General features: G+C 26.3%; 108 protein-coding genes, 5 tRNA genes and 1 other RNA gene (2 of these 114 cut by a window edge). 70 read left to right on the forward strand and 44 right to left on the reverse strand.

Annotation, left to right across the window (positions count from 1 at the left end; all coding sequences use genetic code 11):
- From sucC to H0H40_RS00265, 4 genes are all read left to right on the forward strand, one after another.
- Nucleotides 1-240, forward strand: partial view of an ADP-forming succinate--CoA ligase subunit beta gene (sucC, locus tag H0H40_RS00250; protein WP_185869082.1) — the 3' portion only. It extends 963 nt beyond the left edge of the window; the window shows 240 of its 1,203 coding nt (coding positions 964-1,203); the start codon falls outside the window, past its left edge; its stop codon occupies nt 238-240.
- A gap of 12 nt (nt 241-252) precedes the next feature.
- Nucleotides 253-1,749, forward strand: coding sequence for a hypothetical protein (locus H0H40_RS00255; RefSeq protein ID WP_185869083.1), 1,497 nt, complete (start codon nt 253-255; stop codon nt 1,747-1,749).
- 141 nt (nt 1,750-1,890) lie between these two features.
- On the forward strand, nt 1,891-4,005 hold the full coding sequence (locus tag H0H40_RS00260; RefSeq protein WP_185869084.1) for an ATP-dependent Clp protease ATP-binding subunit: 2,115 nt from the start codon (nt 1,891-1,893) through the stop codon (nt 4,003-4,005).
- The gene (locus H0H40_RS00265) at nt 4,002-4,649 is read left to right on the forward strand and encodes an endonuclease III domain-containing protein (protein WP_185869085.1); all 648 of its coding nucleotides are present in this window, start codon (nt 4,002-4,004) and stop codon (nt 4,647-4,649) included. The genes H0H40_RS00260 and H0H40_RS00265 overlap by 4 nt, the downstream gene beginning before the upstream one ends.
- Here H0H40_RS00265 and H0H40_RS00270 read toward each other — a convergent pair.
- The 5 genes from H0H40_RS00270 to H0H40_RS00290 are packed head-to-tail and all read right to left on the reverse strand — an operon-like array spanning nt 4,638 to nt 8,978.
- On the reverse strand, nt 4,638-4,976 hold the full coding sequence (locus H0H40_RS00270; RefSeq protein WP_185869086.1) for a DUF3127 domain-containing protein: 339 nt from the start codon (nt 4,974-4,976) through the stop codon (nt 4,638-4,640). The genes H0H40_RS00265 and H0H40_RS00270 overlap by 12 nt on opposite strands.
- A gap of 6 nt (nt 4,977-4,982) precedes the next feature.
- Nucleotides 4,983-5,918 (reverse strand): SPFH domain-containing protein, encoded by a 936-nt coding sequence (locus H0H40_RS00275; RefSeq protein ID WP_185869087.1) that lies wholly within the window; start codon nt 5,916-5,918, stop codon nt 4,983-4,985.
- A gap of 12 nt (nt 5,919-5,930) precedes the next feature.
- Nucleotides 5,931-6,245 (reverse strand): iron-sulfur cluster assembly protein, encoded by a 315-nt coding sequence (locus H0H40_RS00280; protein WP_185869088.1) that lies wholly within the window; start codon nt 6,243-6,245, stop codon nt 5,931-5,933.
- Entirely contained in the window at nt 6,242-7,693 is a 1,452-nt protein-coding gene (locus H0H40_RS00285) for a M16 family metallopeptidase (protein WP_394366750.1), read from the reverse strand. Before H0H40_RS00285 ends, H0H40_RS00280 begins: the two co-directional genes overlap by 4 nt.
- Entirely contained in the window at nt 7,683-8,978 is a 1,296-nt protein-coding gene (locus tag H0H40_RS00290; RefSeq protein WP_238785686.1) for a M16 family metallopeptidase, read from the reverse strand. Before H0H40_RS00290 ends, H0H40_RS00285 begins: the two co-directional genes overlap by 11 nt.
- A gap of 170 nt (nt 8,979-9,148) precedes the next feature.
- Here H0H40_RS00290 and H0H40_RS00295 point away from each other — a divergent pair, with 170 nt between their 5' ends.
- From H0H40_RS00295 to H0H40_RS00320, 6 genes are read left to right on the forward strand one after another with little or no spacing between them, the layout of a single operon-like run.
- Nucleotides 9,149-10,468, forward strand: a complete 1,320-nt coding sequence (locus H0H40_RS00295; RefSeq protein WP_185869091.1) for a c-type cytochrome — start codon at nt 9,149-9,151, stop codon at nt 10,466-10,468.
- A gap of 30 nt (nt 10,469-10,498) precedes the next feature.
- On the forward strand, nt 10,499-13,456 hold the full coding sequence (locus H0H40_RS00300) for a 4Fe-4S dicluster domain-containing protein (RefSeq protein WP_185869092.1): 2,958 nt from the start codon (nt 10,499-10,501) through the stop codon (nt 13,454-13,456).
- Between the two features lie 12 nt (nt 13,457-13,468).
- Complete coding sequence (gene nrfD / locus H0H40_RS00305) at nt 13,469-14,848, forward strand: NrfD/PsrC family molybdoenzyme membrane anchor subunit (protein ID WP_185869093.1); 1,380 nt, start codon at nt 13,469-13,471, stop codon at nt 14,846-14,848.
- Nucleotides 14,841-15,359, forward strand: a complete 519-nt coding sequence (locus tag H0H40_RS00310; RefSeq protein ID WP_185869094.1) for a DUF3341 domain-containing protein — start codon at nt 14,841-14,843, stop codon at nt 15,357-15,359. Before nrfD ends, H0H40_RS00310 begins: the two co-directional genes overlap by 8 nt.
- 14 nt (nt 15,360-15,373) lie before the next feature.
- Nucleotides 15,374-15,985 carry a c-type cytochrome gene (locus H0H40_RS00315; protein WP_185869095.1) on the forward strand — a complete coding sequence of 204 codons (612 nt, stop codon included), beginning with the start codon at nt 15,374-15,376 and terminating at the stop codon, nt 15,983-15,985.
- 9 nt (nt 15,986-15,994) lie between these two features.
- Entirely contained in the window at nt 15,995-17,266 is a 1,272-nt protein-coding gene (locus H0H40_RS00320; protein ID WP_185869096.1) for a hypothetical protein, read from the forward strand.
- Nucleotides 17,267-17,356: 90 nt separating this feature from the next.
- Here H0H40_RS00320 and H0H40_RS00325 read toward each other — a convergent pair whose 3' ends face one another.
- The 3 genes from H0H40_RS00325 to tsaB all read right to left on the reverse strand — a co-directional run bounded on the left by H0H40_RS00325 (nt 17,357) and on the right by tsaB (nt 20,750).
- On the reverse strand, nt 17,357-18,046 hold the full coding sequence (locus H0H40_RS00325) for a potassium channel family protein (RefSeq protein ID WP_185869097.1): 690 nt from the start codon (nt 18,044-18,046) through the stop codon (nt 17,357-17,359).
- 26 nt (nt 18,047-18,072) lie between these two features.
- Entirely contained in the window at nt 18,073-19,821 is a 1,749-nt protein-coding gene (locus H0H40_RS00330) for a TrkH family potassium uptake protein (RefSeq protein WP_185869098.1), read from the reverse strand.
- Nucleotides 19,822-20,114: 293 nt separating this feature from the next.
- On the reverse strand, nt 20,115-20,750 hold the full coding sequence (gene tsaB, locus H0H40_RS00335; RefSeq protein WP_185869099.1) for a tRNA (adenosine(37)-N6)-threonylcarbamoyltransferase complex dimerization subunit type 1 TsaB: 636 nt from the start codon (nt 20,748-20,750) through the stop codon (nt 20,115-20,117).
- Nucleotides 20,751-20,765: 15 nt separating this feature from the next.
- Between tsaB and nadE the strand changes: the two genes are divergently transcribed.
- The 3 genes from nadE (at nt 20,766) to cysS (ending at nt 23,748) form a co-directional block, all read left to right on the forward strand.
- Nucleotides 20,766-21,542, forward strand: coding sequence for an NAD(+) synthase (nadE, locus tag H0H40_RS00340; protein ID WP_185869100.1), 777 nt, complete (start codon nt 20,766-20,768; stop codon nt 21,540-21,542).
- Between the two features lie 84 nt (nt 21,543-21,626).
- Nucleotides 21,627-22,274 carry a GTP cyclohydrolase I FolE gene (gene folE, locus H0H40_RS00345; RefSeq protein ID WP_185869101.1) on the forward strand — a complete coding sequence of 216 codons (648 nt, stop codon included), beginning with the start codon at nt 21,627-21,629 and terminating at the stop codon, nt 22,272-22,274.
- 13 nt (nt 22,275-22,287) lie between these two features.
- Nucleotides 22,288-23,748 carry a cysteine--tRNA ligase gene (gene cysS, locus H0H40_RS00350; protein WP_185869102.1) on the forward strand — a complete coding sequence of 487 codons (1,461 nt, stop codon included), beginning with the start codon at nt 22,288-22,290 and terminating at the stop codon, nt 23,746-23,748.
- Here cysS and H0H40_RS00355 read toward each other — a convergent pair.
- Nucleotides 23,740-24,885 (reverse strand): trans-sulfuration enzyme family protein, encoded by a 1,146-nt coding sequence (locus tag H0H40_RS00355; RefSeq protein ID WP_185869103.1) that lies wholly within the window; start codon nt 24,883-24,885, stop codon nt 23,740-23,742. The two genes, cysS and H0H40_RS00355, sit on opposite strands and share 9 nt — an antisense overlap.
- A 156-nt stretch (nt 24,886-25,041) precedes the next feature.
- Here H0H40_RS00355 and atpB point away from each other — a divergent pair, with 156 nt between their 5' ends.
- The 15 genes from atpB to ilvA all read left to right on the forward strand — a co-directional run bounded on the left by atpB (nt 25,042) and on the right by ilvA (nt 40,334).
- Complete coding sequence (atpB, locus tag H0H40_RS00360) at nt 25,042-26,100, forward strand: F0F1 ATP synthase subunit A (RefSeq protein ID WP_185869104.1); 1,059 nt, start codon at nt 25,042-25,044, stop codon at nt 26,098-26,100.
- Nucleotides 26,101-26,112: 12 nt separating this feature from the next.
- Nucleotides 26,113-26,340 (forward strand): ATP synthase F0 subunit C, encoded by a 228-nt coding sequence (atpE, locus tag H0H40_RS00365; protein ID WP_185869105.1) that lies wholly within the window; start codon nt 26,113-26,115, stop codon nt 26,338-26,340.
- Nucleotides 26,341-26,356: 16 nt separating this feature from the next.
- Complete coding sequence (gene atpF / locus H0H40_RS00370) at nt 26,357-26,845, forward strand: F0F1 ATP synthase subunit B (RefSeq protein WP_185869106.1); 489 nt, start codon at nt 26,357-26,359, stop codon at nt 26,843-26,845.
- A gap of 13 nt (nt 26,846-26,858) precedes the next feature.
- Nucleotides 26,859-27,419, forward strand: coding sequence for an ATP synthase F1 subunit delta (gene atpH / locus H0H40_RS00375; RefSeq protein ID WP_185869107.1), 561 nt, complete (start codon nt 26,859-26,861; stop codon nt 27,417-27,419).
- Between the two features lie 13 nt (nt 27,420-27,432).
- Nucleotides 27,433-29,013, forward strand: coding sequence for a F0F1 ATP synthase subunit alpha (gene atpA / locus H0H40_RS00380; RefSeq protein ID WP_185869108.1), 1,581 nt, complete (start codon nt 27,433-27,435; stop codon nt 29,011-29,013).
- An 8-nt stretch (nt 29,014-29,021) separates the two neighbouring features.
- Nucleotides 29,022-29,909 carry an ATP synthase F1 subunit gamma gene (atpG, locus tag H0H40_RS00385; RefSeq protein ID WP_185869109.1) on the forward strand — a complete coding sequence of 296 codons (888 nt, stop codon included), beginning with the start codon at nt 29,022-29,024 and terminating at the stop codon, nt 29,907-29,909.
- Between the two features lie 64 nt (nt 29,910-29,973).
- The gene (trpS, locus tag H0H40_RS00390) at nt 29,974-30,957 is read left to right on the forward strand and encodes a tryptophan--tRNA ligase (protein ID WP_185869110.1); all 984 of its coding nucleotides are present in this window, start codon (nt 29,974-29,976) and stop codon (nt 30,955-30,957) included.
- Nucleotides 30,958-31,045: 88 nt separating this feature from the next.
- The gene (locus tag H0H40_RS00395) at nt 31,046-31,615 is read left to right on the forward strand and encodes a nucleotide exchange factor GrpE (RefSeq protein ID WP_185869111.1); all 570 of its coding nucleotides are present in this window, start codon (nt 31,046-31,048) and stop codon (nt 31,613-31,615) included.
- Between the two features lie 12 nt (nt 31,616-31,627).
- Nucleotides 31,628-32,746 carry a molecular chaperone DnaJ gene (dnaJ, locus tag H0H40_RS00400; RefSeq protein WP_185869112.1) on the forward strand — a complete coding sequence of 373 codons (1,119 nt, stop codon included), beginning with the start codon at nt 31,628-31,630 and terminating at the stop codon, nt 32,744-32,746.
- Nucleotides 32,747-32,775: 29 nt separating this feature from the next.
- On the forward strand, nt 32,776-33,972 hold the full coding sequence (mnmA, locus tag H0H40_RS00405; protein WP_185869113.1) for a tRNA 2-thiouridine(34) synthase MnmA: 1,197 nt from the start codon (nt 32,776-32,778) through the stop codon (nt 33,970-33,972).
- Between the two features lie 269 nt (nt 33,973-34,241).
- A complete protein-coding gene (gene ilvD, locus H0H40_RS00410; protein WP_185869114.1) occupies nt 34,242-35,927 on the forward strand; it encodes a dihydroxy-acid dehydratase in 1,686 nt (561 codons plus the stop codon).
- 5 nt (nt 35,928-35,932) lie between these two features.
- A complete protein-coding gene (gene ilvB, locus H0H40_RS00415; protein WP_185869115.1) occupies nt 35,933-37,636 on the forward strand; it encodes a biosynthetic-type acetolactate synthase large subunit in 1,704 nt (567 codons plus the stop codon).
- Between the two features lie 46 nt (nt 37,637-37,682).
- The gene (locus H0H40_RS00420) at nt 37,683-37,997 is read left to right on the forward strand and encodes an acetolactate synthase (RefSeq protein WP_185869116.1); all 315 of its coding nucleotides are present in this window, start codon (nt 37,683-37,685) and stop codon (nt 37,995-37,997) included.
- 15 nt (nt 37,998-38,012) lie between these two features.
- Complete coding sequence (gene ilvC, locus H0H40_RS00425; protein WP_185869117.1) at nt 38,013-39,059, forward strand: ketol-acid reductoisomerase; 1,047 nt, start codon at nt 38,013-38,015, stop codon at nt 39,057-39,059.
- Nucleotides 39,060-39,068: 9 nt separating this feature from the next.
- Complete coding sequence (gene ilvA, locus H0H40_RS00430) at nt 39,069-40,334, forward strand: threonine ammonia-lyase (RefSeq protein ID WP_185869118.1); 1,266 nt, start codon at nt 39,069-39,071, stop codon at nt 40,332-40,334.
- Nucleotides 40,335-40,397: 63 nt separating this feature from the next.
- Here the strand turns inward: ilvA and H0H40_RS00435 are convergent.
- A tRNA-Leu gene (locus H0H40_RS00435) sits at nt 40,398-40,482 on the reverse strand.
- A gap of 142 nt (nt 40,483-40,624) precedes the next feature.
- Between H0H40_RS00435 and dapB the strand changes: the two genes are divergently transcribed.
- Together dapB and lepB are read left to right on the forward strand one after the other, a co-directional pair.
- Nucleotides 40,625-41,329 carry a 4-hydroxy-tetrahydrodipicolinate reductase gene (dapB, locus tag H0H40_RS00440; protein WP_185869119.1) on the forward strand — a complete coding sequence of 235 codons (705 nt, stop codon included), beginning with the start codon at nt 40,625-40,627 and terminating at the stop codon, nt 41,327-41,329.
- 12 nt (nt 41,330-41,341) lie between these two features.
- Complete coding sequence (gene lepB, locus H0H40_RS00445) at nt 41,342-42,733, forward strand: signal peptidase I (RefSeq protein ID WP_185869120.1); 1,392 nt, start codon at nt 41,342-41,344, stop codon at nt 42,731-42,733.
- On the opposite strand, the gene H0H40_RS00450 is transcribed toward lepB, so the two are convergent.
- The 6 genes from H0H40_RS00450 to H0H40_RS00475 form a co-directional block, all read right to left on the reverse strand.
- Complete coding sequence (locus H0H40_RS00450; protein ID WP_185869121.1) at nt 42,730-43,419, reverse strand: rhomboid family intramembrane serine protease; 690 nt, start codon at nt 43,417-43,419, stop codon at nt 42,730-42,732. The two genes, lepB and H0H40_RS00450, sit on opposite strands and share 4 nt — an antisense overlap.
- Entirely contained in the window at nt 43,416-45,140 is a 1,725-nt protein-coding gene (gene mutL / locus H0H40_RS00455; RefSeq protein WP_185869122.1) for a DNA mismatch repair endonuclease MutL, read from the reverse strand. Before mutL ends, H0H40_RS00450 begins: the two co-directional genes overlap by 4 nt.
- Complete coding sequence (gene ribH / locus H0H40_RS00460; RefSeq protein ID WP_185869123.1) at nt 45,137-45,619, reverse strand: 6,7-dimethyl-8-ribityllumazine synthase; 483 nt, start codon at nt 45,617-45,619, stop codon at nt 45,137-45,139. Before ribH ends, mutL begins: the two co-directional genes overlap by 4 nt.
- Nucleotides 45,620-45,629: 10 nt before the next feature.
- Nucleotides 45,630-46,268, reverse strand: coding sequence for a tetratricopeptide repeat protein (locus tag H0H40_RS00465; protein WP_185869124.1), 639 nt, complete (start codon nt 46,266-46,268; stop codon nt 45,630-45,632).
- A gap of 17 nt (nt 46,269-46,285) precedes the next feature.
- Entirely contained in the window at nt 46,286-47,617 is a 1,332-nt protein-coding gene (gldE, locus tag H0H40_RS00470) for a gliding motility-associated protein GldE (protein ID WP_185869125.1), read from the reverse strand.
- An 81-nt stretch (nt 47,618-47,698) separates the two neighbouring features.
- Nucleotides 47,699-48,754: an A/G-specific adenine glycosylase gene (locus H0H40_RS00475; protein ID WP_185869126.1), complete on the reverse strand. Its 1,056-nt coding sequence runs from the start codon at nt 48,752-48,754 to the stop codon at nt 47,699-47,701.
- A gap of 82 nt (nt 48,755-48,836) precedes the next feature.
- Here H0H40_RS00475 and H0H40_RS00480 point away from each other — a divergent pair, with 82 nt between their 5' ends.
- The 3 genes from H0H40_RS00480 to H0H40_RS00490 all read left to right on the forward strand — a co-directional run bounded on the left by H0H40_RS00480 (nt 48,837) and on the right by H0H40_RS00490 (nt 50,968).
- The gene (locus H0H40_RS00480; RefSeq protein WP_185869127.1) at nt 48,837-49,130 is read left to right on the forward strand and encodes an HU family DNA-binding protein; all 294 of its coding nucleotides are present in this window, start codon (nt 48,837-48,839) and stop codon (nt 49,128-49,130) included.
- Between the two features lie 183 nt (nt 49,131-49,313).
- Nucleotides 49,314-50,837: an Rne/Rng family ribonuclease gene (locus tag H0H40_RS00485; protein ID WP_185869128.1), complete on the forward strand. Its 1,524-nt coding sequence runs from the start codon at nt 49,314-49,316 to the stop codon at nt 50,835-50,837.
- 48 nt (nt 50,838-50,885) lie between these two features.
- Nucleotides 50,886-50,968, forward strand: a tRNA-Leu gene (locus H0H40_RS00490).
- 40 nt (nt 50,969-51,008) lie between these two features.
- On the opposite strand, the gene H0H40_RS00495 is transcribed toward H0H40_RS00490, so the two are convergent.
- Both H0H40_RS00495 and fabD read right to left on the reverse strand, forming a co-directional pair.
- On the reverse strand, nt 51,009-51,932 hold the full coding sequence (locus tag H0H40_RS00495; protein WP_185869129.1) for a GYDIA family GHMP kinase: 924 nt from the start codon (nt 51,930-51,932) through the stop codon (nt 51,009-51,011).
- An 8-nt stretch (nt 51,933-51,940) separates the two neighbouring features.
- Nucleotides 51,941-52,810 carry an ACP S-malonyltransferase gene (gene fabD / locus H0H40_RS00500; RefSeq protein WP_185869130.1) on the reverse strand — a complete coding sequence of 290 codons (870 nt, stop codon included), beginning with the start codon at nt 52,808-52,810 and terminating at the stop codon, nt 51,941-51,943.
- A gap of 35 nt (nt 52,811-52,845) precedes the next feature.
- Between fabD and H0H40_RS00505 the strand changes: the two genes are divergently transcribed.
- Complete coding sequence (locus tag H0H40_RS00505) at nt 52,846-53,616, forward strand: TatD family hydrolase (RefSeq protein WP_185869131.1); 771 nt, start codon at nt 52,846-52,848, stop codon at nt 53,614-53,616.
- Nucleotides 53,617-53,629: 13 nt separating this feature from the next.
- Here the strand turns inward: H0H40_RS00505 and fumC are convergent, their stop codons facing one another.
- Nucleotides 53,630-55,015: a class II fumarate hydratase gene (gene fumC, locus H0H40_RS00510; protein ID WP_185869132.1), complete on the reverse strand. Its 1,386-nt coding sequence runs from the start codon at nt 55,013-55,015 to the stop codon at nt 53,630-53,632.
- A 226-nt stretch (nt 55,016-55,241) separates the two neighbouring features.
- Between fumC and H0H40_RS00515 the strand changes: the two genes are divergently transcribed.
- Entirely contained in the window at nt 55,242-55,526 is a 285-nt protein-coding gene (locus tag H0H40_RS00515; protein WP_185869133.1) for an FtsB family cell division protein, read from the forward strand.
- Between the two features lie 54 nt (nt 55,527-55,580).
- On the opposite strand, the gene mnmG is transcribed toward H0H40_RS00515, so the two are convergent.
- The gene (gene mnmG, locus H0H40_RS00520) at nt 55,581-57,455 is read right to left on the reverse strand and encodes a tRNA uridine-5-carboxymethylaminomethyl(34) synthesis enzyme MnmG (RefSeq protein WP_185869134.1); all 1,875 of its coding nucleotides are present in this window, start codon (nt 57,453-57,455) and stop codon (nt 55,581-55,583) included.
- Between the two features lie 10 nt (nt 57,456-57,465).
- The gene (gene ybeY / locus H0H40_RS00525; RefSeq protein WP_185869135.1) at nt 57,466-57,879 is read right to left on the reverse strand and encodes an rRNA maturation RNase YbeY; all 414 of its coding nucleotides are present in this window, start codon (nt 57,877-57,879) and stop codon (nt 57,466-57,468) included.
- Nucleotides 57,880-57,910: 31 nt separating this feature from the next.
- On the opposite strand from ybeY, the gene H0H40_RS00530 reads away from it, so the two are divergent.
- Both H0H40_RS00530 and H0H40_RS00535 read left to right on the forward strand, forming a co-directional pair.
- Nucleotides 57,911-58,618 carry a CDP-alcohol phosphatidyltransferase family protein gene (locus tag H0H40_RS00530; protein ID WP_238785687.1) on the forward strand — a complete coding sequence of 236 codons (708 nt, stop codon included), beginning with the start codon at nt 57,911-57,913 and terminating at the stop codon, nt 58,616-58,618.
- Nucleotides 58,615-59,385, forward strand: coding sequence for a 3'-5' exonuclease (locus H0H40_RS00535; RefSeq protein WP_185869136.1), 771 nt, complete (start codon nt 58,615-58,617; stop codon nt 59,383-59,385). Before H0H40_RS00530 ends, H0H40_RS00535 begins: the two co-directional genes overlap by 4 nt.
- A 20-nt stretch (nt 59,386-59,405) precedes the next feature.
- Here the strand turns inward: H0H40_RS00535 and htpG are convergent, their stop codons facing one another.
- The 5 genes from htpG to rpmB form a co-directional block, all read right to left on the reverse strand.
- The gene (gene htpG / locus H0H40_RS00540) at nt 59,406-61,274 is read right to left on the reverse strand and encodes a molecular chaperone HtpG (RefSeq protein WP_185869137.1); all 1,869 of its coding nucleotides are present in this window, start codon (nt 61,272-61,274) and stop codon (nt 59,406-59,408) included.
- Between the two features lie 96 nt (nt 61,275-61,370).
- Nucleotides 61,371-62,264, reverse strand: coding sequence for a signal recognition particle-docking protein FtsY (gene ftsY / locus H0H40_RS00545; protein ID WP_185869138.1), 894 nt, complete (start codon nt 62,262-62,264; stop codon nt 61,371-61,373).
- Nucleotides 62,265-62,327: 63 nt separating this feature from the next.
- Nucleotides 62,328-62,489, reverse strand: coding sequence for a DUF4295 family protein (locus H0H40_RS00550; protein WP_185869139.1), 162 nt, complete (start codon nt 62,487-62,489; stop codon nt 62,328-62,330).
- A 10-nt stretch (nt 62,490-62,499) separates the two neighbouring features.
- Nucleotides 62,500-62,682, reverse strand: coding sequence for a 50S ribosomal protein L33 (gene rpmG / locus H0H40_RS00555; protein WP_185869140.1), 183 nt, complete (start codon nt 62,680-62,682; stop codon nt 62,500-62,502).
- A complete protein-coding gene (rpmB, locus tag H0H40_RS00560; RefSeq protein WP_185869141.1) occupies nt 62,675-62,914 on the reverse strand; it encodes a 50S ribosomal protein L28 in 240 nt (79 codons plus the stop codon). The genes rpmG and rpmB overlap by 8 nt, the downstream gene beginning before the upstream one ends.
- A 47-nt stretch (nt 62,915-62,961) precedes the next feature.
- Between rpmB and H0H40_RS00565 the strand changes: the two genes are divergently transcribed.
- From H0H40_RS00565 to H0H40_RS00575, 3 genes are all read left to right on the forward strand, one after another.
- Nucleotides 62,962-63,675, forward strand: coding sequence for a YebC/PmpR family DNA-binding transcriptional regulator (locus tag H0H40_RS00565; protein ID WP_185869142.1), 714 nt, complete (start codon nt 62,962-62,964; stop codon nt 63,673-63,675).
- Nucleotides 63,669-63,982: RNase P RNA component class A (gene rnpB, locus H0H40_RS00570), an RNA gene on the forward strand. Before H0H40_RS00565 ends, rnpB begins: the two co-directional genes overlap by 7 nt.
- A 2-nt stretch (nt 63,983-63,984) precedes the next feature.
- A tRNA-Ser gene (locus H0H40_RS00575) sits at nt 63,985-64,068 on the forward strand.
- Between the two features lie 20 nt (nt 64,069-64,088).
- Here H0H40_RS00575 and H0H40_RS00580 read toward each other — a convergent pair.
- The 3 genes from H0H40_RS00580 to rho all read right to left on the reverse strand — a co-directional run bounded on the left by H0H40_RS00580 (nt 64,089) and on the right by rho (nt 67,007).
- Complete coding sequence (locus tag H0H40_RS00580) at nt 64,089-65,180, reverse strand: DNA recombination protein RmuC (RefSeq protein WP_238785688.1); 1,092 nt, start codon at nt 65,178-65,180, stop codon at nt 64,089-64,091.
- Between the two features lie 105 nt (nt 65,181-65,285).
- Nucleotides 65,286-65,358 (reverse strand) — tRNA-Met (locus H0H40_RS00585).
- Between the two features lie 65 nt (nt 65,359-65,423).
- The gene (gene rho / locus H0H40_RS00590; RefSeq protein WP_185869144.1) at nt 65,424-67,007 is read right to left on the reverse strand and encodes a transcription termination factor Rho; all 1,584 of its coding nucleotides are present in this window, start codon (nt 67,005-67,007) and stop codon (nt 65,424-65,426) included.
- Nucleotides 67,008-67,149: 142 nt separating this feature from the next.
- Here rho and H0H40_RS00595 point away from each other — a divergent pair, with 142 nt between their 5' ends.
- Nucleotides 67,150-67,521, forward strand: a complete 372-nt coding sequence (locus H0H40_RS00595; protein WP_185869145.1) for a DUF4293 family protein — start codon at nt 67,150-67,152, stop codon at nt 67,519-67,521.
- A 50-nt stretch (nt 67,522-67,571) separates the two neighbouring features.
- Nucleotides 67,572-68,657 (forward strand): peptide chain release factor 1, encoded by a 1,086-nt coding sequence (gene prfA, locus H0H40_RS00600; RefSeq protein WP_185869146.1) that lies wholly within the window; start codon nt 67,572-67,574, stop codon nt 68,655-68,657.
- 8 nt (nt 68,658-68,665) lie between these two features.
- Here prfA and accC read toward each other — a convergent pair whose 3' ends face one another.
- From accC to rpmF, 3 genes are read right to left on the reverse strand one after another with little or no spacing between them, the layout of a single operon-like run.
- The gene (gene accC / locus H0H40_RS00605; protein WP_185869147.1) at nt 68,666-70,027 is read right to left on the reverse strand and encodes an acetyl-CoA carboxylase biotin carboxylase subunit; all 1,362 of its coding nucleotides are present in this window, start codon (nt 70,025-70,027) and stop codon (nt 68,666-68,668) included.
- A gap of 11 nt (nt 70,028-70,038) precedes the next feature.
- Nucleotides 70,039-70,509: an acetyl-CoA carboxylase biotin carboxyl carrier protein gene (accB, locus tag H0H40_RS00610; RefSeq protein WP_185869148.1), complete on the reverse strand. Its 471-nt coding sequence runs from the start codon at nt 70,507-70,509 to the stop codon at nt 70,039-70,041.
- A 14-nt stretch (nt 70,510-70,523) separates the two neighbouring features.
- Nucleotides 70,524-70,709 carry a 50S ribosomal protein L32 gene (gene rpmF / locus H0H40_RS00615; protein WP_185869149.1) on the reverse strand — a complete coding sequence of 62 codons (186 nt, stop codon included), beginning with the start codon at nt 70,707-70,709 and terminating at the stop codon, nt 70,524-70,526.
- A gap of 82 nt (nt 70,710-70,791) precedes the next feature.
- On the opposite strand from rpmF, the gene proS reads away from it, so the two are divergent.
- Nucleotides 70,792-72,270 carry a proline--tRNA ligase gene (gene proS, locus H0H40_RS00620; RefSeq protein ID WP_185869150.1) on the forward strand — a complete coding sequence of 493 codons (1,479 nt, stop codon included), beginning with the start codon at nt 70,792-70,794 and terminating at the stop codon, nt 72,268-72,270.
- Here proS and H0H40_RS00625 read toward each other — a convergent pair.
- On the reverse strand, nt 72,264-73,205 hold the full coding sequence (locus H0H40_RS00625) for a dihydroorotate oxidase (protein WP_185869312.1): 942 nt from the start codon (nt 73,203-73,205) through the stop codon (nt 72,264-72,266). The genes proS and H0H40_RS00625 overlap by 7 nt on opposite strands.
- A 65-nt stretch (nt 73,206-73,270) precedes the next feature.
- Between H0H40_RS00625 and pyrF the strand changes: the two genes are divergently transcribed.
- Nucleotides 73,271-74,638 (forward strand): orotidine-5'-phosphate decarboxylase, encoded by a 1,368-nt coding sequence (gene pyrF, locus H0H40_RS00630; RefSeq protein ID WP_185869151.1) that lies wholly within the window; start codon nt 73,271-73,273, stop codon nt 74,636-74,638.
- Nucleotides 74,639-74,851: 213 nt separating this feature from the next.
- Nucleotides 74,852-75,427 (forward strand): MarC family protein, encoded by a 576-nt coding sequence (locus tag H0H40_RS00635; RefSeq protein WP_185869152.1) that lies wholly within the window; start codon nt 74,852-74,854, stop codon nt 75,425-75,427.
- Here H0H40_RS00635 and H0H40_RS03115 read toward each other — a convergent pair.
- From H0H40_RS03115 to fbp, 3 genes are read right to left on the reverse strand one after another with little or no spacing between them, the layout of a single operon-like run.
- Nucleotides 75,418-75,651, reverse strand: a complete 234-nt coding sequence (locus H0H40_RS03115; protein ID WP_185869313.1) for a ribonuclease P protein component — start codon at nt 75,649-75,651, stop codon at nt 75,418-75,420. The genes H0H40_RS00635 and H0H40_RS03115 overlap by 10 nt on opposite strands.
- Nucleotides 75,591-75,776, reverse strand: a complete 186-nt coding sequence (locus H0H40_RS00645) for a hypothetical protein (protein WP_238785689.1) — start codon at nt 75,774-75,776, stop codon at nt 75,591-75,593. Before H0H40_RS00645 ends, H0H40_RS03115 begins: the two co-directional genes overlap by 61 nt.
- A 10-nt stretch (nt 75,777-75,786) precedes the next feature.
- A complete protein-coding gene (fbp, locus tag H0H40_RS00650; RefSeq protein WP_185869154.1) occupies nt 75,787-76,794 on the reverse strand; it encodes a class 1 fructose-bisphosphatase in 1,008 nt (335 codons plus the stop codon).
- A 160-nt stretch (nt 76,795-76,954) separates the two neighbouring features.
- On the opposite strand from fbp, the gene H0H40_RS00655 reads away from it, so the two are divergent.
- Both H0H40_RS00655 and H0H40_RS00660 read left to right on the forward strand, forming a co-directional pair.
- The gene (locus tag H0H40_RS00655; protein ID WP_185869155.1) at nt 76,955-77,713 is read left to right on the forward strand and encodes a lysophospholipid acyltransferase family protein; all 759 of its coding nucleotides are present in this window, start codon (nt 76,955-76,957) and stop codon (nt 77,711-77,713) included.
- Between the two features lie 32 nt (nt 77,714-77,745).
- On the forward strand, nt 77,746-78,237 hold the full coding sequence (locus H0H40_RS00660) for a ribonuclease HI (RefSeq protein ID WP_185869156.1): 492 nt from the start codon (nt 77,746-77,748) through the stop codon (nt 78,235-78,237).
- On the opposite strand, the gene H0H40_RS00665 is transcribed toward H0H40_RS00660, so the two are convergent.
- Nucleotides 78,225-79,022 carry an RNA methyltransferase gene (locus H0H40_RS00665; RefSeq protein ID WP_185869157.1) on the reverse strand — a complete coding sequence of 266 codons (798 nt, stop codon included), beginning with the start codon at nt 79,020-79,022 and terminating at the stop codon, nt 78,225-78,227. The two genes, H0H40_RS00660 and H0H40_RS00665, sit on opposite strands and share 13 nt — an antisense overlap.
- A gap of 121 nt (nt 79,023-79,143) precedes the next feature.
- On the opposite strand from H0H40_RS00665, the gene H0H40_RS00670 reads away from it, so the two are divergent.
- Both H0H40_RS00670 and H0H40_RS00675 read left to right on the forward strand, forming a co-directional pair.
- A complete protein-coding gene (locus tag H0H40_RS00670; protein ID WP_317167214.1) occupies nt 79,144-79,485 on the forward strand; it encodes a deaminase in 342 nt (113 codons plus the stop codon).
- A tRNA-Leu gene (locus H0H40_RS00675) sits at nt 79,439-79,521 on the forward strand. The genes H0H40_RS00670 and H0H40_RS00675 overlap by 47 nt, the downstream gene beginning before the upstream one ends.
- A 9-nt stretch (nt 79,522-79,530) precedes the next feature.
- Here the strand turns inward: H0H40_RS00675 and ureC are convergent.
- The gene (gene ureC, locus H0H40_RS00680; protein WP_202985484.1) at nt 79,531-81,237 is read right to left on the reverse strand and encodes an urease subunit alpha; all 1,707 of its coding nucleotides are present in this window, start codon (nt 81,235-81,237) and stop codon (nt 79,531-79,533) included.
- A complete protein-coding gene (locus H0H40_RS00685; protein ID WP_185869158.1) occupies nt 81,234-81,863 on the reverse strand; it encodes an urease subunit gamma in 630 nt (209 codons plus the stop codon). Before H0H40_RS00685 ends, ureC begins: the two co-directional genes overlap by 4 nt.
- A gap of 350 nt (nt 81,864-82,213) precedes the next feature.
- On the opposite strand from H0H40_RS00685, the gene thrA reads away from it, so the two are divergent.
- The 3 genes from thrA to thrC are packed head-to-tail and all read left to right on the forward strand — an operon-like array spanning nt 82,214 to nt 86,956.
- On the forward strand, nt 82,214-84,661 hold the full coding sequence (thrA, locus tag H0H40_RS00690; protein ID WP_185869159.1) for a bifunctional aspartate kinase/homoserine dehydrogenase I: 2,448 nt from the start codon (nt 82,214-82,216) through the stop codon (nt 84,659-84,661).
- A gap of 5 nt (nt 84,662-84,666) precedes the next feature.
- Nucleotides 84,667-85,608 carry a homoserine kinase gene (locus H0H40_RS00695; RefSeq protein ID WP_185869160.1) on the forward strand — a complete coding sequence of 314 codons (942 nt, stop codon included), beginning with the start codon at nt 84,667-84,669 and terminating at the stop codon, nt 85,606-85,608.
- 22 nt (nt 85,609-85,630) lie between these two features.
- Nucleotides 85,631-86,956, forward strand: coding sequence for a threonine synthase (gene thrC, locus H0H40_RS00700; protein ID WP_185869161.1), 1,326 nt, complete (start codon nt 85,631-85,633; stop codon nt 86,954-86,956).
- Between the two features lie 3 nt (nt 86,957-86,959).
- On the opposite strand, the gene H0H40_RS00705 is transcribed toward thrC, so the two are convergent.
- Nucleotides 86,960-87,754 carry a thymidylate synthase gene (locus H0H40_RS00705; protein WP_185869162.1) on the reverse strand — a complete coding sequence of 265 codons (795 nt, stop codon included), beginning with the start codon at nt 87,752-87,754 and terminating at the stop codon, nt 86,960-86,962.
- 73 nt (nt 87,755-87,827) lie between these two features.
- On the opposite strand from H0H40_RS00705, the gene H0H40_RS00710 reads away from it, so the two are divergent.
- Genes H0H40_RS00710 through H0H40_RS00720 form a run of 3 tightly spaced genes read left to right on the forward strand, consistent with a single transcriptional unit; the run spans nt 87,828 to nt 89,853 of the window.
- The gene (locus H0H40_RS00710; RefSeq protein WP_185869163.1) at nt 87,828-88,766 is read left to right on the forward strand and encodes a ribose-phosphate pyrophosphokinase; all 939 of its coding nucleotides are present in this window, start codon (nt 87,828-87,830) and stop codon (nt 88,764-88,766) included.
- The gene (locus H0H40_RS00715) at nt 88,763-89,398 is read left to right on the forward strand and encodes a 50S ribosomal protein L25 (RefSeq protein ID WP_185869164.1); all 636 of its coding nucleotides are present in this window, start codon (nt 88,763-88,765) and stop codon (nt 89,396-89,398) included. Before H0H40_RS00710 ends, H0H40_RS00715 begins: the two co-directional genes overlap by 4 nt.
- 20 nt (nt 89,399-89,418) lie before the next feature.
- Complete coding sequence (locus tag H0H40_RS00720) at nt 89,419-89,853, forward strand: nucleoside deaminase (protein ID WP_185869315.1); 435 nt, start codon at nt 89,419-89,421, stop codon at nt 89,851-89,853.
- On the opposite strand, the gene H0H40_RS00725 is transcribed toward H0H40_RS00720, so the two are convergent.
- Nucleotides 89,846-90,502, reverse strand: a complete 657-nt coding sequence (locus H0H40_RS00725) for a DedA family protein (protein WP_185869316.1) — start codon at nt 90,500-90,502, stop codon at nt 89,846-89,848. The genes H0H40_RS00720 and H0H40_RS00725 overlap by 8 nt on opposite strands.
- Before the next feature lie 337 nt (nt 90,503-90,839).
- Here H0H40_RS00725 and aroB point away from each other — a divergent pair, with 337 nt between their 5' ends.
- A complete protein-coding gene (gene aroB / locus H0H40_RS00730) occupies nt 90,840-91,937 on the forward strand; it encodes a 3-dehydroquinate synthase (protein ID WP_185869165.1) in 1,098 nt (365 codons plus the stop codon).
- 58 nt (nt 91,938-91,995) lie between these two features.
- Nucleotides 91,996-94,458, forward strand: coding sequence for a DNA gyrase subunit A (gene gyrA / locus H0H40_RS00735; protein WP_185869166.1), 2,463 nt, complete (start codon nt 91,996-91,998; stop codon nt 94,456-94,458).
- On the opposite strand, the gene H0H40_RS00740 is transcribed toward gyrA, so the two are convergent.
- The gene (locus H0H40_RS00740) at nt 94,442-96,559 is read right to left on the reverse strand and encodes a carboxy terminal-processing peptidase (RefSeq protein WP_317167208.1); all 2,118 of its coding nucleotides are present in this window, start codon (nt 96,557-96,559) and stop codon (nt 94,442-94,444) included. The genes gyrA and H0H40_RS00740 overlap by 17 nt on opposite strands.
- A 95-nt stretch (nt 96,560-96,654) precedes the next feature.
- Between H0H40_RS00740 and surE the strand changes: the two genes are divergently transcribed.
- The 13 genes from surE to guaA all read left to right on the forward strand — a co-directional run bounded on the left by surE (nt 96,655) and on the right by guaA (nt 113,629).
- A complete protein-coding gene (surE, locus tag H0H40_RS00745; RefSeq protein WP_185869167.1) occupies nt 96,655-97,470 on the forward strand; it encodes a 5'/3'-nucleotidase SurE in 816 nt (271 codons plus the stop codon).
- A gap of 31 nt (nt 97,471-97,501) precedes the next feature.
- A complete protein-coding gene (gene ruvB, locus H0H40_RS00750) occupies nt 97,502-98,467 on the forward strand; it encodes a Holliday junction branch migration DNA helicase RuvB (RefSeq protein ID WP_185869168.1) in 966 nt (321 codons plus the stop codon).
- Nucleotides 98,468-98,535: 68 nt separating this feature from the next.
- Complete coding sequence (locus H0H40_RS00755; RefSeq protein ID WP_185869169.1) at nt 98,536-99,831, forward strand: adenylosuccinate synthase; 1,296 nt, start codon at nt 98,536-98,538, stop codon at nt 99,829-99,831.
- A gap of 14 nt (nt 99,832-99,845) precedes the next feature.
- Nucleotides 99,846-101,282, forward strand: coding sequence for an adenylosuccinate lyase (purB, locus tag H0H40_RS00760; protein ID WP_185869170.1), 1,437 nt, complete (start codon nt 99,846-99,848; stop codon nt 101,280-101,282).
- An 11-nt stretch (nt 101,283-101,293) separates the two neighbouring features.
- Complete coding sequence (locus H0H40_RS00765; RefSeq protein WP_185869171.1) at nt 101,294-104,971, forward strand: phosphoribosylformylglycinamidine synthase; 3,678 nt, start codon at nt 101,294-101,296, stop codon at nt 104,969-104,971.
- 19 nt (nt 104,972-104,990) lie between these two features.
- On the forward strand, nt 104,991-105,473 hold the full coding sequence (gene purE / locus H0H40_RS00770) for a 5-(carboxyamino)imidazole ribonucleotide mutase (protein WP_185869172.1): 483 nt from the start codon (nt 104,991-104,993) through the stop codon (nt 105,471-105,473).
- 2 nt (nt 105,474-105,475) lie between these two features.
- Nucleotides 105,476-106,198, forward strand: a complete 723-nt coding sequence (gene purC / locus H0H40_RS00775) for a phosphoribosylaminoimidazolesuccinocarboxamide synthase (protein ID WP_185869173.1) — start codon at nt 105,476-105,478, stop codon at nt 106,196-106,198.
- A 13-nt stretch (nt 106,199-106,211) separates the two neighbouring features.
- The gene (gene purF / locus H0H40_RS00780; protein ID WP_238785691.1) at nt 106,212-107,687 is read left to right on the forward strand and encodes an amidophosphoribosyltransferase; all 1,476 of its coding nucleotides are present in this window, start codon (nt 106,212-106,214) and stop codon (nt 107,685-107,687) included.
- Entirely contained in the window at nt 107,684-108,667 is a 984-nt protein-coding gene (gene purM, locus H0H40_RS00785) for a phosphoribosylformylglycinamidine cyclo-ligase (protein WP_185869174.1), read from the forward strand. The genes purF and purM overlap by 4 nt, the downstream gene beginning before the upstream one ends.
- A 7-nt stretch (nt 108,668-108,674) precedes the next feature.
- On the forward strand, nt 108,675-109,238 hold the full coding sequence (locus tag H0H40_RS00790) for a formyltransferase family protein (RefSeq protein ID WP_185869175.1): 564 nt from the start codon (nt 108,675-108,677) through the stop codon (nt 109,236-109,238).
- Between the two features lie 54 nt (nt 109,239-109,292).
- Nucleotides 109,293-110,822, forward strand: coding sequence for a bifunctional phosphoribosylaminoimidazolecarboxamide formyltransferase/IMP cyclohydrolase (gene purH / locus H0H40_RS00795; protein ID WP_185869176.1), 1,530 nt, complete (start codon nt 109,293-109,295; stop codon nt 110,820-110,822).
- A gap of 5 nt (nt 110,823-110,827) precedes the next feature.
- Nucleotides 110,828-112,075 (forward strand): phosphoribosylamine--glycine ligase, encoded by a 1,248-nt coding sequence (gene purD, locus H0H40_RS00800; protein WP_185869177.1) that lies wholly within the window; start codon nt 110,828-110,830, stop codon nt 112,073-112,075.
- 6 nt (nt 112,076-112,081) lie between these two features.
- Entirely contained in the window at nt 112,082-113,629 is a 1,548-nt protein-coding gene (guaA, locus tag H0H40_RS00805; protein WP_185869178.1) for a glutamine-hydrolyzing GMP synthase, read from the forward strand.
- A 3-nt stretch (nt 113,630-113,632) separates the two neighbouring features.
- On the opposite strand, the gene accD is transcribed toward guaA, so the two are convergent.
- Together accD and fbaA are read right to left on the reverse strand one after the other, a co-directional pair.
- Nucleotides 113,633-114,472 (reverse strand): acetyl-CoA carboxylase, carboxyltransferase subunit beta, encoded by an 840-nt coding sequence (accD, locus tag H0H40_RS00810; RefSeq protein WP_185869179.1) that lies wholly within the window; start codon nt 114,470-114,472, stop codon nt 113,633-113,635.
- Nucleotides 114,473-114,497: 25 nt separating this feature from the next.
- Nucleotides 114,498-115,343, reverse strand: the 3' portion of a protein-coding gene (gene fbaA / locus H0H40_RS00815) for a class II fructose-bisphosphate aldolase (protein WP_185869180.1). The gene runs 222 nt beyond the window's last position; the window shows 846 of its 1,068 coding nt (coding positions 223-1,068); its start codon lies beyond the right edge, outside the window; its stop codon occupies nt 114,498-114,500.

Consider the following 115,343-nt stretch of genomic DNA (forward strand, 5'->3'; position numbering starts at 1 on the left):
AAAACAATATTGATTAATATATTTGGTGGAATAGTTCGTTGTGATACAGTAGCAAAAGGAATAATTAATTCATATTCTAAAATCGATCATGATATTAAAATTCCTGTAGTTATTCGTTTACAGGGTACAAATGAAAAAACAGCGAAAGAAATGCTTAAAAAAAGTTCACTACCTATTTATTCTGCTGATACATTAAAAGACGCTGCTGATAAAATTAAAAATATTTTACATCTAAATTAAAATAGATGTTCTATGAATAAAATTTTTCTCAAAAAAATTATATTAGCCGAAAAATATAAACCTATTAACTTAAATGAGTTGATAGGACAAAGAAATATTTGTATTTCTTTAAAAAAAGCAATACAGGAGAATCGTTTATCTCAAGTTTTATTTTTTTTGGGACCAAAAGGAGTAGGAAAAAATACATGTGCATATATTTTAGCAAATGAATTGAATTCTTTCTCCGAATTAAAACACTCAAATGTATTTGAAATCAATGGAGGGTTTCACTACTCTTTAAAATATATTTATAAAGTTATTGATCAATCTAGATCTTTTCCTAAAAAAGGAAAATATAACATTTTTATTTTTAAAGAATTACATAATTTTTCTCAATATTTTTTCTATCTATTTTATAATTTTATAAAAGAAGAAAATCCACATATATTATTTATTTTTTGCGGAATAGAAGAAAAAATAATTCCAGAATTTATTTTATCACATAGTCAAATTTATGAATTTGAAAATATTTCTGTAAAAGAAATTTTTTTTCATTTGAAAATGATTTCGGAAACAGAAAATATAGAAATAGAAAATGAATCTTTATTGATTATTTCCCAACATGTAGAAGGATCTCTAAGTAAGGCTATTCATTTGTTCGATAGATTTCTATCTATTAATAAAACAAAAATAACTAAATGCCTTATAATGAATAAATTAGGAATTATTGACATAAAATACTATTTTGAAATAGTAGATCATATTTTAAACGAAAATGTCAATAAAATATTGATCCTGTTAGATACAGTATTTCAAAAAAAAATTTACTATTATAATTTTGTAGCTGGATTAACTAAACATTTCAGAAATTTATTTTTTTCTAAAAATTATGAAACAATTTCTATTTTGAAATTCAAAAAAGAGATAATACAATCTTATGTTGAACAATCAAAAAAAATATCTTCCTTTTTTTTAATTCATTCTTTAAATATATTTCATCGTTTAGAAAACGAATGCAGATTAAAAAATCAAAATTCCAGATTGACTATAGAAATAAATTTAATACAATTAACACATTTTTTTTCTATTCATAAAAAAAAAAATCATAAAAATTTAACAATGCAAACGATAGAAAAAGATCGTAAAGAATTTTATTTATATGAAGAGAACGAAAAAATTCAGTTCTTGCAAAAGAATTGGATGATATTCGTACAGAAATTTTCAAGAAAAATAAATCCTATTTACTTGGACTTTTTAAAAAATGAAATACAATTTCAAATCATAAAAAATAAAATACTTTTTATGATCCCATCAAAATTAGAGAATCGATATTTTTTATTAATTCAAAAAAATTTTGAAAAATATTTCAAAAAAAAATTAAGTAGTTCAGATTTGGAGTTTCAAGTCATAAAAAAAGAATATCCAATCAAACAGTTAGAACAATATAATTTTTTATATAAAAAAAATAAATTAGTAGAAACATTAATAGAACGATTGAATTTAAAAATATCTTCTTCTAGAACTAAATAGAACTAGATAATAAAACAATAAAATTAGTTATAATTTTACTATGTAAAAATATGTAAATATGTAAAATTTTTCGAAAAAATTTTATATTCATTTTCCAATAAAATACATAATATGTTTTATCTTTTCTATAAATTTTAATTTATGATTCATTATTACTCGTCAAAAATTATAAAAAAAGTTTTTTTCTCTTATTCAGATGAAGACATGGAAAATGATAATAGTTCTACTTCTTATTCTTACGGATCAGGAGGAAGTGGAGCAGGATCAGGTTATTATGGAGGAGCTTCAATAAAAAGCAAAACTCCTGTTTTGGATAATTTTGGGAGAGATTTGAATGCTATAGCAATAGAAGGTAAATTAGATCCAGTAGTTGGAAGAGACAAAGAAGTAGAACGTGTTTCTCAAATATTGAGTAGAAGAAAGAAAAACAATCCTTTACTTATAGGAGAACCTGGGGTAGGAAAATCAGCAATAGCCGAAGGATTAGCGCTTCGTATTGTGCAAAAAAAAGTATCTAGGGTATTATACAATAAAAGAGTGGTTGTTTTGGATTTAGCCAGCTTGGTCGCTGGAACTAAATATAGAGGACAATTTGAAGAAAGAATAAAGACAATTATAAATGAATCAGAAAAAAATTCTGGTCTAATCCTTTTTATAGATGAAATACACACAATGATTGGAGCAGGAGGAACAACAGGATCATTAGATGCATCTAATATATTTAAACCGGCTTTGGCACGAGGATATATTCAATGTATTGGAGCCACTACATTGAATGAATATAGACAATATATAGAAAAAGATGGAGCTTTAGAACGAAGATTTCAAAAAATTATAGTACAACCCTCTTCTGAGGAAGAAACTATAGAAATATTGAAAAAAATAAAAGGGGAATATGAGAGTCATCACAATGTTCTTTATACAGAAAAAGCAATAAAATCTTGTGTAACTCTAACTGTCCGCTATCTTGTAGACCGTCATTTACCTGATAAAGCTATTGATGCTTTAGATGAATCAGGATCTCGCGTGCATATTAAAAATATAAAAGTTCCTCAGGAGATAGTCATTCTGGAAAAAGAATTAGAAAATATTCGTAAAGAAAAATCTAAAGTTGTTAAAAGCCAAAAATACGAGGAAGCTGCACGTTTACGTGATACAGAAAAACGTATAGAAAAACAATTGATAAAGGCTCAAAAGGAATGGGAAAAATCTTCTAAAGAAAATAAAGAAATCGTATCTGAAGAAAATATTGAAGAAGTAGTATCTATGATGAGTGGAGTTCCAGTAAAAAAAATAGCTCAAGCTGAAATGAGAAAGTTAAATAGAATGACAGACATATTAAAAGAAAAAATAATAGGTCAAGATGAAGCAATAGAAAAGATAGTAAAAGCAGTTCAAAGAAACAGAACTGGATTAAAAGATCCTAATTCTCCTATAGGTTCTTTTATTTTTTTAGGACAAACAGGTGTAGGGAAAACCTATTTAGCAAAAATTTTCTCAAAAGAACTATTTGATTCAGAAGAATCATTAATACGTCTAGATATGAGTGAATATATGGAAAAATTTTCTGTTTCTAGATTAATAGGGGCTCCTCCAGGTTATGTTGGTTATGAAGAAGGAGGACAATTAACAGAAATTATACGTCGTAAACCATATTCTGTAATATTGTTGGATGAAATAGAAAAAGCACATCATGAAGTATTTAATATTTTATTGCAAATGTTGGATTACGGATGTGTAACAGACAGTATTGGAAGAAAAATAAATTTTAAAAATACCGTAATTATTTTTACGTCAAATACAGGGACACAACAATTAAAAGAATTCGGTAAAGGAATTGGATTCCATACTAAAGCACGACAATCAAATAATTACATTAAAAATATCCTAGAGCAATCTTTAAAAAGAACTTTTCCTCCAGAATTTTTAAATAGAATAGACGATATTCTTATTTTTAACTCTTTAACACGAGAAAATATATCTAAGATAACTTCTATAGAATTAAAAAAGATAATACTTCATGTTTCTAATCTAGGTTATAGGTTAACTTTATTACCTGAAGTAATAAACTTTATTCAAAAAAAAGGATTTGATCATGAATACGGAGCTCGTCCTTTAAAAAGAGTAATGGAAACATTTATTAAAAATCCTATATCAGAATGTATTATTAATGAAACATTAAAAAAAGGAGATATAATCTCATTGAGAATGAATAAAAAAAATAACAACACAGAAGCTTTAATTCAAAAAATATGAATCTTCTTTTTTTCAAAAAAAAAACGGAAATAATTGAAAAAATATTAGATTCTTTATATCCAAATCCAAGGAGCACTCTATATTATATAAATGAATACACCTTGCTTATAGCTATTCTCCTTACAGCAAAAAGTAAGGAGAAAAAAGTAAATGAAATAACAAAATGTTTATTTAAAAAAATAAAATATCCCAAGGATATTTTGCATTTTTCTGTTGAAAAAATAAAAAATTTTATAAAAAATATAGGTCTTCATAACAAAAAATCAAAAAATATTTATGACTTGTCTATTACTTTGTTGAAAAACTATAATAGTTTTATCCCTAAAAACATTTCCAAATTAAAATCTTTGCCCGGAATAGGACATAAAACAGCATCTGTTTTTTTATCTCATGTATCAAATATTCCTGTATTTCCTGTAGATTCTCATATTCATAGAATGATGAATCGTTGGGAATTGAGTAATGGAAAAAATGTTAAAAAAACGGAAGAGGATGCAAAACGAATTTTCAATAAAAAAAATTGGAAAAAATTACATTTTCAAATTATTTTTTATGCAAGAGAATATTCTCCTTCTCAAAATTGGGATCTAAATAAAGATATAATTTATCAAAAATTATTAAAAAAAAAATTGTTAGAAAGGTAAATCATCAAAATCATCAGAAGATAAAGATGGAGATATAGAGGATGTTTTTGAAGAACTAGAATCTTCTATTTTCCATCCTTGTATGGAATTAAAATATTTAATAACTCCTTCAGGATTAGTCCATTCTCTTCCACGAAGATTGATAAAAATTTTTATTTTATCTTTTTGTTTTATATTATCTAACAAATCTACCTTATCTTGAATAAATTCAATTAATATATTTTGCGGATATGGTTCTTCAGTAGTAAGAACAATTTCTCTTTTTCTAAATCCACTATCAAATTTTTGAGTTTTAAAAAGCTTTTTAACTATTCCTATAATTTCCATGAAATTTTATGATTTATTTTTTTTATTCTTTTTTTTGAGTGTTTCTCCAATTTGATTAGAAATATTAAATGAAGTAATCATATTATTCAACATTTCACTAGCTGATCCTGGAGAATTAGGTAATAAAATTAAATTTGTATTACTTCCTTCTCCCATGGATTGAAGAGTGTCATAATGTTGTGTTACTACAATCAAGGCTGAAGCTTCCTGTGAATTTATTCCTACATTATTTAATACTTCAACAGATTCTAATATCCCTCTAGCTATCTCTCTACGTTGATCTGCTGTTCCTTTTCCTTGTAATTTTTTACTTTCAGCCTCTGCTCTCGCTTTAGCAACAATTTTAATCCTATCAGCTTCCGCTTTATACTCAGCTGCTACTTTTTCTCTCTCAGCTGTATTAATACGATTCATAGCTTGTTTTACTTGTTCATCGGGATCTAGATCTGTAACTAATGCTTTAATAATGGAATATCCATAATCTAACATAGATCCTTCTAATTCTCCTTTCACTACGAGTGCTATGTGATCTTTTCTTTCAAAAAGATCATCTAAACGCATTTTTGGTACCTCTGCTCTAACAACATCAAAAATATAAGAAGTAATTTGAGAATGAGAATTATCTAATTTATAAAAAGCTTCATATACTTTTTCTTTGATTACTTTAAACTGAACTGATATTTTCACTTTAACAAAAACATTATCTTTTGTTTTTGTATCCACTAAAATGTCTAATTGTTGAATTTTTAAAGTTAGTTTTCCTACTATATGATCTAAAATTGGAATTTTAAAATTTAATCCAGCATAACGAATACTATGAAATTTACCCATTCTTTCAATGATAAAAGCAGTTTCTTGATTAACTATAAAAATGAAACCAGAGACAATAGACAAAATTAAAATAGTTAATATTCCATAAAATAATAAACTAAAAATACTCATACTTAAAAAATTTTATAATAAACCAAGTTCTAAACGAGCTTCTTCGCTCATGAATTCTCTACTCCAAGGAGGATCAAATGTTAAGACTACATCTACATTTTTTATTTCTTTCAAGGATTCAACTTTATTTTTGATCTCAATTGGTAAACTCTCTGCTACTGGACAATTTGGTGTAGTTAAAGTCATTATGATTTTAACTTTTTTTTCATTGGAAATCTGAATATCATAAATAAGACCAAGTTCATAAATATCTACCTCTATTTCAGGATCATATATACTTTTTAAAACAGAAATAATACGATCTTCTAAAGAATAATTTTCTTTCATTTTTCATCTTTTTTTAAGAAAGATCCGTTTGGATTAAAAAAACGAATCGGATAACCTAATTTTTTTATATTAGGTAATATATCATTAGATTTTCCAATAACTATAATCCTACCTTTTTTAATAGAAAATATTTTTTGAGATGACTGACGTATATTTTCTCTAGTAACTGATTGAATTTTTTTTAAATAGTTTTTATAAAATCCATTCGAAAGATTATTTCTTTTTTCAGAGATAAAAAGATCATTAATCCTATTGGGATCTTCTAAATCAAGAATAAATTGTCCACTGATCTCTTTTTTCTTAATATCTAATTCCTCATAAGAAACTTTTTCCTTATTTATCTTTACAATTTCATCTAATATATCTTTAATCGCTTTTTCTGTTACTTTACTCCTAACCTGAGTATAAACGGAAAAATAACCAATATTTTTATCAGATTTTAAAACAGAATAAGCTCCATATGTATAAGCTTTTTTTTCTCTAAGGTTTAAAAATAAACGACTTTGAGGTCCTCCACCTAATATACCATTGGCTAATATAGAAGAAAAATATGAAGGGTCACTTTTCTTAAAACGAACTGGACCTCCAAAACAAATCGTAGATTGTGTAAGAGAAGGAACATCTACTATATTTATTTCTGTTTCAGATGGAAGAATATATTCTTTTTTTACATATTTATTATCATTCACAAATGGCTTTCTTTTCCACTTAGAAAAATATAAACTGCATAATTTTTTCGCTTCTTTTTTTGAAATATCTCCTATAAAAGAGAGATAAAAAATATTTGGAATATAATATTTATCATATAATCTTTTTAAATCATCAAGAGTTATATTTTTAATAGTATCATGAGTTTCATACTCTCCATAAGGATGATCTTTTCCAAAGTATAAAACATTTTTAACTCGTTGTAAAATAGAATTAGGATCCTTTTCAGAAAGACGAATGTCTATGATTCTTTGTTTGATAATTTTTTCCAATTCTTTGGAATTATCAAATTTACTATTTATTAATATATCACTGACTATAGAAACAGATTTATTTAAATTCTTTTTTAAAGTAGAAATTGATATTTCAAAAAAAGAAGTATATAAATTAGATCCTATATGATCAATCGTTTCATCTAATTCTTCCTTGGAACGATTTTTTGTTCCAGCACGAAGCATTTTACCAAAAATTTTTTTTATTCCAGCTTTATCTTTTTCCAAAAAAGGACTACAGTCTAATTCCAAACCAATTCTAACTAAAGGAAGTTTATGATTTTCTGAAACAAGAACTTTCAAACCATTTTTCATCCGAAAAAATTCAGGTTTTTTGATATTGATAGTAATTTTCCTTTTTAAAGATTTGGGAGGAATATTACGATTAACAGTGTTAGAAAACATAATTGTTGTTGAAAAAATTGTTGCAATAAGAATAATAATTTCTTTAAAAAGTTTATTTTTCATCGGAACTTGGAACATTGTATAAACGAACTCTACTGTTTTTATTTAAATACTTGTTAGCGACTCTCTTTATATCTTCTACGGTTATCTCACGATATTTCTTTATATCGGTATTAATTAAATTTGCATCATTATAATATAAATAATAATGAGCTAAATTTTCAGCTATTCCACTCATGTAATAATTATCAGATAAAAATTTTTTTTCAAAAATATTTCTCTGTTTTTCCAATTCATATTCTGTAATACCTTTTTCTTTTAATAAATCAATTTCATCATCTATTGTTTTTGTTAAATCATCTAAAGTAATTCCTGGATTAATAAGACCATATATAATAAAAATTCCATAATCTTCCATTGTGTCAAAAAAAGAACCTGCATAAGAAGCTATTTGTTTAGAATTAACAACTGTTTTCATAATTCGGGAACTTTCTCCAGAAGATAAAACATGATCTATTATTTTTAGTATATAAGAGTCTTTATTGGTCATTTTAGGAACTCTATACGATAAAAACACTCCAGGTACTTTCGTGTTTTTATCTACATATGTAGAAAATATTTCTTTTTGAATGGGTTCTTCTTTTATTTCTTTCATTCTAAAATCTATTTTACCTTTTGGAATGGAAGAAAAATATCTCTTAATTAATCTTCTTGCTTCATTCATATCAAAATCACCTGCTACAACTAAAACAGCATTATTTGGAACGTAATATGTTTTATAAAATTTTTTATAATCATTTTCCGTAGCTGTATCTAAATCTTTTTCAAATCCAATAATAGGATATTTATATGGATGTTTTTTGAACAATAAAGAAGGAATGATTTCCGAAAGAGCTGTTACATATGGTTGATTTTCCATTCGCATTTTTTTTTCTTCTTTCACCACTTCTCTTTGTGTATTAATACTTTCTTCATCTACTTTGGCATGAAGCATTCTCTCAGATTCTAACCATAAAGCCAATGGAAGACGATTAGATGGTAAAATTTCATAATAACAAGTTTCATCGTAATTTGTATAAGCATTATTTTTTCCACCATTAGATGCTATATATTTAAAGTATTCTCCTTTTTTAATGTTTTTAGATCCTTCAAACATAAGATGTTCAAAAAAATGAGCAAAACCTGATTTTCCTGGAGTTTCATTTTTACTTCCTACATGATATAAAACAGAAACAGAAACCAAAGGATTTGTTTTATCTTGATGTAAAATAACATGTAATCCATTTGATAATTTTTCTTCAAAAAATTTTATTTTATACAATTCTTTGGAATTTAAATAATTAAACATTGTAGATGAAACTAACACTAACAATAAAAAAAAATAAATCCTATGCATAACAGGAAACAAAGTTAAAGATTAACAAAAGAAATTTACGAATTTTTTTTTCCAAAAGAATGGTATTTTTTTCTTTTATTCCATATTTTATTTTGTCAAAATTATGAATTTTGTTTATTTATATGAATATGAAAAAATTTTTATCTTTCGTATTTTTCTTACTCTTATTTACTTTTTTTCCTAAAATAAAAGGTAATGCTAATGAAGGGGATCCTAATGAAGGGGCCATTCTTTTTAAAAAAAATTGCACAGCCTGTCATTCTATAGATTTAGAAAAAAAAATGATAGGACCAGCTTTAGCTGGAGTAACTAAAAAGAGAAGTCGTGAATGGTTACATAAATGGATTGTAAATAATAAATCATTGAGAGAAAGTGGAGATAAAGAAGCCATAGCTATTTATAAAGAGTATGGAAATTTAGAAATGAATTTATTTCCTCAATTATCAAATAAACAGGTAGATGATATTTTATCCTTTATTCAAAATCCAATAATAAAAAAAAAAGAAAAAGTAGAAAATCATGAAGAAAAAGATTATGAAAGTAAAAATGAAATAGAAGAAGGACAATTTCTAACTAAATTAATTGTTTTTTGTTTTAGTATTTTATCTTTAATATTACTTTGGACTTTATATAGAATTCAATTTTTAACTAGGCTATTAAATAAACCTAGAACTTTAGTTTTTGAAAAAAAGGATTTTTTAATAAACATTTTATATAAAAAAATTTTAGGTAGAAAAAAAATAAGATGGAGGATGTTATCTTGTTTTGTAGGGTTTTTGTCTATTTTCACGATATATGAATTTTGGAATTTTTTAATGAAAATAGATGTTAACAAAGGATACAAGCCTGAACAACCCATTTATTTTTCTCATAAAATTCATTCTGATATCAATGGAATTGACTGTCAATACTGTCATTCTTCAGCAAAATATGGTAAAGTATCTAGTATTCCTTCAGCAAATGTCTGTATGAATTGTCACATTACTATTAATGAATATAAAGGAAGTTATTTAGAAAAAGGAAAAAGTAGAAATGAATATAACCAAGAAATACAGAAAATATATTATTCTGTAGGATGGAATCCGGAAACTAGAGAATATTCCAAAGAAACTCATCCAATTAAATGGATACGTATACACAATATGCCAGATTTTGTTTATTTTGATCATTCTCAACATGTTATAACTGGAGAAAAAATGATCAAACAACTTAAAAAAGTAAATTTAGTTTGCAATGCTTGTCATGGTGATGTTCAAAAAATGGATCAAGTAGAGATGTCCAACGATTTTACTATGGAATGGTGTATTTCTTGTCATAGAAATGCAAAAGTTGATATTCACAATCAATATTATAAAAAGTATTTTATCAATGACATAAAAAAAGAAAAAAAAATAACCGTAGATATGGTTGGTGGGACAGAATGTGGTAAATGTCATTATTAAAATGAATGGAAGATATTAACTAAAATTATTATGAAATTAAAGAATAAGAAGATAAAAAATTATAATCCAATTAAAGATATATTGAAAGAAAAAACTTCTAGACGTGATTTTTTAAAATGGATAGGATTTAGCACAGCTTCAGTAACTTTAGCTGCTTGTAAAGGTCCAGTTATTCAATCTATTCCTTATATTGTTAAACCAAGTTCTATAACTCCAGGAATACCAAATTATTACGCTTCTACAATGATTGATTCTTTTGATATAGGATGCATTTTGGTAAAAACAAGAGAAGGACGTCCTATAAAAATAGAGCCTAATTCAACTTCAAAATACTTTAATACAACTTCTGCTAGAATACAATCTTCTTTATTGTCTCTTTATAATGAAGAAAGATTAAAATATCCCTTTTTAAAAGGAAAGAAAAGTTCTTGGAAAAAAATAGATGATTACATTATTCAACATTTAGAAAGTATATCTAAAACAAATAAAGATATAATCTTTCTTTCTTCTTCTTTTCCAAGTTTTTCTACAAAAAAATTAATTCAAAATTTTAAAAATATTTATCCTAATACTAAGTGGATTACTTACGATGCTATTTCATATTCCAAAGTATTAGATGCATCGGAAAAAATATTTGGAGTTCGTGCTTTTCCTTTTTTTAATTTAGAAAAGTCTGAATTGATAGTGTCGTTTGATGCTGATTTTTTAGGAGATTGGTGCCCAGAAAATATGGGTAAACGTTACGTTACCAATAGAAATCCTAGCAAATCAATGTCGCAACACATTCAAATAGAGAGCAATATGAGTATTTCTGGAGCAAATGCAGATGTTAGAATAGCAAAAAGACCTTCTGAAATAAAAAAAATGTTATTTGAAATTTATCAAAAAATTTTTTTTGGAAAAGAACCCAAAGATCGATCCATAAGGAAAATAGCGTCCTTAATTGAGGAAATAGGATCTAAAAGTGTAGTTTTCGCAGATGGAGACCAAGATTCTTATGAATTATCTTTTTTAATTAATAAAAAAATTAATAGTGATGCATTAAAAAATGATAAGTATATTTTATCAAAAGAAAGTAACGATAAAAACTTCAAAAAATTTCTGGAAGATTTAGAAAAAGAAAAGATAGGATGTTTATTTATTCACAACACCGATCCTCTTTATAGCCTCCCACTATCTATTTCCAAAAATATAAAAAGATTTATCAAAAAAATACCTTTAACTGTATCTTTATCAACAAGTCAAGATGATACTAATGAAATAATAGACGTTTTAACTCCAATTCCTCATTGGATGGAATCTTGGGGAGATACAAATCCTATTACTGACACTTTTACCTTAATTCAACCTACTATTCAACAGATTTTTGATACAAGACAATTACAAGATTCTTTAATTATTTGGGGAAAAATGAAATATAAAGATTATTACAATTTTTTGAAAGAAACATGGGAAAAAAATATTATTCCTAAATCCAATGTTTCTTCTTTTCATGAAGCATTATTCCATGGAGTTGTGCAGATAAAAAATAAAAAATCTAATAATAATTTTTTTAACATTGGTAAAAGAAAAAGAAAAGAATGTAGATATAAATTAATTGATTATCAAAAAAAATCGGAAAATAATTTTGAATTAAGATTGTATACAAAAATCAGTATGGGAGATGGATATCAATATAATAATCCTTGGTTACAAGAACTTCCGGATCCTATAACACGTACTACTTGGGATAATTACTTAACAATTTCATATTCTGATGCAGATAAAATGCAGTTAAAAAACTGGAATGAAGGAGATGGATCTTTAAATGGAAACTGTGTAAATTTAATTAAAAATAATGAAATATTAATTCGGGATATTCCTGTTTTTATTCAAATTGGACAAGCTATAGGATCTTTAGGTTTAGCTTTCGGTTATGGACAAAAAAATGGAAAATTATCCAATTTATGCAACGGAAAAAATGCTTACAAAATTTACGATAATTTTTGTATTATACAAAAAGATATACAAATAAAAAAAGTAAATAAAATTCATAAATTTTCTTGTATACAACTACAAAATACAACAGTAGGAAGAAATTTAATTAAAGAAACAGATTTAGATACTTTTTTAACAAAAAATAAAGAAATTTGGAATGAAGAAGAAAAAATTTCTACTTACAAAGGAATGCTTTCTCCACAAGAAATTTCTATTTGGAATCAAAATAAAAATAAAGAGGAAAAGAAAAAAAGTGGACATCATTTTAATTTGTCTATAGATTTGAATGCTTGTATAGGATGTGGATCCTGTATAATTGCATGTCATTCAGAAAATAATGTTCCTGTTGTTGGAAAAGAAGAAATCAGAAAATCTAGAGATATGCATTGGTTACGTGTGGATAGGTACTATTCTAAAAGTAATCAAAATAATATTGATCAAGAAAATATTCATGATAATACAAAGGTTTCTTTTCAACCTATTATGTGTCAACATTGTGATTATGCTCCTTGTGAAACTGTATGTCCCGTTGGAGCAACTATTCATGGAAAACAAGGACAAAACATGATGGTCTATAATCGTTGTGTAGGAACTCGCTATTGTGCTAATAACTGTCCTTATAAAGTGAGACGTTTTAATTGGTTTAATTATTCTAATAACCAGAAATTTGATTTTAATATGAATAATACTTTAGGAAAAATGGTTTTAAACCCTGATGTAGTCGTTAGAACTAGAGGAGTTATGGAAAAATGTTCTTTATGTATACAAAGAACGCAATATGTTATAGGAATAGCAAAAAAAGAAAATAGAGAAATAAAAGATAAAGAATTTGAAACAGCTTGTAGTATTTCTTGTCCTACAAATGCCATTACTTTTGGAGACATTAATAATGAAAATAGTCTTATTTATGAAAAGATAAAAAATACAAGATCTTATAAACTTCTTGATTTTATAGGAATACGACCTAATGTTTCTTATCAAGTGAAAATAAGGAATGATAAAAAAAAATGAAATAGAAAAATTATGTCAAATCACTATGATTCCTCTCTCAGAAAACCATTAATTTTAGGTAAAAAAACATTCAAAAATATTACTGATGATATATTAAATCCTATAGAAAAAAAAGCTGGAAATCTATGGTGGATAGCTTTATTCATTTCTATTTTAGCTTTTTTATGGGGATTAATATGTATTATCTATACAATAGGAACGGGTATAGGGGTCTGGGGATTAAATAGAACAATAAATTGGGCTTGGGATATTACTAATTTTGTATGGTGGGTTGGTATTGGTCACGCTGGAACTTTAATTTCCGCTGTTTTATTATTATTTCGTCAAAAATGGCGTTTGTCTATCAATCGATCAGCAGAAGCTATGACAATTTTTGCGGTTATCCAAGCTGGATTATTCCCCATTATTCACATGGGGAGGCCATGGAATGCCCATTGGGTATTGCCTATCCCTAATCAATTTGGTTCTTTGTGGCCTAATTTTAATTCTCCTTTATTATGGGATGTTTTCGCAATTAGCACTTATTTTTCTGTATCTACTGTTTTTTGGTTTATGGGATTAATACCTGATTTTGCTATGATTAGAGATAGGGTATCAGATCCATTTCAAAAAAAAATTTATGGTATTCTTAGTTTTGGATGGGGAGGAACATCAAAAGATTGGCAAAGATTTGAAGAAATATCCTTGATTTTAGCTGGTCTATGTACACCATTAGTTTTTTCTGTTCATACCATAGTTTCCTTTGATTTTGCAACTTCTGTAATAAAAGGTTGGCATAGTACTATATTCCCTCCTTATTTTGTAGCAGGAGCCATATTTTCTGGATTTGCAATGGTACAAACTTTACTCGGTGTAGCTAGAAAAGTTCTTTCTTTAGAAAGTTATATAACAAGAAATCACATAGAATATATGAATATGATTATTTTGTTAACAGGGGGAATCGTTTTATTGGCTTATATTTCAGAATTTATTCTTGCCTGGTATTCAGGAAATCCATTTGAAAAATTCATTTATTTTTCTAAAGAGGCAGCTACAGGCCCATTTTGGTGGGCTTTTTGGACTTTAATCATTTGTAATATCATTATTCCTCAATTTTTATGGATTAAATATATACGGAGAAGTTTTTTTTGGTCTTATGTAATAGCTATAATTATAAATATAGGAATGTGGTTTGAAAGATTTGATATCATTGTTTTAAATCTAAGTCATGACTATCTCCCTTCTTCTTGGACTGGATTTATTCCATCATTTGTAGATGTTGGAATATTTATAGGAACAATTGGATTGTTCTTTGTTCTTTATTTATTATACATACGTACATTTCCGGTAATATCACAATCAGAATTAAAAACAATCTTAAAACCTTACAACAAAAACAAAGAAAATGAATAATAAATATATACATGCATTATATGATAATGATTCTACATTAATGAACAGTATTAAGATTCTTCAAAATAATGATTTTAGTATACATGAAGTTTATTCTCCTTTTCCCATTCATAATTTAGATAAAGTATTAAAATTAGAAAAAACTAATTTATCTTTTTTGTCTTTCATGTATGGATTATTTGGATTTTGCATAGCAAGTATTTTAACTTGGTATACTATGATTTTAGACTGGCCTCAAAATATTGGTGGAAAACCATCTTTTTCTTGGATCAGAAATATTCCTTCTTTTATTCCTGTAATATTTGAATTATCCATTTTTTTTTCTGCACATTTTATGTGTATTACTTATCTTATTCAATGCAGATTATTTCCAGGATTTATTCGGAAAAACCCAGACCCTAGAACCACTGATAATATGTTCTTAATAGAGATTAAAATTAAAAAAAATACTAAAAGATTGGTAAATTTACTGAAAAATAATGGAGCAATGGAAGTTTTTATAAAAAATTAAAGATCTCTTGAATAATGAAAAATTTTTATAGAATTACTATCATATTAAATATGACTTCTATATTTATATTAGGATCTTGTTGGTTGGATAAGAAAAAACCAAATATAGTTTACATGCCAGACATGTATTATTCAGACGCATATGAGCCTTATTCAGATCCTGATTTTTATTATTATAAAAAAATTAAAAAAATTAAAATTCCATTATTTTTGAATGGTAAAACTTCTTCTCTTTTACCAGTAAAAGGAACGGTTCCAAGAACTGATTTTTATAACTCTATTTCATATGAAATAGAAAATAAAGGATTTAATTATTCTAAAAAAATAATCACATATCCTTTTCATGTTCATGAAAATAACAATGAAGATATTTTAAAAAATGGAAAAAAATTATATCAAATCAATTGTTCTATATGTCATGGAGATAATGGAGATGGAGAAGGTCAATTAGTAAAAAATGAAAAAATATTAGGAATTCCTAATTATAAAGATAGAAATATTACTATTGGAAGTGTTTATTATGTTATTACATACGGTAAAAATAATATGAATTCTTATGCTTCTCAATTAAATGAAATGGACAGATGGAACATATCTGAATACGTTATGTATCTAAAAAATAAATAAAAAATAAACATGTATCAATTTATTAAAAATAATAAAAGAATTGCTATTCTTATAATGATTATAGGTTTTGTTTTTATTTTTTTAGACAAAATTCTTTTAGAAGATTTAGAAAAAAATAAAAATTTTTTAAACTTTAATAAAGAAAAAAAAATTCTGACACATGAGGAAACAGAAAAAAACAACAATCCTTGGACAGGTTTATATATTTCTATTTTTTATTTTACTTCTATTTCTTTAGGATCCCTATTTTTTCTAGTTATTCAAAACGTTTCAAAATCAGGTTGGTCTGTTATTTTACATCCTATTATGGAAATAATAGCATCTTTTATTCCATATGGATGTTCTATGATTTTTATCATTTTATTATTAAATACAATGGATTGGATTCATATGTTTCATTGGATGGATTCTAATTTATATAATCCAAACTCTATAAAATTTGATAAAATTATAGAAAGCAAAAAATTATTTTTAAATATTCCTTTTTTTTTAATAAGAAGTATTATTTATGTATTAGGATGCAGTTTTTTTTATTTAAAAATAAAAAAAATATCTTCTACATTATATAAAACACATTCTCTGAATGATTATAAAAAATTATATTTCATATCTGTTATTTTTATTGTATTTTTCTCTATTATTTCTATATTTATGGCATGGGATTGGATTATGTCGTTAAATCCACATTGGTTTAGTACTTTATTTGGATGGTATGTTTTTAGTAGTTATCTAGTGACAGGAATAGGAACTATTACAATAGTAGCTATTTACCTAAATAAAAAAGGATATTTTCCATTATTTAGAAAAAGTCATTTACACGATTTAAGTAAGTATTTATTTTCTAGTAGCTTATTATGGACTTACTTTTGGTTTTCACAATTCTTACTTTATTGGTACGGAAATGTTCCAGAAGAAATTGCCTATTTCTTAAAAAGAGAAGAAATGTATAATTTCATTCATTTTTGGATGCTTATTCCAAATTTTGTAATTCCTTTTTTTGGATTAATAAGCAGCAATAGCAAATCTAATCCTAATATTGTGTTTACAGTATCTTTAATTTTACTAATTGGACATTATATAGATATCTATAATTTGATAGCTCCAGATGTTAATATAGAAGGAAATATAAAATATGGAATATCTGAAATAGGTTCTATCTTATTAATAGGTGGATTTTTCATTTATATTTTGTGTTATAAAATAAATAAGAAAGAATTAAATGCTTCAATAGGAAATCCTTTTTTTCAAGAAAGTAAGAATTATAAATATCCCTACATGTAACCGTTAAGAAATAAAATTAATAAAAAAAACATTTTAAAATTTTCTATTTATTCTTTAAAATATTTTATTTTTTACATTGAAAATAGAAACCTATTTTTTATCTTTTAAAAAATTCATTATAGATTTATTAGATCCAAAAAGAGTCAATATATCACCTGTTTGCAAAATAGTATCACCTGTAACCAATCCAATTACTTTTCTTGTAAAATTTTCTTTTGAAGACATAGGATTTTTAATATCTCGTATTACAGTAATTAAAGAAACAGAATATTTTTGTGTTAGTTTCAAACTTTTGAGAGATTTTCCACTAAAAGAAGATGGAGAAAAAACCTCTGCTATGGAATGTTTATTATCTACTCTAAAATAATCTAAAGCATAATTAAAAGATATTTGTTTAGTTAATCTAAAAGCAGCGTCCTGTTCTGGATGCACAACATCACTGATTCCCATTGCTTCTAATATCGTATCATGTATCTTTGATAAAGATCTACTAACTATTCTAAGATTTTTGTACTTCTTTTTAAGGATTGCAGTAGTTACTATTGATGAGCCTTCATTTTCTCCAATGGCTACAATTCCTAAATCTGCTTGTTGAATAGGTAATACTTTATAAGCAGATTCATTATTAGCATCCATACATACTACATTTGCTATATGATCTTTTAATAAATCTATCTTTTCCATTTTATGATCTATACCGAACACTTCGTGTCCATTATCCGTTAAATTGAGAGCTAAAGATCTTCCAAAATTTCCTAACCCTATAATTATAATCTTCATGTTTTTATTATGTAAATCTATTAATATTAATTAATCAGTATATTTCCTTTAGGAAATCTATAATAATAATGAGAACTAATTTTATTTTTCTTGAATAATCCAACCATTACGTTAAATATCCCTATTCTTCCTAATAACATTAGACATATTAAAATCAATTTACTTCCATTAGATAAACTAGAAGTGATTCCCAAAGATAATCCTACTGTTGAAAAAGCAGAAAAAACTTCAAAAGAAATAGATAAAATATCTTTTTTAGGATCTAAAAAAATAATAATTAAAATACTTATGTATATCACGATTAACGATAACATAATAATTGAAAAGGATAATCGGATAGATTCTGAAGGTATTTCTTTTCTTTCTATTTCTAATCTATTTTTTCCTCTGGATAAAGAAATAATATTCATTAATGCTAATGCAAAAGTACTTGTCTTAATTCCACCACCAGTAGAAGCTGGAGAAGCTCCTATCCACATTAAAAATATAGTTAAAAAAATAGTTATTGGAGCTAAATTATTCATGTTTACAACATGAAATCCTGCTGTTCTAGACGTAGCAGAAGAAAAAAATGAAGCAATCCATTTTCCATAAAAAGAAGAATGTTCCGAAAGAGAAGAATGATATTCACTGATATAGTAAAAAACAGTTCCAAAAAAAAGTAAAAAAACAGTTGTTGTTACAACGATTTTTGTATTTAAAGTTACTATATGTGCAGGATGATGAAGATACTCATCTTTAAAAATTTTATAAAAATATTTTTTTATGGTCAACCATATATATGTAAAAAAATTAAATAGAATATTAAACCCTATTCCACCTAATATTAATAAAAAAGCAACAATTATCTGTAAAAAATAATTAAACCTTACAGAATGTGAATATAATCCTTTACTAAGAGTAGAAAAGCCACTATTGCAAAAAGCGGAAATAGAATGAAAAATTGAAAAAAACAAAGGACTATCAGTCTCTATTGTATTTTGATCCTTAATAGAACAATAGATTAACAAAGTTCCTATAAGTTCTATTGTTATAGTAAACATAACTACCTTTACAGCTAGAGTAAGAACATTACTTGTTGTTTTTGTATTTAAAAAATTGCTAACGAAAATAGCTTCTTTAAAAGAAAATCCATCTTTAAAAAAATAACTAAAAAAAGAAGTTATAGTTAAAATCCCTAAACCTCCCAATTCAACTAAAATAAGTATAATTACCTTTCCTAAATAAGTAAAATCTTTAGCTGTATCTAATACGGATAATCCTGTAACACATACAGCGCTAGTAGAAGTAAATAAAGCATCTATAAATGATATTTTTTTGACTGTAGATGCTGGAAACATTAACAAAAATGAACCTAAGAAAGATAAGGAAACAAAACTTATAATAAATATAAAAGCAGGATTGTTTATTTTTGAATAAATTATTCGTATAAAATAAGTAACACGAATAAGTATATGTAGAATTAAACTAACCAATAAATATATTTTTATGTCGTCTGTTATTTTTTCATCATTACATAAAAATATTTTCCATAAAGAGAAAATAATAAAAATTACCAATATAAAAAAAGACAAAAAAACCATTAATTTATAATTCCTTTTTAAGTCTGTTTTTAAAAGAATAAAAATATGTATTATACTTATAATGAAGACTAATCCTATAATCATTTCGGAATTGAAAAATCGAAAAGTTTCCCATCCTAGAGAAATTATTATATAAAGTAATATAATTGAAGTTGCAATTTCTAAAAAATTTCGAAGTCTAATTTTAATCATGATTTTTATGAAACATTTTTTGATTATTTCGAATATTTCTCTTTTTGTTACTTGGAAAGTTTTATTACATACATTTACATTGATTATATAAAATCATTACTTATTTTATTTTTTCGAACACTTTCGTATAAACTACGAAATGTTACGGAGTTTTCTTTTTGAGAATGATAATGGTTTCAATATGATAATTTTACCCTTCTTTATCTAAGTAATTTTAATTTTGTTTCTGTTACTCAGAAAGAGTATCTTTTCTAAAAAAATTTATGGATTTTTATCGTAGTCTATTAAAAAATTTATAAATAAAAAGGAACAAATTTTTCAATATCATCAAATTTTTTATCGCAAAACTTTACGTAAGAAATAAAAGACATATCTATTGCAGATGGATAAGCTTTAAAGAAAAAATTTTTTTTAGAAATCAATTTTTCTACGGAAAAATCAACATTTCCTATAAAGTGTACTTTTTGATTTTTCGTGAATCGTGTAAAAAAATCGTCATGAATTTTTTTAATAGAAATTGGATATAATCTTTTTTTTGATTCATTAAACAATGAAGTATAAAACAAATCAGATTTAGCTTGTATCATTGGAATCAAAAATCCACTTTTTACATTTATTTTTTGACTTAAAATAGTTAAAGAATCCATAGATAATAAAGGAATCCCTAATGAATAACATAACCCTTTAGCTGAGGAAGATCCTATTCTTAAAGCGGTGTATGACCCTGGCCCTTTACTAACGCAAACAGATTTTAAATCTTTAAGATGTATTTTAGAAATTTCTGTAGCATATTTTATAAATGTGTGTAATTTTTCTGAATGAAAATATTCTTTCGAATATTCTTCTATAGAGACTAGACATAATCCATTTTTAGCAATACTCACTGAACAATTTTTAGTAGAAGTTTCTAAATTTAGAATTAAAGACATATAAATTTTATTATATTGAAAACAAAAAAGATCATTAAATATATTGTTTTTTGGTTAAAAAAATATATTGATCAATCTCAATCAAATGGTTTTATAATTGGAATATCTGGTGGAATAGATTCTTCTGTAACTTCTTCTTTAGTAGCCATGACAAAATTTCCTACTATAGTTTTGGAAATGCCTATTTTAGAAAAGAAAAAAAATTTTTTGGCTGAAAAACATGCAAAATTTTTAACTAATACATATTCAAATGTTTCTTATTTCAAAAAAGATTTATCTATTTTATTTACTTCTTTTTGTCATATAATTAATAAAAAAAATAAAAAATCTTCTTTAGCACTGGCAAATCTTCAATCTCGTCTTCGAATGTTAACTTTATACTATTACGCCAACGTGAAAAATTATCTCGTTGTTGGAACTGGAAATAAAGTAGAAGATTTTGGAGTAGGTTTTTTTACAAAATATGGAGATGGAGGAGTTGATTTACATCCTATAGCTGATTTAACTAAAAGCGAAGTTCGTTTTCTCGCAAAAGAGTTAAATATAGTAGATGAAATTCAAAAAGCAAAACCAACAGATGGACTTTGGGAGGATGAAAGATCAGATGAAAATCAATTAGGAGTTTCTTATGAAGAATTAGAATGGGCTATGAAAATTACAAAAAAAAAAGATTGTAATTTTTCTAAAGAGAAATACAAAATCTTCAAAAGATATCAAATTTTAAATCAAAAAAATAAACACAAGATGATTCTTATTCCGGTTTGTAAAATTCCTTCCTTATTTAAGGTATAAAAGTCATATAAAGAAAAATATGATAAAATTAATCATACAAAATCCTTTTCGTAACTTTGTTATTCTATAGATTAAGTTTATTCTATGATGGAAGAAAAACATAAAAAAATTAACTCAACTAATCATGAAATGTCTTCACGAGACAAGTATTTTTTGATGAATGATGAAGATAAAATTGAAAAAATAGAAAAATATTTTTTTCAAATCATGAAAATATTAGGCTTAGATATGAATGACGATAGCTTGCGTCGTACTCCTAAACGTGTGGCAAAAATGTTTATTCAAGAAATATTTAGCGGTCTAAATCCAAAAAATACTCCAACAACTTCTATTTTCGATAACAAATATCAGTATAATCAAATGTTAATAGAAAAAAATATAACAGTTTATTCCACTTGTGAACATCATTTTCTTCCTATCGTAGGAAAAGCTCATGTTGGTTATATTTCCAATGGAAAAGTTATAGGTCTTTCCAAAATTAATAGAATTGTAAATTTTTATGCAAAAAGACCACAAGTTCAAGAACGTTTAACTATGCAAATTGTAGAATCTTTACAAGAAATGTTAGATACAAAAAATGTAGCCTGTGTTATAGAAGCGAAACATTTATGTGTAAATTCTAGAGGAATTAGAGATATAGACAGTAGAACAGTGACTACTAAATTAGTAGGATCCTTCAATATAAATTCCGAAATTCGTAAAGAATTTCTACATCATATTGGAATTTCTTAAAATGGAATAAAATATGGAAGAAATAAATTTAAATTATATAAAAAATAATTTAAAAATATATAACACTCTAACAAGTAAAAAAGAATTATTTAAACCAATTCATAAAGAATATGTAGGAATTTATGTTTGTGGGCCTACAGTGTATAATCACTTGCATTTAGGAAATTGTAGAACTTTCATACTATTTGATATTGTTTTTCGTTATTTGAAACATATTGGTTATAAAGTTCGTTACGTTAGAAACATTACTGATGTTGGACATTTAGAAAATGAAGAATATGACTTAGAAGATAAAATTTCTAAAAAATCTCGTATAGAAGGAATTGAACCTATGGAAATAGTCCAAAAATATACTATTTCTTTTCGTAATGTACTACGAATTTTCAATGTTCAATCTCCAAACATTGAACCTACAGCAACATCTCATATAATAGAACAAATAGATATGATTCGAAAGTTGATTGAAAAAAATTTAGCATATGAGATAAATGGTTCTGTTTATTTTAATTTGAAAGAATATGAAAATTTATATTCTTACGGAATTCTTAGTAAGAACAAGACAGACCAACTTAAAAATAAAAAACTGAATTTTTCGGCAGAAAAAAGAAATTCACAAGATTTTTCTCTTTGGAAGAGAGCATCTTCTAATCATATTATGAGTTGGAATTCTCCATGGGGAAAAGGATTTCCTGGTTGGCATATAGAATGTACTGCTATGAGTACAAAATATTTAGGAGAAACTTTTGATATTCATGGAGGAGGTATCGATCTCAAATTTCCTCATCATGAATGCGAATTAGCACAAGCTATAGGTGTTTATAACAGAAGTTATCTTGCACATTATTGGATGCATACCAATATGTTAACTTTAAATGAGAAAAAAATGAGCAAATCAACAGGAAATTTTCTCAATCCAAAAGATATTATTCAATCTAATAAAAAACCTTTTTTACCAAGTATCCTTAGATTTTTTATTTTACAATCTCATTACAGAAGTATTATGAATTTTTCAAATCAAGGACTCATGAATGCAGAAAAAGGATACCATAAAATTATGAAATTTATAAGAATATTAAAAGATTTTCATTCAGAAAAATCAACAGTAAATAATAATATTTTTGATGTACATCATTGGATTAAAAATTGTTATCAAGCTATCAATGACGATTTTAACATTCCTTTATTAATTTCTCACTTGTTTCAAGCAACTCATATTATGAATTCTCTAAATGATATAAAAAAATCTCATATCAATTTACTGAAAAAATACATGATTCATTTTGTTTTTGATATTCTTGGTCTTCAAGAAGAAAAAAAACAATTTCATTCTGAAAAAAAATTAGAAATACTTATTAAAAGATTAATCAAATTTCGCATAGAAGCAAGAAAACAAAAAAATTGGATTCTATCTGATAGAATTCGACAAGAATTATCCTACATAGGAATCACATTTCATGATGAAAAATTATTTTAATGCTCTATCTATATCATTTATAAGATCTTCTACGTTTTCTATTCCAAGAGATAGTCGAATAAGAGAATCTTGTATTCCAGCGTTTACTCGAATCTCTAAAGGAGTAGATTTATGAGTCATAGTTGCAGGATGACAAATTAAACTTTTTGTTCCTCCTAAACTTTCAGCTAACTTAAATAATTTTGTTGATGTAACAATTTTTTTAGCTGATTCTACTGTATCATTTTTTAAACTAAAAGATACAATCCCACCAAAATATCTTTGTTGTTTAACTGCTATTAAATGATTTTTATGATGTGATAATCCAGGATAATAAATTTTATCAATACAGTAATTTTTTTCCTTTTCTAAAAAAGAAGCTATTTGAAATGCGTTTTGTGATTGTTTTTTTACACGTAGATACAAAGTTTGGAGCCCTCTAATTGTTAACCAACAATCAATAGGAGATAAAACACCACCACTTGCATTTTGTATGTATTTCAATTTTTCGTACAAATCTGGATCATTTACTGTAATAAGTCCAGCCAATACATCTGAATGTCCTGCTAAATATTTTGTAGCGCTATGAATAATTATATCTGCTCCCAATTTAATAGGATTTTGAATAGCAGGAGAGGCAAAAGTATTATCTACTACAATCAATACCTTTGAATTCTTATTTTTTGATTTTTCACTGATATATTCTATATCAGATATTTTTAAAGTTGGATTCGTTGGACTTTCCAACCAAACTAATTTTGTATTATTAGAAATTAAAGATATAGCTTTCTCTGGATCAGTTGTATCCACGAACTTTATACTAATTCCTAACTTTTTATATAAATTTAATAAACGAAAAGTTCCTCCATAAATATCATCTACTGCTACTATTTCGTCACCACATTCCAATAATTTTAAAACAGCATCTACGGATGCTAATCCTGAAGAAAACGCTAAACTAGCATAACCATATTCTAAATCAGTAATTAAACCTTCCAATATTTTTCTTGTAGGATTATTCGTTCTTGTATAATCAAATCCTTTATGAATTCCAGGAGCTTGCTGTACATATGTTGATGTTTGATATATCGGTGTAGAAATAGCTCCTGTAAGAGGATCTGATAAAATATTCTGAATAAGCTTTGTTTCTTCCTTCATTAGTTTAATAAAATTTCATAAGTATTGTGTGCAAATGTACTCTCAAAAAATGAGAATACAATATCTTGTTTTTGTAATACAATTTTTTTTTAGATAAAAACAACATTTTTTTGGGAAAAAATCTAAATTTGTTTCCTATTTATTTGATTGAAATAAATGATTTCAAAAAATTTATTATTATTTTTTTTATTATTTCTTTTATATTCTGATTCTGACACAAAGGTTAAAAATAATAAGTTTGATAAGAATCAAGAAAAAATAAATGTATCTAATACAATTTTTGAACATGTTAGTGATTCTCATGAATGGCATATTGCTGGTTCTCATGATAATGGGATTGTATTGTCTTTACCTATTATTTTATGGAATCATGGGTTAGAAATTTTTGTTTCATCAAAATTATCATGTAAAAAAGTGTTTAAAGGAAAGTATGGATATTATAAAATGTTTCAAGGTAAAATATATAATACCGATTTTACAGGAAGATTACATTTAAACAAACAAGGAATTCCAATTAATTATAAACCTTGGGATTTTTCTATTACAAAAAATGTAGTTTCTCTTTTTATTTCTTTTTTTTTGTTATGTTTCCTATTTATTCGTATGAAACATTGTTATAAGGATAATCAAGTAAAATGGAGATTAGGAATTTTTTTAGAATTTTTAATTTTGTTCATACGTAATGAAATAGCAATTCCCAATATTGGAAAAGAAAAATATAAAGCGTATTTTCCATTTCTGTTAACATCCTTTTTTTTTATATTATTTAATAATTTAATGGGTATAATTCCAGGATTTCCAAATGTTACTGGAAATATAAATGTGACATTTGTTTTAGCTATAACAACATTTATAATTACTAATATAAATGCAAGCAAAAGTTATTGGAAGCATACTTTTTGGATGCCTGGAGTTCCAATAGGAATTAGGTTTTTATTAGCTCCTATAGAATTTTTAGGAATTTTTATTCGCCCATTAACTTTATGTATTCGTTTGTTTGCTAATATTACTGCTGGTCACATAATCATATTAAGTTTTATTTGTCTTATTTTTATTTTCAAAAATTTTTTTATAGCCGGTTTTTCCATATTTTTCGGTTTTTTTATTTCTATGTTAGAAATTATGGTATCTTTTTTACAAGCTTTCATTTTTACTACTTTATCTTCTTTACTCATAGGAATGTCTATCAAAAATTATGAAAGTGAAACCCATTAAAAATTAATTATTATGAATATAGATTTAATATACACTGGATTAGCAGCTTTAGGATCTGGACTTGCAGTAGTAGGAGCTGGATTAGGAATTGGAAAAATTGGAAGTTCTGCAATGGATGCGATTGCTAGACAACCTGAATCTTCAGAAAAAATACAGAACGCAATGATTATTGCATCTGCATTGATCGAAGGAGCAGCTCTTTTTGGGATAGTAACTACATTATTGGCTGTATTTAAATAAAAAATAATAGAAAAATATGGATTTGATTACTCCTTCTATTGGATTAATTGTTTGGCATTCTATAATATTTTTAATTCTTATATTATTTCTTTCCAAATTTGCTTGGAATCCAATCGTGAATTTTATTGATGAAAGAGAAAAAGAAACTGAAATGTATGTTAATAAAGCGCACAATGCTAAAAAAGAATTAAAAGATTTAGAAAATAAAAAAAACGAAGTATTAAAAGAAGCTCGTCTAAAAAGAGATATAATTTTGAAAGAAGCGATTCAAATCCAAGAAAAAATAAAATTAAAAGCAAAGGAGGAGGGGATCATGATAAAGAAAAAAATGATGGAAGAAACGAAAAAAAATATTCAAATAGAAAAAGAAGCTTCTGTTCACAGATTAAAAAATGAAGTAGTGGATATTTCCATACAAATAGCAGAAAAAATATTAAAAAAAAAGTTGGATCAAACAAATAGACAAGATAAATTTATAAAAGAATTAGTAGAAAAATTATACTAAATGAAAAATAAAAATGTTTTCAAATAAAAAAATAGTTCAACATTACGCTAGGGTTTTTTTTGAGTATTCTAATACAAATAATGATGATTCTAATGATTTTTTTTATTACAAAGTCAAGAAAATATTCTCTTTACTATGTAAAAATTCAGATTTAAACAAGATTATTTATACTTCATTATTAAGTTCAAAAAAGAAAATAGAAATTTTCGAAAAAATTATTTATAATTTCGATGTTTCACTTTTTCAGTTTATAAAACTTTTAATTGTAAGAAAAAGAGAATCTCTTTTGAAAGAAATTTTTTTAGAATATCAAGAAATATATGAAAAAGAAAAAAAAGGAATTGTAAAAGCTCTTATTATTTCTGCATTTCCATTAAGTATAGATACAAAAAAAATGATGATCAAGAAAATGAAAAAAATACATTATAAATATCAAAAAAAAAAATTTCACATAATTAACAAAATTGATAGGTCTATTATTGGAGGATTTTTGTTCCGTATAGGAAATGAAGAATTGGATTTTAGCGTAAAAGGGAAACTGTCTTTTCTTAAGAAAGAATTCAAAATTAAATAAAGATTTTATTTTCATGTCGAATTTAAAATATTCAGAAATATCTTTAATTCTTAAAGAACAATTATCAAATTTTCAATTTGAATCAAAATTATCTGAATCTGGTATTGTTATTCAGGTAGGAGATGGAGTTGCTAGATCTTTTGGTCTAAATTCTGCTTTTTATGGAGAATTAGTAGAATTTGATACTGGAACTAAAGGTATAGTTCTGAATTTAGAAGAAGATCACGTTAGTATTGTTTTGCTTAGCCCTTCAAAAGATATTAAAGAAGGAGATATAGTTAAAAGAACAGGAAAAATTTTTTCTATAAAAGTTGGAGAAGGCATGTTAGGTCGTGTAGTTGATATATTGGGAAATCCTATTGATGGAAAAGGCCCTATAGAAGGAAAACTATTTGATATGCCTTTAGAAAGAAAAGCTCCAGGTGTCATTTATAGAGAACCAGTTAAAGAACCTCTTCAAACTGGTATTAAATTTATAGATTCTATGATTCCTATAGGAAAAGGACAAAGAGAATTGATTATTGGAGATAGACAAACGGGAAAAACAACTATAGCTATTGATACTATTATTAATCAGAAAAGATTTTATGAAGAAAAAAATCCAGTTTATTGTATTTACGTGGCTATTAGTCAAAAAGGATCTGCAATAGCAAGTACTTTCAATCTTTTACAAGAAAAAGGAGCAATGCCTTATACGGTGATAGTTTCAGCTAAATCTTCTGATCCAGCTTCTATACAAGTCTTTGCTCCTTTCTCAGGAACTTCTATCGGAGAATATTTTCGTGATACTGGTCGTTCTTCTTTAGTAGTATATGATGATCTTTCCAAACAAGCTGTCTCTTATAGAGAAATTTCACTTTTATTGCGACGTCCTCCTGGTAGAGAAGCTTATCCTGGAGATGTTTTTTATTTACATTCTCGTCTTTTAGAACGTGCATCTAAAATTATAAAAGATCAGAAAATGGCTGAAAAAATGAATGATATTCCAGAATCCATTAAAAAAGAAGTTAAAGGTGGAGGATCTTTGACAGCTTTACCTATTATTGAAACCCAATCTGGAGATATATCTTCTTATATTCCTACAAATGTAATTTCGATTACTGATGGTCAGATTTTTTTAGAAAAAGATTTGTTCCATTCTGGAGTTCGTCCAGCAATTAATGAGAGTATATCTGTTTCCCGTGTAGGAGGTGCAGCTCAAATTCAATCCATGAGAAAAATATCTGGAACTCTTAAATTAGATCAAGCACAATTTAGAGAATTAGAATCTTTTTCAAAATTTGGTTCTGAATTAGATACTCATACTATGGATATTTTGAAAAAAGGAAAAATAAATATAGAAATATTAAAACAATCTCCTTATTCTCCATATGATATAGCAGAACAAGTGGCTATTATTTTTATTGGAACAAAAAATATATTAAAAAATATTCCTATTGATAAAATTTCAATTTTTGAAAAAGAATATCTTTTCTATTTAAAGGAAAAACATGAAGACTTATTAAGTTTACTAAGAAATGGATTTTTAAATGATAAAATATCTAGAACTTTGGAGAAAGTTGCATTAGAATTAAGTAATAAATATGTATCCTAATTTTCGTTATGTCTAATCCAAAAGAAATAAAAAGAAGAATATTATCCATAGAATCAGTTATTAAAACAACGGAAGCTATGAAAATGATTTCGATCGTAAAATTACGAAAACATAAAGGTTTATTAAAAAGTGCAAAAACTTATTATGATCATATAGAATTGCTTCTTTCAGATTTTTTTTTAACGGAAAAAAAAGAGAATTTTGAAATAAAAAAATATTTTTTAGAGGAAGGACAGAATAGTATTCTTATCATATTCACTTCAAATCGTGGATTATGTGGATCTTTTAATTCATCAATTTTTGAAAAAATTAATTTTTTTTTTCAAAAAAACATTTCATTACATCATAATGAATGTATGTTTTTTTCAGTTGGTAAAAAAGGATTTGATTTTTTATCTAAAAAATATGGAATACATGAAAAAAACAATAACTGGATAGACTGGGAAAATAACTTTTCTAAAGTTTGTGAAAATACAAGATTTTTAACAAAAAAACTAATTTTTAATTTCATTAAAAGAAATTTTTCTTCTATTTATTTAATATATAATAACCTCAAAAATTCTTTGTTTCAAGAAACAATTATAGAGAAATTACTTCCAATCAATGTTGGAAATTTTAAAGAAAAAAGAAAAAGAATTGACTATATTATAGAACCTTCTAAAAAGGAAGTTTTTCATTACTTGATTCCTAAATTTATAAGTTCAAAATTATTGAAAATTTTTTTGGAATCCTCTGTAACAGAACATACATTACGTATGATATCTATGCATAAAGCAACAGAAAATGCACATGATATTAAAAATAATCTAGTGTTAAATTACAATAAAGAAAGACAAACTTCAATTACAAAAGAAATACTTGAAATTATTAGTGGATTAGAATCGTTGAAAAAATAATTCTACGATATTACTACAATATATTTTAGTTTTTTTTAAAATTGATTAGGTTAAAAAAAGAACTATGGAAAAAATATTAACAGGAATTAGAAGTACAGGGACTCCTCATTTAGGAAATATTTTAGGTGTTATGATACCATCTATAAATATTGCAAACATGAATGAAAAAAATTCTTCATTTATATTTATAGCAGATTTACATTCTATGGTTCAAATAAATAATATAAAAACAGTAAAAAATAACACTTATCAAATTGCAGCAGCATGGTTAGCTTTCGGATTGAATACAGAAAATTGTCTTTTTTATAGGCAATCTGATGTTTCAGAAGTTACTGAATTAGCTTGGTATTTTAGTTGTTTTTTCCCTTATCAAAGACTTACATTAGTTCACTCATTTAAAAATGAAGTGAAAAAAAAAATTAGTTTAGGATTATTTTCTTATCCTATTTTAATGGCTGCAGATATTTTACTTTATAACGCCAGCATTATTCCTGTAGGAAAAGATCAGTTGCAACATATAGAGATAGCTAGACGGATTGCAACTTCTTTTAATAAAAGAATCAATGAAAAATTATTTGTATTACCTAATGCTTTTTTACAAAAAGAAGCTATGTCTGTTCCTGGAACAGATGGGGAAAAAATGAGTAAATCTAAAAATAATTGGATTAATATTTTTTCTGCAAATGAAATTTTGAAAAAACAAATTATGAGTATTCGTACAGATAATAAATCTTTAAAAGAAAAAAAAAATCCTGAACAAGATTATATAATGTCTTTATATAAATTAGTAGCTCCTTCAGAAAAAATAAATGAAATGAAAGAAAAATATATAAAAGGAGGATATGGTTATTTGGAAGCAAAAATATCTTTATATGAAATGATACTTCATAAATTTTCAAAAGAAAGAAAAAAGTTTTTCTCTTTCATGAAAAAAAAATCTTTGTTAGATCATATTTTATATTCAGGTGCTAAAAAAGCAAAAAATGTAGCTATTGAAAGATTGAATAAAATTAGAAAATGTTTAAGACTAAACTCCATAAAGTTATAAAAATTAATGTCATAATGACAGGATTAATTTATGGCAAATCTTTTGCTCCTAAACCATAGAATTGTGTTAAAAATATTTTATATTAATTATGGATATCAATCAAAAAAATACTGAAAAACATTCGGATTCATCTAACGATGTCTGTAATATTGGATCTGATTCTTGTCAAGAGGAAGTACAAGATCCATCAAAAAAAGAAATCAAATTTCTTAAACTTAAAGAAGAAAAAGAAGAATTAGAAAAAGAAAAAAATAAGTTTTTACGTCTTTTTGCAGAATTTGAAAATTATAAGAAAAGAATTCAGAAAGAAAGATTGGATATTTTTAGAACAGTTCATGAAAAAATACTTATAGATTTAATTCCTATTTTAGACGATTTTGAACGAGGAGTTAAAGAGTTAAGAAAATCTAAAGATGATCATATCGTTAAGGGAATTTTTTTAATACAAGAAAAACTTCTTAAGGTTTTAACAGAAAAAGGACTAAAAAAAATAGAAATAAAAAAAGGGGATGATTTTAATACTGACTTTCATGATGCTATATCACAAATTCCATCTGTTACAAGTAATTTAAAAGGAAAAATCATAGAAATAATAGAAGCAGGATATATTCTTAAGGGGAAAGTTATCCGACATGCTAAAGTTATAACCGGAAAGTAAATTTTTATCTTCATGGTGAAAAAAGATTATTACGAAGTATTAGAAGTTTCTAGAAATGCTTCTTTAGATGAAATTAAAAAAGCTTATCGAAGATTAGCAATAAAATATCATCCAGATAAGAATTTGGATAATAAAAAAAAGGCAGAAGAAAAATTTAAAGAAGCAGCTGAAGCTTATGAAGTTTTAAGTAATCCAGAAAAAAGACAACGTTATGATAAATTTGGACATTCTGGAGTAAAAGGAAGTGGAGCTGATTCAGGGATGAATATGGAAGATATATTTGCAAATTTTGGAGATATTTTTGCTGATGCTTTTGGAGAAGGTTTCTCTAGTTTTGGATTTGGAAGATCAAATCGGAATAGAACTATTAAAGGAAGTGATTTAAGAATAAGAGTTAGACTTTCATTAGAAGAAATAGCTAATGGAATAGAAAAAAAAGTTAAAGTAAAAAGATTAAAAGTAGCCAAAGGCATAAAATTTAAAATTTGTTCTTCTTGTAATGGAAGTGGTCAAACTGTACGCATAACAAATACAATTTTAGGAAGAATGCAAACTACTTCTCAATGCCATATATGTTCAGGTACTGGAAAAAATGTTGAAAATATTCCTTATGGAGCCAATAAACATGGATTAATTAAAGAAGAAGAATTAGTGAATATCAAAATTCCTGCAGGGCTTACAGAAGGCATTCAACTTAAAGTATCTGAAAAAGGGAATGAAGCTCCATTCGGAGGAATTTCTGGAGATCTTATTATAGTAATTGAAGAAATACCTCATCCTCAGTTAAAAAGAGAAGGAAATAACCTTCATTATGATTTATACATTTCTTTTCCAGATGCAATACTAGGATCTTCAAAAGAAGTTCCTACTGTTAACGGAAAAGCAAGAATTAAAATAGATCCTGGGACACAATCAGGTAAAACTCTTAGGTTAAAAAATAAAGGGTTACCTAATCTTGAAAGGTATGGATATGGAAGTCTTTTGATTCATGTAAATGTTTGGACTCCAAAAAAAATTAATGAAGAACAAAGAAAATTTTTTGAAAAAATGAGAAAAAATGAAAATTTTCTTCCTCATCCAGACAATTCAGAAAAATCATTTTTTGATCGTGTAAGAGAAATGTTTTCTTAAAAAAAGATTGATAAGTAACATTAATTTTTATGCAAAAGAAAATAGTAGTAGTTGGACTTTCAGGAGGAGTAGATTCAAGTGTTTCTGCATTAATTCTGAAAAAAAAAGGGTATCAAGTTATTGGTTTATTTATGCTTAATTGGGAGGAAAAAGATTATTCATCTAATAAATGTAATACATGGGAAGAAGATAAAACTGATGCAATGTTAGTAGCTCAACAATTGCATATACCTTTTCAAGTAGTTGAAATGAAGAAAGAATACAAAAAATATGTTATCAATTATATGTTTAATGAATATAAATTAGGAAATACTCCTAATCCAGATATATTATGTAACAAAAAAATTAAGTTCAATTTTTTCTTAAAAAAAGCTATTGATATAGGAGCGGATTTTATTGCTACTGGTCATTATGTTAACAAAAAAACAATCATAAAAAACAGAAAAATAATTTATCGTCTTTTAATAGGAAAAGATCTTAACAAAGATCAGTCATATTTTTTGTGTCAACTTACGCAAAGTCAATTAAAAAAATCATTGTTTCCATTAGGTTTACTTACAAAAAATCAAGTGAGAAAAATAGCAGAAAAAAATGGTTTACGTAATGCTCATAAAAAAGAATCCCAAGGTCTTTGTTTTGTAGGTAAAATTAAATTACCTCAATTTCTACAAAAAAAAATTTTTCCAAAAAAAGGAGAAATAATTTGTATAAATTCCAATTCCTTAATATATCAAAAAAATAAACCCTTTTCTTCTAAATCTAAGGAAGAAAAATTGTTTTTTTTATCTAGAAAAAAAAAATATAAAAAATCAGATGGTAAAATAATTGGACATCATGAAGGAGCTTTTTATTTCACTAAAGGACAACGTAAAGGAATATCTTTAGGAGGTTATCAAAAACCTCTTTTTGTTATTGAAACAGACGTAAAAAAAAATATTGTTTATACTGGAATAGGAAAAGAACATCCAGGATTATATAGAAAATATTTATTTATTCAGGAAGAAAATATTCATTGGATAAGGGAAGATCTTCGTCTTATAGAAGGAAAAGAAATGGATGTTTTTTGTAGAATTCGTTATAGACAACCATTGCAAAAATCAAAATTATACAAAATAAAAAAAGGAATGTTTATTGAATTTGAAAAAATGCAATGTGCTATAACAGAGGGTCAGTTTGCTGTTTGGTATATTGAAAATGAATTGTTAGGATCAGGAGTAATTCATTAAATTTTTTGTTATAAAAAAAATAATAATAAAACTATTTTTTCCTTATTACTAATAAACAATATATTTATAAATTAATCAAAAAATAATGATATTATAAAAATAAATACATATAAAACTGTTTTTATATAATTTATTTTTTCATATTTTTGCATATTATATAATTCATAATTCGAATAGTTTTTTAGATTTTATAGAAATCTATTCAAATTGAGTGTTATTTCTTTTATCCCTACTAAACGGTAGGGCTTTTTGATTTTATAAAACATCTCATGAAAAAAATAATTAACAATTTTAGTAAAAACATAACGAAAGATACTAATTTACCAGCTGCACACGCTATGTTATATGCTACAGGAATGAAAGAATCTGATTTTTGTAAGGCTCAAATAGGAATAGTCAGCAATTGGTACGAAGGGAATCCTTGTAACATGCATTTAGATAAATTATCTAAAAAAATAAAATTATCGGTTGTAACTAAAGATTTAGTAGGATTTCAATTTACTACTATTGGAATCAGCGATGGTATCACTATGGGGACTTCAGGGATGAGATACTCTTTACCTTCTAGAGAATTGATAGCGGATAGTATAGAAACAGTTGTTGATGCGCATCATTATGATGGAATCATTGCTATTCCTGGATGTGATAAAAATATTCCAGGAGTTATGATTGCTTTACTTAGATTGAATCGTCCTTCTATTATAGTATATGGAGGAAGTATTTCTTCAGGTTATTATAATGGTAAAAAATTAGATATTGTTTCTTCTTTTGAAGCCTTAGGAAAAAGAAATACTTGCAAAATTACCGATCAAGAGTACAAAAATATTGTTAAAAATTCTTGTCCAGGACCTGGAGCTTGTGGGGGGATGTATACTGCAAATACTATGGCTTCTGCTTTAGAAGCTATGGGAATGATGCTACCTTATTCTTCTTCATCTCCATCTACAAGTACAAATAAACAAATGGAATGTGAAAAAGTTTCTATTTATATCAAAAAATTATTAGAAATGGGAATAAAACCGAAAGACATAGTTACAAAATCTTCCATAGAAAATGGAGTAAAATTGGCTATGTCCTTGGGAGGTTCCACTAATTTAATTTTACATTTCTTAGCTATTTCTAAGTCTGCAAATATTGATTTTTCTTTAAAAGATTTTCAAAAAATTAGCAATCAAGTTCCTTTAATTGGAAATTTAAAACCGAGTGGATTTTTCTTAATGGAAGATATTCATGAACGTATAGGAGGAATGCCAGTTATTATAAAGTATCTATTAAATGAAGGAATATTATCTGGAGATTGCCTAACTGTTACTGGAAAAACGTTATCTGATAATATGAAAAATATTCCTAACATAACATTTAATCAAAAAATTATTCATCCTTTAGACCGACCTATAAAGAAAAATGGACATATCAGAATTTTATACGGAAATCTTTCTCCAGGAGGATCCATAGCTAAAATTTCTGGAAAAGAAGGAACAATTTTTCATGGGAAAGCTAATGTTTTTAACTCAGAAGAAGATGCTAATAAAGCTATTTTAAATAATAAAATATTGCCTGGAGTTGTAATTGTTATAAGATATGTAGGACCGATAGGAGGTCCTGGAATGCCAGAAATGTTAAAACCGACTTCCTATATTATGGGTTCCGGACTAGGAAAAAAAGTAGCTCTTATCACAGATGGAAGATTTTCAGGAGGATCACACGGATTTGTTGTGGGACATATTACTCCGGAAGCACAATCTGGAGGATTAATAGCTCTCGTAAAAAATGAAGATTATATTAAAATAGATACAGAAAATAATACCATTACTCTTGAAGTAGAAAATGAAGAAATACAAAGAAGAAAAGAATTATGGAAACCTCCCTCATTGAAAGTAAAAAAAGGATACTTATACAAATATATTAAAATGGTCTCTCCAGCTTCTGAAGGGTGTATTACAGATCAATTTTAATTGATATGAAAAAAAATGAAAAAAAACTATTACCAGGTTCAGAAATAGTAATAAAAGCACTATTACGTGAAAAAGTAGAATATATATTTGGGTATCCAGGTGGAGCTATTATGCCTATTTATGATTCTTTACATGATTATCTGAATTTTGTTTCGCATATTTTAATGCGTCACGAACAAGGTTCTATTCATGCAGCACAAGGATATGCTAGAACGACTGGAAAAATAGGTGTATGTTTTACAACTTCTGGCCCAGGAGCTACAAATTTGATTACCGGATTAGCAGACGCTTTGATAGATAGTACTCCTATTGTTTGTATTACTGGACAAGTATCTTCTCATTTATTAGGAACTGACGCATTTCAAGAAACAAACATTATAGATATATCTATTCCTGTAACTAAATGGAATACACAAGTATTAAAAGCTAAAGACATTTGTGAATCAATCCAAAAAGGTTTTTTTATAGCTAAAAAAGGAAGACCAGGGCCTGTTTTGATTGATATTACTAAAGATGCTCAATTTCAAAAATCTGAATTTTATTATTCACGTTGTGAATATGTAAAAAATTTTCATCCATATCCCTGTATAGAAGAAAAAAGAATAATAGAGGCTGCCAGTTTAATAAATACAGCTAAAAAACCTTTGATTCTTGTAGGTCAAGGAGTCATTTTAGCTGAAGCAGAAGAAGAATTTAAAATATTTGTTGAAAAAACAGGAATACCAGTAGCTAGTACTCTATTAGGATTAGGTGCTTTGGAGACAAATCATTATTTATATGTAGGAATGTTAGGAATGCATGGAAATTATGCTCCAAATATTTTAACTAATCAATGTGACATTCTTATTGCAATAGGAATGCGTTTTGATGATCGTGTTACAGGAGATGTAAAAAAATATGCAAGACAATCTAAAATAATTCATTTAGATATTGATTCTTCAGAAGTTAATAAAAATATATTATGTCATGTTCCAATATTGGGTGATTGCAAATATTCTTTAATAAAATTAATGAATTATGTCAATAAATCGGATCATAAAGAATGGAAAAAAGAGTTTTCTTTTCTTCAAGAAAAAGAAAAAAATATAGTCATACAAAGTGATTTAAATCCAAAAAAAGAAGGGATGACTATGGGTGAAGTTATTAAATGGATTAATAAATATAAACAAAAAAATGCTATTCTTGTGACGGATGTAGGACAACATCAAATGATAGCTTCAAGATATTTTAATTTCACTTGTAAAAAAAGTCAGGTAACTTCTGGTGGATTGGGAACAATGGGTTTTGCTTTGCCAGCTTCAATTGGAGCTAAATTAGGAGCAAAAAATAGACAAGTTATTTGTATTGTTGGAGATGGAGGAATTCAAATGACAATACAAGAGATGGGGACCATTTTACAAAATGATATTCCTATAAAAATAATATTATTGAATAATAATTTCTTAGGAATGGTACGTCAATGGCAACAACTTTTTTTTGATAAACGTTATTCTTGTACAGAATTGATTAATCCAGATTTTATAAAATTAGCTAGTGCTTATAATATAAAAGCAAAAAAAGTAAGTAAAAGAGAAGAATTAAAAGAATCTGTTGAAAAAGCATTGAATCATGAAAAAGCTTTTTTACTGGAAGTTTTAATAGAAAAAGAAGACAATGTTTTTCCTATGATACCTGCAGGTGCATCTGTAGATGAAATTCGTTTAACATAACCGTAGCAGAATTAAATTAATTGAAAATATTATATACTTATACACTATGAAGGATAAATTCAAAATAGTAATTTTAGGAGAAAAAGAAACAAGGTTATTAAGTAGAATCCTCATTCTATTGAATAGAAGAAATTTAAGAATTAATCATATAAATGTTTCTTTTAATGAAAAAAAAATTATTGAAAACGCTTATTGTCAATATATTATAAATTTAGAATGTCAAGAAAAACAATTAATAAAAGTTAAAAAATTAGTTGAGAAATTAATTGGAATTGTTCACGTTTATTATTCTAAAATAGAAGCGAAAAATTCCGAAAAAAATTCATGGAAAAAAATAGACTTACCGTTAGCAACATCTTAAATTAAATAAAAAATCATGAAAATTAAATTTGGATCTGTAGAAGAAACTATTGTAACAAGAGAAGAATTTCCATTATCAAATGCTAAAAAAATACTAAAAAAAGAAACTATTTCTGTACTAGGATATGGAGTTCAAGGCCCTGGTCAATCCATGAATCTGAGAGATAATGGATTCCCAGTTATTGTAGGACAAAGAAAAAATTCAAATTCTTGGGAAAAAGCATTGCAAGATGGATGGATAGAAGGAAAAAATCTTTTTTCTTTAGAAGAAGCTTCTGAAAGAGGAACTATCCTCATGTATCTTTTATCAGATGCAGGTCAGATTTCTTTTTGGCCTACTCTTTCTAAATATCTTACTAAAGGAAAATCTTTATATTTTTCACATGGATTTGGATTAACTTTTTGTGACAAAACAAAAATATACCCTTCTAAACATATAGATATTTTCTTAGTCGCTCCTAAAGGATCAGGAACTAGTTTAAGAAGACTATTTTTAGAAGGAAAAGGAATCAATTCAAGTTATGCTATTTATCAAGATTATAGTGGAAAAAGTTTAGAAAAGACTTTGTCAATTGGAATAGGAATTGGATCTGGTTTTTTATTTAAAACAAGTTTTAAAAATGAAGTATACTCAGATTTGGTTGGAGAAAGAGGAACTTTAATGGGAGCTATACAAGGAATATTTTCTGCACAATATCAAATATTAAGAGAAAAAGGGCATTCTCCTTCAGAATCTTTTAACGAAACAGTAGAAGAATTAACTCAAAGTTTAATGCCATTAGTATCGGAAAAAGGAATGGATTGGATGTATGAAAATTGTTCTACAACAGCGCAAAGAGGAGCTTTAGATTGGTGGGAAAAATTTAGAGATGCTACATTACCAATATTTAAAGAATTATACAATGAAGTTTCTTCTGGGAATGAAGCTGAAAGAATTATAGAGTCTAATAGTAAAATAGATTATAGAATACAATTGGAAAATGAGTTAAAAAATCTTAGAAAAAGTGAATTATGGGATGTAGGATCTATTATTCGTAATCTTAGACCTGAGAAAAAAAAATAAACTAAAAGGTTGAAAAATAAATTAAAAGGTTATTTTCCTTCTTCTAAAGAAGTTAGAAAAGCTAAAAATGTATTAAAAAATATCGTTTATCAAACTCCATTACAGAGGAATTCTCTTTTATCGGAAAAATATAAAGCTAATGTCTTTTTGAAAAGAGAAGATTTGCAAATTATACGTTCATATAAAATTAGAGGAGCTTATAATAAAATAAAAAGTTTATCTGAAATGGAGTTAAAGAAAGGAATTATATGCGCTAGTGCAGGAAATCATGCACAAGGAGTAGCTTATTCTTGTCAAATATTAAAAATTTCAGGGAAAATTTACATGCCTACTACAACTCCGAAACAAAAGGTAGAAAGAGTAAAAATGTTTGGAAAAGAATATACAGAAATTGTTCTAATTGGAGATACTTTTGATGCAGTTAGTTATGAAGCAATGAAAGATTGCAAAAAAAATTCAAAAATTTTTATTCATCCTTTTGATGATATTAAAATTATTGAAGGACAAGCTACTGTTGGATTGGAAATTTTGCAACAATCCATTTCAAACGTAGATTACGTTTTTATTCCTATTGGTGGAGGAGGATTAGCTTCTGGGGTAGGAAGTCACTTTAAAGAAGTAAGTCCAAAAACAAAAATTATAGGGGTAGAACCTGAAGGAGCTCCATCTATGAGCTTTTCTTTAAAAAAAGGAAGAATTGTGGAATTAGAAAAAATAGATAGATTTATTGATGGAGCTTCAGTAAAAAAAGTAGGAAAATTAAATTTTAACATATGCAATCAAATATTATATGATATAAAAACAGTTCCAGAAGGAAAAGTTTGTACAACTATTTTAGATTTATATAACTTAGAAGCTATTGTAGCAGAGCCTGCTGGGGCTCTTTCAATAGCAGCTTTAGATTTTTATTCTGAAATAATAAAAGGAAAAACTATTGTTTGTATTTTAAGTGGAGGAAATAACGATATTACTAGAACAGAAGAAATACGAGAAAGGTCTCTTTTATATGAAGAAAAAAAACATTACTTTATTGTTAAATTTCCACAAAGAACTGGTGCTTTAAAAGAATTTGTTAATAATATTTTAGGACCAAAAGACGATATTACTTATTTTGAATATTCTAAAAAAACTTCTAAAGAAGAAGGACCTGCTGTGATAGGAATAGAGTTAGCAGACAAAAATGAATTTTCCGCATTGTTAGGAAGAATGAAAAAGTATAAAGTACATTTTCAATATTTAAATAAGAATCCAGATTTATTTCGTGTTCTGATATGATATGAAAAGTTTTTTGTCAAATTTTCAAAAAAATTAGCATTAATCAAATTAATACCCACTTAATACCCACGACTGGATTTGAACCAGCACATCCTTACAGGATACCACCCCCTCAAGGTGGCGTGTCTACCATTTTCACCACGTGGGTTAAAAAATAAATAACTCAATTCATTTTCCACTTTATGGACAACACATATTTGATGTTATTTGAATATATGAATATAAGAAATTATTAGAGTTTTATAAAAAAAATATGATCTATATTTGAAAAAATTTTCAAAAAAAGTTCTATGAATATAGCAATAATAGGATACGGAAAAATGGGGAAATCCATAGAAAAAATAGCACGGATTAGAAATCACAAAATTTCATTATGTTACGATGATACTCCTTCCTCATTTTTATTAAAAGATTCAGATGTAGCAATTGAATTTAGTCAACCTGATACAGCTTTTAAAAACATAAAAATTTGCATAGAGAATAACATTCCTACAGTATGTGGAACTACAGGTTGGTTAGAAAAATTTGAAATTATTAAGAAAATATGTCAAGAAAAAAATGGATCTTTTTTATATTCTTCAAATTTTAGTATTGGAATGAATATTTTTTTTGAAATTAATGAAAAATTATCCAAACTTTTATTCCCGTATTCTGAAAATTATGAGGTAAAAATTGAAGAAATTCATCACAAAGAAAAAATAGATAAACCTAGTGGAACTTCTATATCATTAGCAAAAGGGATCATTCAGAATAATGTGAAAAAAAAATGGATTTTAGATGAAAGAAAAACAAAAGATCAAATTTTAATTATTTCAAAAAGATTTGAAAATGTCGCAGGAACCCATATTGTTGAATATGAATCCCAAATAGAAAACATAAAAATACAACATAAAGCTCATAATAGAGAAGGATTTGCTATGGGTGCTGTAATTGCTGCAGAGTGGATTAAAAATAGAAAAGGAATTTTTTCTATGAAAGATGTTTTAGATATATAATAAAAACCATTTATGTATCAATATTTCATTTCTAGTGGTATTTTTTTATTTATCGAATATATTATTCATATTTTTGGAACATGGAAACTTTGCCAAAAATCTGGAATAAGATTATGGAAAATTTTTATTCCTATATACAATTTATTTGTTCTTTTAAAAACTTATAATAGATCTATATGGTTTATTTTTTTCTTGCTAAACCCATTAACAAGTATTATATTACTTTTCATTTTGTGGACAGATTTGATTCGTTCTTTTGGAAGAGGAACAAAAAAAGATATTATTCTTCTTTTTTTTTCCGCGGGTATATATATTTATTATATAAATTTTTTTGTAAAAACTAAATTTTTAGGAATTGAAAAAGAAAAAGAGGATAATACAGGAATATTACTGTCTATTATTTTTTCTTTCATCATACATACTTATGTAGTTCAACCTTTTGTTCTTCCTACATCTTCTATGGAAAAAACTTTATTAGTTGGAGATTTTATACTAGTGAGTAAGATTCATTATGGACTGAGGATGCCTATGTCTCCTATTTCTATTCCTTTTACACATAATAAAATTATTGGAAACATAAAATCTTATATATCTATTTTACAATGGCCTTATTTTCGATTAACTCCCATACAGGATATACAGAGAAATGATATAGTTGTTTTCAATTTTCCTAAAGACTTTAATCATAAAATTATAGATAGAAAAGATCATTATATTAAACGTTGTATAGGATTGCCAGGAGACTCAATTTCCATTAAAAATGGAGTTTTATTTGTTAATCAAAAAAAAGAAAATTTTATTTCAGAAAAGCAAGAATCCTATTTTATTAAGACTGAAAACATACCTCTAAATATAGAATATCTTAAAAATAAGATGGATATTGAAGATATTGAATTGGTTGAAGAAAAAAATGACGAATATTTTTATAAAATTATGTTAACCAAAGAAAAAGTATTTCAAATAAATAATTTTTTCGACAATATAATTTTTATAAAGAAAAATATCTTTCCAAATTCTTTTCAAGAAAATTCTATATTTCCAAACCATTATGGTTGGAATAGAGATTTTTTTGGTCCGTTACATATTCCTAAAAAAGGAGAATTAATTAAATTGAATTTAAAAAATATTCATATTTATAATGAAATTATAAATTATGAAAAAGGAAAAAAAATTAATAAACCTTCCGAAGAATATTACAAAATAAAAAATAATTATTATTTTATGATGGGAGATAATAGACATAATTCATATGACTCTCGTTATTGGGGTTTTGTCCCAGAAGACCATATAGTAGGAAAACCTATATTTATATGGATGAGTATAGATTGGGATAGGAATAATCCTTTGAATTTATTCAACTGGAAATTACGTTGGAATCGTATTATGAAAACAATAAAATTTTAAAAATTTCTAAAAAGAAAACTTACTATAAAGTAACCAGACAAAATTCCTCCAATATGGGCAAAATGAGCAACTCCAGGTGCTAAATTAAAAATAGATGAAACTAGACTCCCAACAATAAAAATTATAAGAGCTTTTCTAACAGCAATTGGAAAAGGAAAAGGAAGAATAAAAATTTTATGTTCTGGGAAAAATTTTGCGAAAGCTCCTACTATTCCACTTACTGCTCCAGAAGATCCCATCATAGGAGAATACATAGAACTATAAAGATTTATTTTTTGTACCTCGTTTAAATAGTCTAAGCTTCTTCTTGCTTGTGAAAAATCTAAAGTTCGAACAAAATAATACATTACACTAGTATTAAAAATTATTTGAAAAAATGCTGCCAAAATTCCTGATAAAAAATATATTATTAAGAATTTTTTTACTCCTAATAAAGTTTCTATTTGTCCTCCAAACATAAATAAAGCTAACATATTAAAAATTATATGTAAAAAAAGACGTTTGGAGTGGACAAACATATGAGTTAAAATTTGATATAATTCAAATCTATCATCTAAAGGATGATATAAAGAAAGTATACCTTCTATTTTATATTGTGAGAAAACAAAAGTAGCTGTATACACAAGTATATTAATGCTTATTAAATGTTTTACAGCATCTGAATTGAAATTTGTATAAAAATTCACTTTTCAAAAAAATTTTTCTTAAAAACAAAAAATATAGGGGACCCTGAATCCGTATAATTTGGATTATGACACGAAAACAAATCTCTAATCAAACATTCCATTTTATCAGGATATAACTTAGTACCATATTTTATAGATGCTGATTTCGATATTGATTGAATAAGTATTTTTTTATTGTTTTTTTCTCCTTTTATAAAATTATATTTTAAAATATTATGAATAATATCAATCAATGCATTTTGATGTATCTTTTCAGGAAGAGAATATAAATAAACTGATTCATTACAGAAATATAAATGAAATCCAAAATTTATCAATTCATTTTTTATATTTTTTAAAGAAATAAATTCCTTTTCTATAAGTTTCACTCTTATAGGAAAAAGGAACTGTTGACTTACTAAATTTTTCTCTTTTAAAAAAAATTCAAATAATATATTTTTATGTGCTCTATGTTGATCGACTAATATTAAATATTCATTATTTAACGTAAAAATTATGTATTTTTTATTAACTTGGAAAGTTTCTATTGTTTTTTTATTGTAAACATAATGAGATATTTGATTTATTAAACCAATATTTCCATTTAAAAGAAAATTTTTCAATCCAAAATAATTTTCTAATTGAATTATTTTTTCTTTATAAGAAAATTTTTCAAGGTACAAATTTTTTAAAAAAAATTCTTTCGAATTACAAGAAAAAGAAACATTATAATTATTCAATTCTTTGTTTTTCACTTCATATTGATGAAACAAAATTTTTTTAATTTTCTTTTGAATCATAGAACCATAAATATCTTCTCCTTCTAACTGAACTTCTTTTTTTGCAGGATGAATATTCCAGTTTATTAAACAAGAATCTATTTTAATAAAAATAAAATAAGAAACCGTTTTTAAATTTTTTAAAAAACCATTATAAGCGTGAATAATATTTTTGTGTAAAAGTAAATGAGTTACACAACGTTGATTAACAAATATAAATTGATCTCCTTTTTTTATATAAGCATCTGGTACACTAACAAGTCCTTTTACAATAATTTTATTTTTATTTAGAAAAATAGGAGTAAGTATTTTATTTTTGTTTTTAAAAATTACTTTAATTCTTTCTTCTAAAGAAGATCCTTGAAAGAAGAATATGATTTTATCATTATGATAAAAACGATATAAAATATTTCTATGTGCTAGAACTATTTTATAAAATTCATGAATAATATGTTGAAACTCTATTCGTGAAGATTTTAAAAATTGCCTCCTAGCAGGAATTTTATAAAAAATATTTTTTACAGAAACTCTAGTTCCTTTAAGCATATTGATAGGAATTTCCTCTTTTATTTTTCCTTCTTCTACAAACAGGTGTATCCCTACCGTATCTTCTTTATTTTTCGTTTGTATTTCTAATTGAGAAATTAGAGCAATAGAAGCTAATGCTTCTCCTCTAAACCCTTTTGTAGTAATATGAAAAATATCATTAGCTTTTTTAATTTTCGAGGTAGCATATCTTTGAATGCTCATTTTTGCATCGTTTCTACTCATTCCATCTCCGTCATCTATTAATTGAATTAACGTTTTTCCCGAATCTTTTACAAAGATATCGATAATTTTTGCGTTTGCATCTATTGCATTTTCTAAAAGTTCTCTTAAAACGGAAGAAGGTCGTTGTATAACTTCTCCTGCTGCTATTTGACTTATTACGTTTACAGGTAAAAATTGGATAACATCTTTCATGTTATAGATTTTCTAAACAAAGACATGTATATAGCTGTCTTAGCACATTCTATTCCCTTGTTCCCATTTTTTCCACCTGATCGGTCAAAAGATTGTTGTTTATTTTTATCAGTAAGAATGCAAAATATAACAGGGACATCATGTTTTATGTTTATATCTTTGATACCTTGCGAAACAGATTGACATATATTTTCAAAATGAAAAGTTTCTCCTTTTATTATAGATCCAATTGTAATAATTGAATCAAAATTATAACAATTTGCTATTTTATTAGCAGAATAAATTAATTCATAACTTCCAGGAACTTCCCAAGTTTGAATATTTTGTTTATAAACTCCTAATTGAATTAAGGTTTCATAAGCTCCTTGGTATAATCTTTTAGTAATTTCTTCATTCCATAGAGAAACAATGATTGAAATTTTTAAATTTTCATCTTTTATTTTTTTTCTATCCAATGAATAAATAGGACATGTTTTCATACAATACAATTTATAACTTATTCTCAATAAACATAAGATATTTTTTCACGTTTTTTCTATATAAAAAAAAAGGATATTTTCTTTCTATTTTTTGAAAAAAAAATTTAGAATTTTTATATTCTTTCATAGAAAAACTTAATAATGCAGCTTTGTAATAATAAATGGGAGTGGTTATTTCATTTTCTCTTATGTTTGCTGCAATAACATAGTTTTTTAAGGCTTCTCTTTTATTTTTCATTTGTGCGAAAGCATCTCCTATTATTCCATATTTTACAGAAGATAAAATTTCATCTTTTGCAGAAAATTTTTTCATAAATTCAATAGAATTTTTGTAAGACCCTAATTTATAATAACAAATTCCTGCATAAAATTTGGAAATATTTCCTGCTTTTGTAAAAGGATATTTAGAAGAAATTCCAGAAAAACCTAAATAATTAATTTTATTTTTTTTTCTATTTAAAGCTTTATCTATATTACCCTGATAAAGGTATTGTTGAGCATAATTTAGTTCTTTCATTGCTTTTTTTTCTGAAGGGTATAAAAAAAATTTTTTGAAAAAAAAATATGCACCAATTCCTATTATTACTAAAAATATGATAGAAAAAAAAATAGTATTCTTTTTTATTAAATGTTCTCTTTTTTTATGCATAATTTTATAAATTTAACTTACATATAAGTATTTTTTTTCCTTATTACTTCTACAGTTTTTATTCTTTTGTTGTCGATACTTCTTATAATAAAAGAATAATTTAAAAAATTTATCTTCTGTTTCTTTTTTGGAAATTCTTTATTTACTTCCATGATAAAACCTCCTAAAGTATCAGCATCTCCTTTTTTTTTCTCAAAAAAAACTTCTTCTTTAATTTCCATAATACGATAAAAATTGATCAAAGAAGTCTTTCCATCAAATAAATAGTTATTTTGATTTAACTTGGAAAAAGACATGTCTTCTTCATCAAATTCATCAATAATATCTCCTACTATTTCTTCAATTACATCTTCAAGAGTAACTAGGCCACAAGTACCTCCATACTCATCCACTACAATAGCCAAATGAATCTTTCTTTTTTTAAAATCATTTAGAAGATCATCTATCTTTTTTTTTTCTGGAACAAAAAAAGGACTATGAATTAATCGAGTCCATTTAAAATTCACATCGTAAATAAATGGAAGAAGATCTTTAGCAAAAAGAACCCCTTCTATATCATCAATACTATCTTTATAAACAGGTATACGAGAGTATCCTTGATAACGAACCAATTTTAAAACATCATAAAAAATAGTTTTCTTATTTAAAGAGAACATGTCTATTCTCGGAGTCATAATTTGATGTGTTTCTGTATTTCCAAAATCAACAATTCTTTGCAAAAATTTACATTCTTTAAAATTTTTTTGATTTGAAGATGTTATTTTTAATGCTTTTGAAAGTTGATCAACAGATATGATGTTCTTTTTTTTTATCACTTTTTTTTCTATAAATTTTGAAATAAAAATTATTATTTTGCTAATAGGATTTAGAATTTTACTAAGAAAAATCAATGGTTTAGACATAAGAATAGCAAACTGAAAATTATTTTTACTAGCATATATTTTTGGAATGATTTCTCCGAATAAAAGCAAAATAAAAGTAAGAAGTCCAACTTCTAAAAGAAAATTAATAGGTATATAAAATTTATAAAAAATCAAATACTCATTTTCTAAAAACTCTGTTATTAAATAAGAACTTAATATAACAATTCCAATATTAGAAAAATTGTTTGATATTAATATTGTCGCTAAAAGTTTTTTTCTATCTCTAAGTATTTTAAGAACAAGATTTCCTTTATGAGAATTTTTTTTTCTCTCTCTGTCAATAGTTTTTTTTTCAAGACAAAAAAAAGCAGTTTCTGATCCAGATATTAGCGCAGAAAATAATAGGAGTATTATTATTGATATAAAATAATAAACTAAATGTAAAGTATTTTCTAAAAAAATATTCGTCGAAGATTCTTTTTCCAATAGATTAAATTTTAATGATAATTTTTAAAAAAGAAAATTGCAAATTTTGCATAATTCATGATTTAAGATTAAAGTTCATCACTAAATTATTTTCTCATGTTTTAAAAATAAAAGAATAGGACTAGGAAAAGGATACTTTTTTATTTTATTGTATGGTACAAATAAAAAATTGTCACAATTTATCTTTTCTTTTAAATATAGTGTAGATCTGCAATTCAAAAATTGAATGAATAAAATTTGATGAGAAATTTTATGTTTTATTTTAAAAATAGACACTATAAAATTAGAAAAAACTATTCTAAATATTTTAGAAATTCTATCGTTAACTTCAACGGAAGTAAGATTTTCTTCTGATTCAATTAAAGGAAACTCATAAAGTCCTTTCCATATATCTTGAGCATATCTTTTATTGATACAAATATTTTTGTCACGATCATGCATGAAAATATAATAAAAAAATCTATGTTTCATAACGTATTTTTTTATTTTTTTCATTGGCAATGTATGTACAACATTATTTTTAATGGAAAAGCAAGAATTCATAATTGGACATAATAAACACTTTGCATTTTTTATAGTGCAAAAAATAGAACCTATATCCATAATTGCTTGATTAAAAATCCCCGGATATTTACTATCCATCATTTTTAAAATTACAATTCTCAACATATTTTTTGTTGCAGTAGATGTTATATCATCGTATATTCCTAAATACCTAGAAAATACTCTGTAAGCGTTTACATCAATAGCAGGAATAACTTCATTAAAACAGATGGATGCAATAGCAGCTCCTGTGTATGGACCTATACCTTTATATTTTATCAATTCTTTATATTTTTTTGGAAAAAAATTATTTTTTTTCAGTTCTTTAGCTAAAGAATGTAAATTTCTTGCTCTGGAATAATAACCTAATCCTTCCCATTCTTTTAACACATCTTTTTCATCTGCTTTAGACAATTTTTCTAAATCTGGAAATTTTTTTATAAAATTTGAGTAATATTTTATAGTCCTTGAAACTTTTGTTTGTTGCAACATAAATTCTGAAACTAATATGTAATATGGATTTTTAGATTTTCTCCAAGGAAGTTTTCTATGATTTTTTTTATACCAATTTATTATTTTTTTAGAAAAATCCATATGTGTTTAATTTTAGAGCAATTTTATAAAAAATTGGTATATTTAAGAAACCGAATTTTGTTATTCGATATAATGATTTAACATGACAAAAGCAGATATAATAACAGAAATCATATCAGAAACTGGATCTGAAAGAATTGATACACAAAAGGTGATAGAAACATTTATGAAAAAAATAAAACAAAGTCTAACATCAGGAGAAAATGTGTATTTGAGAGGATTTGGATCATTTATTATTAAATATAGAGCAAGAAAACTTGGGAGACATATATCTAAGGATGAGTCTATTGTAATTCCTGAACATAATATCCCAGCATTTAAACCTGCAAAATCTTTTACTGAATTAGTAAAGAAAAATGTTCCTATAAAAAAATGATATGTGATTATAGTAATGAATATAAATCAATAAAAATTATGCCTAACGGAAAAAAAAGAAAAAGACGTAAGATTGCTACCCATAAAAGAAAAAAAAGAAGTAGAAGAAATAGGCATAAGAAAAAATAAAGAAAATTTATCTATCTATTGTAACTTCTAAAACTTTTTCCTTGTTTTTGTGTATATGAATAAAGAGTTAATTATAAATGCAGAAGAACAAGAAGTAAAAATTGCTCTTTTAGAAGAAGGCAAATTGCTAGAGCTTCATAGAGATGTTTTTAATGAACAATTTTCTGTAGGAGATATTTATTTAGGAATAGTAAAAAAAATTTTATATGGGTTAAATGCAGCTATTATTGATATAGGACATTCCAAAGGTGCTTTTTTACATTATAACGATCTTGGATTTCAAATAGATAAAATGTTAGATATAATTTATACGCATAAAAAATTTTTATCTAATAAATTGGAAAAAAAAGAAGATAAAAATTCTATAAATAAGATATTACGTCCTGGACAAAAAATTTTAGTTCAAATTTCGAAAGAACCTATATCCAATAAGGGACCAAAATTAACTGCAAAAATTTGTATATCAGGAAGACATTTAATTCTGATTCCTTTTTCAGAAAAAATTTATATTTCTAAAAAAATAAAAAATACAAATTTATTAGAAAGAATGAGACTTCTTTCTTACATAAAGAAGATAAAACCTAATGAATTTGGTATAATCATTCGTACAGCTTCTTATAAGAAAAAAGAAAATGTATTGAATGAGGAAATGGTTTTTTTAATCGAAAAATGGCAAAAAATATTAGGGAGCATAATGAAACCCCCTCCAGTTAGAGTCCTTAGAGAAAGGAGCAAAACTTCTTGTTTATTAAGAGATACATTTAACGATGATTTTAAATCTATTTATTGTAATAATAATTTTATTTATCAAGAAATTCATTCGTATTTATCTTTCATTGCTCCTGAAAAAATTAATATAATTAAATATTATAAAGATAATATACCAATATTTGAAAAATACGGAATAGAGAAACAAATAAAAATTTTTTTAGGAAAAAATGTTCCCCTTGAAAATGGTGCTTATCTTATAATAGAACATACTGAAGCTTTGCATGTTATTGATGTTAATAGTGGAATGAATAATAACATGAAAAAAAACTGTACAGAATCGGAAAGAATGAATAATATATTTCAAATTAATTTATTAGCAGCAACAGAAATAGCAAGACAACTTAGATTAAGAGATATGGGAGGTATAATTGTGGTAGATTTTATAGATATGTATGAACCTATTCAGAGAAAAAAATTATATGAACATTTAAAAGAAAAGATGAAAAATGACAGAGCTAAACACAAAATTTTACCTCCAAACAAATTTGGGTTAGTTCAATTTACTCGTCATAGAGTAAGACCTGAATTAAATATAAATAATCAAGAAAAAGATTATCCTATTGATTATATTCATCGTTTAGAATTGATTATAGAATCTACTATAAGAAATAAAAACCATAAAGGTATACAATTACATATACACTCTTTTATTTCAGCTTATTTAAAAAAAGGATTTCCTTCTATTCAACAAAAATGGTTTTTTAAATATAAAAAATGGATTAAAATAATTCCAAAAGATTCATTTGGATACAATGATTATCAATTAATCAATAAAAAAAATGAAATTATATATTCTTCTATAACTTAAGATACTTTATTTTTCTATTTTTTGAGTATACGAGTATATAGTAGTAAAGTGGGTGTGGTGGAATTGGTAGACACGTCAGACTTAGGATCTGATGCCTATTAGGCGTAAGGGTTCGAGTCCCTTCTCCCGCACTATTTACTTTTAGATTATTAATCTACCTATAAATATTATTTATAATAAAATCATTTCTTCAAATGAAAGAAGTGTACGAAAACCTTTTTTATAAAAATAATTTTTCATTCCTTTTCTAGAACTTATTAAAACAAAATCACCACCCCAAGCTCCTAAACTTTTAACCAATCCTAAATAATCTGGAAAATATGTTTCTTTAATAGTAGGAATATTTAAAATTTTTGATATGATCATTTCGTGTTTTACTAACAATTTTTCAAATTCTTCTAGTGTTTTACAAAAAGGAATTTTTTTTGTAATAAAAGATATAGATTCAATACTCTTACTGGATATATTTTTTTTAGAAAGAAAAAATTTTATACCATTACAAGTATTTTGCTTTTTATTGAGATGGAGAAAAAAAAGTTGATCCTTAAATGAAGGATTAAAATTTATAGGAACAATATCAGGTTTTTTTTTATTAAATTTATAAATTATTGGTTTTGAATTGGAAACACAAGCTATATCATACCCACTTCCTGGAAAATCATTTCCCAATAACATATATGGATCTATTCTAGCCCATCTTGCTATATTGTAAATTAAAGTGGAGCTACTTCCCAATCCCCAATTTATAGGAAATTCTAATTTTGTTTTTACATATAATCCTAATGAATTAGGAAGAAATTTTTTTTGTATTTTTTTAGATTTTAATAATAGATCTCTTAATTTTAGAGCTATTTTTTTTTCTGTTTCATAACAAATATCTAAAGAAGGGAGTTTAAAAACTGCTTCAAACCAAGGTTTATTGATCTCATCGTAACATTTCCAATGCAATACAGAAGATAAATTATTTTTTAATATAGTTAATGATTGTCCTTTTATTGTAGGTAAAGCTAATCCACATGCCCCACGTAAAATAAAATATTCTCCTGTTAACAAGATCTTCCCATGACTATAAAAAAAATTTTTATGTTGATGCATGATCACATTTATATTTTTCTTGTAAAATTCCTAGAAATTTTTTTCACTAAACTTTGTAAAATATTTCCTGGTCCTATATCTGTAAATGAAATAGCTCCATTAGAAATCATATTTTCTATAGATTGTTTCCATTTTACAGGAGATGTCAATTGTTCTATAAGGTTTTTTTTTATATCTTCTGATTTTATCACTGACTGAGCAGTTACATTTTGATAAATAGGACATTTTGAATCTTTAAAAGAAATTTTATCTATAAATTCCTGGAATTTTTTTTTAGCTGGTTCCATGATAGGAGAATGGAAAGCTCCATGAACAGGAAGAATAAGTATTTTTTTAGCTCCTATTTTTTTTAAAGAATAACAAACTCTTTTCAGAGCATTATGTTCTCCTGAAATAACTAACTGTTCGGGAGCATTGTAATTAGATGGAACAATAATTCCACCATCATTTTTGCAAATTTCTTCTATAATTTTATCTTCCAATCCTAACACTACAGCCATATTCCCCTTTATTGATTCACAAATTTCTTGCATAATTGAAGCTCTTTTGTTAACTAACATTAACCCTTTTTCAAAGGGAAAAACATCGATTGCAGACAAAGCAGAAAATTCTCCAAGAGAATGTCCTGCTACCATATCCGGTTCGAAATCATGTGATATTTTTGCTTTTATAACTGAATATATATAAATTGCAAGTTGTGTGTATTTTGTTTTTTTTAAAGTATCCATAGTTCCTTCAAACATTATAGATGTTATACTAAATTCTAAAACATCATTAGCTAATTGAAATAATTTTCTTGCTACATGAGAATTTTTATATAAGTTTTTTCCCATTCCTATAAATTGAGATCCTTGACCAGGAAACATATAAGCTTTCATAAAAATAAAATTTTTTTAAATTTAAAATTAATTATATGAAAATTACTGATACACATGCTCATCTATACATGAAAGAATTTAATGAAGATATTGATTTTGTAATTAAAAAATCCTTAACTAAAGGAATAAACAGATTTCTTATTCCTTCTGTAGAAACTTCCGACATTCCTTATATATTAGAATTAGAAAAAAAGTATCCTAACATATGTTATCCTATGATAGGACTACATCCTAACAAGGTTTCTTCCAAGAATTTAGAAAAAGAATTAAATATTATTGAAAAATGGTTATGTAAACATTCTTTTATTTCTATAGGAGAAATTGGAATGGATTTTTATTTAGATAATCAATTTTTTTCAGAACAAGAACACGCTTTTCAAACTCAAATAAAATTTGCAAATAAAAAACAACTTCCTATTGTTATACACTGTAGAAAAGCTTTCAATTACATTTTGAACATTTTATTAAAAGAAAAAAATTCTTCTCTTAAAGGAGTATTTCATTGTTTTTCTGGAACTTTAGAACAGGCAAAAAAAATTATTGATTTAGGAATTAAAATAGGGATTGGAGGATTAATTACTTTCAAAAATAATAATATTAGTAATTTCTTGCATAGAATAAGTTTAGATCATTTAGTTCTAGAAACAGATTCTCCCTATTTATCACCACATCCTTTTAGAGGAAAAAGAAATGAACCTAAAAATATAAGAATAATTTTAAAAAAACTTTCTCAAATTTATTCTTTTTCAGAAGAAAAAATTGCCGATATCATTCATATTAATGTAGAAAAATTATTCTTTTCATAATGTTGGTTTTTCTTCATACCATTCTTGATGGATTAACTAATTCTTCGAACTGAATTTCAGTTAAATATCCTAATCGAATTGCTTCTTCTTTTAAAGAGCTGTTATTTTCATAAGCACATTTTGCTATTTTTGCTGATTTTTCGTATCCTATACTAGTACTTAATGCTGTTACAAGCATTAAAGATTTATCTAAGAATTCTTGAATTCTTTGATAATTAGGTTTTATTCCTTTTATGCAAAAGGAAGAGAAAGATGTGCAAGCATCTGCAAGTAGTTGGGAAGATTGTAAAAAATTATATACTATTAATGGTTTAGCTACATTTAATTCATAGTTTCCTGAAGATCCTGCCATAGAAATGGATACATCGTTTCCTAGAACTTGTGTACAAACCATAATAATAGCTTCACATTGAGTAGGATTTATTTTTCCAGGCATGATAGAAGATCCTGGTTCATTTTCAGGAATAAAAATTTCTCCAATTCCTGAACGTGGACCAGAAGATAAAAAACGAATATCATTTGATATTTTTATTAAAGAAACGGATATTTGTTTAAGAGCACCGTGAGCTTCAATCATAGCACTATGAGATGATAATTCCTCGAATTTATTTTTTGCGACTTTAAAAGGATATCCTGTATATTTGCATATGTATTTAGTGACTTTTGTATCATACCCATTAGGAGCGTTTAATCCAGTTCCAACGGCAGTTCCTCCTATGGCTAATTCAGAAAGATGATCTAAACTTTTTTCAATAGAGTATAACCCATGATCTATTTGAGAAACATAACCGGAAAACTCTTGTCCTAAAGTAATGGGAGTTGCATCCATTAAATGGGTTCTTCCTATTTTAATCACATCTTGAAATGACTTGGATTTTTCTTCTAAATTTTCTCTTAATATCTTAATAGAAGGAATAGTTTCTTCTACTAATTTTTTATAAGAAGCAATATGCATTGCTGTAGGAAAGGTATCATTAGATGATTGAGACATATTAACATCATCATTGGGGTGAATGAAAGATTTTTTTTCACCAAGTACACATCCCATTAAAACATGACTTCTATTGGAAATTACTTCATTCACATTCATGTTTGTATGAGTTCCGGAACCTGTTTGCCATATGACTAAAGGAAATTGGTCGTTTAATTTCCCTTCTATAATTTCATCACAAACAAAAGAAATAAGATCTCTTTTTTTTTTAGATAAAAGACCAAATTCAAAGTTTGCATGAGCAGAAGCTTTTTTTAATAAACCAAATGAATGAATAATTTCTATAGGCATAGAAGATTCTGAACCAATTTTAAAATTTTTTCTTGATCTTTCCGTTTGTGCTCCCCAATATTTATCTACAGGAACTTTCACTACACCTAAAATATCTTTTTCTGTTCTATAAATCATTGTATTATTTTTTACGAAATTATAGAAAAAATTATAACTTCCATTTATTTTATGATGATAATTAAATTTATAGGATTTTTACTTTTTTTAATAATAACCATATCTGGTTTTTGGTGTATTTTTTTTCTATCTTTTTTTAGTATGTATTGGATTATTTTCAGTTTATTTATGAATTATTTTTTGAGTTTTATAATCAATTTAAAACGTGAAAAAAAAAGTATAAAACATGAAAAAAAAGTATAAATTTTTAAAAAAAAAATACTTTTGGATTAGTTTTTTTTTCCTTATATGGATGTGTTTTTTTGATTCTAATTCTTTTATTCTACATTATAAGTTTGAGAAAAATATTAAAGAAATGATATTAGATAGGGATTATTTGAAGAAAAAAATTTTATTAGAAGAAAATCAATTAAAAAAATTGACTATGGATCCTAAATATTTAGAAAAATTAGCAAGAGAAAGATTTTATATGAAAAAAGAAGATGAAGATTTATTTGTAGTATCATCTTAAAATGATTATAACGTATACAACTATTTGTTTTCATTAAGATTTTATTAACAACAATTAACGTTTCATATAAATAAGCAAAATACTTAAGTCGGAAGGAGAAATTCCACTAATTCTTGATGCTTGAGCTAATGATTCTGGACGATAATAATCCAATTTTTCTCTCGCTTCTAAAGAAAGAGATTGTATTTTTTTATAATCGAAATTATTTGGAATTTTTAGTTTTTCCAATTTTAATAGTTTTTTTGCATTTTCTTTTTCTCTCTCTATATATCCTTTATATTTTATTTGAATAGAAACTTGTTCTAATATTTCTTGATTAAAATCATTTTTTCTAATTTTTTCCATTAAAAATGGAATAGAAATAATATCTTTTATACTAATCTCAGAACGAGATAAAATATTTTCTACTTTTTTATCAAAGCATATTCTTGGAGATTTTTTTGTATCTAATATTGGATTGATAATTTTTGGATTAATATTCATGTTATGAAATAAATGTATACATTTTTCAATTTTAGATTTTTTTGTATCTAATATTCTCATTTTTTTTTCTGAAATCAAACCTATATTATATCCAATAGGAGTTAGTCTTACATCTGCATTATCTTGCCGTAATAACATTCTATATTCAGCTCTTGAAGTGAACATTCTATAAGGTTCTTTTGTTCCTTTTGTAATTAAATCATCTATTAAAACTCCAATATAAGCTTGATTTCTTGTAATAATTAGTGGTTCTTTTTGCATTACTTTTAAATAAGCGTTTATTCCTGCCATTAATCCCTGAGCTGAAGCTTCTTCATATCCAGTAGTACCATTAATTTGTCCAGCAAAAAAAAGATTTTTTATAATTTTACTTTCTAAAGTAAGTTTTAATTGTTCTGGAGGAAAATAATCATATTCAATTGCATATCCAGGTCTTAATATTTTCACTTTTTCAAATCCGGAAATTTTCTTTAATGACTCATATTGTATCTTTTCCGGAAAAGAAGTGGAAAATCCATTAATATATACTTCTACAGTATTCCATCCTTCAGGCTCTATAAAAATAGGATGTTCTTTTTTATCTGGAAATCTAAAGATTTTTTCTTCTATAGAAGGGCAATATCTTGGACTTGCACCTTGAATAGATTTTGAAAAAATTGGAGAATAATCTAAATACTGACGTATTAAATCATGTACTTTTTGATTGGTACAAGTTATATAACATTTTCGTTGTTTGGTTAATTTTTTTGTATCATCAAAAAAAGAAAATTTTTGAGGAAAAGTATCTCCATTTTGACACTTCATTTTATCATAATTTAATGAACGACCATCCACTCTTGGTGATGTTCCTGTCTTCATTCTTCCATATTTTAATCCAAAATGTTTGGTTAATTGTTCAGTAATTCCACGAACTTCTTGTTCTGCTATTCTTCCTCCTTTAATTTTTTTTTTACCAATATGTATTTTCCCATTTAAAAAAGTTCCATTTGTAAGTATAACTGATTTTCCTTTAATCTTTAATCCAAAAAAAGTTTTTACTCCTTTTATTGTATCTTTTTCTATGATTAGAGATGTAACTGTATCTTGATACAGATCTAATCTAGCGTTTTTTTCTAAAAAAAACCTCCAATAATAGGAAAATAACTTTCTATCACATTGAGCTCTAGGACTCCACATTGCAGGACCTTTAGATTTATTTAACATTCTAAATTGAATCATACTATGATCAGAAACAATTCCAGAATAACCTCCCAAAGCATCTATTTCCCTCACCATTTGTCCTTTAGCTATACCTCCTATAGCTGGATTACATGACATTTGACCTATAGTTTGTAAATTAGTAGTAATAAGTAGAGTTTTGGAGCCCATGTTAGAAGATGCAAAAGAAGCTTCTAGCCCAGCATGTCCTCCTCCAACGACTATAATATCATATATATCTACAAACATAATTTTATTTTCAAAATTGAAAAAAATTTAAATAAAAATTCTCTTTTTTTTTCATTATTTTTCTATCTACTTTGTTTTGATCATCATATCCTAAAAGATGCAATGCAGCATGTATCATAACTCGTTTTATTTCAACCATGAAAGATTGATTCCATATTTTAGAATTTTCAAAAACACGATCTATACTAATAAAAATATCTCCAGATATCCATTTTTTGATAGAATAATTAAATGAAAGAACATCTGTATAAAAATCTTTTTGCAAATATTTTTCATTCATATCTAAAAGGTAATTATCATTGCAAAAAACATAATTAATATTTCCAATATACATCCCTTCATTATTTAATAAAATACAAATTTCTTGAATAAAAAAAGACTCGTTTTTGATTTTAAAATCAGAAATATAAAATAATTTAATCATTATTTATTATTTTTATATAATTCTTATAATTTTGATAAAAATAATTCCAAACTTATTAAGTTTATTGAATCTTTTTTGTGGATGTATGTCCATAATTTTTTTACAATCAAGAAATTTTGATGCTTCTTCTTTTACAACTTTACTTTCAGTAATATTTGATTTTTTAGATGGTTTTGTATCTAGATTAATAAAAAATGAAAACAAGTTTGGAAAAGAATTAGATTCTCTTTCTGATATGGTTTCTTTTGGTATAGTTCCATCTATAATAGTTTTCATTTTATTGAAAACAATGAAAAAGAAAATTCCGTTTATTGAATGGTTTTCTTTTTTGATTTCTATTTTTTCCGCATGTCGTCTTGCTAAATTTAATATTAATCCTTACAATAATATATATAGAGGATTGACTACCACTGTAAATACTTTATTTTTCTCTTCTTTATCTATTATTATCACAACTCATTCTGCAGTTTCTTTTTTTGCAAAAAAAATCATAATGTCTCCTATCATAATGCTTTTTTTAATATTCTTTTCTTGTTATTTTTTAGTATCTAAAATACCAATGATTTCCTTAAATTTCAATGGTCTTCTTTGGAAGAAGAATAAAATACGTTATATTTTTTTATTGATTAGTACATTTCTTTTATTAACTTTACATGTAGTTGCTATTCCATGCATTATTATTTGTCACATAACAATCTCAATCTTTTTTCATAAAAAGAAAAATATGAAAAAAATATGACATTAAAACTTCATCGTCCCATTTGTTTCTTTGATATAGAAGCTACAGGAATCAATATCGGAAAAGACAGAATTATAGAAATATCTATATTAAAAGTATTTCCTAATGGAAATCAAGAAGATAAAACTTGGCTAGTTAATCCAGGAATCCCTATTCCTCCTCAATCAACAGCTATTCATGGCATTGAAGATAAGGATGTAGTAGGAAAGTTTAGATTTAAAGATGTTTCTTTCTCTATTTTGAAAATGATTGAAAATACAGATCTAGCAGGATATAATTCTAATAGATTTGATATTCCAATTTTAGCAGAAGAAATGCTTCGATCGGGAATATCTTTCGATATTAAAAAATATAAAACTATAGACGTACAAGTTATTTTTCATAAAATGGAACCTAGAACACTTTCTGCTGCTTATAAATATTATTGCAATAAAAATCTTATGAAAGCTCATAGTTCAAAAGCAGATGCATTGGCTACATATGAAATATTACTATCACAATTGGAAAAATATGAAAATCTTAAAAAAGACGTTAAAAGTCTAAATCAATTTTCTCATCAAAAAAATATAGCAGATCTTGCTGGATTTATTAAAATAGATGAAAATGGAAACGAAATATTTAATTTTGGAAAATACAAAGGAGAAAAGATTTTTGAAATATTTGAAAAAGACCCAAACTATTATGGATGGATACAAAATTCAGATTTTCCTTTATATACAAAAAAAATATTAACAGGGATTAAGTTAAGAAAATTCAATAAATCTTAAAAATAAAAAACTGTTATAACTTATAAAGTTAAATCTTCCAATTTTTTAGATACAAAAGTATTGAGATTTTTTCCGTTTAGCAAATTTTTGGATAAAAGAGTTAAATTTAAAGCTTCTTGAATAATTTCTTTTCTTTTTTCTTCAGATGTTTCTTGCAATATTTTTTTCATCAAAATATGATTAGTATTCACTATCAATTGATAATATTTCTTATTCTCTTTTTCATCTTCGGTTCCTTTCCCTATAGCATTCATTTCCTTCATTCTTCTCAAAAATTCAGGTACTACAATTAAAAAAGGATAATCTTTTTTTGATAAATTTTCTAATTGCATTGAAAATTTATAATCATCTACTAAAAAAATTTCAATAAAATTTTTTAAATCTTGTTTTTCCTTTTCAGAAAGTTCTGAATCATATTTTTCTTCTTTATTAATTAGTTTTTCAATATAATCTGAATCTACTCTTACAAAAGTAATTTCCTTGTCATAAAACTCTAATTTTTGTATTAAATGTACCGAAAGAGGACTATTTAATATTAAAACTTCATAACCCTTATTTTTTGCTTTCTTGATATAGCTATATTGTTCTTCTTTATCTGAAGAATAAAGAAGAACAATCTTTTCATCTTTATTTTTTTGTGTTTCTCTTACTTTTCTTTTGAACTCCTCTAGAGTAAAATAAATATCATTTACAGTAGAAAAAACAAAAAAATTGATGGATTTTTCAAAAAAATTTTGAACACTTATCATTCCGTATTCTACTATTATTTTTATGTTTTCCCATTTTTTTTGAAAATCTTCTCTGTTATTTTTAAACATAGAATCCAATTTATCAGAAACTTTTCTTGTTATATATTTGGATATGTTTCTTACAGAAATGTCAGATTGTAAATGAGAACGAGATACATTAAGGGGAATATCTGGAGAATCTATAACTCCTCTTAACAAGCTAAGAAAATCCGGTACTATTCCTTCTAAATTATCCGTAATATAAACTTGATTCTGATATAAATGAATTTTATCTTTTTGGATATCAATTCTTTTTTCTATTTTAGGAAAAAATAAAATACCTGTTAAATAGAAAGGATGATCTATATTTAGGTGTATCCAAAACAAAGGATCTTCTAATTGGTTAGGATATAATTCATGATAGAAATCTAAATAATTTTTATCGGTTAATTGAATTGGATTCTTTTTCCAAGAAGGATTTACATTATTAATAAGAGTATCTTTATCATTGTTCTTCTCTTCGTTCTTATCCTCGGAAGATAAATAAATTGATACAGGCAAAAATTTGCAATATTTTCGTAATAATTTTAAAATTCGATTATATTCTAAAAATTCATTACTTCCTTCATTAAGGAATAAAATAATTTCTGTTCCTCTATCTCTTTTTTCAACTTCTTTCATAACAAAATTAGGAGATCCTTCGCAAGACCAAAATATTGATTTTGCATCTTTTTGATAAGATTGAGTGAGTATTACAACTTTATCAGAAACCATAAAAGAAGAGTAAAAACCTAATCCAAAATGACCAATAATACGATCATCTTTTATAGACGTATTATTGTATTTTTTAATAAATTCTTCTGCTCCAGAAAAAGCTATTTGATTAATATATTTTTCTACTTCTTCTTTAGTCATTCCAATTCCATTATCTATGATGCGAATAGTTCTATTTTTTTTATCTATTAAAACTCCAACTTTCAAATCATCTTCTTCCAAAGACTCCAAATTTTCATTTCCTAATTTTGCGATAGTTTTTAATTTAACAATGGCATCTGTAGCATTAGAAACAAGTTCACGTAAAAAAATTTCTTGATCAGAATAAAGAAATCTTTTGATAATAGGAAAAATGTTATCTGAAGTAACACTAATTTTATTGTCCATGAAAATGAATTATTGAAATTTATTTAGAAAATAAAGACAAATATTATACCATAGTGAATGAAAGTAAGTGAAGAAGACATCATGTCAGTTGAATTTTCATTCAAAAAAATAATCTATAAATTTTTTTCCATTGAATTTTTTCAAATCTTGTATTTGTTCGCCTGTTCCTAGATATTGAATAGGTATTTTGAATTGATCCATAATTCCTATAACTACTCCACCTTTAGCTGTCCCTTCTATTTTTGTTAAAATAATAGAAGAAACATCAACGAATGAAATAAATTTTTTAACCTGTTCAAAAGCATTTTGACCTGTACTGGAATCTAAAACAAGCATAATCTCATGGGGAGATTCAGGTATAACTTTTTTCATAACTCTACTTATTTTAGAAAGCTCTTTCATTAGATCAACACGATTTTGTAATCTTCCGGCTGTATCAATTAAAACTACATCTTTTTTTCTTGATTTTGCAGCTTGTAAAGTATCATATGCAACAGAAGCTGGATCTGCATGTATATGTTGTTTTATTAAAGGAACTTTAGCTTTATTTGCCCATATTTCAAGTTGATCAATAGCTGCTGCTCTAAATGTATCAGATGCTCCTATAATTACATTAAAACCTTTTTTTTTTAAAAGAAAAGACAATTTTCCAATTGTGGTTGTTTTTCCTACTCCATTAACTCCTACTATCATAATTACATATGGTTTTTTTTGATTTTTTATTTTCTTTTCTAAACATTCGTTTTTAATATTTATAAAAAGGATTTCTATCTCTTTTTTAAGTATATTAAATAATTCTTGTGAATTTTTATATTTTTCTTTTTGAATTCTTTTTTCTAAATTTTCAATGATTTTTATGGTAGTAGTTATTCCTATATCTGCGGACAACAATATATCCTCTATATGATCAATAACATTTTTTTCTATTTTTGATTTTCTAAGAAAAATATTTTTTATTTTGGAAAAAATTGATTCTCTAGTTTTTTTCAATTCACTATTAAATTATGTTCTTAATTTCTTTTCTTTTTTTATCTGTAAAAACATTATGAATTTCTAATTTTTTAGAAAAAAATTTTTTATTTCTTCATTATCATTAGCGATAATTTTATTAATAAAGTTATAAGAACCAGATTTTTCTGATTTGACTATTTTTATAACCAAAGTCATTTTTTTTGAAATTTTCCTTTTTTTATTTTCTACTATTTTTTTAGACATAGTACTATTGCTATTTTATTTCTTTATGAGTGGTATATTTTCTTAGAATTGGATTATATTTTTTTAATTCAATTCTATACGGAGTATTTTTTTTATTTTTTGTTGTTATATACCTGGAACAACCAGGTATCCTACTTTTTTTTTGTTCAACGCATTCTAATATAACTTGTATTCTATTCCCTTTTTTAGCCATTTTTATTAATTTTTATTTTGTAACGTTTTAATGCATTTTCAATTCCTATTTTATTAATAAGTTTAACTGCATAAGCACAAATTTTTAAAGTAATCCATTTTTTTTCTTTTATCAAAAAGAAACGTTTTTTACATAAATTAATATTAAAACGACGTTTTTTTTTATTGTTGGCATGAGAGACTCTATTTCCTGTCATTGCTTTTTTTCCTGTCAATTCACAAATTTTTGACATAATTAAAGTTTTTTTTTGCTAATTTAGTATAAAAATAAAAACACTTCATGTCAGGACATAGTAAGTGGGCAAATATACAACATAGAAAATCTAATCAGGATTTTAGAAAATCTCAAAAATTTTCTAAGATTATTAAAGAAATAACTATAGCTGTCAAAGAATCAGGAACAAACAACTTTCGTTTTAAGAATGCGATTATGAATGCAAAGTCAGTTAATATTCCTAAAAAGACTATAGAAAAAGCGATCAAAAAAGCTTTACAAATAAAAAAAACAAACAGGTATAAAAGTTTAAATTTAGAAGGACAAATAAACGGAATTAGTTTGATTATAGAATGTGTTACGAATAATAGTGTTCGTACAGTTTCTAATATAAGAACATTTTTAAATAAAAATGGAGGTAGGCTATGTCATTACGGAGAATTAACTCATTTCTTTCAAAGAATAGGTGTTTTTTATATAAAAAAAAAAGATATTCATTACTCTATGGAAGATTTTGAGTTGATGACAATAGATTTTGGAGCTAAAGATTTTGTGAAAAATTTAGATATGGTTTCTATCTATACAGATTTTGCATTCTTCGGATCTATGAAGAATAATTTGGAGAAATTAGAAATATACCATGAGTATCACGTAATGCATACTCCTAAACAAATAATAGAATGTGTTTCAGAAGAAAAAAAAGAAAAAGTTTTGAGACTTATTGAAAATCTTGAAAAAGATCATGATGTAGAAAAAATTTACTCGAATTTAAAAAAGTAGGACGACCTATCGCATTGAAAATAATGAGGAAAGTCCGGACACCATAGAGCAACACAATGGGTAATTCCCATCCATCGCAAGATGAGGAATAGTGCAACAGAAAGAAAGTACAGAGTAGATTATTTCCTTGTTTGTTCTTCTGCTGTAGTGAAATCATGTAAACTCTGTGTGGTGAAATGCCATGTATACCGGAAAATTGGCTCGGTTGATACCGGGGGGTAGGCAGATAGAGATTTATAGGTAACTTAAATCCCAGATAAATGATAGGTAAAATATACAGAATCCGGCTTATAGTCCTACTTTTTTTTCGGAGAGATGGCCGAGAGGATTAAGGCGCACGTCTGGAAAGCGTGTTCACATAAAGTGTCAAGGGTTCGAATCCCTTTCTCTCCGCTTATATGCTAATCTTAAGATTAATAATTTTCTATATCTCTTAATTTTTTTTCAATGAGATTAGTTTTAACACCTAGTAATTTATCTATATCCTTTGAAGCTCCTTGTAATTTATCCTGAGCTTGATGAAGTAAAAATCCAAATTTTTTAAATTCCTGTTTTACAGTTTCTAAAATCCCCCATACTTCAGAACTTCTTTTTTGAATAGCTAAAGTTCTAAATCCTATCTGTAAACTGTTTAATACAGCTGCTAATGTAGATGGTCCTGTTATTACAGTTTTATATTTTCTTAATAGTTCTTCTAGTAGACCAGAATTCCTTGCTATTTCAGCATATATTCCTTCGAAAGGTAAAAATATAATTGCAAAATCAGTAGTATTTGGAGGATCTAAATACTTATCTTTAATATCTTTTGACATTTTCTTAAGTACAGATTCCATATTTTTTATAGCTACTTCTATATTCTTCTTTTCTCCTTTACGATAAGCTTCTTGTACTTTTTCATAAGTTTCTTTTGGAAATTTTACATCAATAGGTAGCCATATTATATTTCCATCTTCAAGTCCTGGAAGTTTTATTGCAAATTCTACTACAAAATTTGTATTAGATTTTGTAATAACATTAGAAGCATATTGTTCTGGAGATAAAATTTGTTGTAAAAGCATAGAAAGTTGCATCTCGCTAAAACTACCACATATTTTGACATGATTTAAGGTTCTTTTCAACGAACTTACATCTTTTGCTAAAATTTTCATTTCACCTAAACCTTCTTGCAAGAAGAATAACTGATTTCCGATTATTTCAAATGATTTACCAAGATGTCTATTCAAAGAAGTTTGAAGTTTTTCATTAACATTTTCTTTTATTTCTTCAAGTTTTTTTTCTACAATTTTAATCAATTTTTTTTGTTCATCAGAAACGAAATCTAATTTTTTAGATTGATGATCAATGTAAAATTGAATTTTTTTATCTATATAATCCTGAGAATCTCTTATAACTTGCGATAATCTATTTCTTACTTCTATTAAAGAATCATCAATTCCTTTTTTATTATATTGAGATAAATTTCGAATTTCGTTTTCTTGATCTTTAAATTCCTTTCTAAAAAACAATTCCAATTTTCTAAAAAAATATATGCATATGAAAAGAATAAAAAAACAAAAAAAAATAAAAAAAGAATACATTCAAAAGAAATTATTATTCTGAAGAGAAGAAAGTAGCGGGAATAGGACTCGAACCTATGACCTTCGGGTTATGAGCCCGACGAGCTACCAACTGCTCCATCCCGCGATTAACGATAATATAATATTTTTCATTTACAAAATCAAATATTAATAAAAATAATAAATACAAATTTATCCATTCATCGATATTAAAAATTCTTCGTTATTTTGAGTTCTAGACATTCTGGATCTCAAAAATTCCATAGCTTCTACTGGATTCATGTCAGAAAGATGTTTTCGCAAAATCCACATTCTTTGTAATGTACTTTGATCTAATAAAAGATCATCTTTTCTTGTACTAGAAGAAACTAAATCAATGGCTGGATAAATACGTTTATTAGCTATTTTTCTATCTAATTGAAGTTCTTTATTTCCTGTTCCTTTAAATTCTTCAAAAATAACTTCATCCATTTTTGATCCTGTATCAATCATTGCTGTAGCAATAATAGATAAAGATCCTCCATTTTCTATATTTCTAGCAGCTCCAAAAAATCTTTTTGGTCTATGTAATGCATTTGCATCCACTCCTCCTGATAATACTTTTCCAGATGCAGGAGCTACAGTATTATATGCACGAGCTAAACGTGTTATAGAATCTAATAGTATAACTACATCATGAGAGCATTCAACCATTCTTTTTGCTTTTTGTAAAACAATATTAGCTACTTTTACATGTCTATCCGCTGGTTCATCAAAAGTAGATGCTATAACTTCTCCTTTTACATTCCTTTGCATATCTGTTACTTCTTCTGGTCTTTCATCGATCAATAATATAATTAAATATACCTCAGGATGATTAGCAGCAATAGCATTGGCTATTTCTTTTAATAAAGTAGTCTTTCCTGTTTTAGGGGGAGCAACAATCATTCCTCTTTGTCCCTTTCCTATGGGAGTAAAAAGATCTACTATTCTTGTAGAAAGAGTTGCGTTTTTCTCAGCTAATTTGAATTTTTCATTGGGGAATAATGGAGTTAAATGTTCAAAAGAATCTCTTTCTCTTACAAAAGAAGGAGATCTTCCATTTATTTCAATAATTTTAATTAAGGGAAAATATTTTTCTCCATCTTTAGGTGGACGTACTTCTCCTCTTATTGTATCTCCTGTTTTCATTCCAAAAAGTCTAATTTGAGATTGAGAAACATAAATATCATCAGGAGATGATAAATAATTAAAGTCAGAAGATCTTAAAAATCCGTAATTTTCTGGCATTGTTTCTAATACTCCCTCGCTGGTTATAATTCCTTCAAATTCATATTCAGGAGTACGATATTTATTAGAAGAAATTTTTTGTGATACTCCTTCTATTCCATGATTATGAAATGATACTTGTTGAGATTCATTTCTATCATTTTTTTTCCAATTGGAATAACTTTTATGTTTTTTTTGATATTTTACATCTTCTGACATTTTTGAATTACTGAAATTAGAAGATCTAATATTTTCTTTATGAACTAAATTTTTTCTTCCATTATTTATATTTTTAAACAAATTTTTTGATTCTAATTTTTTTTGCACTTTAAATCCTTTTTTTAATTTTAAAGAGGTTTCTTTTTTCAATGAAGATTTTGTAGAATTATTTTTGTTATTCAAAATGGATATAATTTTTTCTAGGAGTTCATTCTTTCGTAATTGTGTACATTTTTTTAAGCCTGAAGAACGAGCAATCTCCTGTAATTCAAAAAGTTTTTTACTTTTTAATTCAGTAATGTCAAACATAAAGTAATTGGATTATATTTTATACACTAAATATGGAAAATAATATACTAGTATAATTATATTAGAAATGATAAATGCAATTATACAAAAAATTAATTTGAAAATAACAAATATATTATATACGTAAACAATTTTAATCTATATGTTATATAGAATACAAACATTATATCTATTTATTTCTATTTTTATTTATTCAGTTTATTTATATTATTTTCTTATCATTTTTACATATAATTTTTTTTTTCTAAGAAAAATTTTTGTTCTTATATGTTTAATTCTATCTATTTTAAGTATTCTTTCTTTCAAAAGAAAGAAATTGCAAATATTTATGAATAAAACGAATATACTTGTAACTGGCATTAGTTTAATTACATTTTTTTATCCATCATGCAAAATAAAAATATCCGTTTTTTTCGTTTTTTTATGTCTTTGTAACATATTCTTTTTGTGGATGGCTAATAAAGGAATAAAAAAAGACATAAAACTAATTGATTCTATGAATAGAATACGATGAATTTATTTCCATTCAATGAACTTTAAACTTTTTTAAGAAAAACTGAAAAAATGAAAAAATATTCATTAATTAAAAAATTTGAAGAATATGAAAATGAATTTCGTAAAATTTCAAAATCTATAATTCAACCTAATATTATATCTGATCAAAAAAAATATAAAATATTATTAAAAAAATATCTAAAATTAGAAAAAATAGTTTCTCTTCATAAGGAATATAATAAAAAAATAGTATTACTTCAAGAAGCAAATTTTATATTGAAGAACGATTCAGATCAGGAACTTAAAGAGTTTGCTTCTATAGAAAAAGAAAAAATATTAGAAAATTTTTCTTTTTTTGAAAAAGAATTTTCTAATCTTACTTCTTCTTTTTCAGAAGAAAAAACAATAGAAGGAGAAGATGAAAGAAATGCTATTGTAGAACTTCGTTCTGGAACAGGAGGAGATGAAGCATGTCTTTTTGTAGAAGATATATTAAGAATGTATACAATGTATTTTAAAAAATCAGGATGGAAATACAAAATTATACATGCTCAAAAAGGAAAAGTCAAAGGATATAAAGAAATTATTTTAGATGTAAATGGAGAAGAAGAAGTTTATGGAAGTTTAAAATTCGAATCTGGAGTCCATAGAGTACAAAGAATTCCAAAAACAGAATCTCAAGGAAGAGTGCATACATCTGCTATCACAGTAGCTGTACTCCCAAAAGTGAAAGATATAGAAGTAAATATTAATTTATCTGATATAAAAAAAGATACTTTTAGATCTAGTGGCGCTGGTGGTCAGCATGTTAACAAAACAGAGTCTGCTGTACGATTAACTCATTTACCAAGTAAAATAACGGTAGAATGCCAAGAGGGACGATCTCAACACAAAAACTTTGAAAAAGCCATAAGCGTCTTAAGATCAAAAATTTATCAAATTGAGAAAGAAAAAAAATTAAAAGAAATATCTATACAAAGAAAATCTTTAGTCTCTACGGGAGACCGTTCTGTAAAAATACGTACCTATAATTATCCAAAAAGCAGAGTAACGGATCATAGAATTCATAAATCTTTTCATGATCTCGCAGGATTCATGAATGGGAACATTCAAGAAATGATTAATGTTTTAAAAATTTTTGAAAAAAAAAAATAATATGATTTTTAATTTTCTGATAATAGTAGATTTAAATCTATTTCATCTAAAAAGTTTGTATTGTAATTTCCTTTCAAAAAATCATCGTTTTGCATAAGTTTTCTATGAAAAGGGATAGTAGTTTGAATTCCTTCTATCACAAATTCTTCTAAAGAACGACGCATTTTTTCAATGGTTTCTTTTCTGTTTTTCGCTGTAGTGATAACTTTTGCTATCATAGAATCATAATAATGTGTAACAAAATATCCTGCATAAACATGCGTATCGACACGAACTCCTTTTCCTCCTGGGAAATGTATTTGAGTAATTTTTCCTGGGACTGGCTGAAAATTATTATGTGGTTCTTCTGCATTAATTCTACATTCTAGTGAATACATTTTGGGATAGTAATTTTTTTTTCTGGAAAGTTTTTTTCCGCAAGCCAAAAATATTTGTTCTTGAATTAAATCTAACCCTGTTATTTCTTCAGTTACAGCATGTTCTACTTGTATTCTAGGGTTCATTTCCATAAAATAAAAATTTTTGTTTTTATCTACTAAAAATTCTATAGTTCCTATTCCTTCATAATGAATAAATTCAGCAGCTTTAACAGCTTCATCTCCCATTTTTTTTCTAAGAGATGTGGTTAAAAATGGAGATGGGGCTTCCTCTATTAATTTTTGATTTCTTCTTTGAATAGAACAATCTCTTTCGGATAAGTGACATGCTTTTCCATATTTATCTCCTATAATTTGTATTTCTATATGTCTTGGATTTAAAATTAATTTTTCTATATACATATCTTTTTTCCCAAAACATAACCAAGATTCTTTTTTAGCTTCTTCCCAAGAATTTTTTAAATTCTTTTTATCAAAAACAGGTCGTATTCCTCTTCCTCCTCCTCCAGATACAGCTTTAATGATAACAGGATATCCTATTTTGTCTGCAAAATATTCTATTTCTTTAGAAGAATATTTCGAAAAACAATGAAATCCAGGTAAACAAGAAATTCCAGCTTCATTCATAGTTTTTTTTGCTGAAATTTTATTACCCATTTGAATCATATGACTTGGTTTAGCTCCTATAAATTTAATTCCATGTTTATGACACATAGATGAAAAATATGCGTTTTCAGATAAAAATCCATATCCAGGATGGATAGCATCTGCATTTGTAATTTCTGCTGCAGAAATTAAATTTGGAACATTTAAATATGATTGATGGGAAGAAGGAGGGCCAATACATACAGCTTCATCTGCAAAATAAACATGAAGACTATGTTTATCTACTGTAGAATAAACAGCTACAGTTTTAATTCCCATTTCTTTAGCTGTTCGTATAATCCTCAAAGCGATTTCCCCACGATTAGCTATTAATATTTTTTTAAACATATAGAATAGAATTAATCTTTTGGATCCAAAATAAACAAAGGTTGATCATAATCAACCGGAGTTGCGTCTTCAACAAGTATTTTAACAAGTTTTCCACTTACTTCAGATTCAATATCATTAAATAATTTCATAGCTTCTATCACACAAACCTTTGTTCCTATTTTTATTTCATCTCCTACTCTTACAAAAGGTTCATGATCTGGATGAGGTTTTCTATAAAATGTTCCTATCATAGGAGATTTTATTGTTAAATATTGATTATCAATATCATTTACATTATTTACTTTTTCTATTTTGGGAAATCTATCAGAAAAATCAGAAAGAGAAGAGGAACTTTTAGGGGAAGCCCATAAATGTTTTCTATTTTTTAATATCCTATTTTTTTTTATGTGAATTTTAGTATTTCCTATTTTAATCCTTATTTCACTAATATTTGATTTGGAAACGAGTTGAATAAGTGATCTTATTTTTTTGAAATCCATTGATAATTAGGATATTATTTTTCTTTTTTATATACAATTTTCCCTCTATAATAAAGTTTTTTTTCATACCAATGAGCGTGATGATATAAATGTTTTTGATTTGTTAAAGAACATTTCACTAATAAAGGAACTTTCATTTTCAAATGATTTCTTCTTTTATCTCTTCTAGATTTAGATTGTCTTCTTTTAGGATGTGCCATATTATTTCTAAATTAGTTTTTTCACTAATTTAGAAATAAAATTAAATGTGTTAATAAAATAATTTCTATATATTTATTTTTTATGAACGAATTAACTAAACGAAGTCAAGATTATTCAAAATGGTATAATGAAATAATTGTAAAGTCTGGTTTAGCAGAATTTTCCGGAATACGTGGATTCATGATTATCAAACCATATGGTTACTCTTTATGGGAAAGAATGAAACAAAAACTAGACAAAATGCTAAAAAATACAGGACATAAAAATGTTTATTTTCCTTTACTAATTCCTAAGTCTATTTTTTCAAAAGAAAAAGAACACACGGAAATATTTTCTGAAGGATGTGCTATTGTTACACATTCTAGATTAAAAAAAAGTGAAAATAAAAATGAAGAAGAATTAATTATTGACAATGAATCAAAATTACAAGAAGAATTAGTAATTAGACCTACTTCTGAAAGTATCATATGGAAAACCTATAAACGTTGGATTCAATCTTATAGAGATCTTCCTCTATTATTTAATCAATGGGGAAATGCATTAAGATGGGAAATGCGTACTAGGTTATTTCTAAGAACAAATGAATTTTTATGGCAAGAAGGACATACTGCTCATTCTACGAAAGAAGAAGCTATAGAAGAAACTATAAAAATATTAAACATTTATACAGATTTTTCTGAAAATTTTATGGGTATTCCTGTATTACAAGGAATAAAACCATACATGGATAAATTTCATGGATCCGAAAAAACATATTGCATAGAAGCCATCATGCAAGATGGAAAATCTTTACAAATTGGTACTTCACATTTTTTAGGACAAAATTTTTCTAAAGCTTTTGACGTTCAATTCACTAATTATAATGGAAAAAAAGAATATGTATGGTCAACTTCTTGGGGAGTTTCTACTAGACTAATAGGTGCATTAATTATGTCTCATTCAGATGATAAAGGTTTAATTTTACCTCCAAAAATAGCTCCTATACAAATTGTCATTATTCCTATATATAAAAATCAAGAAAAATTTAGTGTTATAAATCATATAATTGAAAAAATTATAAATATTTTAGAAAAAGAGAAAATACGAGTTAAATATGATAATAGGAGAACATTAACTCCTGGATGGAAATTTAATGAATATGAAATGAAAGGAATTCCTATACGAATAAGTGTAGGAGTAAACGAAATAGAAAACGAAAAAGTAGAAATTTTTAGAAGGGATACATATGAAAAAATGTGTATTTCTTGGACAAAGATAAAAAATTTTATCCCTAAATTACTTGATGAAATACAAAAAAATATTTATCAAAAAGCGTTAAACAGAACTCGAAAATTGACGATTAAGTCAGATAATTACGATGATTTTAAAAAGAAAATAAATAGATCAGGAGGATTCATATTTGCTCATTGGGATGGAGATAAAAATACGGGGAAAAAAATTCAAGAAGAAACAGAAGCTACTATACGTTGTATACCTTTATCTACAGAAAAAGAAAAAGGAAAATGTATATATTCCGGAACTCCATCTTTTCAAAGAGTTGTTTTTTCTAAATCTTATTGAAAATTTTTCAATTTTCCTTTAAAACTATTTATAGATGAATAATTTTTTTTCTTTAAAAAAAGAGTAAACTCTTTTTTTAATCTATCAAATATTGAAATTCCTTCTTTTATTAATTGTGTACCAATTTGAACAGCTGAAGCTCCACATAGTATATATTCAAAAATATCTTTTCCAGAATAAATTCCTCCACATCCTATAATAGAAATATCTTTTCTCAGATAAGTATAAAATTTACGAACATTAGCCAGTGCAAATGGTTTTATGATTGATCCTCCTACTCCTCCAAACCCATTTTTTGGTTGTATTACTGTTTTTTCATTATCTGTATCGATAAAAATACCATTAGGTAAGCTATTAATACAAGTAACAAAAAAAATAGGATATTGATTTAAAAGCAAGGACATATTTATGATGCATTCTTCTTTAAAATAAGGAGGAAGTTTAATTCCTAAAGGCTTTTTATTGAATTCAAATATACTTTCTAAAAAAGTAGAAATTTTATACAAATCATTTCCTAATACTTCTTCTCTCAAGTTTGGACAAGATAAATTTAACTCTATAGCTGTTACTTTTTGAGAAAAATTAGCTTTTTTCATCAAAAAAAGATTTTCTTCGATCGATAACCCGGATAGAGAAAGAAAAACAGGTTTTTTCGTTTTTTTTTTTTCTAAAAAGTTTAAATAAAAATCTATACCAAGATTAGGTAACCCCATAGAATTAATACTTCCTACATTCCATTCAAAATATCTTGGTTTTACATTTCCTTCTCTTGGATTTTTTGTACAACTCTTTGTGACAACAGCTCCAGAAGAGCTATCAAAAAGATTGGATAGTTCTTGATCTGTGGTGCAAAGAGCACCTGAAGCATTCATAATACACGATGAAAGTTGAATTCCATTTATATGAGAAGAAATGTCTATTTTTTTCATAATCATATCAATTATAATAATATTCAAAGTATAAAATTTTTAACTTTACTAAAACAGTTTTTTTATGAAATATGAAAGAAAAAGAACAATTCTTTTTAAAAATTTATAATTTAGGAATCATAAAATTTGGAAATTTCACTTTGAAAAGTGGAATGAACTCTCCCATATATATAGATTTTAGGCCAATAGCTTCTAGACCAGATTTACTAATAAAATTATCGGATTTACTCCTTCATGAAGTATCATCTAATAATTTTGAACTAATTTGTGGAGTTCCCTACGCAGCTTTACCTATTGCTACAACTTTATCTTTGATATCTAATATTCCATTAATTATTAAGAGAAAAGAAGATAAAGGTTATGGAACTAAGAAAATGATTGAAGGTATTTATAAAAAAGGGCAAAATTGTCTTATTATAGAAGATGTCATAACAAGTGGAGAAAGTTTAATAAAAACCGTAATAGATCTCGAGAAAGAAGGATTAGTTATAAAATACATTATGTCCATTCTCGATAGAGAACAAGGAGGAACAGAAAATATAAAAAAAAGAGGATATAATATACGAACTTTATTTCGTATAGGAGAAATTTTAAAAATGTTAGAAAAAAAACATTTTTTAAAAAAAAAAGAAATAAATATGATTCAATTCTTTAAAAGAAAAAATATAAAAAATTCTCAAAATAAACGTCTTTCTTATGAAGAAAAAAAAGAAAAAGTTTCTCATCCTATAGGGAAAAAACTTATTGATATTACATTGAAGAAAAAAACAAATTTGATAGTTTCTGCAGATTTAGTACATTCTAAAAATATATTGAAATTAGTTAATTTAATTGGAGATATAATTTGTGGATTAAAACTTCATGTAGATATTATCAATGATTTTTCATTATCATTTATAAATTATCTCAAAAATATTTCTATAGAAAAAAAATTTTTGCTATTTGAAGATAGAAAATTATGTGATGTTGGTCCTACCAATTATCTTCAATTACATTATGGAATATATAAAATTTCTTCTTGGGCAGATATTATCACAGCGCATGTACTAGCAGGAAGTTCTAGTATACAAAACTTGAATATTCCTTCCAGTATGGGTTTAATTACAATATCAGAGATGTCTTCTTATGGTAGATTATCAGATGATAATTATATAAGAAAAGTATTAAATATTTCTTTAAAAAACCCAGAAGTTATTGGTACTGTAGCCCAAAGAAAAGTAGATGATAGACTACTATTATTTACACCTGGAATTCATTTTTCTAGTGAAAAAAATCTATTAGGAAACACCTATATTCATCCTAATCAGGCTTTTGAAAAAAATGGAAGTGATTTTATCATTGTGGGGAAAGCCATTTATCAATCTAAAAATCCAAAAATAGCAGCGGAAGAATATAGAAATGCAGGATGGAAAGCCTATGAAAATGAGCTTTTGAATTAAACAGTTCAGTTAATTTAATGTTATGTAAATTTTTTTCAAAAAAATTAATGATACTGATTATATTTTTATTTAATTTGTGTATTTAAATCAAGGTTAAATCTTGTTTTTTTCTTTTTTTTTAAGAAAAAAACTCTTTGTAAATGTATTTTGAGTAGAAAAAACTATAATTCGTAATCGTAATAAGGTAAAAATTTTTTAGAATAAATTTTGAATATGGAATGGATTAACTCATTAATCAGTTGTTTTATGATACTTTTTAGTATTATAGACATATTAGGAAATGCTCCGATTATTATGGGATTCAAATCAAAAGGGAACATAATAAATACTAAAAAAGTTATAATCAGTTCTCTTGTTATATTCTTATCTTTTCTATTTTTAGGACAACCTATGCTAAAAATCATTGGAGTAGATGTTCACTCTTTTTCTGTAGCAGGCTCCATAGTCTTGCTTTTGATAGGTTTAGAAATGATACTAGGAGTAGATTTTCACAAGGTTACAGAAAATGCTCAAACTTCTATTGTTCCAATAGCCTTCCCTCTTATAGCGGGACCTGGTTCTTTAACAACCTTAATTTCATTAAGAACAACTTACGATGTAAACATTATTCTTTTATCTTTGATACTTAATATGATAGTTGTCTATTTCGTAATAGATAGATGTGATTTCATAGCTAAAAAAATAGGAAATAGTGGTTTAGATATACTCAAAAAAATATTTGGAATTGTTTTATTAGCTTTTGCCGTTAAAATATTTGGAGCCAATGCAGGGCAATTGTTTCAACAATAATATCTTTTTATTTTATTGAAAATTTTTTTTACAGATTGATTGATATTTTGATACTTAGGAAGGTATCCCCCATTGTAAATCAAAATGAAAAAAAAAATTTTTTTTTTCATTTTCTTTTCCAATAGAAGTTTATTCAACAAAAAACAAGCTCTTAATAAACGTTTTATTCTATTTCTGTGAACTGATTTCTTAAATATTTTTTTTTTACTACAGTTCCAGTTAATTTGATTAACGAACTTTTTTCAGAATTTGTTTCTTCTGATAAAAAAATACAAGAAACTGGATCTACTAAAAAATATTTTCCATTTTTTAGAACTTTATCAAAAATTTTCTTACTTTTCATTTGCATACAATAAAAATTATCCACAATTATCCATAAATTCTTCTAATTTGGATACCATTTCTGTAGGGCCACATACGAATGGAGTTCTTTGATGTAACTTTTTCGGTTCTATATCTAGAATACGTCTTTTTCCATCAGAAGCTTTCCCTCCAGCTTGTTCTGTTAAAAAAGCTATGGGATTACATTCATAAATCAATCTTAATTTACCTTCCGGATAAGAAGCGTTTTTAGGATAAATATATATTCCTCCTTGTATCATATTTCTGTGAAAATCTCCTACCAAAGAACCAATATATCTTGCTGTATAAGAACGATTTTCTTTATTTTTATTTTCTTGACAATATCTAATAAATTTTCTAATGCCATTAGAAAATTTTGTATAATTAGCTTCATTAATGGAATAAATTTTTCCTTCTTTAGGAAAACTAAGATTATGATGAGATAAATAAAAAGTTCCAACTGAAGGATCTAATGTGAATCCATGTACACCATTTCCAATACTATACACTAATATAGTAGAAGATCCATAAATAATATATCCTGCAAGAATTTGTTGATTTCCCCTCTGTAAAAAATCTTCTATTGTTACATTCATTTGAATAGGAGATTTTCTTATATATACGGAAAATATAGTTCCAATAGATACATTTACATCTATATTAGAAGATCCGTCAAGTGGATCTATTAAAACTATATATTGATTTTGTAAAGGATTTTCTTTTTTATTATTGATCACTATAAAATCTTTGCTTTCTTCAGAAGCTATTCCACAAACTACGTTCCTACTTTTAAATGATTCAATAAAAGCTTTATGAGCGAAATTATCCAATTTTTGTTGATTTTCTCCTTGAATATTAGTAATCCCAGAACTACCTATAATTTTTTCAGTTAAACCAGCTTTATTGACTTCTTTGTGAATAGCCTTAGAAGCCAGTTTTATAGAACTAAATAATCGTAACAATTCCTCAGTTGAATACGAAAAATAATCTCTATTTTCTATAATAAACTCTCCTAATGTATACATGTATCGGAAAATACCATACTTTATATTTATCTAATCAAAGATCAGATTTTTTAAATAAAAAGAAAACAATATCCACAATTAAAAAATATAAAGAAAATAAACTTAAATAAAAGTATTGTATTAAAAATTTTTTTATTTTTATTAAATTTTATTTTGTATAATGAAAATTTTACAAATGTTATTTGTATTATTATGGCGTATATGGTTTTTTGTTATAAACATATTTTTAATTCCATTATGGGCAGGAGCTTCCATTCCATTTCTTTTTAAAGAAAAAAATTATCCTATTGCATATTGGTTTCATCAAATGTGGGCTAGAAGTAATTTATTCCTCATGGGATTTTGGTACGTATTAGAAAAAGATGAAGAAATATTAGATAAAAATAAGCAATATATGATTATTAGTAATCATACATCCATTATGGATATTATGTTAATTTATTCTTTAATGAGAAATCATCCTCTAGTTTTCGTAGGAAAAGCAGAATTATCCAAACTTCCATTTTTTGGTTTTGTTTATAAAAAAAGCAATATTCTTATAGATAGAAAAAATTTATCCAGTTGCATTCAAGTATTTAAAAAAATACAGAATGAGGTAGATTCTGGAAAAAGCGTTTGTATTTTCCCAGAAGGAGGAGTACCTAAATCATCTATTCTCTTAGATAATTTCAAAAGTGGAGCTTTTTTTATAGCTATAATAAAAAATATATCTATCATTCCCTTTACCATCGCTGATATAAAAAAAAAATTTCCTAATTCTTCTATTATAAAAGGAAGTCCAGGAAAAATAAGAATAAAACAACATCATTCTATATCTACAAAAAACTTATCCTTAAAAGATAAAAATAATTTAAAAAAAAAATGTTTTGATTTGATAAAAAATCAATTAGAAAAGTTCGAACGTGAAAAAAATAAATAATAAACAAATTAAAATTTTAATATGAATTATTCGTGAATAAAAAAATCCATATTTATACTGACGGATCTTCAAAAGGAAATCCTGGACCAGGAGGATATGGAATTTTTATAGAAACTATTATTGGAAGTTCTTATAAAAGAAAAATAATTTCTGAAGGATTCCGTTATACAACTAATAATCGAATGGAACTATTAGCAGTTATTGTAGGACTAGAAAAAATAGAAAAAAAAAAACAAAATATTGTAGTTTTTACCGATTCTAAATATATAGTAAATACGGTTCAAAAAAAATGGATTTATAAATGGGAAAACAATAATTTTTTGAAAAAAAAAAATATAGATTTATGGAAAAGATTTTTAAATATTGTTCATAAACAAAATATTGTTTTTCAGTGGGTTAAATCTCATAATAACCATTATATTAATGATTATTGTGATAGATTGTCTGTAGAAGCTTCTAGAAAAAACCCCCTTCAAATAGATTATGTGTATGAAAATCAAAAAAAAATGAATCAAGTGGAATAATTCCTCTGTCTAACAATTTCATATATTATTACGGACATTGCATGACTTACATTCAATGAATCAACACTCCCAAACATAGGAATAGTTATGATTTTTTTTGACTTTTTTAACCAAAAATTAGATATTCCCTTATTTTCTGAACCGAAAACAACGGCTAATTTGGAATAATTTAGTTTAGTTCTATATAAATTTTTCGCTTTTTTATGATGGTAAAATCCTGTTGAAACAATTTTTACTTTGTTTTTTTTTAACCAGAGAAAAACAGATTCTATTTTTTCTATGAAAATTTTTCTTGTAAAAACACTTCCTAAACTACACCTGATGATATTAGAATTATAAATATAAGTTTTCATATTACATAATATAATAAAATGAATTCCTGTAGCATCAGCTATTCTTAATATAGCTCCTATATTACCAGGTTTTTCGATCCCATCTAGTATGAGAATTAAAGAATCATTAATTATTTTTTCATTTTTTAATTGATTTGAAATAAATTTTTCTTTAAAGAAAGCAATAATTCCTCCTGAATTTTCTCTGTATGCTAATTTTTTAAATATTTCTAGACTAATTAAAAAAGTAATAGAATGATATGACTCAATCATATTATACTCATGGAATATCTTTTTGCATATGAATATTTTTTTTGGGGAAAAATTTCCTTTTATAGCCATATCAAATTCTTTTATTCCTTCAACAATAAATCCGTTGATAGAATTTTTATTTTTATAAACTTTTATTAAATCTTTAATTTTTGTATTTTGCAGACTTTGTATCTTTATCATTTATTTTAGATATGGATTCTAATATAGATATAGAATATATGAAATTGTCTGTTGAACAATCAAAATTATCTTTTTGTAAAAAAAAAAAGTAGGAGCTGTTATCGTTAAAAATAATCAAATAATATCTTGTGGATACAATAAAACTCCAAATGGATTTGATAATATATGTGAAAAAAAAAATGGAGAAACTAAGTGGTATGTAATGCATGCAGAGGAAAATGCAATTTTAAAACTTTCTTCTTCATCTTTATCTTGTAAAGGTGCATCTATATACATTACACATTTTCCATGCCCAAAATGTTGTAAATTAATTTATCAATCAAAAATCAAAAAAGTTATATATATACACGAGTATATGAAAAACGATAAAGGAATGAATTTTTTGAAAAAATTGAAAATAAAAATAGAAAAATTAAACCCAGGTGGCGAAAATGGTATACGTTCTGGACTCAAAATCCAGTGATTTTACATCATGCGGGTTCGAATCCCGCCCTGGGTACTTTTTGAATTAGAAAAGAAAATATCTTTGAGAAAGCGGTAAAGTATCAGAAGGACTAGAAATAATCTTTTCTCCGTTTATATAAACACTGTAGGTTTTTGGATCCACTTCTAAATTTGGAGTTTCTCCGTTTAATATCATATTTTTTTTAGACAAAAAACGACATCCTTTGACTATTTTTATTTGTTTTTTTATTTCATTTTTATCAAAAAATCCATGATTAATAGCAAATGATGAAACAAAAAGACTGCTTAATTTTGGTTCGAAAAAACCAAACATTTTACGATACATAAATGGTTGAGGAGTAGGAATGGTAGCATTTGGATCTCCCATACTAGCGTATACAATCATTCCACTTTTTATAACTAATTCTGGTTTTACTCCAAAAAAAGATGGTTTCCATAATACTAAATCAGCCATTTTTTCAACATTTACGGATCCTACATACTCTGAAATACCATGAGTAATAGCAGGATTTATCGTGTATTTAGAAATATATCTTTTTACTCTAAAATTATCATTTTTTTGATCTTTATTATTAAGATATCCTCTTTCTTTTTTCATTTTATCGGCTGTTTGCCAAGTACGTTTTACTATCTCTCCTATACGACCCATAGCCTGCGAATCAGAACTAGTCATACTAATAGCTCCCATATCATGTAAAACACCTTCTGCACTGATAGTTTCAGATCTTATACGTGATTTAGCAAAGGCAACATCTTCTGGTAGATTGGAATCTAAATGATGACAAATCATTAACATATCTAAATGTTCATCTATTGTATTGCAAGTATAAGGCATTGTAGGGCTTGTGGATGATGGCAAAATATTAGAAAAAGATATAACTTTTAATAAATCAGGAGCATGCCCACCTCCGGCTCCTTCTGTATGATAAGTATGAATTGTTCTACCTTTAAAAGTTTTTAACGTATCTTCAACATAGCCTGCTTCATTGAGTGAATCAGTGTGTATATTGACTTGAACATCTAATTTATCAGAAACATTTAGACATTGATCTATAACATAAGGAGTGCTCCCCCAATCTTCATGGATTTTTAATCCTCCTGCACCAGCTTCTATTTGTTCAATTAGAGATTTTGGATTAGAACTGTTTCCACTAGCAAGAAAAATAAAATTAATGGGAATGTGATCTGTACTTTTTAACATTCTTTGGATATTCCATACTCCAGAAGTACAATTTGTTGCTATAGTACCAGTAGCAGGACCTGATCCTCCTCCAATAATAGTAGTTGTTCCATTTTCTAATGCTACTTCAAACAATTGCGGACATATATAATGAACATGACTATCTACACTTCCAGCTGTTACAATTAGATTTTCTGAAGAAATAACTTCCGTTCCCACTCCAATATACATATTTGTAGTAACTCCATCCATAAAATATGGATTTCCTGCTTTTCCTATTCCAACTATAATTCCATTTTTAATTCCGATATCAGCTTTGATAATACCCCAATGATCAACAATGATAGCGTTAGTTAATACTAGATCTAAAACTCCTTCATTTCTTGTAGCAGATGGATGTTGTCCCATTCCGTCTCTAATAACTTTTCCTCCTCCAAAAACACATTCGTCTCCATAAATAGTGTAATCTTTCTCTATTTCAATCCATAAAGATGTATCTCCTAAACGAATTTTATCCCCCTTTGTAGGTCCATACATACTTGCATAAGATTCTCTGTCTATTTTTTTCATATTTTTGTATTTTCTTTTCCTGAAAATCCATAAATTTTTTTAATCCCTCCTATTTCTACTAATATAACTTCTTTAGTTTCTCCTGGTTCAAAACGAACAGATCTTCCAGATGGGATATCCAGTCTATATCCTTTAGTTCCTTCTCTATCAAATAGAAGAGCAGAATTTGTTTCGTAAAAATGAAAGTGAGATCCTACTTGGATAGGACGATTTCCACTATTAGAGACTATTCTTCCTATACGAGATCTTCCAGGTAATAAAAGAATATCTTCTTTAAGAAGATTATATTCTCCTGGAATCAGGTTAGAGTTTTCTTTTCTATTTTTTTTAATAGGATTATGTATAGTGACTAATTTTGTTCCATCAGGAAAAGTAGCCTCTATTTGAACATTATTAAGTAATTCGTATACTCCATCCATAACTTGTTCTTCATTTAGAATATTTCCAGCCTCATACATAAGTTCTTTTACCGTTTTTCCATCACGTGCTCCTTCCATAACATAATGAGTAATTAGAGATAAAGATTCAGGATAATTTAATTTTAATCCTCTCTTTAAACGTTTTTTTGCCAATTCTCCAGCCATGTGCAGAAGAATTTTTTCCTTTTCATAAGAAGTTAAATGCATACTTTCTTTAAGTTATTTTTTTGATTCATGTTCACAAAACATCGTTGCAAGTAAAGTAGATTTAAAGTTATGAAATATTATAATAATTTTTTCTTTTTTCCTTAATCATGTATAAAAATCAAATAAAGAAAAAATGAATGAAAATATTATTTAATTCTATCTAGCTTTTTTATTCATATATAATTAATTCACATTATATCAATTCAATTTCCTCATCATTGTTCTGAATATAATATAAGGAATATAAGGATTGAAAGAAATAAAAAAGTAAGTCTCCGTAAATTATCATTATTTTTGTTTTCATCTCTGTTTGAATAATTGGGGAAATTGTTTTAAAAAATAATTAAAAAATGCAAGTCTTAAAATTTGGGGGAAGTTCCGTAGCTCATTCTGATGGGATCAAACGTATTTGTTCTTTATTAAAAAAAAAACCGAAAGGAAGATATGCTATTGTCGTATCTGCATTAGGAAATATTACCGATCAATTAATACAATGTGGTCAATTAGCTTCCGAAAGAAAAAACTGTTATAAAAACATATTAGAAGAAATAGAAATTCGTCATATAAATATCATTAGGGAATTATTTCCAATTACTTATCAAAGTCATTTAATGAGTTGGATTAAAAAAAATATAAATGATTTAGAAAGTTTGTGTGATGGAATTTTCCAAGTAGAAGAACTTTCAAAACGTTCTTTAGATAAAATTATGAGTTTTGGAGAATTAAGTTCTTCTTTTATTATTGCAGAAAAATTAAAACAATCTGGATTAGATGCAGTTTGTAAGGATAGTCGAGATTTAATCATTACTGACTCCCAATTTGGATGTGCACAAGTAGACTTTATTACAAGTAACCATCATATTATTCAATTTTTTAGAGAAAAAATATCAGAATATATTGTATTACCAGGTTTTATAGGTTCTACATTAGAAAATGAAACAACTACTCTTGGAAGAGGAGGTTCTGATTATACTGCATCTATTTTAGCTGCAGCTATATCTGCAAGTTTGCTTGAAATATGGACTGATGTAAGTGGAATGATGACTGCTAATCCAAAAATTGTAAATCAATCTTTTCCTATTAAGGAAATTTCTTATGAAGAAGCAATGGAATTATCACATTTTGGAGCAAAGGTTATTTATCCACCAACGATACAACCTGCTATGAAAAAACATATTCCTATACAAATTAAAAATACCTTTTCTCCTTTAGATACAGGAACTTTAATTTATATTAGTAAAAATACAAACATTAGCCAACCAGTCACAGGTATATCAGGAATTCAGGATACAGCTTTACTTACTCTTGAAGGAAGTGGTATGGTAGGAATACCTGGATATTCCAAACGTTTATTTGAAGCATTATCACGTGAAAAAATAAATGTAATATTTATAACACAAAGTTCATCAGAACATTCTATTACAACAGGAATTCATGAAATGGACGTGATAAAAGCAAAAGCTGTAATAGATAGCGAATTTGCTCAAGAAATACATCATAGACGTATAGATCCATTGAGAATAGAAAAAGATCTGTGCATTATTGCTGTTGTAGGAGATAATATGAAAAATCTTCATGGCACTAGTGGGAAAATGTTTTCTTCTTTGGGAAGAAATAGTATTAATGTAAGAGCTATAGCACAAGGTTCTACTGAAAAAAATATATCAGCTGTTATTAAAAAAATTGATTTTAAAAAAGCATTAAACACCTTGCATGAAGCATTTTTTGAAAGTCCACCAAAACAAATTAATCTTTTTATTTGTGGAGTAGGAAAAGTAGGAAATAAATTACTTGAACAAATTGATCAACAGCAAAATTATCTATTGGAACAGTTAAAACTTCAGGTTAGAGTAATAGGATTAGCTAATAGCAAAAAAATGTATTTCAATCATGATGGAATTAATTTATCTCATTGGGAAAAATATATGAATCAAAACGGTCATAAAATGAACATATACTCTTTTATGGAAAAAGTATGGAAATTTAATTTGAGAAATAGTTTATTTGTTGACAATACAGCTAGTGAAGAAATGGCTATGACCTACGATAATTTTTTAAAAAATGGAATAGGAGTTATTACTTGTAATAAAATAGCTTGTTCCTCTGATTATGATCATTATAAAAAATTAAAGACACTTTCTAGGCACTTTAAAGCTCCATTTTTATTTGAAACTAATGTAGGAGCCAGTCTCCCAGTTATTAGCACACTTAATGACCTTATAAATAGTGGAGATAAAATTAATAAAATAGAAGCAGTTTTATCCGGAAGTTTAAATTTCATATTTAATCATTTTACAGGAGAAAAATCATTTCTAGAAGTTTTAAAAGAAGCTCAATTGAAAGGATATACAGAACCTGATCCTCGCATTGATTTGAGTGGATTAGATGTAATGCGAAAAATACTTATATTGGCGAGAGAATGTGGTTCTCCATTAGAACTTAGTGATATTCATCAAAAATCTTTTCTTCCTGTGACTTGTTTAAAATCTGAATCTATAGAAATTTTTTATCAAAAATTAGATCAGTACAAAGATTATTTTTTTAAAATCAGAAATAAAGCAGAAAAAGAGAAAAAACGCTTACGTTTTATTGCTCGTTACGAAAATGGTGTAGCTTCTATAGGGTTGGAATCAATTAATCAAAATCATCCATTTTTTCAATTAGAGGGAAAAGATAATATGGTTTTATATAATACATATCGTTATTCTGAACAGCCTCTTATCATAAAAGGTGCAGGAGCAGGAGCAGAAGTTACTGCATCTGGAGTCTTTTCTGATATTATTAAAGCTACTAAATAAAAATTATGAAGGGGATTAAAATATTTTCACCAGCTACTGTTGCAAATTTAGCTTGTGGGTTTGATGTTATTGGATTAGCTTTAGATCATCCTAAAGATGAAATTTTTTTGTATAAATCTAATAATCCAGGAATACGTATAAACAGAACATATGGGACACCGTTGCCAAACGATCCAAAAAAAAATGTAGCTTTTATAGCATTGCAGTTTTTATTAAAAAAATATCAACAAAAAAAAGAAGAAAAGATAGGATTCGAGATGGAATTAATTAAAAATATTCATCCTGGTAGTGGAATAGGATCTAGTGCAGCTAGTGCAGCAGGAGTTGTTTATGGAGCTAATGTTTTATTAGGAAATCCTTTTAGTACTATACAATTAATACGTTTTGCAATGGAAGGAGAACGTTTTGCAAGTGGAACAGCTCATGCTGATAATGTAGCTCCTGCTATCATGGGAGGGGTTACATTAGTAAGAAGCTATAAGCCATTGGATATTACTAAATTACATTCCCCTAATGAATTATGGGTAAGCATTATTCACCCGCAAATTGAAATTAGAACATCGGATGCTAGAGAAATTTTAAAACAAAAAATATTAATGACAGATGCTATTCGACAATGGGGAAACATAGGATCATTAGTTGCCGGATTATATCAAGAGAATTATGAATTAATAAGCAGGTCTTTAGAAGATGTTATCGTTGAACCTATACGAGCAATGTTAATTCCAGCTTTTTATGAACTCAAAATTAGATGTAAAGAAATAGGAGCTTTAGGTGGAGGAATTTCTGGTTCAGGGCCTTCTGTTTTCATGTTAAGTAAGGGAAACAATACTGCTAAAAAAGTAACTGAAATGATGAATCGTGTTTACTCTCCATTAAAAATTGATTATAAAACTTATACTTCTCCAATTAATCAACAAGGAGTTAAGTGGTCTAAAATTATTTAATAAGTAATATAAAATAATTCTTATGTTGTATCATAGTTTAGAAAATTATAAAAATTTAGTTTCTTTTGAAAATGCTGTATTAAAAGGGTTATCACCAGATGGTGGATTATACGTTCCTGAACGTATTCCAAAATTAGAACATCAATTTATTCATAATATTTCTAATTATGATATTGATACAATAGCGATGAATATCATCAAACCTTATATTGGAAAATCTATTCCAGAAGATTTTATTCATAATATCATTTGTGATACTTTAAATTTTCCTTTTCCATTACAAAAAATTCATGATAATATTCACGTATTAGAGCTTTTTCATGGACCTACTTTAGCTTTTAAAGATGTAGGAGCTAGATTTATGGCAGGATGTTTGAGTTATTTTTCTAAAAGAATAGGACAAAATGTCACAGTTTTAGTAGCTACTTCAGGAGATACTGGTGGAGCTGTAGCTCAAGGGTTTCACAAAAAACCTGGAATAGAAGTTATTATTTTATATCCGTATAATGGAATTAGTTCTTTGCAAGAACAACAAATTACTTCTTTAGGAGACAATATATTTTCTGTAGCAATAAATGGAAATTTTGATAATTGTCAAAAAATGGTAAAAAAAGCCTTTTTGGATAAAAAAATACAAAAAAAATATTTATTGACTTCTGCTAATTCTATTAATATCGCTAGATGGATCCCTCAAATGTTTTATTATTTTTTAGCTTATAGAAAAATAAAAATGATGGGGAATACAAAAGAATTAATTTTTTCAGTTCCTAGTGGAAATTTTGGAAATATCTGTGCAGGAATGATGGCTGAAAAAATGGGCGTTCCCATAAAATTATTTATTGCTTCTACAAATATTAATGATACTATTCCTAGATTTTTAAAATATGAAAAATATCATCCTCTTCCAGTAAAAAAAACTATATCCAATGCTATGGATATATCTGATCCAAGTAATTTTTCTAGAATATGGAATTTTTTGTACAAAAAAAATATATTTCAATTAAAACAAAAACTTTTTTCTTATCAGTTTACGGATAAAAATACTTTAGACACCATCAATATAGTTTGGAAAAAATATAAATATATGCTTGATCCACACGGATCTATTGGTTATTTAGGATTAAGAAAATATTTGCAAGAAGTAAAAGATTCTTCATCTAGAATTGCTATTTTTTTAGAAACTGCTCATCCAATTAAATTTATAGATGAGATACCGTCCTCTTTAAGAGGAGAAATTATTGCTCCTGATATACTGAAAAAATTTTTAAGTAGAAAAGTAAAAAAACAAAAAATATCCTTATCTAATGATTTTAATGTTTTTAGAGATTGGTTATTAGAAAGAAGATAAAATTTAAATTGCTACATCTCCTTTAATATGAGGATAAGGATTATAATCTTTTAATTGAAAATCTTCAAAACGAAATTCAAAAATATTTTTTACTAATGGATTAAGGATCATTTTTGGAAGTTTTCTTGGAGTTCTTTTTATTTGTAATTTTACCTGTTTAATATGGTTATTATAGATATGAGCATCCCCTACAGTATGTATAAGTTCTTTTTCTTTTAAATCAAGAGTTTTAGATAACATAATAAGCAATAGAGCATAAGAAGCTATGTTAAATGGTAATCCTAAAAAAATGTCTGCACTCCTTTGATACAGGAGTAAAGACAATTTTTTGTCAGATACATAGAATTGAAAGAGCAAATGACAAGGAGGTAAAGCCATATTTTTAATCATACCAACATTCCAAGAAGAAACAATTAAACGTCGTGAATTCGGGTTTAATTTTATTTCTTTTATAAGATTAGTTATTTGATCAATAAAAAATCCATCATATGTTGGCCATTTTCTCCATTGAAATCCATATATTGGTCCAAGATTTCCGTTTTTATCTGACCATTCGTCCCATATTGAAACTTGATTATCTTTCAAATATTGGATGTTTGTGTCTCCTTTCAAAAACCATAATAATTCATAAATAATAGATCGTAAATTTAATTTTTTTGTGGTTAAAAGAGGGAACCCTTTTTCTAAATTGAATCGCATATGATATCCAAATATACTTATCGTTCCAATACCAGTACGATCTTGCTTTTTTATACCATTTTTTAATACGTTTTTTAATAGATTTAAGTATTGTTTCATAGTATTATATTAATTATTTTTTTTCTTAATTTTATTAAGATTATAAAAGTATTTTTGCATAAAAAATATAACTATGAATCAAAAGGTTCTCTTCTTTTCTACAAGAAGTGGGTTAAAATTGGCAAAAAATATATCTTCTTTTTATGGACCTTTTCTTGGAAAGGTCCAATTTTTAAAATTTAGTGATGGAGAATATACTCCTTGTTTTGAACAATCTGTTCGTGGATCTAGAGTTTTTTTAATTGGTTCTACTTTTCCTCCGGTAGATAATTTAATGGAATTATTATTAATGTGCGATGCAGCTCGTAGAGCTTCCGCTAATAATATAACACTTGTTATTCCATATTTTGGATGGGCTAGACAAGATCATAAAGATAAGCCAAGGACTCCTATTGCTGCGAAATTAATAGCAAATTTAATGGTTGCTTCAGGAGCAACTAGACTCATGACTATGGATTTGCATGCAGATCAAATTCAGGGTTTTTTTGATATACCTGTAGATCATTTGTATGCATCTAGAATATTCATTGATTATATTAAAAAATTAAACATGGATCAATTAACTATTGCTTCTCCAGATATGGGTGGAGCTAAAAGAGCTAGAAGCTATGCTTGTTATTTGGGAACAGATGTAGTAATCTGTTATAAAGAAAGGAAAAAAGCAAATGAAATTGAATTTATGAATCTTATAGGAAATGTTGTAGATAAAAATATCATATTGATAGATGATATGGTAGATACAGCTGGAACTTTAACAGAAGCCGCAAACTTAATAAAAAAACAAGGAGCTAAAAGTGTACGAGCTATTGCTACTCATCCAGTTTTATCTGGGAATTCATATGAAAAAATAAATAAATCCGAACTTGAAGAATTAGTAGTTACAGATACTATTCCTATAAGTGAAGTTAAATATAGTGATAAAATTAAAGTTTTATCTTGTGCATCACTTTTTGCTGAAGTAATGCAATCAGTACACAATGATGAATCTATCAGTAATAAATTCATAATATGAAATATGTAAATATATACGGTCAAAAAAGAAATGTAGGTAAAAAGGCTGTTCGTTCTATTCGACTTTCTGGAAAAATACCATGTATTTTATATGGAAAAGATATTAATATTCCATTTTTCACTTCATTAGAAAATTTAAAAAAAATAGTGTATACAACGGAATTTCATGGAGTAATCATTCAAATAGAGGGATATGAAAATATAAATGCAGTTCGAAAAGAAATACAATTTGATCCTGTTAATGATAAAATATTACATGTAGATTTTTTTCAAATTAATGAATCGAAACCTATTATATTAGAAATTCCTATAAAATTTTTTGGAAGACCGATTGGAGTTTCTAAAGGCGGAGAATATTATTCTCCAATTAGAAAATTAAAAATAAAAGCTTTTCCATCTAATATTCCAGAATATATAAAATTGAATATAGATTCTTTAGATATAGGAGATAAGATAATAGTTGATGATTTATATAATAGTCAATATGTTATATTACATTCTTCTAATACGCTTATAGCAAGAGTAAAAAATTCACGTATAAATATTAAAGAATCCCAAGAAGAAAATAAAGAAGATCAAAAAGAAAAAGAAAATCCAAAAGGAGAAGAAGATAAGAAAGGAAAAAATAAATAATGTTTTTAGATTATTATTTTATGAAAATAGCTTTAAAAGAAGCTTTTATTGCTTTTCAAAAGAATGAAGTTCCTATAGGAGCTGCAATAACATGTGACGATGTAGTAATAGCAAAAGCTCATAATTTAACTGAAACTTTCAATAATATTACCGCACATGCAGAAATTTTAGTTCTTAATTTAGCATCCAATTATTTGAAAAATAAATACATGAAGGAATGCACCTTATATGTCACTATAGAACCATGTATTATGTGTGCTGGAGCTTTATTTTGGTCTCAAATAGGAAGAGTAGTTTGTGGAGCTTCCAACCATTCTAGAATAGGATTTTTGTCTTCTGGTATCCAATTACATCCAAAAACTAAATTTGTTTCTGGAGTAATGAAAAATCAGTGTCAAGATGTTATTCAAAAATTCTTCTTTCTTAGAAGGATTGAGAAAAACAAAATTATGTAAGTACTTTTTTAGCTTTTTTCTTTATTTTTATTTTTAGTATAATCGGTAAAGTTGTAGTAAATACGATTAATAATATTATCCATTCAAGATGATTTTTTAATTCAGGAAAACTTTTATCTAAATAATGTCCAGCTAACATAATAGAAAAAGTCCAAGTAAGTGCTCCAATAATATTATATACCATAAATTTTTTAAAACTTATACGAATTACTCCTGCCACAATGGGAGCAAAAGAACGAAAAACTGGGAGAAATCGACTCATAATCAATGCAGTTGTTTTGTATTTGTTGTAAAATAATTTTGCTAGAATAAGATGTTTTTTCTTAAAAAGAAATGAATCCTTTTTTTTATATAATAATTTTCCTGATTTATATCCTAACCAATATCCTTGCATATTACCAAGAATAGCAACTCCAGCTACAATTAAAATAATTACAAAAAAGGGAACATTATAAAAATTTTTGCATAAGTCTTCTCCAAAAATTCCAGCAGTAAATAATAAAGAGTCTCCTGGCAATAAAAACCCAATAAAAAATCCTGTTTCTGCAAAAACTATTGCTAAGAGAACAAACAAAGCTGTTTTTCCAAAATATAAGAATATCCATCTTGGATTGAATAAATGCTGAAAAAAGTCCCAAAGATCCAACATACTACAAATACGAGAAATAAAACTAAATATTTCCATTTTCTCTATTTTTTATATTTTCTCCTTAAATTCTATAGATTTTACTAGTTGATAGGAAAAAATGAAAATCAAGGAGAAAATATAAAAAATACTTATTTTCATATTTTCTTAAATCTTAATTCAAAAAAACATATGGAGTATTTATTCAAATTCATTAATATTTTAGGATGGATTCCTAATATGTTTTTTTTTATAATAGGTTTTATGTTTATAATTTTTTGGCTGTATCGGATATTTCATTTTATTGATTAATAAAAAATTAGTTAATTTTGTTGAATAAATCCAAATTTTATGTATAAAAATGAAAAAAAGTGAGAAGGACAAACTCATATTTTTTAATGAAAAAGCTTATGAAATACTAAGAAATTATCTACTTAAAAAAGTAGATTCCATAAAAAATACATTTATTTTAGTGGATGACAAAACTTATCAATATTGTCTTCCTGTTCTTCTTTCTCATGTAGACTCCCTAAAAGAATCTAACTTAATTAGAATAAAATCAGGGGAAAAAGAAAAAAATATTCATACATGCATTCAAATATGTAAAATTTTAGAGAATTTTAAAGCAAATAGAAAAAGTTTAATCCTAAATTTAGGAGGAGGTGTTGTAACAGATATAGGTGGATTCGTTGCTTCTATATTTAAAAGAGGAATTTGTTTTGTGAATATTCCTACTTCCTTATTAGGAATGGTTGATGCTTCTATAGGATATAAAACAGGTATTAATTTAGATTCTATTAAAAATGAAATAGGATCTTTTTATATTCCAGAATTTTTAATAATTGATCCTAATTTTTTGAAAACACTATCTAATCAAGAAATCATTTCTGGAATGTCTGAGGTGTTTAAACATGGTTTAATAGCAGATAAAGATTTTTGGATAAATCTAAATAATATAAAAAACATTATTGATATAACAGACAATCAATGGGATCATTTAATTTGTAGATCTATTTTGATAAAACAAAAAATTGTAGATCAAGACCCTAAAGAGAAAGGATTAAGAAAAATTCTTAATTTTGGACATACTATTGGACATGCTTTAGAAAGTTATTTTATGAATACGGATAAAGTTATATTACATGGAATAGCAGTGGTTATAGGTATGATATGCGAATCTTGGATTTCATATAAAATTAATGGGTTATCCATCTCTGATTATGAGAATATAAAATTTACACTTTCTAAATTTTATTCAATCCAAAATAAAATTTTGAATCTATCTGATTCAGAAATTGAAAAAATACTGGTGATTATGGAATATGATAAAAAAAATGAAAAAAACAAAATTCAATTTTCTTTACTAAAAGAGATAGGAAAATGTTCTTATAATTGTCAAGTACCACATTCTTTGATCAGAGAATGTTTTTTTGAACTAAAAAACATAGATTTTTCTTAATTTATTAATATTCTTTATATTAGAACAAATATAATAAACCTCATAATTTTTATAAAAAATGAGTGAAGGAGAAAAATTGGTTCCCATCAATATAGAAGATGAAATGAAATCATCTTACATAGATTATTCTATGTCTGTTATTGTATCTAGAGCTCTTCCTGACGCTAGAGATGGATTAAAGCCTGTACATAGAAGAGTTCTTTATGGAATGTATAAATTAGGAGTTCTTTCTAAGAGCTCTTACAAAAAATCAGCTCGTATTGTTGGAGAAGTTTTAGGAAAATATCATCCACATGGAGATGTTTCTGTTTACGACACTATGGTTCGTATGGCTCAAAAATGGATTCTTCGTTACCCATTAATAGATGGACAAGGAAATTTTGGATCATTAGATGCAGACCCACCTGCAGCTATGCGTTATACAGAGGTAAGAATGAAAAAAATATCTGAAGAAATGCTGTTGGATTTAAAAAAAGATACGGTAGATATTCAATTAAATTTTGATGATTCTTTAGAGGAACCGAAAGTTTTACCTACACGCATTCCTAATCTTCTCATTAATGGATCTTCTGGTATTGCAGTTGGAATGGCTACTAACATTCCTCCTCATAATTTAAAAGAGACTATAAATGCTATTTGTGCTTATATAGACAATGATAATAATTTATCAGTAGAACAAATTATGAAATACATTAAAGCTCCAGACTTTCCAACAGGTGGTATTATTTATGGATATGATGGAGTTAAAAACGCTTTTCATACTGGAAGAGGACGTATTATTTTGCGTGCGAAAGTTCATTTTGAAGAAGTTCAAGGAAGACAATGTATTATAGTAGATGAAATTCCTTACCAAGTGAATAAAGCAGATATGATAACTAAAACTGTAGGATTAATGAAAGAAGGGAAAATGGAAGGGATTTATCAAATTCGTGATGAATCGGATAGAAATGGATTACGAATTGTTTATGTTCTGAAACAAAACACAAATCCTAAAATTTTATTGAATAAATTATTTCAATATACTTCACTACAAACTTATTTTAACGTTAATAATATAGCATTAGTTAATGGGAATCCTGTTCAATTAAATATAAAGGATCTTATTCAAAATTTTGTGGATCATCGAAATGATGTTATTGTTCGTCGTACAAAATATGAATTAAAAAAATGTAAAAATCGTGTTCATATATTAATGGGATTTTTTAAAATATTAGATCATTTAGAAATTATGATTCAAATGATTAAAAGATCCAAAAATCATTATGAAGCTTGTTTCACTCTGATTAAAGAATTTAAAATATCAGAGGATCAATCTAAATCTATTTTAGATATGCGCTTACAAAGTCTTACTTCTTTAGAGCTAAAAAAATTGAAAAGAGAATATGATGAAATTGTAAAAAAAATAGAGTTTTTTCAAAATGTTTTAAATCAAAATTCTATAAGAAAAAAAATTATTCAAGAAGAACTTTTAGATATCAAGAAAAAATATCAAGATTCACGACGAACACAAATTGATTATTCAGGAAGTGAAGTGCATATAGAAGATTTAATTGAAAATGAACAAGTAGTTTTAACTATTTCTCATGCTGGTTATATCAAAAGAACATCTTTATCGGAATACAAACGTCAAGGAAGAGGTGGGATAGGAAATAGAGGAGCTATAGCCAGAGAGTCTGATTTTTTTAAACATTTGCTTATAGCAACAAATCATCAATATCTACTTTTTTTTACAGAAAAAGGAAAATGTTTCTGGTTAAGAGTATATGAAATTCCGGAAGGATCTAAAATTTCTAAAGGAAGAGCTATACAAAATATTATTCATCTTCAAAAAGATGATAAAGTGAATGCTTATATATTAACAGGAGATCTTACTAAGAAAGAGTACGTGAAAGATCACTACGTTATGATGGTAACTCAAAAAGGTATCATTAAAAAAACATCCTTGGAAAATTACTCTAGACCTAGAAAATATGGAATAAATGCTATCATAATTCGTAAAGGAGATTCTTTGTTAGAAGCTATTTTAACTAAGGGAGATAGTCATGTTTTTATTGCTGTAAAAAGTGGGAGAATTATTCGTTTTTCAGAAAATAAAGTTCGTTCAACTGGAAGAACTTCTTCCGGAGTAATAGGAATTCATTTTACAGTTAAGGATGATATGGTAATTGGAATGATATGTGTTGGTGTAGAGGAAAAAGGACATTTGCTAGTTGTTTCTAAAAAAGGATTTGGGAAGAGGTCACATTTAAAAAATTATCGTGTTACTAATCGTGGAGGGAAAGGGATAAAAACAATAAATATCACTAGAAAAACAGGGTGTTTGATTGCTATAAAATATGTTACAGATCAAGATGATTTGATGATCATTAAAAAATCCGGTATTATTATACGTATATCTGTTTCAGACATAAGAGTTATGGGAAGGACAACTCAAGGTGTTAGATTGATTAATTTAAAAGAAAATGATGCCATAGCTGATGTTGCTCAAGTTTATAAACCTCCTATTATGGAATTTCATTAAAATTACGTAATATTTGAACGCATTCTGAAATGTAAAAATCTTTTTTTAAATTTTTTTTCCATTCTTTTTGTTCTTTGGATTCTAACTTTTCTTGATTGATCTCATAAGAAGAAGGAAATATTAATGATCCGTATATATTCAAATAATTTTTTATTTTTTGAGAAATTTTCTTTTTTATTTTTGTTTTTCTGTTTTGGAGATATAATTTTTCCCAGTTCAAAGACAATTTTTTAGTTTTTGAAAAATTTTTTTCTAATGATTGTATAGTTTTATAAATAGTAATTAAACCCTTTTTTTTACTTAAACGGTTAATACTTTTTATCTTGACATCTTCTAATTTTTCTATTTTTTTCTTATCCCAATAAGAATATGGAACAGGATCTACAGAATCCCATTTCATAGAATTTTTTTGATTCTTTTCCATAAACTTTAAATATATATTATTATTCCCATCGTGAGGAATAACTATATCTGAATTCACTCCTTTTAGTTGTGTAGAACTACCGTTAACACGATAAAATTTATGTATAGTAAACTTTAAAGATCCCAATTCTTCATTAGAAAGAAAAAATTGATTTAATGGGTAAACAGTTTGCACTGTTCCTTTTCCATATGTTTGATCACTACCAACAATAATTCCTCTTTTATAATCAGATATTGCTGCAGAAAGAATTTCTGAAGCAGATGCTGAGAATTCATTAACAAGAACTATAAGTGGACCTTCCCATAATATTTTTTCGTCATTATTTTTTAATATCTTTTTTTTATTTTTACTACCTATTTGTACAATTGGAACTTTTCCTAAGAAAAAACCTGTAATTTTTATTGCAGTGTCTAAAGAACCTCCTCCATTATTTCTAATATCTAGAATTAGACCTTTTATATTTTCTTTTTTTAATTCTTTAATAATTTTTTTCATATCTTGAGCAGAATTTCTTCCTTTTTGATTTTCGGGATTAAAATAAAATTCAGGCAAAAAGATCAATCCATATTTATTTTTATTTTTATCCAATATGATAGCACTTCTTGCAAAAATTTCTTTTTTTTCTATGATATCTCTTATCAGAGAAACATCTTCTATAGATCCATTTTTTTTTTGAATTGTTAATTTTACTTGACTTCCTTTTTTCCCTCTTATCAAACGAATGGAATTTTCCAATAACATTCCTACAATATTCTTCGATTTTGAATCTATATCTCTTGATACTCGTATAATTTTATCTCCTATTTCTATTTTTTTACTTTTCCATGCAGGACTACCAACAATAATTTGAACAACTGTAGCATATCCTTTATCTTCTTGTAATTTAATTCCTATACCTTCTTTCTGTCCAGATATACTGAAATCAAAAATTTCTTTATCTTTAGGAGATAAATAATTGGAATGTGGATCGTATTGGGTGGTGATAGTGTTTACATACATAGAAAACCAGTCAAATTCTTTTTTTATTCTTAATTTTCTTAAATATTCTTGGATATATACTTCTACTTTTCTTCTTGATGTTGCTTCCTCATTAATAAATGCGTTTTTCCAAGTTTCTTTGCTTAAAACATTTAATTTTTTTTGATGAATAGAATCAATTATTTCTAATAAAGTCAAATATTTTAAATATTTTCTCCATTTTTCCATCCATTCTATATCATTTTTCGGATAATCAATATCTTTACTATCAATAAAAAGTATTTCTTCTTTATTAAAATTAAAAGGGGTCCTTAATAATTGAAAACATATAGATTCCACTTTTTTTACTCTTTGAGAAAAACGTTTTATAACAGCATTGAAAAATGTAGGATCTCCATGAGTCCAAAAATCATCTATTTTATTTTTATATAAAGAAAAATCTTCTATATCCTTTTGCAGGAAAAAACGTTTTTTATTATCTAATTTTTCAAAATATTTATTATATATTTTTTGTGAAAAATCATTATTGATAGAAATGGGATTTGGATGCAAAAAATGAATCGTTTTATATACTGTTTTCAATATCAAATGATATTTTTCTTGTTTTCCATTAGAGGAACAAAAACTAAATATAAAAATGAATATGAAATTAATTACTGTGTATTTCAATATGTTATATATTTTTACTTTAGTATTCACAATTATGTTTTTATTTAAAAATATGTTTTTATTTAAAAATATGTTTTTATTTAAAAAATAGTATAAATAAATTTTTTTGGAAAAAATTGGAAAAAATGAAGAAAAAACCAATTATTTTAGTAACAAATGATGACGGAATTATTGCTCCAGGAATTAGAGCACTTATTCATGCTATGAATCCTTTAGGTGACGTGTATGTTGTTGCTCCAAATAAGCCTCAGTCTGGTGTAGGACACGCTATAACTATGGATACAGTTTTATATTGTGATTCTGTAAAAATCGATAACGGTAACCAAAAGGAATGGGAATGTTCAGGAACACCTGTAGATTGTGTAAAGTTAGCCATTAACAAAATTCTTCCGAGAAAACCTGATATTTGTGTATCAGGGATTAACCATGGATCAAATTCTTCTATAAATGTTATGTATTCTGGAACAATTTCTGCTGTTATTGAAGCGAGTATTGAAGGTATTCCATCTATAGGATTTTCTCTACTCGATTTTGACTGGAATGCTGATTTTGAGGTATCAAAAAAATATGTTTATCAAATTGTGAAAAAAATACTTCATAAAACTGATCCTATTTCAGAAAATAAAATTAGTTTAAATGTAAACATTCCAAAATTGAAAGAAGAAGATATAAAAGGGATTAAAATATGTAGACAAGCGGAATCTAAATGGAAAGAAAGTTTTGATAAAAGATCTAATCCAAAAGGAAGAATTTATTACTGGTTAGTAGGTGATTTTATCAATTCTGATAAAAGAATAGATACAGATGAATGGGCATTAGAAAATGGATACGTGTCTATCGTTCCTATTCAATTTGATTTAACAAATTATCCTATATTAAATATTTTAAAATCCTGGAATTTTGTATTTTTTATTTCTATATTGTATTCATGGATTCTCTGATTTTTAATTTTAATATTAAAATACATAGATAGTGTTATCTTCTTTAGAAGGATCTTTCAATCCAAAAACTATTCAAGATTTCGTTGGACAACATGATATACTGGAAAATCTAAAAGTTTTTATTCAGGCTTCTAAAAAAAGAAAAGACGCTTTGGACCATATTTTGTTTCATGGACCTCCAGGATTGGGTAAAACAACACTTGCTCATATTGTAGCTAATGAATTATGTGTTAATATCACGATTACTTCAGGTTCAATATTAGATAAACCAGGAGATTTAGCTGGTTTATTAATTCATTTAAAATTAAATGATGTTATTTTTATTGATGAAATTCATAGACTTTCTCCAATAGTTGAAGAATATTTGTATTCTGCTATGGAAAATTATAAAATAGATATTATCATAGATACTGGGTCTAACGCAAAATCAGTACAGATAGATTTATCTCCTTTTACTTTAATAGGAGCAACTACAAGATCTGGGTTGCTCACAGAACCTATGCGTTCTAGATTTGGAATTAATTTTCGTCTTAATTATTATGAAAATAAATTGTTGAAAAATATTGTAAATAGAAGTGCAAAATTTCTAAACATTCCGATTACAGAAGAAGCTTCTTCTGAAATAGCTAATAGAAGCAGAGGAACTCCACGTATAGCTAACACTTTACTTCGTAGAATTCGTGATTTTGCTCAAATAAAAGGAAATGGAATTATTGATTTAAATATATGCAATTTAGGATTGCAAGCTCTTAATGTAGACAAAAAAGGATTATCCGAGATGGATAAAAGGATTCTTATATCTATTATAGATACTTTTAAAGGTGGACCTGTAGGAATTAACACTATATCTACAGCTGTAAGCGAAAATTCAGATACGATAGAAGAAGTTTATGAACCTTTTCTTATCAAAGAAGGGTATTTAATTAGAACTCCTAGAGGAAGAAAAGTTACTCAATTAGCTTATCAACATCTAAGACGAAATTCTGAAAAAAAATAGACTAAAATATTTTTTATTATCTATTTATAAAAATTAACTTTGTTGAAGTATTAAAATGAACAAATATCATGCCTTCAAATGTTATTGTCGGTCTCCAATGGGGTGACGAGGGAAAAGGAAAAATTACAGATTTACTTTCTAAAAATTCAGATTATGTAATCCGTTATCAGGGAGGAAATAATTCTGGTCATTCTATTCATATAAAAAACCATCGTTTTATTCTTCATTTGATTCCTTCTGGAGTTATTTATTCTCATATAAAATGTATTGTTGGACCAGGTGTTGTTGTAGATCCTAAATCTTTTATTAAAGAAATAAAAGATTTAGAATTAATGGATATTGATACATCCAAAGTTTTTTTAGCAAAAAGAGCACACGTCACTATGCCTTATCATCGTTTGCTAGATCAATATAAAGAAGAAACATTGGGATATAAATCTATTGGGACTACACATCGTGGAATAGGTCCTACTTATGAAGACAAAACAGCACGTATAGGAATACGTTTATTGGATTTTTTAAATATTAAGGATTTTTATCAAAAACTAAAATATAATATAGATTTCAAAAATCTAATTATTACAAAAGTTTATAAAAGAGAGCCTCTGATTTTTAAATCTATTTATGAAGAATATGTAGAATATGCAAAAATTATTTCTAATCGTATTATAGATTCTGTTTATGAAATTCATAATGCTTTTCATAATGGGAAAAAAATTCTATTTGAAGGAGCTCAGGCTATTTTATTGGATATTAATTATGGAACATATCCATATGTAACTACTTCTTCTCCTTCTACAGGAGGTGTCTGTATAGGAGCAGGAGTCCCACCTAATTTTTTAGGTAATTTTATAGGAGTTGCAAAAGCATATTGTACACGTGTAGGATTTGGTCCTTTTCCTACAGAAATTCAAAATAATATAAATGACGTTATACGCAAGAAAGGCAACGAATATGGAGCAACAACAAAACGTTCAAGAAGATGTGGATGGTTAGATTTAATGGCTCTTAAATATTCTTGTACAATTAATGGAATTAATTATTTAATTATTACAAAACTAGATGTATTAAGCGAGTTAGAAACTATTAAAGTTTGTGTAGAATACAAATGGAATGGAAGAATTATCAAATATTTTCCAGCAAATATAGAGAAGGATATACAAAGTGTTTATATAGATTTTCCTGGCTGGAAAAAGGATATATCTCATATCAATGAATATGAAAATTTACCAGAAAATTGTAAGAAATATATTAAATTTATTGAAGATTATCTAAATTTAGAAATACTTTTAATTTCTGTAGGATCTGAAAGAAATAAAAATATTATTAAAAATAAATATTCATTTTTTAAAATTTTTTCTTAAAAAAATATTTTCTTGTGAAAGAATATAAAAATCCTTTAGTAGAACGATATAGTAGCAAAGAAATGTTATATAATTTTTCTCCAAAAAAAAAATTTTCTACTTGGAGAAAATTGTGGTTGTATTTAGCGGAAACACAAAAAGAATTAGGGTTAAATATCAGCGATGAACAAATCTATGATTTAAAAGAACATTTGTATGATATTGATTGGGATAGAGTTTTTTTTTATGAAAAAAAATTTCGTCATGATGTAATGGCGCATTTATATGCTTTCGGAGAAAAGGCTAAAAAAGCAAAACCTATTATTCATTTAGGTGCTACTAGTGCATTTTTAGGGGATAATACGGATATTATTACGATTCGTGATGGATTAGAAATTTTACTTAAAAAAGTAGTTAATTTAATTTTTCGTCTTAGAAATTTTTCCATAGAATATCATAATGTACCTACTTTAGCTTTCACACATTATCAAGCTGCTCAGTTAACAACTGTAGGCAAACGTTCTTCTTTATGGATACAAAGCTTGCTTTTAGATTTAGAAGAATTAGAATTTAGACTTAAAAATATTCATTTCAGAGGAGTAAAAGGGACAGTAGGATCAGCTGATAGTTTTAAAGAATTATTTAAAGGAAACTTACAAAAAGTAAAAAATTTAGAAAAAAAAATATCCTATAAATTTGGATTTCAAAATGTTTTTTCAATTACAGGACAAACTTACGATAGAAAAGTAGATTCTCAAATATTAAACTTATTATCCAATATTTCTCAATCCTCTCACAAATTTAGCAATGATTTACGTTTGCTTCAGAATTTGAAAGAAATGGAAGAACCTTTTGACGACAATCAAATTGGATCCAGTGCTATGGCTTATAAACGTAATCCTATACGTAGTGAGAGAATTGCTTCTTTAGCAAAGTATGTTATTTCTTTATCAAATAGTTCTGCCATAGTTGCAGCAACTCAATGGTTAGAACGTACTTTGGATGATTCTGCTAACAGAAGATTAGTTATAGGACAATCATTTTTGGCTGTAGATGCTATTTTAATGATTTGGAATAACATATTAGAAAATATTGTTGTATATCCTAAAATCATTGAAAAACATGTTGAAGAAGAACTTCCATTTTTAATAACTGAGCACATCATTATAGAATGTGTCAAAAATGGAGGAGATAGACAAGAAATTCATGATAGAATACGAATTCATTCTATGGAAACAAATAGGAAAATAAAATTAGAAGGAAAGGAAAATGATTTTATTCAACGTATTTCTCGTGATAAAAAAATACCAATTCATAAAAAAAAAATAGATCAAATGCTCAATCCAGAAAATTTTATAGGATTTTCTTCTGATCAAACTTTAGAATTTATTGATAAAAAAGTTAATCCAATATTAAATCGATTTCATCATTTAATTGATTCTGATATATCTAATATGGATAGACAAATTTGAAATATTTATTTATGAATCTTAGAATTTATATACAAAAAAAAGATCCTTTTGATATTGATTCTAGAAAATTATATCAGGAATTAAAAAATAATATAGATATTTCATTATCTCGAGTGATTATTTATTATAGATATGATATATTTAATATAAGGAAAGAACTTTTATTAGAAAGTTTACCCAAAATTTTTGTAGATCCTGTCACAGATATTTTACATGAAAAAATAAATTCAAATAATCCATGTATAGAAGAAGTTACGAGAAAGTGTTATGACCGTGCAAATGCTGCTATGCAATGCATAAAAATTTTAGATCCTAAATCCAATAATGTTTTTATAAAAAGCAGACAATTGATTGAATTCATTGGAATTAATAGAAACAAAGATTTTTATGAAATTAAAAAATATCATGTAAAAATAAAATCGGATCTTAATGAAGAAAATAGAAAAAAAAATGATCTACAAGTTGTAGATCATTTCACAGATTTTTCTATTGAAAAAATCAATCAATTTCATGATACTTGTAATCTGTCCATAGATAAAAATGATTTGTTATTTATACAAAAATATTTTATTCAAGAAAAACGAAATCCAACGCAATTAGAATTGCGTATATTGGATGCTTATTGGTCAGATCATTGTAGACATCAAACTTTTTATACAAATTTAGTGAATATCTCTTTTGATGGTTTTTTAAAAAAAACATACAAAAATGTTTTTAATAAATATTTAAAAGATAAATATTTAATTGGAAGGTCAAAATATCCTATTAATTTCATGGATTTATCTAATCTTCCTTCTGTAATTTTTCATAAACAAGGGAAATTAAAAAATTTTTTTCCATCTCATGAACAGAATGCGTGTGTCATTAAGATAGATGTCGACATAGTTGGTTGTAAAAAAAAAGAGAAATGGTATTTATTATTTAAAAATGAAACACACAATCATCCTACTGAAATTGATCCCTTTGGTGGAGCTTCTACCTGCATAGGGGGTGCTATTAGAGATCCTTTGTCTGGAAGGGCTTTTGTTTATCAAGGGCTAAGATTAAGTGGAGCAGCTGATCCTACAAATCCAAAAACCATTGATGAAAAATTTCCGCAACATAAAATTTGTTTAGAATCAGCTTATGGATTTAGTTCTTATGGAAATCAAGTAGGAATAGCGACAACACATGTTCATGAAATTTATCATGAAGGATATAGAGCGAAAAGAATGGAAATTGGAATGGTTATTGGAGCTGTACCTACTAGTTTTATAAAGAAAAGAAGACCAAAAAAAGGAGATATAATTTTATTAATTGGAGGATTAACAGGAAAAGAAGGAATAGGGGGAGCTACTGATTCTTCTAAGGAGTATGAGGAAAATTCCAAAAAAAATATACCACAGGGACAAAAAGGAAATCCAATAATAGAAAGAAAAATACAGAGATTTTTTAGAAAAAAAGAAGTTATTTCTTTAATCAAAAAATGCAATGATTTTGGGGCAGGTGGAGCTGCAGTTGCTATAGGAGAGTTAAGCAATAGTTTAATCCTTAAACTAGATAAAATACCTGTAAAAAATGATAAAATAGAAGCTCTTGAAATTGCTCTTTCAGAATCTCAAGAACGTATGGCTGTGGTATTAGATCCCAAAAATGTGGAAAAATTTATTCATTTGGCTCGTGAAGAGAATATTATGTCTACACCTATAGCAGAAATAACTGACAATAAACGTATCATTTTTTCCTATAAAGGAAAAGAAATTTTTAACGTAAAAAGTTCTTTCTTGAATACAAGAGGCTCCTATAAAGAACAATCTGTTTGTGTAAGTTCTCCTATTTCAATTTCTCCTTTTGAAAAATCAAAAAAATTTTTGTTTAACAAAACAATTTTTTTAGAGACTCTTTCCAAATTAAATGTAGCTTCTCAGAAGAGTTTAGTAGAAATGTTTGATAGTACTGTAGGTTCTACTACAGTTTTAATGCCTTTTGGAGGAAAATATCAAATGACTCCATGTGAAGGAAGCGTTCAAAAAATTCCTGTTTTAAAAGGAACTACAAATACTGTAAGCTTAGCGTCTTGGGGATTTCATCCTGAAATTTCTTCTTGGAGTCCTTTTCATGGAGGAGCTTATGCAATTGTAGAATGTATTTCTAAAATTGTTTCTATGGGAGGAGATTATAAGAAATCCTATTTTAGTTTTCAAGAATATTATCAAAAATTAGGAAATGATCCAAAAAATTGGGGGAAACCTTTTTCTGCTTTATTGGGAGCTTATCATGCACAAATGTCTTTAGGTTTGGTTTCTATTGGAGGAAAAGACTCTATGTCAGGAACATATAAAAATATACATGTCCCTCCAACATTTATTGCTTTTGGAGTATCCACTGGTTCATGTTTAAATGTTATTTCTCCTGAATTTAAAAGGATAGGAAATAAAATTTATTTGTATTATCATCATTCATTAAAAAATGAAATGCCAGATTTTGATTCCATAAAAAAATCTTATGATAAAATCTATGATGGAATTCGTTCAGGAAAAATTGTTTCAGTACAAACAGTAAAAGATGGAGGGATTGCTATTGCTATTGCAAAAATGTCATTTGGAAATGGTTTAGGAGCGGTCATAAATTGCAACAAAAATTTGCTTGAAATAAGTATAGGTACCTTAATTATAGAATCTTCATCTCCTATTTCAGATGATTTTATTCCAATAGGAGAAATAGTTTCTTCAAAATCATTAAATTTTAATGGAATATCTATTGATATTAATGAATCTATAAAATATTGGTTAAAAACCTTTACTTCTGTGTTTTCTTACAATGAAATTATAGAAAATGTTAAAAAAGTAAAAATACCAATCAGTAAAGAAAAAGAATGGAATTCTATAAAGTGGAAATGTAGGTTTATAAAAAAAGGGAAACCACGTGTATTTATTCCAGTATTTCCTGGAACAAATAATGAGTTTGAATCTGTTCGTGCATTTGAAAAAGAAGGATCTATAGTAAAAACTTTTGTTTTTCAAAATTTAAATGATCAAGATATTATGGAATCCATATTTCATATTAAAAAACAGATGGAATCTGTGCAAATATTTATGCTTTGTGGAGGTTTTAGCGCTGGAGACGAACCAGATGGAGCCGCCAAGTTTATTGTATCTCTATTACATAATCCATATATTAAGGACTCCATTCAACGTTTTCTTGATAAAGATGGATTGATACTAGGTATTTGTAACGGATTTCAAGGTTTGATAAAATCTGGATTGTTACCTTATGGTAAAATTTGTTTAAGGAATTATAAGTCTCCTACGTTAACTTATAATAAAATAGAAAAACATATATCTCAATGTGTTCATATAAAAGTAATTTCTGATCAATCTCCATGGTTAAATGGAATGAAAAATAAAATATATAATCTTCCTATATCTCATAGTGAAGGTAGATTTTATGCAAAAAAAGAAATAATAAAAATCTTATTTCAAAAAAATCAAATTGCTACACAGTATGTCGATTTAAAAGGGAATCCTAGTTTAGAAAGATTATATAATCCCAATGGATCTGTTTCTGCTGTAGAGGGATTATTAAGTGAAAATGGTAAGATTTATGGAAGAATGACTCATCCAGAACGTTACGATAATGGATTATTAAAAAATATACCTAATGTCCATGAACATTCTATTTTTAAAAATGCGGTACAATTTTTTTTATAAAAATTAAATCATATTATATATGAAAGTAGCTATATTCATTGGAAGTATTTCCGATAAAAAAACTATGAAAGCAGCAACTGAAATACTAAAAAATTTTAATATATATTATAAATCTTATGTAATTTCCGCACATAGACTTCCTGACGTTTTATCGAATACTATCAAAAAAATAGAACATGAAGGAACAGATGTAATTATTGCAGGAGCTGGATTATCTGCTCATTTGCCTGGAATTATATCTTCTAAAACAATATTACCCGTAATAGGAGTTCCTATTCATAATAATAATGGATTGTTAGGAGGTATGGATTCTCTTTTTTCTATGGTGCAAATGCCAAAAGATGTACCTGTTGCTACAGTAGGAATCAATAATTCTTATAATGCCGGGTTATTAGCTATTCATATTTTATCTATAAAAAATATGGATCTTAAAAAATCATTGCTAGAATTTCGAATAAAAAAAAGAAAAAAATTGATCAATGAAATAGAGCAATATTTGTGATTATGAATTTCGTAATTAAAAAAAATCTTTTATTAGAAGGAAAAACAAAAAAAATATACAATACTAATAATCCACTTGAAGTACTGGTTCAGTATAAAGATAATCTAACATCTATGGATGGATTAAAAAATAAATTCTTACAGGATAAAGGAATTATAAATAATGAAATTAGTACATTAATCTTTAAATTTATTAATTCTTGTGGAATTAAAACTCATTTTATACGAAGAATTAATAATAGAGAACAGTTGTGTCATAAAGTAGATATAATTCCTTTAGAATTTGTTGCTCGAAATATTGTAGCCGGAAGTATGTCGAAACGTTTAAATATTCAAGAGGGAATTCATTTATCGAATACAATTTTCGAAATTTTTTATAAGAATGACAAATTGAAAGATCCATTGATTAATGATCATCATGCTGTATTTTTAGGAATAATTTCTTATGAAGAACTCAACACTATTTATAAAATTATATCGAATATAAATAATATTCTCAAAAAATATTTTTTAGATAAGGATATTATATTGGTAGATTTTAAAATAGAGTTTGGTAAAAATTATAAAAATGATATTTTATTGTCTGACGAAATTAGTCCTGATTCTTGTCGTTTTTGGGATAAAAAAACAATGAAAAAATTAGATAAAGATCCATTTAGAACTGGATTAAAGGAAGAAGTTCTTGACATTTATATGGAAATATTAAAAAGGTTAAATGTAAGATAATCCATATAAAATAATGGAGCAAAGATATTCTTTTTCCAAAAAGATAATATCTCAATTATCACATTCGATTTTGAAAAATTGTTATACTGATAAATTTCATGATGAATGTGGTGTTTTTGGGATTTTTTCTCCTCAGAAAGTAGACACTTTTTCTTTAATTCAATTTGGATTATTTGCATTACAACATAGAGGACAAGAAGCCTGTGGTTTTTCTGTTTTGCGAGATGGTTTTATTTTATCTCATAAAAGTGAAGGTCTTGTTTTAGATTTTTTTCGAAATATTTCGAATTCTGAATGTTATCATGGGAATGCCGTTATTGGTCATACACGTTATTCAACAGAGGGAGGACAAAGTAAGAAAAATATTCAACCTTTTTTTGGAGAGGATTCTGATGGAAAAAGTACTATATCCATAGTACATAATGGAAATTTAGTCAATGCTAAATATATTCGAAAAAAGTTGGAATCTGAAGGGTTTCATTTTCTATCAGAGTATTCTGACTCTGAAGTAATATTACGTTTAATACAAAAATATTTATTAGAACATAATAATAGCTTAGAAACAGCTATTAAAAAAACAACTCAAGATATTATAGGAGCTTATTCTGTTATCGTTCTTATGGATAATAAAATGGCTGCGTTCAGAGATCCAAATGGCATACGTCCCTTGTGTTATGGAATGTTAAATGAAGAAACTTATATATTTAGTTCCGAAACTTGTGGTATAGACTCTGTAAATGGATTTTTTATAAGAGATTTATTCCCAGGAGAAATTATTATTGTCGATCAAAAATCAATCCGATTTTCTCTTATAAAAGAGAAAAAATATACAAAAAAAAGAATATGTTCTTTTGAGTATATTTATTTTTCTCGTCCTGATTCCTTAATTGAAAATATAAATGTGTATGAAATTCGTGAAAAAAGTGGAGAGAAACTTTATGATCAAAATCCAGTGAAAGCAGATGTAGTCATTGGAGTACCAGATTCAGGAGTTCCAGCTGCAATTGGATACTCTAAGGCTTCCGGAATCCCTTTCAAACCTATTTTAGTAAAAAATAAATATATTGGGAGATCTTTTATTCTACCTAAACAGGAAATGCGTGAAAAGATAGTAAACTTAAAATTAAATCCTATTTTAGATGAAATAAAAGATAAACGCATTGTTATTATTGATGATTCTATAGTTCGTGGAACTACTAGTCGTAGATTAGTTTATATGTTGAGAAAAGCAGGAGCAAAAGAAATTCATTTTAGAAGCGCTTCTCCTCCTATTATAGCTCCATGTTATTTAGGAGTAGATACCCCTAGTAAAAAAGATCTAATTTCATACAATTATTTTGATAAAAAAAGTATAGCAAAAATTCTAGACGTAGATAGTTTAGATTTCTTAAGCATGGAGAATTTAGTAGCCATTCTTGGAAATAATCATTACTGTTTCGGTTGTTTTACAGGAAACTATCCGGTAAAAAAATATAATAACAAATTATGAAAGAAAGTAATATCACCATATTCAAAATCAATAAAATTTTAAAAAAAACTTATAATAATAGGGTTGTTAGTACATTAGATCATTTTTCCGGATTTTATAAAATATATGAATGTGGATACAAAGAACCTATTTTAGTTTCTGGAGTTGATGGAGTTGGAACTAAATTGCGTTTAGCTATTAATTACAAAAAATATTCTTTAATTGGAGAAGATTGTTTTGCAATGTGTGCAAATGACGTTTTATGTCACGGTGCAACTCCTTTATTTTTTTTAGATTATTTAGCTTGCGGAAAACTTGATTCTTCTATTGTGGAAAAAATAATAGAAGGAATAGCTATTTCTTGCAAAAAAACTAATACCTGTCTTATTGGAGGAGAAACTGCAGAAATGCCAGGTATTTATAAAAAAAATGATTATGATATTGCTGGGTTTTGTGTAGGTATTGTAGAGAAGAATCATCTTATAGATGGGAAAAAATTTATTGAGGAAGGAGATGTTTTAATAGGACTTCCTTCATCTGGAGTCCATAGTAATGGATTTTCTTTAATTAGAAATATTTTTACTACAAAAGATTTTGTAACATTTTTTCAAGAGAAACCATTTTATGAAACTCTTTTAATTCCAACTAGGATTTATCATTTTCCTATTCAGATATTATTGAAAGAATTTATAATACACGGATTATCTCATATTACTGGAGGAGGTATATCAGAAAATTTGTCTAGAATTCTTCCAGAAAATTTATCTGCTATAGTAGAAAAAGAAAAAATACCTATTCAACCTGTTTTTAACTATATTCAAAAAAAAGGAAATTTATTTGATAAAGAAATGTGGAATACTTTTAATATGGGAGTAGGAATGATTATAATAGCTTCTTTTAGGCAAGAAAATCCTATCTTAAAAAGACTCCGTTTTTTAGGAGAAAAACCTTTTGTTTTTGGAAATATTGTAAAAGGGAATAAAAAAGTATTTTTCAAATAAATATACAATGAAAAAAATTGCTATTTTAGTTTCTGGAAAAGGGACCAATATGCAGCATATTTTACTAGCGATTAAAAACGGAACACTTTCTAATTTTAGAGTGAATTTAGTTATTTCTGACAGATGTTGTAGTGCAATTCAATATTCTTTGAAAGAAAAGATAAGATCCTTTTCTTTAGAAAAAATCAAGAAAAAATTTCTTTTTAAGGAGATAAATAATATCTTATTAAAAGATATTCCACATATTATAATCCTTTCTGGATTTCTTTCTATACTTGATGAAGAATTTTGTGAAAAATGGATTGGAAAAGTTATTAACATTCATCCTTCTCTTTTACCTAAATATGGTGGAAAAGGGATGTACGGCATAAAAGTGCATCAAGAAGTTATTAAAAATAAGGAAAAAATATCAGGAGCTACGGTTCATTATGTATCAAAAGACGTAGATAAAGGAGATATAATTTTGAAAAAATCATGTAAAATTTATTCAGAAGATACTCCAATATCTTTATCACAGAAAGTTTCTCTTATTGAGAGAGAAATATTAATTAAGTCTATCAAAAATTTTTGATAATGGATTTATTGTAAAAAAAATACTATACTTATATTAAATAAAATAAGTAGTATGAAAAAAGCTCTGATTAGTGTTTATAAAAAAAATGAAAAACTATTTCATTTTGCTAATTTTTTATATCAAAAAGAGTATCAAATAATTTCTACTGGTGGCACGTACCAATATTTAACAAAAAGAGGTCTATCTAATGTAATGGAAATATCTGATATAACTTCTTTCCCTGAAATTTTAGATGGAAGAGTCAAAACAATTCATCCTAATATATATGGAGGAATTTTAGCAAATCGTTCAATTGAAAAACATATCCAATCCATTCGTTCTTACAATATTCATCTTATTGATATTGTATTAGTTAATTTTTATCCATTTTTTGAAAAAATGATGGAGAAAAAGTATGATATTTATTCTTTAGTAGAACTTATTGACATAGGGGGACCATCCATGCTTCGTGCAGCTGCTAAAAACTTTTTATACGTTACTGCTATTATAGATGAGAATGATTATGAAATGGTTCAAAATGAAATTGAACAGAATGGATCTACTTCATTAAAAGTAAGAAAAAAATTAGCGGGAAAAGTCTTTAATTTTACTTCTTATTATGATTCTGCCATTTCTCAATATATTTTAATGGATGAAAAATTTCCTACTTATTTACATTCTTCTTATAAAAAAAGTATGAATCTTCGTTATGGTGAAAATCCTCATCAAAAAGCTGCTTATTACATTAATACGATTAACCATGGTGCGATGCGAAATTTTCAACAATTACATGGTAAAAAATTGTCATTTAATAATTTAAGAGATATGAATGTGGCCTGGAAAGTTGTTTCTCAGTTTTCAAAACCTGCTTGTTGTACGGTAAAACATTCTACTCCTTGTGGAGTAGCATTAGGAAAAAACATTGTAGATGCTTTTCAAAAAACTTATTATGCTGATTCAATTTCTGCTTTTGGAGGAATAATGGCAGTTAATGTTCCTCTTACAAAAGAATTGGCAAAAGAGATTAATAACATTTTTCTAGAAGTTATTATTTCCCCAAGTTACGAAAAAGACGTGTTAAATATTTTAAAAATAAAAAAAAATATTAGAATTATTAGTATTCATGAACCTATTTCTGATAAACTTGAATATGTTCAAATAGATGGAGGTATCTTGGTTCAAGAAGATGACTATTTTTTTCCTAATGAGGAAAATTATAAAGTAGTTACTAAAAAAAAATTTACAGATCAAGAAATAAAATCTTTATTTTTTGCTCAAAAAGTAGTAAAATATGTAAAATCTAATGCTATTGTTATAGCTAAAGGAACGCAAACTTTAGGAATTTCCGGAGGACAAACTAATAGAATTTGGGCAACTAGTCAAGCTATAAATAGAGCTTTAGAGAAAGAAAAAGAAGATTTAGTTCTTGTATCTGATGCTTTTTTTCCCTTTCGTGATGTTGTAGATGAAGCAGCTCGTTCAGGTATAATACGTGCTATCCTACAGCCAGGAGGGTCTATGCGAGACGAAGAATCTGTAAAAGCTTGCGATGATTATGGAATAGCTATGGCTTTTACTGGTAAGAGACATTTTAAACATTAGAAATTATGAATATTTTAATTGTTGGAGGAGGAGGACGTGAACATGCTATTGGAAAAAAATTATTAGAAGACAATAATCATTTTACAAATCTTTATTTTTATCCTGGGAATGGAGGAACTGGTATAATAGGAAAAAATATTGATGGAAAAAAGACTTTATTAGAATTAGGTTTTTTTGCTAAAAAAAATTTAATAGATATAACTATTGTAGGTTCTGAAATTTTCCTTATAGAAGGAATTGTAGATGTTTTTCATAATTTTGGATTAAAAATAATAGGACCACATTGTCTAGCGGCTAAACTTGAGGGAGATCGTATTTTTGCTAAATCTTTTATGAAAAAATATGGAATTAGAACTCCTAAATATAATATTTTTTCTTCTTATCAAGAAGCTATCGATTTTTTAGATCAATGTACTTTTTCTGTTGCTATTAAAACAAATGGAATAGCCGCAGGAAAAGGAGTTATTTTAGCTAGAAATAAAAATGAAGCAAAAGAAGCTTTAGAGACTATTATGGTAAAAAAAAAATTTGGAAAATCTGGAGATAAAGTTCTTATAGAAGAATTTTTGCAAGGAAAAGAAGCTTCTATAATATCTATTTTCAATAAAAAACAGATATTTCCTTTTTTATCTGCTCTAGATTACAAAAAAATTGGAGAAAATGAAACAGGAATGAATACAGGAGGTATGGGTGCTATTGTTCCGAATCCATATATGACTAATTCTATTTGGATAGATTTTCAAAAAAACATATTGGAACCTACTTTAGAAGGACTAATTTCAGAAAAATTAACTTTTTTTGGATTTTTATATTTCGGATTAATGATTACTTTAAATAAAGTTTATTTGTTAGAATATAATACTCGTATTGGAGATCCTGAAGCTCAAACTTTATTTCCATTAATGAAAAATAACTTTTTAGATGTTATTCAATCTTTTTTTGTTCATAAAAAAGTATCTCTTTCTTGGAAAAACTTATGTTCTTGTTGCGTTGTTTTATCTTCTAAAGGATATCCTGAAAAATACAAAAATGGGCAAATAATAAAAGGTTTAGATTCATTACAAGAACCTTTTTATATTGCTGGTGCAAAAAAAGAAAAAGGAAAATGGGTTACGTCAGGTGGACGCGTTATCAATATAGTAGGAATAGGAAATACAATTTCAGAAGCTAGAAGAAAAGCTTATGATAAAGTCAAAAAAATACAATTCATAGATTCATTTTTTCGAAAAGACATTGGTTTATATTATAATTAAAACCAAATGAAAAAAGATTTAATTTTAATATTAGATTTTGGATCTCAATATAGTCATATGATTGCAAGAAGGATTAGAGATTTAAAAGTAGATACTTTTTTATGTGATTATAATATTTCCATATCCCATATTTTATCGATAAAACCTAAAGGAATTATTTTATCAGGAGGCCCTTTTTCCGTTTATGATAATGAATCTCCATTAATTTCTAAGAATATTTTTCAATTGAATATTCCTATATTTGGAATTTGTTATGGAATGCAACTCATTTCTTTTATTTTTGGAGGTAAAATTGAAAGGTCTAAATATAAAGAATATGGAAAGTCTAAGTTCATTATAGATCATTCCAATAACAATTTATTTGATGGAATTCCAAAAGAATCCATTGTTTGGATGAGTCATTCTGATGAAATTAGAAACATTCCAAAAAAATTTAAAATTACAGGACATACCTCTTCTTGTAAGATCGCATCTTTCAGTCATATCAATAAAGATATTTATGCCGTGCAATTTCATCCAGAAGTAAAAAATACAGAATTTGGAATTTCTATATTGAAAAATTTTGTTTTTCATATTTGTAAGTGTACTCCAAACTGGGATTGGGATAATTTTGTACACAACGCAATAGATAAAATAAAAAAACGTGTAGAGAAAAAAAAGGTATTATTAGGTTTTTCTGGAGGAATAGATTCTTTGGTTACAGCTTATATCATTCATAATGCTATTGGAAATTCTTTGAATTGTATTTTTGTAGATACAGGATTTCTTCTCAAGGAAGAAGAAGAAAGAATATCTTTTTTGTGCAAAAAAATGAATTTTCCCATTAAGATCATAGATGCTAAAAATCGTTTTTTGTCTAGATTAAATGGAGTTATAGATCCTGAAGTGAAGAGAAAAATTATAGGAGAAGAATTTATTTCTGTTTTCCAAGAAGAATCAGAAAAAATTAAAGATATTGAATTTTTAGCACAAGGTACTATTTATTCAGACATTATTGAATCTTCTTCAAAAGAGAACCAATTAAGTCATTCTATAAAATCTCATCATAATGTAGGTGGATTACCTTCTACTACATTTATGAAATTGAAACTTATTGAACCATTAAAAGAATTATTTAAAGACGAAGTAAGAAAAATAGGAAAAAAAATAGGATTACCAGAAGAAATGTTACATCGTCATCCATTTCCTGGACCTGGATTAAGTATTCGAATAATTGGAGAAGTCAATGAAAAAAAAATTTCTATTTTAAGAAAAGCGGAAAGTATTCTTTTACAAGAATTAAAAAATTCCAACATTTATGATTCTGTTAGTCAAGCTTTCATTATTTTATTACCCGTTAAATCCGTAGGAGTAATGGGAGATAGACGAACTTATGAACATTCTGCAGTATTACGTGTTATTAATACAGAAGATTTTATGACTGCTACTTTTTCGAATTTATCTTACGAATTTTTAGAAAAAATTTCAAATAGAATTGTTAATGAAGTTGATGGAATTAATAGAATGGTATATGATATAACCTCTAAGCCCCCATCTACTATTGAATGGGAATAAATTTCACATCATCATAGAAATTAAATTAAATATATTTTGCTTCAATTCAGTTCTAGAAGAAATTAAATCTATAAATCCATGATCTATAAGAAACTCTGATGTTTGAAATCCTTCTGGAAGATCTTTTCCAATTGTCTCCTTAATCACCCTAGGGCCAGCAAATCCAATAAGAGCTCCAGGCTCAGCTATATTAATATCTCCAAGTAATGCATAAGAAGCAGTAACACCTCCTGTAGTAGGATCTGTTAAAACAGAGATATAAGGAATTCTAGCATCACGCAATTGAGTTAATCTAGCAATTGTCTTAGCCATTTGCATTAATGAAAAAGAAGATTCCATTATTCTTGCACCACCAGATTTGGAAATTAATATATATGGAAATTTTTTTTCTATACAATATTTTATTGCTCTAGATATTTTTTCTCCTACTACAGATCCCATAGATCCTCCTATAAATGAAAAATCCATACAAGAGATCACTACATCAAGTCCTTTTATTTTTCCTATCCCTGTTCTAATAGCATCATATAAACTTGTTTTTTTTCTAGCTTCTCTGATTCTATCTGTATATTTTTTATAATCTTTCCATTTAATAGGATCTTTACTGATCATTTTTATATCCATTTCTGAAAAATTACCATTATCAAAAAGAATTTCAAAATATTCTTTGCTATGAATTCTTACATGATACCCGTCTTCTGGACTGACATAAGAATTCTTTTTTAATACTTCAGTATCTATAATTTTTCCGCTAGGAGTTCTGTACCATAGACCTTTTGGTAAGTCTTTTCTTTCGTCTATAGACGTTAAAATATTCTTTTTTTTTCTCAAAAACCAAGACATGACTACTATATCCTTATATATACTATTACAAAGTATTAATATTATTCATGAATTCAAAATATTTTTTGAGAAGAATTTTAAAAGATTTTTCTCCTTCTCTTAACCAAACTCTAGGATCATAATATTTTTTATTTGGAAGATGTTCTCCTTCTGGATTCCCTATTTGTTTTTTTAAATATTCTTCATTTTTCTTCATGTAATCTCGAACTCCACAAGTAAAAGCATATTGTAAATCTGTATCAACATTCATTTTGACAACTCCATAACTGATAGCCTCTTGTATTTCTTTTTTGGAAGATCCTGATCCACCATGAAATACGAAAGAAACTGGTTTTTCTTTGGTATGAAATTTTTTTTGTATGTATTCCTGCGTATTTTTCAATATTTCGGGACGAAGAATTACGTTTCCAGGCCTATAAACTCCGTGTACATTTCCAAAAGAAGCAGCTATAATAAAATTTTTGCTAATCTTAATTAACCTATCATAAGCGTAACTAACTTCTTTTGGTTGAGTGTATAGTTTATTATTTTCTATATTTGAATTATCTATTCCATCTTCTTCCCCTCCAGTTACACCCAATTCTATTTCAAGAAGAATCTTTTTTTTGTTCATTCTTTCAAAATATTTCTCACAAATACTAATGTTTTCTTTTAATGGTTCCTGAGAAAGATCTAACATATGTGAGCTGAATAACGTTTTTCCAAAACGATTATAATATTTCTCATTAGCTTCGATTAATCCGTTTATCCATGGAAGAAAAGGTTTAGAGCAATGATCTGTATGAAGAATAACTATTACTTTGTAATATGATGCTAATTCATGAATATGCATAGCGCAGGCTACAGATCCTTTTACTGCCGCTTGTTGTTC

Source organism: Blattabacterium cuenoti (assembly GCF_014252295.1).
GTDB lineage: Bacteria > Bacteroidota > Bacteroidia > Flavobacteriales > Blattabacteriaceae > Blattabacterium > Blattabacterium cuenoti_V.

Excerpts from the sequence above, each read along its gene's own strand:
- H0H40_RS00255 (WP_185869083.1), top strand. The coding sequence starts at position 253 with ATGAATAAAATTTTTCTCAAAAAAATTATATTAGCCGAAAAATATAAA.
- H0H40_RS00260 (WP_185869084.1), top strand. The coding sequence starts at position 1,891 with ATGATTCATTATTACTCGTCAAAAATTATAAAAAAAGTTTTTTTCTCT.
- H0H40_RS00265 (WP_185869085.1), top strand. The coding sequence starts at position 4,002 with ATGAATCTTCTTTTTTTCAAAAAAAAAACGGAAATAATTGAAAAAATA.
- H0H40_RS00270 (WP_185869086.1), bottom strand. The coding sequence starts at position 4,976 with ATGGAAATTATAGGAATAGTTAAAAAGCTTTTTAAAACTCAAAAATTT.
- H0H40_RS00275 (WP_185869087.1), bottom strand. The coding sequence starts at position 5,918 with ATGAGTATTTTTAGTTTATTATTTTATGGAATATTAACTATTTTAATT.
- H0H40_RS00280 (WP_185869088.1), bottom strand. The coding sequence starts at position 6,245 with ATGAAAGAAAATTATTCTTTAGAAGATCGTATTATTTCTGTTTTAAAA.
- H0H40_RS00285 (WP_394366750.1), bottom strand. The coding sequence starts at position 7,693 with ATGAAAAATAAACTTTTTAAAGAAATTATTATTCTTATTGCAACAATT.
- H0H40_RS00290 (WP_238785686.1), bottom strand. The coding sequence starts at position 8,978 with ATGTTTAATTATTTAAATTCCAAAGAATTGTATAAAATAAAATTTTTT.
- H0H40_RS00295 (WP_185869091.1), top strand. The coding sequence starts at position 9,149 with ATGAATATGAAAAAATTTTTATCTTTCGTATTTTTCTTACTCTTATTT.
- H0H40_RS00300 (WP_185869092.1), top strand. The coding sequence starts at position 10,499 with ATGAAATTAAAGAATAAGAAGATAAAAAATTATAATCCAATTAAAGAT.
- nrfD (WP_185869093.1), top strand. The coding sequence starts at position 13,469 with ATGTCAAATCACTATGATTCCTCTCTCAGAAAACCATTAATTTTAGGT.
- H0H40_RS00310 (WP_185869094.1), top strand. The coding sequence starts at position 14,841 with ATGAATAATAAATATATACATGCATTATATGATAATGATTCTACATTA.
- H0H40_RS00315 (WP_185869095.1), top strand. The coding sequence starts at position 15,374 with ATGAAAAATTTTTATAGAATTACTATCATATTAAATATGACTTCTATA.
- H0H40_RS00320 (WP_185869096.1), top strand. The coding sequence starts at position 15,995 with ATGTATCAATTTATTAAAAATAATAAAAGAATTGCTATTCTTATAATG.
- H0H40_RS00325 (WP_185869097.1), bottom strand. The coding sequence starts at position 18,046 with ATGAAGATTATAATTATAGGGTTAGGAAATTTTGGAAGATCTTTAGCT.
- H0H40_RS00330 (WP_185869098.1), bottom strand. The coding sequence starts at position 19,821 with ATGATTAAAATTAGACTTCGAAATTTTTTAGAAATTGCAACTTCAATT.
- tsaB (WP_185869099.1), bottom strand. The coding sequence starts at position 20,750 with ATGTCTTTAATTCTAAATTTAGAAACTTCTACTAAAAATTGTTCAGTG.
- folE (WP_185869101.1), top strand. The coding sequence starts at position 21,627 with ATGATGGAAGAAAAACATAAAAAAATTAACTCAACTAATCATGAAATG.
- cysS (WP_185869102.1), top strand. The coding sequence starts at position 22,288 with ATGGAAGAAATAAATTTAAATTATATAAAAAATAATTTAAAAATATAT.
- H0H40_RS00355 (WP_185869103.1), bottom strand. The coding sequence starts at position 24,885 with ATGAAGGAAGAAACAAAGCTTATTCAGAATATTTTATCAGATCCTCTT.
- atpB (WP_185869104.1), top strand. The coding sequence starts at position 25,042 with ATGATTTCAAAAAATTTATTATTATTTTTTTTATTATTTCTTTTATAT.
- atpE (WP_185869105.1), top strand. The coding sequence starts at position 26,113 with ATGAATATAGATTTAATATACACTGGATTAGCAGCTTTAGGATCTGGA.
- atpF (WP_185869106.1), top strand. The coding sequence starts at position 26,357 with ATGGATTTGATTACTCCTTCTATTGGATTAATTGTTTGGCATTCTATA.
- atpH (WP_185869107.1), top strand. The coding sequence starts at position 26,859 with ATGTTTTCAAATAAAAAAATAGTTCAACATTACGCTAGGGTTTTTTTT.
- atpA (WP_185869108.1), top strand. The coding sequence starts at position 27,433 with ATGTCGAATTTAAAATATTCAGAAATATCTTTAATTCTTAAAGAACAA.
- atpG (WP_185869109.1), top strand. The coding sequence starts at position 29,022 with ATGTCTAATCCAAAAGAAATAAAAAGAAGAATATTATCCATAGAATCA.
- trpS (WP_185869110.1), top strand. The coding sequence starts at position 29,974 with ATGGAAAAAATATTAACAGGAATTAGAAGTACAGGGACTCCTCATTTA.
- H0H40_RS00395 (WP_185869111.1), top strand. The coding sequence starts at position 31,046 with ATGGATATCAATCAAAAAAATACTGAAAAACATTCGGATTCATCTAAC.
- dnaJ (WP_185869112.1), top strand. The coding sequence starts at position 31,628 with ATGGTGAAAAAAGATTATTACGAAGTATTAGAAGTTTCTAGAAATGCT.
- mnmA (WP_185869113.1), top strand. The coding sequence starts at position 32,776 with ATGCAAAAGAAAATAGTAGTAGTTGGACTTTCAGGAGGAGTAGATTCA.
- ilvD (WP_185869114.1), top strand. The coding sequence starts at position 34,242 with ATGAAAAAAATAATTAACAATTTTAGTAAAAACATAACGAAAGATACT.
- ilvB (WP_185869115.1), top strand. The coding sequence starts at position 35,933 with ATGAAAAAAAATGAAAAAAAACTATTACCAGGTTCAGAAATAGTAATA.
- H0H40_RS00420 (WP_185869116.1), top strand. The coding sequence starts at position 37,683 with ATGAAGGATAAATTCAAAATAGTAATTTTAGGAGAAAAAGAAACAAGG.
- ilvC (WP_185869117.1), top strand. The coding sequence starts at position 38,013 with ATGAAAATTAAATTTGGATCTGTAGAAGAAACTATTGTAACAAGAGAA.
- dapB (WP_185869119.1), top strand. The coding sequence starts at position 40,625 with ATGAATATAGCAATAATAGGATACGGAAAAATGGGGAAATCCATAGAA.
- lepB (WP_185869120.1), top strand. The coding sequence starts at position 41,342 with ATGTATCAATATTTCATTTCTAGTGGTATTTTTTTATTTATCGAATAT.
- mutL (WP_185869122.1), bottom strand. The coding sequence starts at position 45,140 with ATGAAAGATGTTATCCAATTTTTACCTGTAAACGTAATAAGTCAAATA.
- ribH (WP_185869123.1), bottom strand. The coding sequence starts at position 45,619 with ATGAAAACATGTCCTATTTATTCATTGGATAGAAAAAAAATAAAAGAT.
- H0H40_RS00465 (WP_185869124.1), bottom strand. The coding sequence starts at position 46,268 with ATGCATAAAAAAAGAGAACATTTAATAAAAAAGAATACTATTTTTTTT.
- H0H40_RS00475 (WP_185869126.1), bottom strand. The coding sequence starts at position 48,754 with ATGGATTTTTCTAAAAAAATAATAAATTGGTATAAAAAAAATCATAGA.
- H0H40_RS00480 (WP_185869127.1), top strand. The coding sequence starts at position 48,837 with ATGACAAAAGCAGATATAATAACAGAAATCATATCAGAAACTGGATCT.
- H0H40_RS00485 (WP_185869128.1), top strand. The coding sequence starts at position 49,314 with ATGAATAAAGAGTTAATTATAAATGCAGAAGAACAAGAAGTAAAAATT.
- H0H40_RS00495 (WP_185869129.1), bottom strand. The coding sequence starts at position 51,932 with ATGCATCAACATAAAAATTTTTTTTATAGTCATGGGAAGATCTTGTTA.
- fabD (WP_185869130.1), bottom strand. The coding sequence starts at position 52,810 with ATGAAAGCTTATATGTTTCCTGGTCAAGGATCTCAATTTATAGGAATG.
- H0H40_RS00505 (WP_185869131.1), top strand. The coding sequence starts at position 52,846 with ATGAAAATTACTGATACACATGCTCATCTATACATGAAAGAATTTAAT.
- fumC (WP_185869132.1), bottom strand. The coding sequence starts at position 55,015 with ATGATTTATAGAACAGAAAAAGATATTTTAGGTGTAGTGAAAGTTCCT.
- H0H40_RS00515 (WP_185869133.1), top strand. The coding sequence starts at position 55,242 with ATGAAAAAAAAGTATAAATTTTTAAAAAAAAAATACTTTTGGATTAGT.
- mnmG (WP_185869134.1), bottom strand. The coding sequence starts at position 57,455 with ATGTTTGTAGATATATATGATATTATAGTCGTTGGAGGAGGACATGCT.
- ybeY (WP_185869135.1), bottom strand. The coding sequence starts at position 57,879 with ATGATTAAATTATTTTATATTTCTGATTTTAAAATCAAAAACGAGTCT.
- H0H40_RS00535 (WP_185869136.1), top strand. The coding sequence starts at position 58,615 with ATGACATTAAAACTTCATCGTCCCATTTGTTTCTTTGATATAGAAGCT.
- htpG (WP_185869137.1), bottom strand. The coding sequence starts at position 61,274 with ATGGACAATAAAATTAGTGTTACTTCAGATAACATTTTTCCTATTATC.
- H0H40_RS00550 (WP_185869139.1), bottom strand. The coding sequence starts at position 62,489 with ATGTCTAAAAAAATAGTAGAAAATAAAAAAAGGAAAATTTCAAAAAAA.
- rpmG (WP_185869140.1), bottom strand. The coding sequence starts at position 62,682 with ATGGCTAAAAAAGGGAATAGAATACAAGTTATATTAGAATGCGTTGAA.
- rpmB (WP_185869141.1), bottom strand. The coding sequence starts at position 62,914 with ATGTCAAAAATTTGTGAATTGACAGGAAAAAAAGCAATGACAGGAAAT.
- H0H40_RS00565 (WP_185869142.1), top strand. The coding sequence starts at position 62,962 with ATGTCAGGACATAGTAAGTGGGCAAATATACAACATAGAAAATCTAAT.
- rho (WP_185869144.1), bottom strand. The coding sequence starts at position 67,007 with ATGTTTGACATTACTGAATTAAAAAGTAAAAAACTTTTTGAATTACAG.
- H0H40_RS00595 (WP_185869145.1), top strand. The coding sequence starts at position 67,150 with ATGTTATATAGAATACAAACATTATATCTATTTATTTCTATTTTTATT.
- prfA (WP_185869146.1), top strand. The coding sequence starts at position 67,572 with ATGAAAAAATATTCATTAATTAAAAAATTTGAAGAATATGAAAATGAA.
- accC (WP_185869147.1), bottom strand. The coding sequence starts at position 70,027 with ATGTTTAAAAAAATATTAATAGCTAATCGTGGGGAAATCGCTTTGAGG.
- accB (WP_185869148.1), bottom strand. The coding sequence starts at position 70,509 with ATGGATTTCAAAAAAATAAGATCACTTATTCAACTCGTTTCCAAATCA.
- rpmF (WP_185869149.1), bottom strand. The coding sequence starts at position 70,709 with ATGGCACATCCTAAAAGAAGACAATCTAAATCTAGAAGAGATAAAAGA.
- proS (WP_185869150.1), top strand. The coding sequence starts at position 70,792 with ATGAACGAATTAACTAAACGAAGTCAAGATTATTCAAAATGGTATAAT.
- H0H40_RS00625 (WP_185869312.1), bottom strand. The coding sequence starts at position 73,205 with ATGATTATGAAAAAAATAGACATTTCTTCTCATATAAATGGAATTCAA.
- pyrF (WP_185869151.1), top strand. The coding sequence starts at position 73,271 with ATGAAAGAAAAAGAACAATTCTTTTTAAAAATTTATAATTTAGGAATC.
- H0H40_RS00635 (WP_185869152.1), top strand. The coding sequence starts at position 74,852 with ATGGAATGGATTAACTCATTAATCAGTTGTTTTATGATACTTTTTAGT.
- H0H40_RS00645 (WP_238785689.1), bottom strand. The coding sequence starts at position 75,776 with ATGCAAATGAAAAGTAAGAAAATTTTTGATAAAGTTCTAAAAAATGGA.
- fbp (WP_185869154.1), bottom strand. The coding sequence starts at position 76,794 with ATGTATACATTAGGAGAGTTTATTATAGAAAATAGAGATTATTTTTCG.
- H0H40_RS00655 (WP_185869155.1), top strand. The coding sequence starts at position 76,955 with ATGAAAATTTTACAAATGTTATTTGTATTATTATGGCGTATATGGTTT.
- H0H40_RS00665 (WP_185869157.1), bottom strand. The coding sequence starts at position 79,022 with ATGATAAAGATACAAAGTCTGCAAAATACAAAAATTAAAGATTTAATA.
- ureC (WP_202985484.1), bottom strand. The coding sequence starts at position 81,237 with ATGAAAAAAATAGACAGAGAATCTTATGCAAGTATGTATGGACCTACA.
- H0H40_RS00685 (WP_185869158.1), bottom strand. The coding sequence starts at position 81,863 with ATGCATTTAACTTCTTATGAAAAGGAAAAAATTCTTCTGCACATGGCT.
- thrA (WP_185869159.1), top strand. The coding sequence starts at position 82,214 with ATGCAAGTCTTAAAATTTGGGGGAAGTTCCGTAGCTCATTCTGATGGG.
- H0H40_RS00695 (WP_185869160.1), top strand. The coding sequence starts at position 84,667 with ATGAAGGGGATTAAAATATTTTCACCAGCTACTGTTGCAAATTTAGCT.
- thrC (WP_185869161.1), top strand. The coding sequence starts at position 85,631 with ATGTTGTATCATAGTTTAGAAAATTATAAAAATTTAGTTTCTTTTGAA.
- H0H40_RS00705 (WP_185869162.1), bottom strand. The coding sequence starts at position 87,754 with ATGAAACAATACTTAAATCTATTAAAAAACGTATTAAAAAATGGTATA.
- H0H40_RS00710 (WP_185869163.1), top strand. The coding sequence starts at position 87,828 with ATGAATCAAAAGGTTCTCTTCTTTTCTACAAGAAGTGGGTTAAAATTG.
- H0H40_RS00715 (WP_185869164.1), top strand. The coding sequence starts at position 88,763 with ATGAAATATGTAAATATATACGGTCAAAAAAGAAATGTAGGTAAAAAG.
- H0H40_RS00720 (WP_185869315.1), top strand. The coding sequence starts at position 89,419 with ATGAAAATAGCTTTAAAAGAAGCTTTTATTGCTTTTCAAAAGAATGAA.
- H0H40_RS00725 (WP_185869316.1), bottom strand. The coding sequence starts at position 90,502 with ATGTTGGATCTTTGGGACTTTTTTCAGCATTTATTCAATCCAAGATGG.
- aroB (WP_185869165.1), top strand. The coding sequence starts at position 90,840 with ATGAAAAAAAGTGAGAAGGACAAACTCATATTTTTTAATGAAAAAGCT.
- gyrA (WP_185869166.1), top strand. The coding sequence starts at position 91,996 with ATGAGTGAAGGAGAAAAATTGGTTCCCATCAATATAGAAGATGAAATG.
- surE (WP_185869167.1), top strand. The coding sequence starts at position 96,655 with ATGAAGAAAAAACCAATTATTTTAGTAACAAATGATGACGGAATTATT.
- H0H40_RS00755 (WP_185869169.1), top strand. The coding sequence starts at position 98,536 with ATGCCTTCAAATGTTATTGTCGGTCTCCAATGGGGTGACGAGGGAAAA.
- H0H40_RS00765 (WP_185869171.1), top strand. The coding sequence starts at position 101,294 with ATGAATCTTAGAATTTATATACAAAAAAAAGATCCTTTTGATATTGAT.
- purE (WP_185869172.1), top strand. The coding sequence starts at position 104,991 with ATGAAAGTAGCTATATTCATTGGAAGTATTTCCGATAAAAAAACTATG.
- purC (WP_185869173.1), top strand. The coding sequence starts at position 105,476 with ATGAATTTCGTAATTAAAAAAAATCTTTTATTAGAAGGAAAAACAAAA.
- purF (WP_238785691.1), top strand. The coding sequence starts at position 106,212 with ATGGAGCAAAGATATTCTTTTTCCAAAAAGATAATATCTCAATTATCA.
- purM (WP_185869174.1), top strand. The coding sequence starts at position 107,684 with ATGAAAGAAAGTAATATCACCATATTCAAAATCAATAAAATTTTAAAA.
- H0H40_RS00790 (WP_185869175.1), top strand. The coding sequence starts at position 108,675 with ATGAAAAAAATTGCTATTTTAGTTTCTGGAAAAGGGACCAATATGCAG.
- purH (WP_185869176.1), top strand. The coding sequence starts at position 109,293 with ATGAAAAAAGCTCTGATTAGTGTTTATAAAAAAAATGAAAAACTATTT.
- purD (WP_185869177.1), top strand. The coding sequence starts at position 110,828 with ATGAATATTTTAATTGTTGGAGGAGGAGGACGTGAACATGCTATTGGA.
- guaA (WP_185869178.1), top strand. The coding sequence starts at position 112,082 with ATGAAAAAAGATTTAATTTTAATATTAGATTTTGGATCTCAATATAGT.
- accD (WP_185869179.1), bottom strand. The coding sequence starts at position 114,472 with ATGTCTTGGTTTTTGAGAAAAAAAAAGAATATTTTAACGTCTATAGAC.